General features: G+C 59.9%; 104 protein-coding genes, 4 tRNA genes and 7 pseudogenes (1 of these 115 cut by a window edge). 34 read left to right on the top strand and 81 right to left on the bottom strand.

Features of this window, described 5'->3' with window-relative positions; genetic code table 11:
- From FIV38_RS14405 to FIV38_RS31095, 3 genes and pseudogenes are all read left to right on the top strand, one after another.
- Positions 1–222, top strand: a pseudogene (locus FIV38_RS14405) (efflux RND transporter permease subunit); its annotated part reaches 91 nt to the left of the window's first position; the annotation flags it as partial.
- Between the two features lie 190 nt (positions 223–412).
- Entirely contained in the window at positions 413–745 is a 333-nt protein-coding gene (locus FIV38_RS14400) for a DUF2790 domain-containing protein (RefSeq protein ID WP_092234825.1), read from the top strand.
- 171 nt (positions 746–916) lie between these two features.
- Positions 917–2,043 (top strand): annotated as a pseudogene (locus tag FIV38_RS31095) (OprD family outer membrane porin).
- A gap of 316 nt (positions 2,044–2,359) precedes the next feature.
- On the opposite strand, the gene FIV38_RS14390 reads toward FIV38_RS31095, so the two are convergent.
- The 5 genes and pseudogenes from FIV38_RS14390 to FIV38_RS14370 form a co-directional block, all read right to left on the bottom strand.
- Entirely contained in the window at positions 2,360–2,815 is a 456-nt protein-coding gene (locus tag FIV38_RS14390; RefSeq protein ID WP_092234828.1) for a DUF411 domain-containing protein, read from the bottom strand.
- Complete coding sequence (locus FIV38_RS14385) at positions 2,805–3,638, bottom strand: c-type cytochrome (protein WP_092234830.1); 834 nt, start codon at positions 3,636–3,638, stop codon at positions 2,805–2,807. The genes FIV38_RS14390 and FIV38_RS14385 overlap by 11 nt, the downstream gene beginning before the upstream one ends.
- A gap of 9 nt (positions 3,639–3,647) precedes the next feature.
- A pseudogene (locus FIV38_RS14380) lies at positions 3,648–4,358 on the bottom strand (copper resistance protein B); the annotation flags it as partial.
- Between the two features lie 48 nt (positions 4,359–4,406).
- Entirely contained in the window at positions 4,407–4,967 is a 561-nt protein-coding gene (locus FIV38_RS14375) for a cupredoxin domain-containing protein (protein WP_092234833.1), read from the bottom strand.
- Positions 4,968–5,128: 161 nt separating this feature from the next.
- Complete coding sequence (locus FIV38_RS14370; protein WP_092234836.1) at positions 5,129–5,488, bottom strand: co-regulatory protein PtrA N-terminal domain-containing protein; 360 nt, start codon at positions 5,486–5,488, stop codon at positions 5,129–5,131.
- Positions 5,489–5,695: 207 nt separating this feature from the next.
- On the opposite strand from FIV38_RS14370, the gene FIV38_RS14365 reads away from it, so the two are divergent.
- A complete protein-coding gene (locus tag FIV38_RS14365) occupies positions 5,696–6,379 on the top strand; it encodes a heavy metal response regulator transcription factor (RefSeq protein WP_092237359.1) in 684 nt (227 codons plus the stop codon).
- Complete coding sequence (locus FIV38_RS14360) at positions 6,376–7,749, top strand: heavy metal sensor histidine kinase (protein ID WP_092234838.1); 1,374 nt, start codon at positions 6,376–6,378, stop codon at positions 7,747–7,749. Before FIV38_RS14365 ends, FIV38_RS14360 begins: the two co-directional genes overlap by 4 nt.
- Before the next feature lie 16 nt (positions 7,750–7,765).
- Here the strand turns inward: FIV38_RS14360 and FIV38_RS14355 are convergent, their stop codons facing one another.
- Positions 7,766–7,993: a hypothetical protein gene (locus tag FIV38_RS14355; protein WP_139273562.1), complete on the bottom strand. Its 228-nt coding sequence runs from the start codon at positions 7,991–7,993 to the stop codon at positions 7,766–7,768.
- A 123-nt stretch (positions 7,994–8,116) separates the two neighbouring features.
- Between FIV38_RS14355 and FIV38_RS14350 the strand changes: the two are divergent.
- Positions 8,117–8,506 (top strand): annotated as a pseudogene (locus FIV38_RS14350) (IS21 family transposase); the annotation flags it as partial.
- A pseudogene (locus tag FIV38_RS14345) lies at positions 8,499–8,888 on the top strand (ATP-binding protein); the annotation flags it as partial. The pseudogenes FIV38_RS14350 and FIV38_RS14345, both read left to right, overlap by 8 nt.
- Here the strand turns inward: FIV38_RS14345 and FIV38_RS14340 are convergent.
- A pseudogene (locus FIV38_RS14340) lies at positions 8,889–9,092 on the bottom strand (transposase); the annotation flags it as partial.
- Positions 9,093–9,327: 235 nt separating this feature from the next.
- On the opposite strand from FIV38_RS14340, the gene FIV38_RS14335 reads away from it, so the two are divergent.
- Complete coding sequence (locus tag FIV38_RS14335; RefSeq protein ID WP_092234844.1) at positions 9,328–9,741, top strand: hypothetical protein; 414 nt, start codon at positions 9,328–9,330, stop codon at positions 9,739–9,741.
- 422 nt (positions 9,742–10,163) lie between these two features.
- Here FIV38_RS14335 and FIV38_RS14330 read toward each other — a convergent pair whose 3' ends face one another.
- From FIV38_RS14330 to FIV38_RS14300, 7 genes are all read right to left on the bottom strand, one after another.
- Entirely contained in the window at positions 10,164–11,348 is a 1,185-nt protein-coding gene (locus FIV38_RS14330; protein ID WP_092234847.1) for a type III PLP-dependent enzyme, read from the bottom strand.
- Entirely contained in the window at positions 11,345–13,120 is a 1,776-nt protein-coding gene (locus FIV38_RS14325; protein ID WP_092234850.1) for an IucA/IucC family protein, read from the bottom strand. Before FIV38_RS14325 ends, FIV38_RS14330 begins: the two co-directional genes overlap by 4 nt.
- The gene (locus tag FIV38_RS14320; protein WP_092234853.1) at positions 13,117–14,259 is read right to left on the bottom strand and encodes an MFS transporter; all 1,143 of its coding nucleotides are present in this window, start codon (positions 14,257–14,259) and stop codon (positions 13,117–13,119) included. Before FIV38_RS14320 ends, FIV38_RS14325 begins: the two co-directional genes overlap by 4 nt.
- Positions 14,244–16,025, bottom strand: coding sequence for an IucA/IucC family protein (locus FIV38_RS14315; protein ID WP_092234856.1), 1,782 nt, complete (start codon positions 16,023–16,025; stop codon positions 14,244–14,246). Before FIV38_RS14315 ends, FIV38_RS14320 begins: the two co-directional genes overlap by 16 nt.
- Positions 16,022–17,221, bottom strand: coding sequence for an ATP-grasp domain-containing protein (locus FIV38_RS14310; RefSeq protein WP_092234859.1), 1,200 nt, complete (start codon positions 17,219–17,221; stop codon positions 16,022–16,024). Before FIV38_RS14310 ends, FIV38_RS14315 begins: the two co-directional genes overlap by 4 nt.
- Positions 17,222–17,297: 76 nt before the next feature.
- Positions 17,298–19,406 (bottom strand): TonB-dependent receptor family protein, encoded by a 2,109-nt coding sequence (locus FIV38_RS14305; protein WP_092234862.1) that lies wholly within the window; start codon positions 19,404–19,406, stop codon positions 17,298–17,300.
- A gap of 21 nt (positions 19,407–19,427) precedes the next feature.
- The gene (locus FIV38_RS14300; RefSeq protein ID WP_167362630.1) at positions 19,428–20,192 is read right to left on the bottom strand and encodes an HpcH/HpaI aldolase family protein; all 765 of its coding nucleotides are present in this window, start codon (positions 20,190–20,192) and stop codon (positions 19,428–19,430) included.
- A gap of 359 nt (positions 20,193–20,551) precedes the next feature.
- Here FIV38_RS14300 and FIV38_RS14290 point away from each other — a divergent pair.
- Positions 20,552–20,794: pseudogene (locus FIV38_RS14290) on the top strand (FAD-dependent oxidoreductase); the annotation flags it as partial.
- 139 nt (positions 20,795–20,933) lie between these two features.
- On the opposite strand, the gene mobH reads toward FIV38_RS14290, so the two are convergent.
- Positions 20,934–22,790, bottom strand: coding sequence for a MobH family relaxase (mobH, locus tag FIV38_RS14285; protein WP_092234865.1), 1,857 nt, complete (start codon positions 22,788–22,790; stop codon positions 20,934–20,936).
- Positions 22,791–23,082: 292 nt separating this feature from the next.
- Here mobH and FIV38_RS14280 point away from each other — a divergent pair, with 292 nt between their 5' ends.
- From FIV38_RS14280 to FIV38_RS14270, 3 genes are read left to right on the top strand one after another with little or no spacing between them, the layout of a single operon-like run.
- Complete coding sequence (locus FIV38_RS14280) at positions 23,083–23,403, top strand: type II toxin-antitoxin system PrlF family antitoxin (RefSeq protein ID WP_092234868.1); 321 nt, start codon at positions 23,083–23,085, stop codon at positions 23,401–23,403.
- A complete protein-coding gene (locus FIV38_RS14275; protein WP_092234871.1) occupies positions 23,403–23,861 on the top strand; it encodes a type II toxin-antitoxin system YhaV family toxin in 459 nt (152 codons plus the stop codon). The genes FIV38_RS14280 and FIV38_RS14275 overlap by 1 nt, the downstream gene beginning before the upstream one ends.
- Positions 23,862–23,884: 23 nt before the next feature.
- Complete coding sequence (locus FIV38_RS14270) at positions 23,885–24,250, top strand: DUF3742 family protein (RefSeq protein ID WP_461511523.1); 366 nt, start codon at positions 23,885–23,887, stop codon at positions 24,248–24,250.
- Between the two features lie 17 nt (positions 24,251–24,267).
- On the opposite strand, the gene FIV38_RS14265 is transcribed toward FIV38_RS14270, so the two are convergent.
- The 16 genes from FIV38_RS14265 to FIV38_RS14190 form a co-directional block, all read right to left on the bottom strand.
- Positions 24,268–25,785, bottom strand: a complete 1,518-nt coding sequence (locus FIV38_RS14265) for a conjugal transfer protein TraG N-terminal domain-containing protein (RefSeq protein WP_092234876.1) — start codon at positions 25,783–25,785, stop codon at positions 24,268–24,270.
- A 15-nt stretch (positions 25,786–25,800) separates the two neighbouring features.
- Positions 25,801–26,151 (bottom strand): hypothetical protein, encoded by a 351-nt coding sequence (locus FIV38_RS14260; protein ID WP_092234879.1) that lies wholly within the window; start codon positions 26,149–26,151, stop codon positions 25,801–25,803.
- A complete protein-coding gene (locus FIV38_RS14255) occupies positions 26,148–27,539 on the bottom strand; it encodes an integrating conjugative element protein (protein ID WP_092234882.1) in 1,392 nt (463 codons plus the stop codon). Before FIV38_RS14255 ends, FIV38_RS14260 begins: the two co-directional genes overlap by 4 nt.
- A 10-nt stretch (positions 27,540–27,549) precedes the next feature.
- Positions 27,550–28,485, bottom strand: coding sequence for a TIGR03756 family integrating conjugative element protein (locus tag FIV38_RS14250; RefSeq protein WP_092234885.1), 936 nt, complete (start codon positions 28,483–28,485; stop codon positions 27,550–27,552).
- A complete protein-coding gene (locus FIV38_RS14245; RefSeq protein ID WP_092234888.1) occupies positions 28,482–28,901 on the bottom strand; it encodes a TIGR03757 family integrating conjugative element protein in 420 nt (139 codons plus the stop codon). Before FIV38_RS14245 ends, FIV38_RS14250 begins: the two co-directional genes overlap by 4 nt.
- A 194-nt stretch (positions 28,902–29,095) precedes the next feature.
- The gene (gene radC / locus FIV38_RS14240) at positions 29,096–29,593 is read right to left on the bottom strand and encodes a RadC family protein (protein WP_092234890.1); all 498 of its coding nucleotides are present in this window, start codon (positions 29,591–29,593) and stop codon (positions 29,096–29,098) included.
- 174 nt (positions 29,594–29,767) lie between these two features.
- Positions 29,768–30,511, bottom strand: a complete 744-nt coding sequence (locus FIV38_RS14235) for a DsbA family protein (protein ID WP_092234893.1) — start codon at positions 30,509–30,511, stop codon at positions 29,768–29,770.
- Positions 30,512–30,527: 16 nt separating this feature from the next.
- A complete protein-coding gene (locus FIV38_RS14230; RefSeq protein ID WP_092234896.1) occupies positions 30,528–33,392 on the bottom strand; it encodes a conjugative transfer ATPase in 2,865 nt (954 codons plus the stop codon).
- On the bottom strand, positions 33,392–33,826 hold the full coding sequence (locus FIV38_RS14225) for a TIGR03751 family conjugal transfer lipoprotein (protein WP_092234898.1): 435 nt from the start codon (positions 33,824–33,826) through the stop codon (positions 33,392–33,394). Before FIV38_RS14225 ends, FIV38_RS14230 begins: the two co-directional genes overlap by 1 nt.
- Positions 33,807–35,243 (bottom strand): TIGR03752 family integrating conjugative element protein, encoded by a 1,437-nt coding sequence (locus FIV38_RS14220; RefSeq protein ID WP_092234901.1) that lies wholly within the window; start codon positions 35,241–35,243, stop codon positions 33,807–33,809. Before FIV38_RS14220 ends, FIV38_RS14225 begins: the two co-directional genes overlap by 20 nt.
- On the bottom strand, positions 35,233–36,141 hold the full coding sequence (locus tag FIV38_RS14215) for a TIGR03749 family integrating conjugative element protein (RefSeq protein WP_092234904.1): 909 nt from the start codon (positions 36,139–36,141) through the stop codon (positions 35,233–35,235). The genes FIV38_RS14220 and FIV38_RS14215 overlap by 11 nt, the downstream gene beginning before the upstream one ends.
- Positions 36,138–36,830: a PFL_4703 family integrating conjugative element protein gene (locus FIV38_RS14210; protein ID WP_092234908.1), complete on the bottom strand. Its 693-nt coding sequence runs from the start codon at positions 36,828–36,830 to the stop codon at positions 36,138–36,140. The genes FIV38_RS14215 and FIV38_RS14210 overlap by 4 nt, the downstream gene beginning before the upstream one ends.
- Positions 36,827–37,228 carry a TIGR03750 family conjugal transfer protein gene (locus FIV38_RS14205; RefSeq protein WP_092234911.1) on the bottom strand — a complete coding sequence of 134 codons (402 nt, stop codon included), beginning with the start codon at positions 37,226–37,228 and terminating at the stop codon, positions 36,827–36,829. The genes FIV38_RS14210 and FIV38_RS14205 overlap by 4 nt, the downstream gene beginning before the upstream one ends.
- A 10-nt stretch (positions 37,229–37,238) precedes the next feature.
- Positions 37,239–37,601 (bottom strand): TIGR03745 family integrating conjugative element membrane protein, encoded by a 363-nt coding sequence (locus FIV38_RS14200; protein WP_092234914.1) that lies wholly within the window; start codon positions 37,599–37,601, stop codon positions 37,239–37,241.
- 16 nt (positions 37,602–37,617) lie between these two features.
- A complete protein-coding gene (locus FIV38_RS14195; RefSeq protein ID WP_092234917.1) occupies positions 37,618–37,851 on the bottom strand; it encodes a TIGR03758 family integrating conjugative element protein in 234 nt (77 codons plus the stop codon).
- The gene (locus tag FIV38_RS14190; protein WP_092237365.1) at positions 37,848–38,204 is read right to left on the bottom strand and encodes an integrative conjugative element protein, RAQPRD family; all 357 of its coding nucleotides are present in this window, start codon (positions 38,202–38,204) and stop codon (positions 37,848–37,850) included. The genes FIV38_RS14195 and FIV38_RS14190 overlap by 4 nt, the downstream gene beginning before the upstream one ends.
- A gap of 376 nt (positions 38,205–38,580) precedes the next feature.
- Here FIV38_RS14190 and FIV38_RS14185 point away from each other — a divergent pair, with 376 nt between their 5' ends.
- Positions 38,581–38,904 (top strand): helix-turn-helix domain-containing protein, encoded by a 324-nt coding sequence (locus tag FIV38_RS14185; RefSeq protein ID WP_024718120.1) that lies wholly within the window; start codon positions 38,581–38,583, stop codon positions 38,902–38,904.
- Positions 38,901–40,190: a type II toxin-antitoxin system HipA family toxin gene (locus tag FIV38_RS14180; RefSeq protein WP_167362631.1), complete on the top strand. Its 1,290-nt coding sequence runs from the start codon at positions 38,901–38,903 to the stop codon at positions 40,188–40,190. Before FIV38_RS14185 ends, FIV38_RS14180 begins: the two co-directional genes overlap by 4 nt.
- 15 nt (positions 40,191–40,205) lie before the next feature.
- On the opposite strand, the gene FIV38_RS14175 is transcribed toward FIV38_RS14180, so the two are convergent.
- The 17 genes from FIV38_RS14175 to FIV38_RS30780 form a co-directional block, all read right to left on the bottom strand.
- Positions 40,206–40,955 carry a TIGR03747 family integrating conjugative element membrane protein gene (locus FIV38_RS14175; protein ID WP_092234923.1) on the bottom strand — a complete coding sequence of 250 codons (750 nt, stop codon included), beginning with the start codon at positions 40,953–40,955 and terminating at the stop codon, positions 40,206–40,208.
- Complete coding sequence (gene traD, locus FIV38_RS14170; protein ID WP_092234926.1) at positions 40,948–43,122, bottom strand: type IV conjugative transfer system coupling protein TraD; 2,175 nt, start codon at positions 43,120–43,122, stop codon at positions 40,948–40,950. Before traD ends, FIV38_RS14175 begins: the two co-directional genes overlap by 8 nt.
- A gap of 10 nt (positions 43,123–43,132) precedes the next feature.
- Positions 43,133–43,684: an integrating conjugative element protein gene (locus FIV38_RS14165; RefSeq protein WP_092234928.1), complete on the bottom strand. Its 552-nt coding sequence runs from the start codon at positions 43,682–43,684 to the stop codon at positions 43,133–43,135.
- Positions 43,681–44,268 carry a transglycosylase SLT domain-containing protein gene (locus tag FIV38_RS14160; RefSeq protein ID WP_028622309.1) on the bottom strand — a complete coding sequence of 196 codons (588 nt, stop codon included), beginning with the start codon at positions 44,266–44,268 and terminating at the stop codon, positions 43,681–43,683. Before FIV38_RS14160 ends, FIV38_RS14165 begins: the two co-directional genes overlap by 4 nt.
- The gene (locus FIV38_RS14155; RefSeq protein WP_028622308.1) at positions 44,247–44,990 is read right to left on the bottom strand and encodes a TIGR03759 family integrating conjugative element protein; all 744 of its coding nucleotides are present in this window, start codon (positions 44,988–44,990) and stop codon (positions 44,247–44,249) included. Before FIV38_RS14155 ends, FIV38_RS14160 begins: the two co-directional genes overlap by 22 nt.
- A gap of 9 nt (positions 44,991–44,999) precedes the next feature.
- A complete protein-coding gene (locus tag FIV38_RS14150; RefSeq protein WP_028622307.1) occupies positions 45,000–45,656 on the bottom strand; it encodes a hypothetical protein in 657 nt (218 codons plus the stop codon).
- Positions 45,653–46,237: a PFGI-1 class ICE element type IV pilus protein PilL2 gene (gene pilL2, locus FIV38_RS14145; RefSeq protein ID WP_169870711.1), complete on the bottom strand. Its 585-nt coding sequence runs from the start codon at positions 46,235–46,237 to the stop codon at positions 45,653–45,655. Before pilL2 ends, FIV38_RS14150 begins: the two co-directional genes overlap by 4 nt.
- Positions 46,238–46,481: 244 nt before the next feature.
- On the bottom strand, positions 46,482–46,790 hold the full coding sequence (locus FIV38_RS14140; protein WP_092234931.1) for a hypothetical protein: 309 nt from the start codon (positions 46,788–46,790) through the stop codon (positions 46,482–46,484).
- A gap of 133 nt (positions 46,791–46,923) precedes the next feature.
- A complete protein-coding gene (locus FIV38_RS14135; RefSeq protein WP_092234934.1) occupies positions 46,924–47,196 on the bottom strand; it encodes a hypothetical protein in 273 nt (90 codons plus the stop codon).
- A gap of 322 nt (positions 47,197–47,518) precedes the next feature.
- On the bottom strand, positions 47,519–48,346 hold the full coding sequence (locus FIV38_RS14130; protein WP_092234937.1) for a DUF932 domain-containing protein: 828 nt from the start codon (positions 48,344–48,346) through the stop codon (positions 47,519–47,521).
- Between the two features lie 263 nt (positions 48,347–48,609).
- A complete protein-coding gene (locus FIV38_RS14125; RefSeq protein WP_092234940.1) occupies positions 48,610–49,161 on the bottom strand; it encodes an STY4534 family ICE replication protein in 552 nt (183 codons plus the stop codon).
- 319 nt (positions 49,162–49,480) lie between these two features.
- Positions 49,481–50,323 (bottom strand): adenine nucleotide alpha hydrolase family protein, encoded by an 843-nt coding sequence (locus FIV38_RS14120; RefSeq protein WP_028622303.1) that lies wholly within the window; start codon positions 50,321–50,323, stop codon positions 49,481–49,483.
- Between the two features lie 143 nt (positions 50,324–50,466).
- Complete coding sequence (locus FIV38_RS14115; protein ID WP_092234943.1) at positions 50,467–50,829, bottom strand: DUF3085 domain-containing protein; 363 nt, start codon at positions 50,827–50,829, stop codon at positions 50,467–50,469.
- A gap of 83 nt (positions 50,830–50,912) precedes the next feature.
- A complete protein-coding gene (locus tag FIV38_RS14110; RefSeq protein WP_092234946.1) occupies positions 50,913–51,713 on the bottom strand; it encodes a GTPase in 801 nt (266 codons plus the stop codon).
- 309 nt (positions 51,714–52,022) lie between these two features.
- Entirely contained in the window at positions 52,023–52,736 is a 714-nt protein-coding gene (locus FIV38_RS14105; protein ID WP_092234949.1) for a DUF5983 family protein, read from the bottom strand.
- A 1,536-nt stretch (positions 52,737–54,272) separates the two neighbouring features.
- The gene (locus tag FIV38_RS14100; protein ID WP_092234951.1) at positions 54,273–56,297 is read right to left on the bottom strand and encodes a DNA topoisomerase III; all 2,025 of its coding nucleotides are present in this window, start codon (positions 56,295–56,297) and stop codon (positions 54,273–54,275) included.
- A gap of 1,671 nt (positions 56,298–57,968) precedes the next feature.
- Positions 57,969–59,012, bottom strand: coding sequence for an ATP-binding protein (locus tag FIV38_RS30780; protein WP_306108727.1), 1,044 nt, complete (start codon positions 59,010–59,012; stop codon positions 57,969–57,971).
- A gap of 463 nt (positions 59,013–59,475) precedes the next feature.
- Between FIV38_RS30780 and FIV38_RS14090 the strand changes: the two genes are divergently transcribed.
- Positions 59,476–59,673: a DUF7740 domain-containing protein gene (locus FIV38_RS14090; RefSeq protein ID WP_235861014.1), complete on the top strand. Its 198-nt coding sequence runs from the start codon at positions 59,476–59,478 to the stop codon at positions 59,671–59,673.
- 201 nt (positions 59,674–59,874) lie between these two features.
- Here FIV38_RS14090 and FIV38_RS14085 read toward each other — a convergent pair whose 3' ends face one another.
- From FIV38_RS14085 to FIV38_RS14025, 12 genes are all read right to left on the bottom strand, one after another.
- Positions 59,875–60,270: a single-stranded DNA-binding protein gene (locus FIV38_RS14085; RefSeq protein WP_092234957.1), complete on the bottom strand. Its 396-nt coding sequence runs from the start codon at positions 60,268–60,270 to the stop codon at positions 59,875–59,877.
- On the bottom strand, positions 60,267–60,782 hold the full coding sequence (locus tag FIV38_RS14080) for a DUF3158 family protein (protein WP_092234960.1): 516 nt from the start codon (positions 60,780–60,782) through the stop codon (positions 60,267–60,269). The genes FIV38_RS14085 and FIV38_RS14080 overlap by 4 nt, the downstream gene beginning before the upstream one ends.
- Positions 60,779–61,606, bottom strand: coding sequence for a PFL_4669 family integrating conjugative element protein (locus tag FIV38_RS14075; protein WP_092234963.1), 828 nt, complete (start codon positions 61,604–61,606; stop codon positions 60,779–60,781). The genes FIV38_RS14080 and FIV38_RS14075 overlap by 4 nt, the downstream gene beginning before the upstream one ends.
- A 619-nt stretch (positions 61,607–62,225) precedes the next feature.
- Positions 62,226–63,416 (bottom strand): STY4528 family pathogenicity island replication protein, encoded by a 1,191-nt coding sequence (locus FIV38_RS14070; RefSeq protein ID WP_092234966.1) that lies wholly within the window; start codon positions 63,414–63,416, stop codon positions 62,226–62,228.
- Positions 63,416–63,976, bottom strand: coding sequence for a DUF2857 domain-containing protein (locus FIV38_RS14065; RefSeq protein WP_092237371.1), 561 nt, complete (start codon positions 63,974–63,976; stop codon positions 63,416–63,418). Before FIV38_RS14065 ends, FIV38_RS14070 begins: the two co-directional genes overlap by 1 nt.
- Before the next feature lie 11 nt (positions 63,977–63,987).
- The gene (locus tag FIV38_RS14060; protein ID WP_092234969.1) at positions 63,988–65,694 is read right to left on the bottom strand and encodes a ParB family protein; all 1,707 of its coding nucleotides are present in this window, start codon (positions 65,692–65,694) and stop codon (positions 63,988–63,990) included.
- Positions 65,687–65,947: a hypothetical protein gene (locus tag FIV38_RS14055; RefSeq protein ID WP_092234972.1), complete on the bottom strand. Its 261-nt coding sequence runs from the start codon at positions 65,945–65,947 to the stop codon at positions 65,687–65,689. The genes FIV38_RS14060 and FIV38_RS14055 overlap by 8 nt, the downstream gene beginning before the upstream one ends.
- Positions 65,931–66,794 carry a ParA family protein gene (locus tag FIV38_RS14050; RefSeq protein WP_092234975.1) on the bottom strand — a complete coding sequence of 288 codons (864 nt, stop codon included), beginning with the start codon at positions 66,792–66,794 and terminating at the stop codon, positions 65,931–65,933. Before FIV38_RS14050 ends, FIV38_RS14055 begins: the two co-directional genes overlap by 17 nt.
- Positions 66,795–66,830: 36 nt before the next feature.
- Positions 66,831–67,043, bottom strand: coding sequence for an AlpA family transcriptional regulator (locus FIV38_RS14045; protein ID WP_046482923.1), 213 nt, complete (start codon positions 67,041–67,043; stop codon positions 66,831–66,833).
- A gap of 486 nt (positions 67,044–67,529) precedes the next feature.
- The gene (locus tag FIV38_RS14035; protein WP_092234976.1) at positions 67,530–68,423 is read right to left on the bottom strand and encodes a LysR family transcriptional regulator; all 894 of its coding nucleotides are present in this window, start codon (positions 68,421–68,423) and stop codon (positions 67,530–67,532) included.
- 744 nt (positions 68,424–69,167) lie between these two features.
- Positions 69,168–70,907 (bottom strand): dipeptidase, encoded by a 1,740-nt coding sequence (locus FIV38_RS14030; RefSeq protein WP_092234979.1) that lies wholly within the window; start codon positions 70,905–70,907, stop codon positions 69,168–69,170.
- A gap of 155 nt (positions 70,908–71,062) precedes the next feature.
- Complete coding sequence (locus tag FIV38_RS14025; RefSeq protein ID WP_092234982.1) at positions 71,063–71,689, bottom strand: alanyl-tRNA editing protein; 627 nt, start codon at positions 71,687–71,689, stop codon at positions 71,063–71,065.
- A gap of 90 nt (positions 71,690–71,779) precedes the next feature.
- On the opposite strand from FIV38_RS14025, the gene FIV38_RS14020 reads away from it, so the two are divergent.
- The gene (locus tag FIV38_RS14020; protein WP_029292762.1) at positions 71,780–72,712 is read left to right on the top strand and encodes a LysR family transcriptional regulator; all 933 of its coding nucleotides are present in this window, start codon (positions 71,780–71,782) and stop codon (positions 72,710–72,712) included.
- A gap of 145 nt (positions 72,713–72,857) precedes the next feature.
- On the opposite strand, the gene FIV38_RS14010 is transcribed toward FIV38_RS14020, so the two are convergent.
- Both FIV38_RS14010 and FIV38_RS14005 read right to left on the bottom strand, forming a co-directional pair.
- Positions 72,858–73,265, bottom strand: a complete 408-nt coding sequence (locus tag FIV38_RS14010) for a PA2817 family protein (protein ID WP_029292764.1) — start codon at positions 73,263–73,265, stop codon at positions 72,858–72,860.
- 76 nt (positions 73,266–73,341) lie between these two features.
- Positions 73,342–75,789, bottom strand: coding sequence for an acyl-CoA dehydrogenase (locus tag FIV38_RS14005; protein ID WP_092234984.1), 2,448 nt, complete (start codon positions 75,787–75,789; stop codon positions 73,342–73,344).
- 202 nt (positions 75,790–75,991) lie between these two features.
- Here FIV38_RS14005 and FIV38_RS14000 point away from each other — a divergent pair, with 202 nt between their 5' ends.
- The 4 genes from FIV38_RS14000 (at position 75,992) to FIV38_RS13985 (ending at position 79,155) form a co-directional block, all read left to right on the top strand.
- Positions 75,992–76,651 carry a transglutaminase-like domain-containing protein gene (locus tag FIV38_RS14000; RefSeq protein ID WP_092234987.1) on the top strand — a complete coding sequence of 220 codons (660 nt, stop codon included), beginning with the start codon at positions 75,992–75,994 and terminating at the stop codon, positions 76,649–76,651.
- 43 nt (positions 76,652–76,694) lie between these two features.
- Positions 76,695–77,312 (top strand): glutathione S-transferase family protein, encoded by a 618-nt coding sequence (locus FIV38_RS13995; RefSeq protein WP_092234990.1) that lies wholly within the window; start codon positions 76,695–76,697, stop codon positions 77,310–77,312.
- Positions 77,313–77,446: 134 nt separating this feature from the next.
- Positions 77,447–78,379: an ABC transporter ATP-binding protein gene (locus FIV38_RS13990; protein ID WP_092234993.1), complete on the top strand. Its 933-nt coding sequence runs from the start codon at positions 77,447–77,449 to the stop codon at positions 78,377–78,379.
- On the top strand, positions 78,376–79,155 hold the full coding sequence (locus tag FIV38_RS13985) for an ABC transporter permease (protein ID WP_029292774.1): 780 nt from the start codon (positions 78,376–78,378) through the stop codon (positions 79,153–79,155). The genes FIV38_RS13990 and FIV38_RS13985 overlap by 4 nt, the downstream gene beginning before the upstream one ends.
- Positions 79,156–79,308: 153 nt before the next feature.
- Here the strand turns inward: FIV38_RS13985 and FIV38_RS13980 are convergent, their stop codons facing one another.
- Positions 79,309–79,854, bottom strand: a complete 546-nt coding sequence (locus tag FIV38_RS13980) for a TetR/AcrR family transcriptional regulator (RefSeq protein WP_092234996.1) — start codon at positions 79,852–79,854, stop codon at positions 79,309–79,311.
- Between the two features lie 90 nt (positions 79,855–79,944).
- On the opposite strand from FIV38_RS13980, the gene FIV38_RS13975 reads away from it, so the two are divergent.
- The 3 genes from FIV38_RS13975 to FIV38_RS13965 all read left to right on the top strand — a co-directional run bounded on the left by FIV38_RS13975 (position 79,945) and on the right by FIV38_RS13965 (position 84,317).
- Positions 79,945–81,129, top strand: a complete 1,185-nt coding sequence (locus FIV38_RS13975; RefSeq protein WP_092234999.1) for an MFS transporter — start codon at positions 79,945–79,947, stop codon at positions 81,127–81,129.
- Between the two features lie 92 nt (positions 81,130–81,221).
- Entirely contained in the window at positions 81,222–82,376 is a 1,155-nt protein-coding gene (locus FIV38_RS13970) for a TDT family transporter (protein ID WP_092235002.1), read from the top strand.
- 66 nt (positions 82,377–82,442) lie between these two features.
- Positions 82,443–84,317 (top strand): MFS transporter, encoded by a 1,875-nt coding sequence (locus FIV38_RS13965; RefSeq protein WP_092235004.1) that lies wholly within the window; start codon positions 82,443–82,445, stop codon positions 84,315–84,317.
- Between the two features lie 71 nt (positions 84,318–84,388).
- On the opposite strand, the gene sugE is transcribed toward FIV38_RS13965, so the two are convergent.
- The 3 genes from sugE to rdgC all read right to left on the bottom strand — a co-directional run bounded on the left by sugE (position 84,389) and on the right by rdgC (position 86,837).
- Positions 84,389–84,703 carry a quaternary ammonium compound efflux SMR transporter SugE gene (gene sugE / locus FIV38_RS13960; RefSeq protein ID WP_065943540.1) on the bottom strand — a complete coding sequence of 105 codons (315 nt, stop codon included), beginning with the start codon at positions 84,701–84,703 and terminating at the stop codon, positions 84,389–84,391.
- A gap of 106 nt (positions 84,704–84,809) precedes the next feature.
- Positions 84,810–85,766, bottom strand: a complete 957-nt coding sequence (locus FIV38_RS13955; protein WP_092235007.1) for a bile acid:sodium symporter family protein — start codon at positions 85,764–85,766, stop codon at positions 84,810–84,812.
- Positions 85,767–85,916: 150 nt separating this feature from the next.
- The gene (rdgC, locus tag FIV38_RS13950; protein ID WP_092235010.1) at positions 85,917–86,837 is read right to left on the bottom strand and encodes a recombination-associated protein RdgC; all 921 of its coding nucleotides are present in this window, start codon (positions 86,835–86,837) and stop codon (positions 85,917–85,919) included.
- A gap of 159 nt (positions 86,838–86,996) precedes the next feature.
- Between rdgC and FIV38_RS13945 the strand changes: the two genes are divergently transcribed.
- Together FIV38_RS13945 and FIV38_RS13940 are read left to right on the top strand one after the other, a co-directional pair.
- Positions 86,997–87,072, top strand: a tRNA-Val gene (locus tag FIV38_RS13945).
- 19 nt (positions 87,073–87,091) lie between these two features.
- Positions 87,092–87,168: transfer RNA gene (locus FIV38_RS13940), tRNA-Asp, on the top strand.
- A gap of 255 nt (positions 87,169–87,423) precedes the next feature.
- Here FIV38_RS13940 and FIV38_RS13935 read toward each other — a convergent pair.
- The 3 genes from FIV38_RS13935 to FIV38_RS13925 form a co-directional block, all read right to left on the bottom strand.
- Positions 87,424–89,862 (bottom strand): TonB-dependent siderophore receptor, encoded by a 2,439-nt coding sequence (locus FIV38_RS13935; protein ID WP_092235016.1) that lies wholly within the window; start codon positions 89,860–89,862, stop codon positions 87,424–87,426.
- 78 nt (positions 89,863–89,940) lie between these two features.
- The gene (locus FIV38_RS13930) at positions 89,941–90,924 is read right to left on the bottom strand and encodes a FecR family protein (RefSeq protein WP_070995370.1); all 984 of its coding nucleotides are present in this window, start codon (positions 90,922–90,924) and stop codon (positions 89,941–89,943) included.
- A gap of 7 nt (positions 90,925–90,931) precedes the next feature.
- Positions 90,932–91,450 carry a sigma-70 family RNA polymerase sigma factor gene (locus FIV38_RS13925; RefSeq protein WP_070995369.1) on the bottom strand — a complete coding sequence of 173 codons (519 nt, stop codon included), beginning with the start codon at positions 91,448–91,450 and terminating at the stop codon, positions 90,932–90,934.
- A 201-nt stretch (positions 91,451–91,651) separates the two neighbouring features.
- Here FIV38_RS13925 and FIV38_RS13920 point away from each other — a divergent pair.
- Both FIV38_RS13920 and FIV38_RS13915 read left to right on the top strand, forming a co-directional pair.
- Positions 91,652–91,727: transfer RNA gene (locus tag FIV38_RS13920), tRNA-Val, on the top strand.
- 18 nt (positions 91,728–91,745) lie between these two features.
- Positions 91,746–91,822, top strand: a tRNA-Asp gene (locus FIV38_RS13915).
- A gap of 234 nt (positions 91,823–92,056) precedes the next feature.
- On the opposite strand, the gene FIV38_RS13910 is transcribed toward FIV38_RS13915, so the two are convergent.
- Complete coding sequence (locus tag FIV38_RS13910; protein ID WP_029292796.1) at positions 92,057–93,199, bottom strand: catalase family protein; 1,143 nt, start codon at positions 93,197–93,199, stop codon at positions 92,057–92,059.
- A gap of 29 nt (positions 93,200–93,228) precedes the next feature.
- On the bottom strand, positions 93,229–95,037 hold the full coding sequence (locus FIV38_RS13905; protein ID WP_092235019.1) for a di-heme-cytochrome C peroxidase: 1,809 nt from the start codon (positions 95,035–95,037) through the stop codon (positions 93,229–93,231).
- 258 nt (positions 95,038–95,295) lie between these two features.
- On the opposite strand from FIV38_RS13905, the gene FIV38_RS13900 reads away from it, so the two are divergent.
- The 5 genes from FIV38_RS13900 to FIV38_RS13880 all read left to right on the top strand — a co-directional run bounded on the left by FIV38_RS13900 (position 95,296) and on the right by FIV38_RS13880 (position 98,173).
- On the top strand, positions 95,296–96,024 hold the full coding sequence (locus FIV38_RS13900) for a BamJ family beta-barrel-assembly machinery protein (RefSeq protein ID WP_092235022.1): 729 nt from the start codon (positions 95,296–95,298) through the stop codon (positions 96,022–96,024).
- Between the two features lie 502 nt (positions 96,025–96,526).
- A complete protein-coding gene (locus FIV38_RS13895) occupies positions 96,527–96,982 on the top strand; it encodes a YkvA family protein (RefSeq protein ID WP_092235025.1) in 456 nt (151 codons plus the stop codon).
- A 97-nt stretch (positions 96,983–97,079) separates the two neighbouring features.
- Positions 97,080–97,418 (top strand): helix-turn-helix domain-containing protein, encoded by a 339-nt coding sequence (locus FIV38_RS13890; protein WP_029292804.1) that lies wholly within the window; start codon positions 97,080–97,082, stop codon positions 97,416–97,418.
- Positions 97,415–97,786, top strand: a complete 372-nt coding sequence (locus FIV38_RS13885) for a hypothetical protein (protein WP_029292807.1) — start codon at positions 97,415–97,417, stop codon at positions 97,784–97,786. Before FIV38_RS13890 ends, FIV38_RS13885 begins: the two co-directional genes overlap by 4 nt.
- Positions 97,787–98,173 (top strand): tetratricopeptide repeat protein, encoded by a 387-nt coding sequence (locus FIV38_RS13880; RefSeq protein WP_029292809.1) that lies wholly within the window; start codon positions 97,787–97,789, stop codon positions 98,171–98,173. It abuts the gene before it with no gap.
- A gap of 18 nt (positions 98,174–98,191) precedes the next feature.
- On the opposite strand, the gene FIV38_RS13875 is transcribed toward FIV38_RS13880, so the two are convergent.
- Positions 98,192–99,949 (bottom strand): bifunctional diguanylate cyclase/phosphodiesterase, encoded by a 1,758-nt coding sequence (locus FIV38_RS13875; protein ID WP_029292811.1) that lies wholly within the window; start codon positions 99,947–99,949, stop codon positions 98,192–98,194.
- Positions 99,950–100,067: 118 nt separating this feature from the next.
- Positions 100,068–102,149, bottom strand: coding sequence for a carboxy terminal-processing peptidase (locus FIV38_RS13870; RefSeq protein ID WP_169852119.1), 2,082 nt, complete (start codon positions 102,147–102,149; stop codon positions 100,068–100,070).
- A gap of 138 nt (positions 102,150–102,287) precedes the next feature.
- Here FIV38_RS13870 and FIV38_RS13865 point away from each other — a divergent pair, with 138 nt between their 5' ends.
- Complete coding sequence (locus FIV38_RS13865; protein WP_092235029.1) at positions 102,288–103,250, top strand: zinc-binding dehydrogenase; 963 nt, start codon at positions 102,288–102,290, stop codon at positions 103,248–103,250.
- Positions 103,251–103,419: 169 nt separating this feature from the next.
- Here the strand turns inward: FIV38_RS13865 and FIV38_RS13860 are convergent, their stop codons facing one another.
- The 6 genes from FIV38_RS13860 to FIV38_RS13835 form a co-directional block, all read right to left on the bottom strand.
- Positions 103,420–104,073 (bottom strand): HAD family hydrolase, encoded by a 654-nt coding sequence (locus tag FIV38_RS13860; RefSeq protein ID WP_029292818.1) that lies wholly within the window; start codon positions 104,071–104,073, stop codon positions 103,420–103,422.
- A gap of 31 nt (positions 104,074–104,104) precedes the next feature.
- Positions 104,105–105,094: an ABC transporter ATP-binding protein gene (locus FIV38_RS13855; protein ID WP_070995363.1), complete on the bottom strand. Its 990-nt coding sequence runs from the start codon at positions 105,092–105,094 to the stop codon at positions 104,105–104,107.
- On the bottom strand, positions 105,091–105,891 hold the full coding sequence (locus tag FIV38_RS13850) for an ABC transporter permease (RefSeq protein ID WP_029292823.1): 801 nt from the start codon (positions 105,889–105,891) through the stop codon (positions 105,091–105,093). Before FIV38_RS13850 ends, FIV38_RS13855 begins: the two co-directional genes overlap by 4 nt.
- Entirely contained in the window at positions 105,878–106,723 is an 846-nt protein-coding gene (locus FIV38_RS13845) for an ABC transporter permease (protein ID WP_029292825.1), read from the bottom strand. The genes FIV38_RS13850 and FIV38_RS13845 overlap by 14 nt, the downstream gene beginning before the upstream one ends.
- Positions 106,720–107,526, bottom strand: coding sequence for an alkaline phosphatase family protein (locus tag FIV38_RS13840; protein ID WP_092235032.1), 807 nt, complete (start codon positions 107,524–107,526; stop codon positions 106,720–106,722). The genes FIV38_RS13845 and FIV38_RS13840 overlap by 4 nt, the downstream gene beginning before the upstream one ends.
- 158 nt (positions 107,527–107,684) lie before the next feature.
- Entirely contained in the window at positions 107,685–108,752 is a 1,068-nt protein-coding gene (locus FIV38_RS13835; protein ID WP_092235035.1) for an ABC transporter substrate-binding protein, read from the bottom strand.
- Positions 108,753–109,101: 349 nt separating this feature from the next.
- Between FIV38_RS13835 and FIV38_RS13830 the strand changes: the two genes are divergently transcribed.
- Positions 109,102–109,815 carry a UTRA domain-containing protein gene (locus FIV38_RS13830; protein WP_070995358.1) on the top strand — a complete coding sequence of 238 codons (714 nt, stop codon included), beginning with the start codon at positions 109,102–109,104 and terminating at the stop codon, positions 109,813–109,815.
- Here FIV38_RS13830 and FIV38_RS13825 read toward each other — a convergent pair.
- Complete coding sequence (locus tag FIV38_RS13825) at positions 109,791–111,968, bottom strand: mechanosensitive ion channel family protein (protein WP_092235038.1); 2,178 nt, start codon at positions 111,966–111,968, stop codon at positions 109,791–109,793. The two genes, FIV38_RS13830 and FIV38_RS13825, sit on opposite strands and share 25 nt — an antisense overlap.
- 72 nt (positions 111,969–112,040) lie before the next feature.
- The gene (locus tag FIV38_RS29965; protein ID WP_166647837.1) at positions 112,041–112,217 is read right to left on the bottom strand and encodes a hypothetical protein; all 177 of its coding nucleotides are present in this window, start codon (positions 112,215–112,217) and stop codon (positions 112,041–112,043) included.
- Positions 112,218–112,561 lie beyond the last annotated feature (344 nt).

The following is a 112,561-nucleotide window of genomic DNA, read 5'->3' as shown; positions in this document are numbered from 1 at the left end:
GTGTTCGACCCAAGGCCATGACAGTGGTGATCATTGCCGGCCTGCAGCCGATTCTCTGGGGCAGCGGTGCGGGTTCCAAAGTGATGAAGCGGATCGCTGCACCGATGACCGATGGTGGGAGGGGTGATCACCGCTCCACTGTTGTCGATGCTGGTGTTGCCGGCGGCCTATTGGTTGATGCGACGCAAAGGGAGGAAATCAGCGTCCGGCACAGAAAGGTAACTGGGCTGCCAGGAACCCGGGTAACTTGGCGATGAGCACGGGTTGCCCAGTCATTTCGGCACTTGATTCTTATCTACAGCTATTAAGAAAAGCTTCTTACACCCTGCAATTACGAAGATGTAATTTTCGCTTCATCTTAATGACAGGTTCGCACGTTTATACTTTTACCACGTGAGCGGAGGAGTTGAACGTGAGTATCTTAAAAGCAGTACTGGCAGTTTCGGTTATTTCCGCCTCGTCCTTGGTAATGGCCGAAGGCGGCGGCGACCGTGTCTATGGTCGCATGATTCAGGACAACGAAAAGGCGATGCAGGAGTACGCTGTATCCCGCGGCAAGAACCCGCCCGAGGTAACCCACTATCGGTACGGCATGAAGCTGGACATCGCCAAGCTCGTGCATATAACCTCTACCGGTTCCAGCTGCGAGGTTATGCCGGTTCAAATGACCTATGAGGACTCCAACGGCAATCTGCAGATTCTTGAGTATCGCGAAATGGGGACAGCTTGTCGGAATCAAAACTGAACTGCAGATTGAACTTACAGAACGCTGACTGAAAAGTAACTTAAAGTCGCTCTGCCGTTATTTGGCGTGTGTGAATATGGTGTGAGCACACGGACGATGCCCTGCGCACTATGGCAATTACTACAAGAAACTTGACAGAGATCACACTGCCAGAAAACATAGGAGCGCTACATGAGTAGTGAAGCCCTGTTGGGTCTATCACTGATTGCTCTCAGCGTCAGTGCCGGACAGGTCACAATGGCTACTGAAGAGAAACCAAAAGGTTTCGTCGAGGGCTGCGGCCTCACCATTTTGAACCGCAATATCTACTTCAATCGCGATTTCCGCAAAGGGCAGGCGAGCCGCACAGGCAACGGCTACTCGGAAGAATGGCCTCATGGGATCATAGGAGGATTTGTGTCTATCTTCACCGAGGGCGCTGTGGGCGCTGTGGGCTTTGGGGGCGACGCCTTTGCGATGCTGGGCCTGAACTCGACTCTGGCGACGGGCAATCCGGTAGTGGCGGCTCCTGCCTGAAAGCTTTTGCGGTATCACTATGGCCAACACCAGTATCGATGGCTTGGCCCTTCAGGGTGGCCGCCTCCATTCAATGAGCGAGCCCAATTTCAGCAGCATGCGCGATGGCCTCACTACGTTCTACGCAGGCACCGTCGACTCCCCCTGGATCGCTTATTTTGGCGGCGACTATACGGTCAACGACAACGTCGGCATCAGTCTCTATACAAGCCGACTCAAGGTGCCTGGAATCAGTACTACGCCGGCACCACGTTGAGCTAGCTGCTCTCAGATGATGTCGCCCTGATCGGTGGACTCAACTACTACAACGCCGTCGATGAAGGGAAACAACAGTTGGGTAGCTTCGATAACAACATCTGGAGCGGTAAGGTCGGGGTACAGTTCGGTGCTCATACCGTGATGGTCGGCATTCAGCGCAACAACGGGAGTGACGACTTCGACTACCTGCGCCTGTCCACTCGATCTACCTGGATAACTCCATCCAGTACATCGACTTCAACTCGCCCAAGGAGAAGTCCTGGCAGGTGCGCTACGACCTGGACGGGCAGGATACGGACTACACCAACGCCAACGAGGTTTACATGCGTCGCGACGAGGACGGCAATCCGCTGACCAATCAAAAGCGTTGGGAGAGCGACATCGAAGCCAATTAGGTTGTTCAAGCAGGAACACTGAAGGACGTGTCCTTCCGCATGCGCCAAGCGACTATCGGCGCAACCGATTTCGAGTCGGATCTGGATGAGGTTCGCCTCATCGTCGAACACCCGCTCGCAGTGCTTTAAGCTACGTCGGCGAGCGGCCTCCACCGGCGCTCGCCTTTTTTTCGTACCAAGGAAGACGATGAGCCATCCGGCTCTACAACAGCCTATTTCTAACCATCCAGGGCCTGAAGAGGAAAGAGGATGCTTAGGTTTATAGACAATTATGCTTGGCAGCATAAATTATAAACGCGAACATAATTGTCCATAAAGCGGCCATCAGCCTCGGCAGGCAGCTGGCTTCTTTTGGAGAAAATGGGTGTTTACGGAGCGCGTTGCCAGGATTCCGAGCGCCCGACCTTGAGAGGGAAAGTCGAGCGCTCGGCATCTAGCAGAGATGCTACTTGGTGGGGTAGTCGGCAATGACTTGGTCGGTACCGGCCTTGGTCAATCCGGTCACTTGATAGGCGTGCTGGGTGCCACCTGCCTCCATTCCAGGCGAGCCCGCCGGCATTCCAGGAACGGCTATGCCGACCAGATCATTTCGCTTGGAAAGCTCGATGACCTGGGCAGCAGGCACGTGGCCCTCTACGAACTTACCATCGATCACTGCGGTATGGCATGAAGCCAGCCGCGGAGCAACGCCCAGTCGCTGCTTAACCGAGGTCATGTCGTGCTCAACATGATCGATAACCTGGAAGCCGTTCGCTTCGAGGTGCGAGATCCATTTTTTGCAGCATCCGCAGTTGGCATCACGGTGCACATCGATTGTCAGGGCATCCGCTGCTTGAGCGGTCGACGCTACGAACAAGGCGGCCAGCACCGCCAGGCGCGCCCCTTTGCTTTTAACTTTCATGTACGTGCTCTTTGCCATCGGCAGGGGTGTGAGTTTTGGGGGCAGCTACCGGGGCCTTTTCCTCATGGGCATGCCCGGTGTCATGATGACCGGCACCGCTTTTCGCCTTTGAGCTATCTGCAGCATGGTGATCTGCACCGTTTGCAGGCTCAGCGGTATTCGAGGAGTGATGATCCGCACCGCCTGCAGCATCGCCGTGATGGTCGGCATTGGCATTTACTGCTGAACTGTCCGAAGCATGGTGATCGACGCTGGCGCTTTCATGCTGCCCCTCATGGTTGTGCATCTGGGTTTCGCCGCCCCCATGCTCGTGACCGCCGCTTGATGCAACCAGGGCTCGATACTGTTCAGCATTAAGTTTTGGCAGTTCGTTTAAGAATGCCACCATGCCCCAGATGTACTGATCGCCCATGCTCTTGCCCCAAGCAGGCATGCCCGTGGCTTTGATGCCATGCTTGATCACCCAGAAGGTTGCAGCCGGATTAGCATCGACACCGACCTTGGCCAGGTTCGGCGGAGCTGGATAGAGAGCTTGGCTTAGTTCGGTCTGGGCGACACCTGGGGCCAAGTGGCAGCCAATACACATGGAGTTGTAGTTGCCTGCCCCGGCACGGATCATGGCCTCGCCATTGAGGTTGGGAACCTGAATGTCCTGGGAGCGCACCTCAATAGAACGATCACGGGCCATCGACAGGAATGCATACACAGCTGGGAAGTGGGGATCATCGGCACCAACATTGACCAGGCCAAAATAGGCACCGGCAACAACCGCAGTGCTTCCGACGACGCCCGCCGCCACTAAGGTCTTAATTGTTCTTTTCATGTCCGCCCCTTAGAACCACATGCGAATACCGGCTACAAATCGAGCCTCGTTGGTATCTTCCCCTTCGTCGCCGGCAAAATCGGCGGTGTTGCCATAGGAGCGACTCCAGGTGACTCCGATATAGGGAGCAAATTCACGAACAATCTCGTAGCGCAGTCGCAAGCCCACTTCGGTATTGGCCAAACCAGAGCCAATCCCACGCTGAGGATCGTTTTTGCCGTAGAAATTCACTTCGGCTGTCGGCTGCAAGATCAGGCGATTGGTGAGCAGAATGTCGTATTCGCCTTCTAATCGAGCGGCGGTCTGGCCGTTTTCGCCGATGAAAGCGGTTGCTTCAGCTTCGAAGTTGTAGAGGGCCAAGCCCTGAATGCCGAAGGCGGCCCAAGTCTGCGGCGACTCCGGTTTGAAGTCCTGGCGGACACCCGCGACGACATCCCACCAAGGACCGATCGAGTGCCCGTACAAGGCCTCCAGCTCAGCATCTTCGGTGACGCCATTGGTGCGTTCGCCCTCGGAGCGAAGCCAGAGACGATTGATGTCTCCGCCGATCCAACCGATCGCATCCCAGGCTAGTGTGCTGCCTTCATCGGCATCCTGGTATTCGAGCTGGTCGAGCAGGAAAAAGTTGTTGATGGCACTGTCGTGCACCTTGTGGCCCGGCAAGGGCGGAAACGCGGCTTCACGATCTGCGTCCGTTAGAACCGGGATTGGGCTGCGGCTAGATCAGGTGCAGCCCGGCACACAACGCCGGGGCATCTGGTCGTCGATTCAACGCATTACGAACGTTCCCACCATCCCTGCCTGATAATGTCCCGGAAGGGTGCAGGCAAAGTTCAGGTTGGACGCATCGGCGAATGTCCAGACGAATTCCTTCGTCGTCCCAGGCTCAACGAGGATGGCGTTAGGATCGTCATGTTTTGCCTCAATGACCTCCGGATATCCCGGAGGATCGGAATCGCTAGGGGCAGTGAAGTGCTCCCGCCAGACGATCGACTTCGCCTTGCCCGTCGGCGTCAGCGTGCCGTCTTTGAATAGAGCCGCCATCTCGCGTTGATGTTTCAGCTGCGATTCGGCCTTGCCGATGTTGAATTCGTGCATCAGCGCCCCTTCGTTCTTTAATACGAAGCGGACGGTCTCGCCAGGCTTCACATCGATCGACTTCTGGCCGAAGCTAATGTCATCCATCTTGACGAAAACGGTACGCGTAGCAGGGGTTGCTTGGGCCTGTCGGCCAATGCTGGTTTCACTGCCAGGAGTTTGCGCAAAGGCTGGAGTTGTCGCTCCGAAGAGAAGTGCGGTGATCAACAGTTGGAGACGTGAACGTTTCATGATGAAACCTCACTGAGGTGGTTGGAAATCCTATGCTATTCCCCGGTTCCTGCCGGGGGGCTTACCCCAAAACTACAAATTAGTCAGCTTGAAAAAACGCGGCGCCGTTGTGGCGCCGCTAGGCCAAAGGAGCAATCACGGAAGGCCTTGAAGGGGGATTCTTATCGATGGCACTCTTTGTCAGCCATCATTAGCTTGTGCTCCCGCATCATCTGCCCGAGGGCGTCATCCACCAATTTGTCGTGCTTTTCCATCCAAGCGAGATGCTGTTCCGTAGATATACCGGGAGCTGGGTGTTCTTTGTGAAGCTGGCTCATCATCTCTTCGAGCATCTTCATGTGCTCCTTCATGTGCACATGGCGCTGGCCAGGAGGAGCCTTCTCCGCCTGGATCAATACGGCTTCGGCCTTCTCCCGCATTTTCTCGATGCGCTCTAGGGCGCGATCACTCCCTCCTTCAGCCCAGACAGCTGAAGACAGCAGGAGCGAAACAATCAGAAATAAAGATTTAAGCAGTTTCATAGGACAGTCTCCTCACAAGAAGCTGTGGCCGGCCCCTCTGGTTGTTGTTCATACGAGGGCCGAGAGCACAACCTAGTGCTCATGCATGCACCCTAGACAAAGCTCCCTGACAGAGGCATGAAGCTAGGATTACATTTTCGTAAGCTTCAGGTTGGGGGGGGCATTTGGCTGCACACTCAGGTCACTCTAAATTTGGAAACCGCCCACATGAAACTTCTGGTAGCTGAAGATGAGCCAAAAATAGGCACTTACCTGCAGCAGGGCCTCACTGAGGCTGGGTTCAACGTCGACCGCGTCATGACGGGAACGGATGCACTTCAGCATGCACTGAGCGAAGCGTATGACCTGTTGATTCTGGACGTGATGATGCCGGGCCTGGACGGCTGGGAAGTACTGCGGATGGTGCGAGCAGCGGGGAAGGATGTCCCAGTGCTGTTTCTGACGGCACGTGACGGCGTCGAAGATCGCGTGAAAGGATTGGAGCTGGGTGCCGACGACTATCTGGTCAAGCCATTCGCTTTTTCCGAATTGTTAGCCCGGGTCAGGACGCTGCTCCGCCGGGGCAATAGCTCGCCCACGCAGACCACCATGAAAATAGCAGATCTTGAAGTTGACTTGTTGAAACGTCGTGCCATACGCAGTGGAAAGCGGATTGACCTGACGGCAAAGGAGTTCTCGTTACTCGAACTACTGCTGCGCCGGCGCGGCGAAGTGCTTCCGAAGTCTTTGATTGCTTCCCAGGTCTGGGACATGAATTTCGATAGCGATACCAATGTGATCGAAGTTGCAGTTCGGCGTTTGCGAGCGAAAATTGACGATGATTTCGACATGAAATTGATCCATACCGCCCGAGGTATGGGCTATATGCTTGATGCCCCGGAGTCGGAATGAACCATCTGTCACTGACAGCGCGCATGAGCTTGATGTTCATGCTTGCGGTGATCGCCGTCCTCACCGTAGCAGGACTGAGCTTCAATGAACTCAGTCGGCATCACTTCAGAATGCTTGATCGGCAAACGCTGATTGAAAAGCTCGAATCGACTCAGAAAATTTTGAGCAGCGCACGTGGTCGCGCAGGCTTCATTGAGGTGCAGCCTCAGCTTAATGCCCTGCTGGGGGCGCATGAAGACCTGGCGGCGATCATCCTCGCAAATGATGGCACAGTTCTTTTTGCCGAGCCGAGGCCTTTCAATGTCCCCGAGAAATATCGACTCCACACTGACCACGGCATGTGGGAATGGCAAGAAGGCGGGCACATGTACCGCGGGATAACAGCGCAAGTGTCTGGCCCTTATCAACCCGAGCCCCTCACAGCCTTGCTGATCCTCGACGTCACCAATCACATGCACTTCTTTGAGACGCTGCTGCGATGGTTCTGGATCGGGCTGATCATCAGCGCCCTGATAAGTGCCGCGTTAGGATGGGTTGTCGCTCGCAGTGGGCTGAGACCTTTACGACAAGTGACCCAGGTGGCTACGTCGATGTCCGCAAGGTCACTGAAAGAGCGTATCCCACTGGAGCCAGTCCCCCTTGAGCTGCAGCAGTTGGTCACCTCGTTCAATGCGATGCTTGCCAGGCTAGATGATGCGTTTGTTCGGCTTTCGAATTTCTCTGCCGATATCGCCCATGAACTGCGTACTCCGGTGAGCAACCTCATGACACACACAGAGGTGGTGCTTACCAAGAAACGCGATGTCGACGCCTATGAAGAGAACCTCTACTCGAACCTGGAAGACCTGAAGCGCATGTCGCGGATAATCGACGAAATGCTGTTCCTGGCTAAATCGGACAACGGCTTGATCATTCCGGAGCTGACGCGTATCGAGCTCAGCGAGGTGGTCGCCAAACTGTTCGAGTACTACCATCTGCTGGCGGACGAGTGCGGCATCCACCTGACCGTATCCGGTTCAGGCAATGTCCTGGGTGACAAGTTGATGCTGGATCGTGCGATCTCAAATCTGCTGTCCAATGCACTGCGTTATACCCCCGAAGGGAAGACGATCTCAGTAACGATCCGTCAGACTGGTAACGCCGTCACCCTAACTGTTGAGAACCCTGGCGAGGCCATCAAGCCTGAGCACCTGGGTAAACTCTTCGACCGTTTTTATCGCGCCGATCCCGCCCGTCGCGAAGGCAATCCGAGCAATGCGGGGCTTGGCCTGGCTATTACCCGCTCCATCGCTGAGGCTCATCAAGGCAAGATCTGGTGTACCTCTGCCAACGGCTGGACCGCCTTCCACCTGGAGTTCCCGGCGTTATGAGGGGCACGGGAGATAGTCAAGGCTGGTCACACTTGGCCCTTGACTCCGAAAGTTGACTGGAAAGCACCGCGTTATCTTGCAGAAGGAGCTGCTTGTCTGTGGTCAACTCGGTCAGTTGGGTTTCAACTCGGGTTAAGCGTTCCGCCAGCAGGGCACGCTCCCGCTCGCTTACGGCCAGGTTCGTCTGCGTCTCAGCCAAAGCCTGCGCGCCATGCCCATGACGCTGCTCCAGTGTCTGATGCATTTGTTTCACCTCGGTGAGTTGAAGTACCACCTGCCATGCGCGCTGCGGATTTGAGTGAGCGCTTCCTGGGTCGTGAGCAGCGTGTTCTGTAGGTGTGTTGCCGCTGACCGAAAACTGACCCATCAGGTCAGTTTTGACTGGCAGCATTACATCCCACTCATCGAACGCAAGCCCGGTGCGCTGCGCAATGGCGCGCCGTTTGTCGATCTGCCCAAGCCGTTGCGGCTTCTCAAGCAGGGCCTGAGACGTCACACCAACGGTGATCGAATCATGACGCAGGTAGTGGCTGCTGTGCCCATCGCTGGTCTCGACCCAGTGCTGGTGGCGGTGGAATTGGTGCTTGAGTCGGGAAGCCTGAGCGCCGATCACATCCTGAATGTTCTAGCCCGACTGACCTCCACTGCACCACCTCCTTCCGTAGAAACCAACCTACAACTCAAGGCAGCGCCTGTTGCCAATACGGCACGCTACGACCGGCTCCGTGCCACCGATGAGGAGACTCGCAATGCGTGATCTTATGGCGGAACTCAAAGAACTGCGTCTGCATGGCATGGCCAGCGCCTGGGAAGAACTGGCGTCCCAAGGCGAAGCCTCGACGGCGTCGTCGAAATGGCTGCTCGAACATCTGCTCCAACAAGAACAAGCAGATCGCGCCGTACGCTCGGTTAACCACCAGATGAACATGGCCAAACTGCCCATGCATCGTGACTTGGCAGGCTTCGATTTCAGCGCTTCCAGCGCAGATGCCCGTCTGGTCAAAGATCTGTCCAGCTTGGAGTTCACAGAGACCGCGCAGAATGTCGTGTTCATCGGCGGGCCCGGAACCGGCAAAACACATTTGGCCAGCGCCCTGGCCGTGTCCGGAATCACAACCCATAACAAACGCGTGCGCTTCAAACTTGGTTTCGGCTGACCAGTTCTGAGTCGATTGCTTGTTTTCGGACACTGCACTTCCTTCAGAACTGAGCTGCTTGCGCCAGTTGGACAAAGACATTTCGCTGACCCCTTCGCGCCGGGAAACCTCGGCCATCGACAGGTTCAGCGGGGGAAGCAGCATCTTGAGTAATGCGGCTCTGCGTTCAGGTGAATAGTACGGCACGACCAGTCTCTTTCCGCCCCCGATGTGCTTCGGAAAATTCGGAGAGGCGACAACTATCCTGACACCGGGGGGACTCCTCCGTTGCAGCGAATGCGATTATCCAGCCCTGTGGAATCGTACCGGCGTCAAAGCTAGAACAGATATTGGCCCATCAGCGAATACTGGGCGAGCACGAGGAGGCGGGACAGAGCATAGTGGGCCCAAATGTGCCACGCATAGTGGCTGAGGACTTGTAATGACTCGTTCGAGAAATCTAACCCCCGATGCTGTTGAGCAGATCGTCTCCATCCTTGACGGCTGGTCTGGGAAATTGACTTGGGACCTGCTGATCATAAGCGTCGCACGTCGTTTGCGGAGGACCTACACGCGTCAAGCGTTGCATAAGCATGAATGGATAAAGCGCGCGTTCATGTTGCGTAAGCAAATACTGTCAACTTCGGTTGGGACGAGAAAAGTCGTCAGCTCCGAAGTGCAAGTGGCAAACGACCGCATTGCACGTTTGGAAGGTGAAAATGGGCGCCTGAAAATGGAGAATGATCGACTACTCGAACAATTTGTGCGATGGGCCTATAACGCTTACAGCGGGGGCTTAGATGAGCAATTTCTATCCCGGCCTCTGCCCGTCATCAATCGAAAGCAGACGCCCTAGGCGGTGTACGAAAAGTAATGTCGTGAACATCGCAGGTGCACCCCCCGAAATCGATGGAGCCCTATATGGCTACTGAAATGCGGCGGAACACGGCATCTATGACGCTTCTGACCGATTACTCGAAAGGCCGCGCATTTTGCACCCTGCGCTTGAACTGCAAGATCGCGAGTTTATCCCTATTGTTCACAGGGAGTGTCAAAACTGCTCTGACCCACTCATCATATGACCCGGATTGTCATCTCGGCATGTTGTCCGCTGGCGGACGGAAACCCCATCGGCAAGTGCCGAAGCCTCAATATGGGACTTCGAAAGGCGTTAGCACCACCCACTTCCCATCCGTTGAAAATTCGGTTGCACAGGATGAAAGCTGTCCGAAGAGTTTGAAGGACACATCTGACAAGCAACCACAGATATGCGTGGAATCAGCCCTCGATAAAAACCTTCAACGGTGGTTCGTGCATCAGGAAGTTCTGGTGCGAGATGTTCCAGGCATAAGCGCCCGCGAGAGTGAATACCAGCAGGTCACCAATCGCTAGCTGCGCCACTGGTTGTTGTCTGGCAAGGACGTCCTTTGGCGTACACAACTGGCCCACCAGCGTCACGGACTGATCGCTGATTTGTGCCGGCTGCGAGCCTCGCAGTACCGTGAACGGATGGTCGTGGCCTTGAGCCGCAGGCGTGCGAAAGTGATGGGTACCGCCACGTCCGATGGCAAAAAACTCGCCGTGACTGCTTTTGATGTCCAGCACCTGCATGACGTAGTAACCACAGGCAGCGCTGATGAAGCGGCCGATCTCGAAACGTATGCGGGTCGCGCCCATGTCGTACTCATTGATCAACCCCTGCAGGCCCTGACAAAACCGTGGCCAGTCGAATGACTTGGCCGCGTCCTGATAGTTGATGCCCATCCCTCCGCCGACATTCAGTAGCGGCAGTTGCAGGTCGTGGTCGGCGCACAGCTGGCGGAAGGTCAGGAAGTAGCTGCGAATCAATTCAAGGTGCGCATCGACATCCAACTGGTGCGACAGCAGATGAAAGTGCAGCCCCTTGAGCTCCAGAGACGGTTCTTCGCGCAGCAATTGCAGGGCGCTTGCCAGACCTTCTTCATCCAGACCGAACGGCGTGGGTTTGCCACCCATGACCAATCGGCTCTGCGGTGTCTGGGCCAGCTTCAGATTCAGCCGCAGCATCACCGGAGCCCGCACACCGCGTTCGCGGGCGATGCGCGCCAGACTTCGCAGTTCGGTCACGCTCTCCACGTGAAACGCCGAAATCCGGTACTGCAGGGCGATATCCAGTTCGCGATCGAGTTTGCCGGGGCCACCAAAGATCAGCGGCTGGTCGGGGCACTGTTCATGCAGCCACGTCAGCTCGCCGCCGGAGGCAGCCTCGAAACCGTCCACCCACGGCGCCAGGGTTTTCAGCACCAGGGCTTCCGGGTTGGCCTTGGCGGCGTAGAACAATTCGCAGTTTTCGGGCAGTACCTGACGCATTGCCTTTACGTGCCGTTCAAGGGCAGGCAGGTCGTAGACGTAGGCGCACAATGGCGCGTCGTGTTCAGTCTTGAGCTGCTCGATGCGTTGGGTGACGGAGGCAGGAAGGCTCATGCGTGTTTCCTCTTTTCATTCATCGCCAGCGGGCTGGGCAGTAAGGTGTAACCGGCCTCGCGGTCGGCGCGCATCATCAGGCGCGTCATGAAGTTTTCCTTGCTTGGGAAGGGCGCGCCGGCGCACAACTCACGCAGTTCTGTCGGATGGCCCAGACGCGTGGATTGCGCGTGCAGCAGGTCGCCGATTCGGTCCCACAATTGTTGTTCCAGCGCGCCGCTGCCGTTGGCCAGATGGAAGATAGCTTCGCCGAGATTGTTCACCAGTGCGCAGTAGCCCACTCGTTGCCAGGCCTTTTGCGCGCTGTAGTACACCGAGCTGCGGGTACGTTCATCCAGCGCACTCAGGCGTTCAGCGGGCCAGATTTCAGGGACCAGCTTGGTGCCTTCCAGATCGCGAATCCAGACCTGGCTAGGCAGTCCGTTTTCCGCGAAGCCAATGACCGTGTTCTGCAAATGCGGCTCCAGCGCCACGCCCTGACGGAACAGGCAATACAGCACACCGCCGAGCATCTGACTGGCATAGGCATCCAGCCAGTTCAGCGTGGCTTGCTCAATGGTCAGGCCCGTGTTGTCGGCGTAGCGCTGTACCTGTTGGCGGCAGACACTGCGACCCTGTTTATCCCAGGTGAACAGTGCCATTGCCACTTGTGGCTGGTACCGCTCGCGGTCGACGACGGGAAGGTTTTCCCGGTAAACGATGCCGAAGCATTCGGTGACTTCGCGGGCCTCCTCCAGCGTACCCAGGGCGCTGAGGTCCAGGCTGGTGGCGCAGGGTTCGGGCATCAACATGAAGCCCGGTTGTTGCGTCGCCAACTCGCTCATGATGGGGCCGAGCAGGCGAGTGAGGGCGACGGCGCTGTCGAGTTCATACCAAGCGTTCTTGCGCACGCAGTTGGTCAGGCGCACGTGCATCGAGAACTTCATGAAGTAGGCCATCTGCGGATGGTAGAGCGTGCGCACCGACGACGTCGGGTACATGGCCTGACCCAGGGGGCCGAGGTAGGTGATCAAACCCTGTTGCTGCGCCCGCCGCACCAGCGGGTCGGCAAGCACGCGGGCGACCTCCCAGGGGTGGCACGGATAGGCGTCGTCGCGCCCCGACAGTTGGCGCAGAGTACTGCGTGGATCTTCACCCTGATGACGAATCAGCGTCGGATCAACCTTGAACCAGTGCAACTGAAAGCGCGCCCCAACTTCCGGCGAGCAGGCCAGCAAATCGTCATGGGAGATGCCCTCGCGACTTTTCGGTGTCGGATGCAGGGCATGGCCCCACAGTTGATGTTGCTCGGACGTCAGCAGGCTGTCGGCTGCTTGGTTGGCCGGGAGTGAATGCCGCAGAAAGGTGCGGGTGATCTGCAGGCTGTTGCCGATCTGTTGCAGCATCTCGCCGACGCGGTCGGCTCCACTCAGCGGGGTACAGAGCAGGCGCGCCAGTTCGTGGGCGTTCAACGGTCGCCAGCTCTGGTTATTGCCTTTGAAGTAGGGGGCGCTGATGTAGTGGCAGCGGCCCAGAAGACTGGCGCGGTCGATGCGTACGACCATGCGGCCACTGGGCAGGTGAATGCTGATGCAACGGCCATTGGCCTGGCGCAGGCTCATCGGCAGATCCTGGGCTTGATCGTTCAGGTTCACTTCGTTGCGGGGCAATGCGTATTCGCGCAAATAGCAATTGAGCAGGCACTCGATGCCATGCCGTTGGGCTTCGCCATCGAGGGCATGGTCATGCTGGGATACGGTGTTCAACGATACGGTATTGATAGCGAGCGTCATGCCGGAATCTCCCGGGAGGTCATCAATAGAGGGTGCGCGAGTACCATGGCCGCCATGGCCGCCAGGCACGCAACGAGAAAGGGGGACGCAATGCCGAAGGTCTGACTGACCAGAGCGGCTGCGACACCAGCAGCGGTACCGGCCCATTTGCCACTGGAGTCGAACCAGCCGAACAGGCGACCGGCGCTGCCTTTTCGGCTGCGTTGGCTCAGGCAGCGGTGCAGCCCGACAAAACTGAGCAACATGCCGGCTCCGCTGAGCAGACGCAGAATGAACAGGGGTTCGGCCTGCACGCTCCAGAATTGCAACGCGTTGCTGATTGCCAGCAGTGCCAGCCCCGGCAATAGCAGGTTGCCCTGATGCTTCTGAACCCAGGGCAGGGCCAGCAGGTAAACCAGATGCGGCAGGCTGTAGAGCACGCCGATCATGGCATCGCTGCCAATTCCCAGTTGCTCGCCGAAGGGCATGAAGTAAGGAAAGGTGACGACCATCGCGAAGCTGAACAGAAACTGCACCGCCATTAGCCGCGGCATGTCTTCCGGCAAGTCGCCCAATGCCTCTGCTTTTTTGCTGTCCAAGACATGCTTGGGGGCGTCCTTGGGCAGCGGCAGGATGAGTACGAAGGCCAGCAGCGGTAACCAGGTCAGATAGCGATACAGGCTCAATCCCATGCCTTGCGCGGTCAGCAGCCCCAACAGGATCGGGCCGCTGATCATCGCCAGGCGCGCCGAATACTGTGTCCAGTTCAGGGCGCGGGACAAATCGCCGCCCTTGAACTGGGTCGACAGGTAGGCGTTGGACGCCGCCATTGCGCCGCCGAAGGTGCCCTGGATGATCAACGCCAGGACGAACACCGTCAGATTAGGGCTGAAGCCTGCCAGCAGGAAGCCCGCGAACAGTCCGGTATGTGCACGCAGCAACGACAAGCGACAACCGTTGCGATCGGCCCATCGTCCCCAGATCGGCGCCGCCAGTGCGGTGCAGAGTGTCGGCAGTACGAACAGCACACCGATGGCCCAGCCTGGTGTGTCAGGTGCGAGGTCGGCGAGGATGCGCGGCAAGTACAACGGAATACCCAGTGCCGTGAAGGCCGACAGGTAATGCCCCAGCAGAACGCTGGTGATCAGACGCCGTTGCATGGAGCATCCTCCAGCAGGAAGTTCGCCGCGCTGTAGCCATAGAACTTGTTGATGTCACTGGCACCGGAATGCGCCTTGCTGAACAGGCTGCCGGCGCTGAGCAGGTATTTCACCGGCAGTTTCGGGCTGTCGAGCAGCCATCGACGCGCGTCGTCACAGTCGATGCCTTCTGCTTCGAGATGTTGCAGACAGGTCATGAGACGCTGACGCAGCGTGCCGTACAGACCGGATCGAGAGGCCAGGCCTGCGGTCGCTATCGCTTCCAGGATCGCAACAATATTCAGCTGCAAGGTGATGGTGCAGAACATCTCGGCCAATGGTTGGCTGCTGTCGACGCGAATGCGCTCGTCCTGCAAGACTGCCGGCAGATCAGCGAGATCCGGGCACGCATGGGTGAAGCGCTGAGGCCACAGGCGAGCGGCGTCGTTGTCCTTCATCAGCAGGCGCAATGGCTGACCTTGTTCGAACATCAAGACGGCGTTCTGCTGGTTGGTCTCCAGCGCGATGCCGTAATGCAGCCACAGCCGCAGATGGACCTGCAGCAGCAGATCGAGATAATCGTCCAGCCAGTGTTGCAACGAACCTGCGTAGAAGCGCTCGGCCAACTGTTCGAGGAAAAGGCGTCCATCGGCAAGCGGGCTGGCCAACGCGGCGACAGGTACGAGTGTGGTGTTCTCAAGACCCGTCGGGTAACGGCGCACGATATAGGCTAGGTGACGACTTTCGGCGGCATGACCACCGTGTTTTTCGTCAACGTGCAGATAACGTGACGCCAGTGCCGGATCGCGCTCGGTCAAGGCCTGCAGGGTGGTCTGGAACCAGTGACCGTCGTATAGGGTGCTGGGCTTGATCAGGCGCAAATTGCGCGTACCGAGCGTGCTGACTAACAACGGTAGTTTGATGTGCCACTGAGGTTGATTGATGCAGACCACCGTGCGCACGGACAGCGTAGGTTCGACCTGCATGGCCGAACGTGGAGCCTTGAGCGTGCCTTCAGGCAGGCCGTATTGCTCCAGTTCGCCCCATGTCAGCGGGTGTACTGGCAGTAATGAATGGCTGTTTTGCAAGGTCGGTGACAAGCCGACGTCCTCGAAGTCCGGCCAGTGCAGCGGCTGTGGGCTGGTCAGGGTCAGGGCGTTGTTGGGAATCGCCAGCCAGTTGAGTTCGAAGCGCGGCGCAAACTCCGGCGCGTAGCCTTTGAGCGCGGCGGCATCGAAGCCGCTTTTGGCCCGCGCCGTTGGATAAAACGGGTGATCCAGGTAGCTCGCCAGTTGATCGATCTTCAGCAGCCTCTGCGACCAGTCTTTCAGGGCAGTCACGTCGCTCAGCGCAGGGCCATGCTGGCGATACGCCTGATTGCACAGGGTCCGGTGTTCGGTCGCGCAATCTGCTTCTTTCAGGTACGCCGCGAACAGCGTCAGACTTTCTTCGTCCAGACCGTGGCTCAGATGGCCCAGCCAGAGCCCGTAGCCGTGTTGAACCTCGCCGTGGCTTTGCGGCGACACTTTGATCCAGGCGTCGCCTGTACCGATCCAGTCCTGCAACGGATACGCCTTGACCACCGGCAGCCATAGTTCGTCGGCGCCCAGATGGGCGATTCGCAGCCAGCTTGCGTCGGGCTGATGCTGCAAGTGTTGACTCAGTTCTTCCGGCAGCCGACAAATCTGTCCTTTGCTGACGATCCCACGGATGTCCTCGCGCAGGCAGCAATCGATGATGCGTCGACTAATGAGCGCCTGATCCGCGTCCTCCGGATGCAGGCTCATGCCACCACCCACTTCAGGTCGTTCAGGGTCGAATTCAGTTGCGCTTCGAGGCTCACGTCATCCGGCGCGATCAGTCTCAGTACGCCGACGTAGTCCTTGTTGGAATGGCTGATGGTCACGGTGTCGCCGGTATTGTGCAGTGCACGGTAATCGCACCAATGGCCTTCACGTTCGACGTTGAAGCTGGCGCTGGCCTGATCCAGACGCCCCGCGCGATCGGCAACAAGGTAATGAACGGTTGCTTCGGCTTGCGCCGGTTGCGCGTCGATCAGGTTGTCTCCCAAATGCAAAGCGACGATGCGGTCGAACCAACCCTGTGGCAGCAGCCGATCAAGCAGGAACTCGCGACCATCGCCGATGCTGCGATAGTTGATCTCAACCAGCACCGGGCCTTGAGCGGTCAGAATGAATTCGCTGTGGCAGACACCGAAATTGACTCCGAACGCTGCTACTTGAGCCATCGCGGCGGCACGATGAGCGCGGCTGAGTTGTCCATTCCAGCGCGCGGCGAGTTCTACAAAATGCGGCGGTGGTGAAAGGGTGACATCGAAGCCACCGATGGCTTGCAGATTGCGCCCGTCGCCCAGGGTTTCGAGGGTGAACAACGGACCTTCCATGTACGCCTCCAGCAACAGCGCCCGGTCCGGTTGCTGCTGCCAGAACTGCTCGCAGTAAGCGCTGAGCTCGGCGGCGTTTTGACACAGTCTGACGTCCAGGCTGGCGACGCCTTCACGAGGCTTGGCGACCACCGGCCACGGCGCAGCGGTCGGTAATGTGGCATTCGATGTGAGCACCTGGAACCATGGGCCAGGCAGACCTAGACGTTGCATGCGCTCGCGCATGGCCGCCTTGTTCTTCGCCGCATAGCACAGCCGCCAGTCCTTGCCTGGGCATTCGAATGCCTCGGCCACCATCGCTGTCGCGGTCTGCAGGTGATCGCTGTTGGAAAATACGGCGATGGGCTGCAAGTCCTGACTGTTGAGTGCCTCTATGACTGCTAGCGGATTGAACACATCACATTCGATAACATGCAGCTCTAGCGGCGAAATGTGCGAGGTGGCGAGCAGGCGCCGGTGCTCCTGAGCGTGGTCGGTGATGACCACGATCGGCAACCCGCGTGTATGGGCGGCAGGCAAGAAGCCCTCGAGAATGGCAGGGTGGGCGACGTGGGCAAGGATGACGAATGGACGTTGCATGGCAGTTTCCTGAGGGCAGCAGTTGCCCGTCCCGGAGGATCGGGCAACTGGTTTACAAGTGCGCAAGTGCGCGGTTTTAGAAGCGGTAGTTGACGCCTAGGGTGAGCGAGCGCTCTGGCGCGGGTTGACGACCCCACGGGCTGGTGTCGATACCGCGGAAGTAGTACTCGCGGTTGAACAGGTTGCTGATGCCCGCGGACGCGGTCAGGACGCTTTTGTCTGCCAGCTCGAACTCACGCTCAATGGCGGTGTTCCAGACCCAGTAAGCAGGCAGTTTGCCCACGCTGGCAGTGGCATTTTCATCGCTTGAGTTAGCGGCATCGGTGTAAGCGCTGCTGATGTACAGACCGTCGAGGTTGTAGGTCCAGTGCTCGGCAAAACGGTAACGGCCGTCTATCGTGAACTGATTGCGCGAAGCGTACGGCACCTCGTTGTCTTTGAATGTGCCGTTGCGTTGCTTGGCGTCGAGGTAGGCATAGCTGGCGTGCAGGTCCAGATCAGGCATGGCTTGCGGCGTCCAGAAAATTTCGCTCTCGAAACCCTGATGACGCGTGCTGCCAAGGTTGTCGAAACGGTCGGTTCTGGCGTTGTAGATGATCTGATCGTCGAAATCGATGCGGTACAGATTTAAGTCGACGCGCAGGCCGTCCCACGGCGTATAGCGCACGCCGGTCTCGTAGTTCCACGCCAATTCGGCGCCGACATCGCCTTCCTTGACGATCTGCGTGACTTGCGGTGGACGCAGGGACTTTTGGGCGTTGGCGTAGACAAACCAGGCGTCGGTCGCCTGGTAACCCACCGTTAGGCCCGGCAGCCATTCTTCGGATTTGTTCTCGCGCGAGAACCCGGTGATGCCGTCTGCGTAATCCATGCGGGCGTTTTCGTAGCGCACGCCGGGGGTGATGGTCAGGCGATGATCGAGCAGACTGATGGCGTTGCTGAGGTAGAACGCGCGGGCGTCGTCATCGAACTTCCAGTCCCGGAACGGCGTCGTCACGCCGGTAGCGACGCGCTGGCGGTTGACCTTGTAGTCGATGTCTTCGCTGACATAACGGGCGCCCAGCAACCAGGTCTGGCCAACCGTGTCACCATCGATGGTGGCACTGATGCGCGGCTCCGTGCCCCAGACTTTAAAGTCGCGTGGGCCGTCCTGTTTGGTCACCGCCGTACCGTCCGGAGTGAACGGCAGGCCGAGCACGAAGTTGCGGTAGCTGTCGTGGGCGAAGTTGGTCCAGCTATATTCTACTGAGTCGAACGGCCCCATGGCGCCCAGGCGCTGGGTGTAGGTGCCCCACACGCGATTGGTGTCGCCCTCGAAGCGGTCCAGCGGACGCGTCGATTGCCGTGGATCATCCTTGTAATCCCGCACGCTGAGTGCTCCGGCCAGGTCCATATCGGCCTTGTAGTGCTGGATACCGAAGCTCAGATCGCGATCGTCGTCGATGTTCCACAGGCCGCGCAGACGGTAGTTCTGCACATCGGTGTCGGAGTGCTCGCGCCCGTATTCGCCACCCAGGGTATTGAGGTCCAGTTGCAGGCCGAAGTTGTCGGTCAGGTAGCCGCCGGTGCCCACATAGTTGTCCCACAACTGGCGCCCGCCAGCGTTGAACGTCAACTTCTCCTGCAGAGTGGTTTCCCACTCGCGCGGAATCGGCTTGCTGATGAAGTTGATCACCCCGCCAACGTTGTTCGGACCGTATTGCACCGCTGCGCCCCCACGCACGACATCAATACGGTCTACAGTGGCCATGGTCACTGGAAACAGCGAAAGACCCGTCTGGCCGTACGGCGCCAGTGCTAGTGGAATGCCATCCGACAACGCTTGAATCCGGCCGCTACGACTCTCGTACAGCCCGCGTACCGATATCTGTGGCAAGGCGCCGGTGCCGGTTTCGTCAAAGATCTTGATGCCCGGTACCCGTTGCAGCGCGTCGTCCACACCGCGGACGCTGGCTTTTTTCAGTTCGCTGGAGTCGACAACGCTGCGACTGCCGGCATAGGTACGCACCTCCTGATCGCTGGCCGTCCCGAGAACGTCACCCTGAATCATCATGGGTGCCAGTTCCATGTTACTGGCAGGTCTGGTGGACAAATCGACGGGTTGATCGGCGGCCATGGCACCGTGACAGATGCCCAAAGTGATAAGACTGAGTGAAAAATGTAGGGAGTTTGTTGTTGTTTTCATGTGGACTACGTTGGCTCATTTTTACTGTTGGAGAGAATGCAGGCGGGCTTTCAATGCGTTATGCAGCAAGCCCCGGTCTTCACCGCCCAGAAAGCTTTGGACCCCGCGAGCGCGCCACAGCGTGTTCTGTTCAGCAGTGCGGGGGTTAGCGCAGAATGGTATTGCGGCGCTGAGGCAGGCATCAGCCATGTATTGCAGCGTTTGCCAGACTTGGGAATTGAGCGGGTCGGGGCCTAGACCGAGATCGAGCGACAGATCCAGTGCGCCTTCCAGAATCATGCCGACGCCCGGCAGTTGCAGAATCTCGCCGAGAGCGTCGACCCCGGCGCGGCTTTCGATCATGGGAATAATAGGGGTCTGACGATTGGCCAGATCGATGTATTCGGGTAATGGCAGGCGACCGAAACCGGTAATGCGTCCGCCGGTTATTCCGCGTTTCCCTAAGGGGGGAAAGAACGCCGCTTCAATGGCGCGCTGAACTTGCGCAGCACTTTCGGTGCGTGAAAGGACAATGGCTTCGATGCCGGCATCCAGTGCCCGACCGATCAGTTTTTCGTCCACTTGAGGTATGCGCAGCCAAGGCGAAATGCCAGCGGCCTCACATGCGCGGACACAATGCATGATGTCTTCTTCGGAGCGCAGTAAGTGCTCAAGATCGAGAATAACGAAATCGTAGCCCGCAAACGCGAGCATTTCGCAGAGCATCGGTGAAGGTAGAGAATTGAGCAAGCCGTAGACGTTGTTCCCTGCTTGTAACCGGGAAAACACCGGAGAGGTTCGTATCATTGACGCATATCCTTCAGGGTGGATGCGCGTTAATAATAATCATTCACAATCATAAGTAAACATTTTTAGTCGCCGATTCGTGATATTCGTGATGGTCCTCATAAAAATCCCGTTCTTGGTGTAATGCTGTTCACTGATTCGCCCCGGATTCCCGCCACGACTCACCCGATGGCATATGAGGGGGCTGGGGCGATTTCTGAGTTTTGTAGCAGGCAGATGTTCTACGAGGTGGATGGACCGGCAGTGGTGACACGGCTCGAAGCCATGCTTCAGCACATGAAGAGTCTGGCTCCGTTTTGCTGCCCCGGTGTATCTGAGTAGTTTTTTTATCATTTCAATATATGCATGAGTGCGCATACATGAACATAATTAATGAGCCCACGGATGTCATCGTTATTGGTGCGGGCCAAGCTGGGCTCGCGTGCGGTTGGCATCTGCGGCAGCAGAACCTCAGGTTTCTAATCCTGGATGCCGAGAGCCAGCCAGGTGGAAACTGGCGCAATTACTACGACAGCCTGAGACTTTTTTCCCCTGCTGCTTACACATCGTTACCTGGGATGCCCTTTCCAGCTGAAGTCAAGCTGTTGCCGCCGCCGCACTATTGACCCGGGTGCCGACGCTATGCTGACCCCAGTCCAGCAGTCTGAAAAGCGAAATGCAACAACGTGTTCGGCGTTCGAAACAGGGTCAATTAAATTCCGGTACCTGGGTCAAAAGTGCATCGGCTGCAACACCAACCTTTTATATTGATCCCATTTGCTGCGCTGCAGAATTTATCGTCGGCAATACTGTGAGGTAGGGGTTATTCATAGGAACGTCATTGAACAACCGAAGAGGGTCATTCAGCAAATAGCCATGCAGCCTGCGTGATTTGCGCGGTCCGGTGACTTCACAGGTCCAGATGTTCAGGCCGTTCTCCTGCTTTCGGTGCAAGTCCAGCTTCTCGAAGCGCTTTTGCACCCACTGCCAGTCTGTCACCTTATCTTCTTTGGCGAAGACGGCTGACTGTGGGTGTTCCTGTGCGTAACGTTGAAACAGCCCAGGACTCACCAGGTACACGGTATCGGCCACGGTATGCACCAGAGCCTTCGCGTCATTGATGATCAGTTTGCGGCTATCAATGTGCTGACGCAGCCAGACCATGAAATGCTCGCCTGACGGCGGTGGTCGTGAGCCTCGTTCCTGTGAGGCAGATGCCGGTGACGTAGCAGGCGCATCGGATTCTTGTTGAACTAGCGCTTGTTTGGGTTCGTTGTTGCCCGGTGGTGAAGGTCGAATGTGGGCGTTATCCGGCGAGGTGAACAACTCCAGTAGGTCATCCAGTCCATCCGCAGAGGCCGCGGTTGCGGCTGGTATCACTGGTGCGGATGAAGGCCTTCCGTTCACCGTCATCGCAGCGGCTTCGCCACTGGGCGATGTGCTGCGGCCGGCCGTTGCTGAAACAGCTTCTTTCTGTACCACCTTCACGGTGCCGCTAAACGGCGGGGGCCGCTCTGCGCTTTCCCAGATCAGGGCAGGGGCCAGCCGCAGCAAGGTGAATGTATGCGACCAACCACCCTCACTCGTGATGACTGCCTTCCAGATGGCCTTGTCATCAACTGTTGGCTGAAGCATGCCGTGATCTTGCAGAACGTTGAATACTGCGGTGTTACTCGACGGGATCCCTTCGATGCCCTGCGAAAGCAGGTGCGCGCGCAGCTTGTCTGAGACTGTCTTGCTGACGAGCCATAAGGCGTCCTGTGTCAGCCAGCCGTCCGAGGCCTGTGGCTGGTTCAACCTCAGCTCCTCCTTGAGCAGGAACCGCAGGCCTTCAAGCAGTTTGCGTTGCAGTGCATGTTTCGGTGCCGCCATCACCCTGGCCGGATCGCTCCCCAACTCCTGAGCGACAGAGGCTCGGTCAGCCTGGGTTACGAGCTCACCGAGCACGCCGGCATGTTCATATTGGCCTGCCAGCACATACAGTAACGACGACCACAGAGCGGGATAGTCGCTGAGCCAGTCCAGGATGTGACCATCAAGCAGGCGGTTGTAGAGTAGTCCGGTCGCAGCACTGTGCAGCCGGTACTCACGCTCCTTGCGATAGCGGAAGCGGTACGGATGCAACAACGGTCCGTGCCAGGGGTGCCATGTGTTGCCGTCGGCATATTCCACATGAAGGTCGATTGCGATCTTGCCAATATCGTGCAGGAGCGCTGCGTAGGCAATGGCGGCTGTCCAGGCTTCGGCTTGTGCTACTTGGTCCTCTGGTGTTGTGCCTGCTGGAAGAAGGTGCGATTGCCGCAGCTTGAGCGCGTAGGCGACGATTTCCAGCCCGTGATCGAGCATGCCGCCTGGATAGGCGTGGTGATGGCTTTCCGAGGCGGGGAATTGCTGGACCAACTCGGCGTAGCGTTCAAGTGGTGCGAGATACAGGGACCTGAACTGCTTGCGTGAGAGCGAAGTACGTTGCCAGATGTGTTCCAGCAGCTTCTGCCGGCGTGGGGTGGCCAGCAACGATGCGGCCGACTCAGGCCGCGTCAGCCCCTTACCTTTTACAGCCGCTTCCGTGGGCGCCATCGGTGCCGACGCCGAGCGTTTTCGTTGGAACAGCGCGAACATGATGTCACCTGAAGTTGCGGTGGACGGGAGAGCCTTTTCCTTTTACGGGTAGAGCCTTTCCCCTTGCCCCCATTCCATTGACCCTTCCCAGCCCTTTGACCTTTATCGAAGCCTTTACATGTAGCTCGGCTCGGGGAGTCGCTCTACAAGCTATCCGGCACGGGGTCAGTCCTTTTTTTGAGGTAAGCGCGATCCGCCTACCGGGGTCTGAAGATCTCGCCAATCTGTCTTGACGAGGAAAGGAATATTCCTTACCGTTGGAAAAACTGTCATCTGAGGAGCACGCCACGCCATGGCAGCCATTCATGAACTAGCCACGCTCACATCGAAGGGCCAGATCACGCTGCCCAAGCCGATCCGTCAGGCGTTGGGCGTCGATACCGGCGGCAAGGTAGCGTTCGACCTGGGCGAGGATGGGCAGATTGTCGTCACCCGTGCGAATGCCGAGCACGAAGATCCGGTCATCGGCGCGTTTCTGAGTCTGCTGGCCCGCGATATCGAGGCTGGCCAGCATGTTCGCGGATTGCCGGATGAACTGGCTCACGCCATGCTGAAGCAGGCTGGGCATGACGTGAATTTGACTAACGATATTGACGGCGAAGTGGCGCTCTGATGCAGCGACATGGATGGACGCTACTCTTCCATGACTGTGTGATCGAGCAGTTGCAGAAGCTGTATGCCGCCGCGCAGCGCGCGGAGCAGAATGACCCGATAGGATTTGCATCCAATGCCAACTTCAAGCTGTTCCGAGCTCTGAGCCAACTGATGCTTGAAGTCGTTCCCGGTGAGCCGGCGTGCGATGAGTACCGTCAAGGCAACACACTGGGGCCGGAATACCGCCACTGGCGACGGGCCAAGATTGGGAGACGATTTCGGCTGTTTTTCCGTTACGACTCGAGGGCCAAAGTGATTGTCTATGCTTGGGTCAACGATGAGCAAATGCTGCGATCCTCGGGGAGCAAGTCCGATCCGTATGCGGTGTTTGAGAAGATGCTGGGCCGTGGAAATCCGCCAGACGACTGGGGCGCATTGGTGACAGCCTGCCGGCAGGATTGGAGCAAACTGGAGTAATTGTTCAAGGCGCGTAGCAGGTGATGACTATGAGCACGAGGACTCGCATCAGCAATGCAGAACGCTTCGGCCGCTGGTTCGGCCGCGGATGGTGCGCTTATGTACGCGGAGAACGGCGTGTATCGGGCTGGCTGGTTGCGCAGGGCGTGCCTGCGCCAGCGGCGGCTGTATTGATCTGGGGTGTCAAGCTCGCGGTACTGGCTGTGCTGCTCTACACCGCTTTCTGGCTGGCTCTGCTGCTGGTGTTCGGCGTGGCCGCAGCTGGGGTGGCTCGCAATATCGATTGGGATGTTGAGCAGGAGACCGAGTGGCGCACAGGTGCTAGCGGATTCGGTTTGTATCGTGGCGACGTTCGCATCGATATTGGCGATCCTAATGAGGACGATTGATACGCCGGACTCGCTTTTTATTTCAGGGGTCTCGAAATCGTCCCGGGTCCCTTGGAACCAGCGGATTTTGCCCCATCCGTTCCCATCGTCATCATCTGGACAAGATTTCCAGCGCGTACACCAGCCCAGCTTAATGCTCCTACCCAGAATCCGGGCAACACAATGAACATCGTCCCCATGACGAAGTTCAGCAACAGATCGCCAAAGGCGTTGTTCAACCCCATCACTGGATCGAAATTAGTGACGGGCCGATTCCAACCCCAGCCCGAGCCGTAGAGCGCGTCGAGGATGGTGCTGTCGATCCAGCGAGCGAGCTGGAACCAGAAGTCGACGAAGAACAGCGCAAACTGGACCACGCTGATGGCGACCACGGTCTTCAGGTCGTAGGTGCCCATCAACAGCACCAGCGGGATGCAGATCACCAGGGCCATCTTCAGCAGCGCGAGTACCATCGGCAGCGCTTGACGCACCACGTCCATCGCCGGAAATGCAGGAATGGCTCCCACCGCAAGACCTACGTCGCCAGTCGTGCGGGTAACAATGTTCGGCAGGGTCTTGTCGATCTGGCCACCATAGTCGGTGTAAACCGTTCCCTGATTGAGCTTCTGTTGGCGCGGGGAGGCGATCGCACGGATCACCGAGTTATCCACTTCGGCACGACTCAAGAATCCGGCCCATCCGGCCATTCGGTTGAGCAGGCTGGGGTCGACTTGGGCCAATAGCCGTGTGCGCAACCCGTTACTGCCATCGCTCCACCACTGATGACATGTTGGATAACCCGCGCCGCTCGGCACCTGTGCGAGTCCGGCGTCTCGGTTGCTATCGTAGGGCCAGCCATCACGGGGTGTCTTGGCATGGTATGTGTCGTAGAAACCGTTGGTGTTGACAAAGTAACTGGAGCCGATCCAGGTCACGTCATGCATCTGTGCTTCATCCAGTTCCGGTCGACTCATGAACAATTTCGCCCTGGCGGGTCCATAGCAGTCGTGGGTGAAGTCCGCCACGTCCTGTGCGAGGAGGGGGTCGTCAATGCGCGTAGTGTTGATGTCCATCCTCATTTGCCGCAGATCTGTTCCGCACGGGATCGCCGCCACCGAGGCCCCTGTCACCGCGCGGGAGAGCGTATGCATGAAGGCCCACCACACCGGCACCTTGGCGCTCTGGTTGTTGAGCGTGCTGAATGACTGCGACCAGCCGGTATCCATAGGTTGTGGAACATTTACCTGGCACTGTGCCGATCGCGCCTGGTCGTACTTGATCGTGCCGAGGTCGATATCGATAAACGGGATACCGGCGAACATCAGCACGACGATGGCCACCCAGATGCGGTTCTCGATGCGCATCGAGGACAATACGCCCTTGTTGCCTTCGTCGGCCCCTTCAGTACGTGCTTTGAGCCATTCCTGGATAATAATGGCTATAAAGGGAATGGCGAACACGCCGCTGGAGACCAGCACCGACAAGATGCCGTTGTGGACGATCCAGGCAACCAGCGTCAGGTAATACTCCAAGTAGTCGGTAGTGAAAAGCGTCATGTTCCACGTCTCCCGCTAGACCGCCTGCATCAGCAGGCTGGCCTCCAGTGCGATGATCGCGATGACGCCGGCGATCTCGGTACGTAGCAGCCGGCGCTGTGTCGAGGCATCCGACTCGCGTGCCAGCAGCCGACGGTGCATCCACATCCAGCCATAGCCCGTCGCCCCGTAGAGACAGAGCCGCCACAGCAGGAAGTAGCCCGCTGCGTCTGCCAGCCAGCGCTCCCAGCCGGCAATGCTGCCAACCAGATAGAGGCCGGCGATGTTGGCCGTCATTGCCAGCGCAACGAGCGGCAGCGTCCACAGCAAAGCCCTGGCAACGCGCTTGTTGAAGAGCCAGTGCGGCCGCAGCCATGCTGCGTTCATGGCGCGCCTCCTGGATGGGAGCGCTGTAACTGGTCGAGGCGATCCGGCACCGGGTCGCCCTCGTAGATACCACGCGAGCCTGACGCACGCGTACCATGGCGCTGAATGATCGTCATCGGCGAGTTGTTTGCCAGCTCGCGCCTGATCTCCAGTTCGGTTTTGAGGTTAAGGATCTCGCGGTCGAGCGTGTCGCTTTCATGATTGACCGCTTCGACGGCCAATTGGTTAGCCGCTACGTTGGGTTCTTTCTTGCCGGTTAATAGTGTGCGCTGCAGCAGCAGAGCCTTCTCCAGTACCGACGCCAGCGCCACCTCGGACGCCAGGCGGTGGGCGAGGACATCTTGGTCGGGCTCGTCACGCAGGGCTTCGATAACGCCGCGGGTAACCGGCAAGGATGTACTGCCGGCTGCACGCAAGTTCTCAGCGGTGGTATGGCGGGCGCCGCTGATCAATTCCTGCAGCGTTTCCAGCTTGGTCTCGTACTCTTCCTGAATCAGCGGCGTCAACCCGACGCCTGGCACGGTCTGGGTCTTGGTGCAGGTCTCGCAGGTGCGCTGCTCCTGTTCGCCGAGCACGCGTGTGGCCCAGTCGGTGGACGCTTGCGGCGACGACCAGGTCTGGCACGCCAGGCTGTTGCAGCTCGCCGGGTCGATGGATGTTGGGTCGGTTGCACTGCGGCCATTGACCAGGTTGTAGCCGGCACGCGTTACGTCGCTGATCACTTTGATCGACGGCTGGCCGGCACCGCCAGCATTGCCGCCGCCCACCCAAGGCACACCATCCTTGCCCCGGCTGGTTTCAGCCTGTTCGATGGCCGACACCGCGTCAGTGCTCGTCACCGCCTGGCGCAACGCCATGCCCTCGGCGAGCTGGCTCCAGCCCATCTGGCCGCCTGCCGTGTCGGCCATCTTCTCGGCCATCGCGCGGCAGGTCAGTTTTGAACGATCAAAATCGAGCCTGGCTTGAAGAATACCGTTGGTTAACAGATTGTAGAGGCCGGGGTCTGCCCGCTGAATGATCAGCGCCGGCAACGATGCGACCGCGCTTGTCGCGTTCTGGATCACGCTGCTCATGATGTTCTGAAAACCATTGGTGAGGCCGTTGAGCTGGTTCTGGATCGTGGTGCTGATGTTCATGTCGCCGCACATCAGGTTGCTGTTCCAGCCTGCGCCCACACCGAGAGAATGCAGGCCGGCCGCGCGGCTCATGGATACCGCGCTGCCGCCACCAATCGAATACATGAGGTCGTCGCCAATCACGCTGCCGCTGTTCTGGAAACCGTCGGTTTGGGCCGATACCAGGTTGCTGACCAGCACCAGCGTGGCGGCCAGAAGGGCCACCTGCCACCGCAACGGCAATGGGTGGAAGAGGGTGACAGGACGCTTCATTGTTTTCCCCTCAGTTGAAGTCTGTACTGCCGAAGAACGTCTGCCCGCGGCGTTCGCAACAGCTGTATGGGCGCCAAAGCGCCCAGGCATAATCACCTTGCTGGGCCTGGGTCAGTGGTTCGCTGTGGGGGAACACCACGCAGCTGTTGGAAAGACGCGGCGTCAGCTCCTGCCACTTGCCGCTCAAGGCATTGCTTTCCTCCAGCGCGCCGGCCGGCCAGTAACCGGGCTGCGAGTTCGCGAGCAATGGCTGATAGACATGCAATTGCCCCCGCCGGGTGACGATGTCTCCGGCGCGTTGGGCGACCACGGCGCCGGCCTTGTAATCGTCGACCTGATGCAGAAATCCGCCGCGCGGATAGACGGTACCCCACAGGTTGAACGTGCTGCGCGCGCCGATCTCGCGCATGCCCGGAATCAGGGCCTCTGGGTACACGGCTTCGGGTACGTTGTAGCGCCAGGCCACGGTGTCGAGCGTGCTCAGCAGGTACGGCATGAACGCCGTGCCGGCACCTTTGCAGGCGTAACCTGAGGTGCTGGCAAATTGGCCGAACACATGGCCGCCGGGATGACCGATCACGTCGGCGTTCTTGAACTTCGCCATGTTGCTTTCATTGTCATGGTTAGTCGTGCCGTCGCCGCCTGCCTGGGCCGTCACGTTGGGTGCGCTCATGGCCCGCACTTCGAGCCACGGGTTCTCACCGGTGTTGGAGTAATTCGAAACCACGGCATCCGGAATATAGTGGCGCACCTTGGTGGAGGTCCGCACCGAGCAGCCGAACGGCGTGCAGAATAGCCAATAGCAGATCCCTACCACTCGGTATTCCAGGCACGATGGGGACAAAGTGGAAGACACGATGGTCGCGGTGTTGAGCGCGAATGATGACGAGGCGGCCGTCAACAAAATGGTGGCGATGCCGGTACGCCGAAGACGGGCACACTTCATGGTTGAGTCCTCCGGTAGGCCTCGATGCGTGCGATCGCCTTGGCGACGCCCGGCTCGCCATAAACTACGTAGCGTTGATCCACGACGATGGCGGGAAGGGTGGTGATGCCCAGGCGCCAGGCATCGGTCACGTCCTGGTAGGTCCTGGCCAGACGCTGCTCCAGCGTGGGGCCGCCGTGCTTGAGGCGCTGCTGTACCAACAGTGACGCTTGCTGGACATCACTTGGAAGATCGGTCGACAGTTCGGCTTCAATACGCGCGGGTGCATCCAGCTCGATCAATCGGTCAGGTGTACCTTGCACGGGATGTTGGCGGTCGCTGATGACCCATATATCCATTGCACTAGCCGCAGAGGCACACAGCGCTATGGCCAAGGCCAGGCACCTGATCGGGCCGGGGGAAAGAGAACACAACATGGCGCAGTATCCGGTGGTTCGTGACCTCGGTAGTGCAACGCATCGCGCTTAACGCGACGACAAACAATCGGAAATGGGAGGTGCCCGGTTTCCATGCGCCAATGAATCGCGGTATTTCGTGGACCGCAGATGCCCCATCGAAAGCATCGCTTCCGATGGGGGGTTGGAGCGTCAGCAAGCTGGCGCGAAGAGGATCAGATCAATCCGTGTTCGGCGAACGAATAAGGATCGCCTTTCCCGATGATGAAGTGATCCAGCAGACGGATATCGACCTGTCCCAATATCTCCTTCAATCGCTGGGTCAACGTTTCGTCCGCCGTACTGGGTTCAGTGCAGCCGGAAGGATGATTGTGGCAGAGCACCAGAGCGGCGGCGTTATAGTCCATACAGCGCTTGAGCACCACCCGTGGATAGACGCTGGCGCTGTCGATAGTGCCTTGGAACAAAGGCTCGTAGGCCAGCACCTGATGCTTCGAATCGAGGAACACGGCGCCAAAGACCTCATGCGGCTGTGCTGCGATTTTCAGCTGCAGGAAGTTGCGCACATCTTCCGGGATTTGCAGCGAGGGGCCACGAGTGAACACTCGCTGCTCAAGGATGAGCAATGCCTGTTCGATGATTTTATCGTCCTCCGGTGTGAAGACGGGACCGAGTGAAGCGCTACCACTGATCATGGCGAGGGATGTGGACATGGGAACCTCCTTTAGGAATTGGAGGCAGCCGTCCCTGGAGGGCGGACCCTCCGGGGACAGTGACGATAGGCATCCGCCACCGCTTGCGCGGATGGCCGTTCGCTCGGGGATGCGTGGCGAACTGGCGTGCAGTCAACGCGGTCGAAACCGCGGCATAGCCTTGAAGACTGCGGGCTATCTGGGCATGTCGCCGACGACGTCGGCAGGTATTTGGTGATGAGGTTGTGCTGTGCTTGGCGCTGTACCGTTGGCAACCAATAGGTCCAAGGCTGACAGTAACGCGTCGCCTTCGGCCGGGCCGGCCAGGATCAGTGACTGGCCGCTGTGGTGGTCGATCAGGTGCAGGGTCGGGGTGGCGCTCACGCCGCCATGGCGTGCTTCGTTGGCCTGCGCCTGGATGATGGTGTCGGGCCGCTTACTGGCGAGGCAGGCTTGCACGGTGGGGTCCTGGCCGGGGTACTCGGTATCGGGCGGCAGGCCCTGGCCATCGCTGCGGGTATGCTGGTAGATCCAGCTGATGGCTTGCCAGAACGCATCATGGCCGTGGGACTCGCCGATGCATTCGGCCAGACGCGCCTGTCGAGTCGCTGCCGGCTCGTGCATGGCTAGCGGCAGGTGGTGCCATTGCAGATTCACCTCCGGGTGCTGGTCGATCCAATGCCGCAGGATGGGGTCATAGGTCTTGCAGTAGGGGCATTCGAGGTCGGCGTATTCGACAATGGTGAAGCGCGCATTCGTGCGTCCATAGCGCCAGGGTGGGCCGGCCGGGTGCTGCGCAGCGGTGGCGTCCGACGTGTGGGTTGTCTCATGGTTGGCCCACGACCAAAGCCAGAGCACGAGCAGGCCAGCAATCACCCAGCCCAGCAGCCAGACTCCGCACGACCAGCGACGGTCGAGGAGAAGAGTGGGCGAAGGCATGGCGGGCTCCTCGACGTCAATCAAACAGGTCGTAGCGCAGCGGCTCGATGCCCCGCGCCCGGTCGATCTGCTCGGCAACCCGTAGCGCGGCTTCCAGTTCACTGATGCCGTGCTGCTGCATCAATTGAAAACGTTCGGCCTTCTCTTCGGGTTCCGTCATTGCCAGCGCCAGGTACAGGCTGGGCGGTACCGCACGGAACAGCAACTCCATTGATTTTGACAAAATTACCCCCTCGGTGAATTTTCCGGCTTCCTTGCGCGCGGACAGCATCAGGGCCTTCTGCGAGGCGTTCAGTTCGCGAAACCGGGCAATCTTCTCCACCTCGTCCGGGGGCATGCTCAGGCAAATCCACCACTCGATCATGTTGAGCATGGGTTCGGCGGCTTTCGGCAGGTCGTCCAGGTTCTGCGTTGCCAGCCAGTACCAGGCGCCCAATTTGCGCCACATCTTGGTGATCTTGACCACGTAGGGCGCGAGCAGCGGATTCTTGGTGATGATGTGACCTTCATCGGTGACATTGATGATCGGGCGGCCGAGGAACTGGTCGCGCTCGGCGATGTTGTTGACGGTGTTGATCAGCGAGATGTAGGCAATCGACAGCTGCGCGTTGTAGCCCTCGCGCGCGAACGTCGCCAGGTCAACAACCGTGATATCGGCCTCCGGCCAGGGCGTCCCCGGCCTGTCGAACATCTCGCCATCGACGCCCTGGCAAAACATGTCCATCGCATCGGCCATTTCCAGCAGACGGGTACGGCGTGTCTCGGGTAACGTCGAATCACGACCGCGTTCGCGCAGCGCATTGCGTACATCACGGGTCAGTACCGTGCGTTTTTCTATCACGCAGTGATGGGCGGCCTCGAGGATGCACTGGCGGATCAGGCTGCGATCGGCGCGGGTCATCCTGGCTTCCTCTTTGTCCTCCCCGCCGGTGATCATCAATCGTGCGGTGATCTCCAGTTCACCCAGCACATCACGTTGCTCGTCACCACTGGCATCGCCCTCGGCGGATTCTTCATCGAGCGCGTCGGCATCGAGTGTCTGGACCTGGCTGGGCGTGTCGACCAGGCGCCAGGCGTCCGCGAACGGCGCAAGGCTCACGCCTGCGCCAGGAGCAAGCCTGACACGATGCACCGACAGCCCCAGGCGCGCGGCGAATTCACCGTAGAGGCCAAAACTGTTACCGGCTTCCACGATGAACAGCCGTGGCCGGTAGATGGCGGTGATCTGGTTGAGAATGTTGTTGAGCGTGGCCGACTTGCCTGAACCGGTGGGGCCAAACAGGAACAGGTGCGCATTCATCTGGCGGTCGAGTCGGTTCAATGGATCAAAGGTGATCGTGCCGCCGCCACGGTTGAAGAAGGTGATCCCGGGGCGGCCGGTGCCGGCACTGCGCCCCCAGGTCGGTGCCAGATTCGCTACATGCTGCGCGAACATGAGCTGCGTGTACCACTGACGTTTGTCGTTGCCCGGGTCATAGACACAGGGCAACCAGCGCAGGTAGCTGTTGAGCGGCGCGACTTCATCCTCTTCGCGTACCGGTTGCAGGCCCGCGTTGAGCAGGACGTTGCCCAGTTGCAGACCGCGGGTATCGAGGTCTGCCACGTCCTGACCCCGCAGGTAGAACGCCAGCGAGGCGCGATACAGCTTGTGTGCACTGCCAATCAGCCCGCGCGCCTGCTGGACGTCCTTCAATGCCTGTTCCGAGGCCAGGGTTTCACCAACTGCCTTTTTCGCCAGGTGATTCAGGTGCGCCTCGAGGATGTCCTGCGGCGTGACGACCATCGTCAGGCACATCACGGTGTCTTCGGGCATCTGATCCATCAGGGCATTGATCGCATCACCGCCCTTGCGGGTTTCCCCGGTGATGTGCCCGGTGTTGGGCGGCGTGCGCAACCGGTCGACAACAACGGTCCGGTGGGGCAGGTCGTCGAAGTACCACAGGCCGTTTTCGACGTCAGAGCGGGGCTGGCCGAAAAACAGGCGCTGCGCGAAATCCGTACCACTGGCCAGTTCCAGCTCGCCGGGTTCGGACTCCGTCGGATAGGACGTGAGGCGGTAGAAGCGTTCGCGGTCTTCTAACGTGGGGCCGAGCATTGTCGGCCGAGGGTTGAACCAGAGTACCAGCCAGGCATGAATATCTGCCGCCTGCAGGCGACGGGCGCGTATGCCCGCATTGGACAGACCCCCGAGCAGCCGGTCGCAAATGACATTCAATGCCTGCTCGGGGGATTGCCCGCGTCGGGCGCGCGTACTCCCAGCACGCCGATACACCACCAGGCGGACGCGGCGCGTTTGGCCGCGCCAGGGTAACTTGGTGACTGTGCGGTCCTCGAACAGGCCGCCCTGCTTGGCAACGGCCCGCAGATGGTGACCGAAAAAGCGCAGGTAGAACTCGCTGAAGGCGCTGCCCTGTGCCCGTGGCTGGAGATAACTGCGCAGGGAGGCAAGGTACGGGTTCCAGTCGGTCTCGTCCTGAGCGTAGAGCTGCATCACCCAGGGCGAGTCATCCAGTTCATCGAAACTGTCCTGTAGTGCGTTTTCCAGGGCGTCGCGCGCCTGGGCAAGCCAGGCCGCCTCACGACCCTCAGTACCGACGGGTATCAACTCAAAAAATGCCGCGACGGAGACGCCGTCTTCGAGCAGCATGCATTTTGAATCGGGCAGGTATTCGACCCAGGGCAACAGATCGGCAAACGAGGGCGCGACGTCATAAAGCGCCTGCTCGTCGGCCTGTGTTGCGGAACGCTGCCTCCGGACGCCGATCTTGCCCGGTACCGGAATACCGTGCGCTTGCAGTTCGGCAACATGGCGCTCCCAGGCATCCGGGGTTGGCCTGTCTGCCTGAGCCGCCTCAGGTACGCGGGAGAATGGCCAGCGCATCAGTAATCCTCAACCCGCTCACCGGACATGGCGTACTGGACCCGCTGGTACAGGGGAAAGACGGTTGTGTACCCGGGAACGGGAGCGGGATCAGTGCCTGCCAGATGAGGAAAGACGTACATTACAAGGTCCGGATTGGGCAGGCGGTGGAACTGCCGGTAGATCTCGTTCTGCGCGGTGCGGGTATAGCTTGCGTTGACAGTCGGCGCAGCGTTCACATCGTCTTGCGTGAGTGACCGGCGCAGCGACTGCCGGGCGTCCAGCAACTGCTGGGCACTCTGCCCGCCACGCGCGGCACCTCCGGTCTCCTCGTTCCAGATATCGAGCATGGTGTTGCCGTCATGCGGCAGCATCTTTTCCTTGCTGGTCGAGCAGCCGGCCAAGGCCGCGGCCACCATGAGGACCGTTAGGCCGTTAATCCAGATCCTGCGCATGGGGAGCGCCTCCTAAACGGTGATCGACGCGACGACCTTTGGGGGCGTAGTCGATGGTGAGGGGTTGTTCGAGATGGACGGCGACCTGGGCGCCGGGCTTGACGTAGACGGCGGCGAAGGCCTGGCCGTAGAGCTTGTTCACCCACTGCGACATGTCCTGCACACCGCCCGCGAGGATGCGGCCCACCGCTTCGTTGCCGGTAATACCCACGGTGCCCATTGAGCCGTTGTTGTTGGCCGCCACGGCGACGCTGTCATTGTCCGATTTGATCAGCGATGCGGCCCCGGCACCCGCCGCCGTAATCAGCGCCTGACTGCCGAGGTACTGCTGGGCGTTGCTGCGGCGTTCACCTGAAACGCACGGGATGCCATAGGAATCGCTGATCCAGCCCAGACCCTCCTGGGTAGCGTTGCTGCCCCTGTTGTCCTGCTGCCGGTTGCCACCGCGCTCGCCCTCTTCGGGCACAGTGCGGATGGTGCCGTCATGGAACACGAACGTCACACTGCGGACCTGGCCGCGCACGCAGGACAGCGTCCAGTCGCCTGATGCGGTACCGCTGACTACCGCGCCGGCCACCTCGGGGAGGTCGATGCCGTTGGCGGTGAGGTTGTCGGGACCAATGAGGACCTTGAACGGGTAGGGGTCATTCACCGTACCGTCCACTGGCACGCGCCCGATCAAGGCAGTCATCGCAATCGAACCCATCAGCGTCGCGTTGGTTGGTACGGTGTAAACCGGCGTTGCGGTGGATACACCCGCCGCCTTGCTGCCAGCTTCCACGATGGTCTCCCGGGTCGCTTCCAGCGTCTTCTGCGCGGGCCCGAAACGGGTGGGGAAGCTGAAGCTGTCGCGCTTGCCGGAGGCGCTACTTTTGCCATCGCGCCTGGCATCGTCCGGTTCAATCCAGTGAATACCGTCACTGCCGAGTCCATCGCCGTCCCCGGGTTGCAGGCCCAGACCGATGGGAAGGTCGGCATCACCACGCTGACTGGACAGCCCTTCGATTTGGCGCTGCAGATCCTGCAGCAGGCCCTGGGCTTGCTGCCGCTCGCCGGAGACCTGTTCGCGGTCGTTGCGCAACTGGTTGCGTTCAGTCTCCAGCGCACTTTGGATGCGCCGGTCAATTGAGCCTTCACGCTGACGCAACCGCTCGTTTTCAGACTTCTGCGTTTTGTTGTCCGCCATCGCACCCTGCAATTCGGTACGCAGTTGTTTGACCTGACCTACCAGCGTCGCCACGGTGTCGCGGGGCGTATCGCCCTCGATACCCAGTGCCTTTGCCTCTTGCGACGTCAGCCGGGGAGTGCCGTCATGGGCCGGTTGGCCGTGATCGCCGGAAAACAACTTGATTCCGACGAACACCAGCAAGAGCGCCATGGGCACCATCAGCCACTTCAGCAGGCCATTACCTTTCATGACGAGCTCCGTCCTTCGGGGTTGGCGTTGAGGGGGACGGCAGGTTCAGCACCGCATTGATCGGGCTCACCCTCGGCAACAGAGATTCGGCCACGCCATGCCCTCGGGTCACCAGGTAAACCACCGAGGTGTCTTCCGGGGTACCGACAGGGCCCAGGGCTGAATGCTGAAACGTTGCGGTCATGAAATCACCCTGCAGTTCGCGCGGATCCAGGGCGAGCCAGCGGGTCGACCTGTTGGCCAACCTGACGGCGGTCACCCACAGATCATCCAGCCGCCAGGCGGCGATGGCTCTGGCCTGAACGGGCAGGGTGGGCAGCAGCGTGTCCAGGGGCAGATGGCGGCGCAGGTTCACGCGTGCCACGCCGGGAACGGACTCGACTGTGCGCAGCGGTGCGTACAGGTTCTGCGCGGCGTAGCGGGTCAGCACCACGGGCACGGGTGTTTCATGGGCAGCACGAGGTGGGCTGGTCGTCTCGGCGCTGCCATCAGAAGCCTGGGATGTCTGCGCCTCGCCGTAGCGTTGAGTCGGGCCCTCAGTCTCAACAATACGCACGGGCTCCATCGCCGCCTGGCCTGCCACAGCGGACTCGGCCGCGATGTCCAGCAGGATCAGTGTCCCGTTGTCATCATCCTGCAGTTGCAGGCGTGTTGGTTCGATGGGCTCACTGGCGCGCAGATAGAGCGCACCACCGGCACTTTGTACCCGCAGGCGTCCGGTGAGCGAGGCAGGCACCCCCACGCGGACGTTGCGGTCGATGAACACGATCCGCTCTTGATCCACGACCAGGGAAACCGCCAGGGGTAGGCGCTCCCAGCGCAGGATCTCCACGGCGTGGACTGCCGGCGACAGCACAACGGTGAGCTGCAGGCTGAAGGCACAGAGCAGGTGTTTCATGGCGTTTCTCCCATAGCGCCACCCAGCCCGCCCGGCGTGGTTCTGGCAGGTGTGACAGGGTCGGGGCTGATGATGCGTTGCGGTGCGCCGCTGTAGCAGTCCAGGGCCAGGCCGAAAGGGTTGCGCTCGGGGTCGACGTCCACCCGTACGACCTTGAGGGGGTAGCGAACAAGGGCCCGCTTGACTTGCTCGGCACCGTAGTATTCATCCGCCGTCACATCAAGCGTGACGATCCAGTCGCGGTCAGAGACGACTTTCACCCGCTGGGTCGGGTTCTCGCCGTAGCCGCGCCCCGGGATCTCATAGAGGCCTCGTACCCGCTGACGCAACTCACCTGCCGTACGGCGGTATTCATAGTCGTTGCGCAGAAAGGTCTGGCAGGCGGGGGTAAAGTAGGGCGCCAGTACATGGATGTTGCGCGCATAGTCTTCGTCACCGTTGGTGGGCCAGCGCTGGAGTTGCTGCCAGATGTAGAAAGAGAAGGCATAGACGCTTTCGGGTGGCACTTCCCACCACTTCCGGGTACTGCCGGAGCGCAGGTCGGGGGGGACGTGCACGGTCAGGTCACGCGGTGCGCTCCACCAGCCGCCGCCCATCACCAAGACGATGACAAGTAGTGCGCCAAGCCCCAGTCGTAGGGTCCTGATGTGCGACTGGAGGTGGGTAATTTCGTTCTTGAACCGGCTCACGCTGCCTTGGTCCTGCGCGTGCTCCAAGAACCCGAGCTGATCACCAGGGCGTGCGCGCCCACAAAAGCGGCTAAGGCTGGATAACGCTGTGCGATCCGCCACTGCAGTTGGCGATACAGCCAGGTGTCGGGTCTGCCACGTTTCTGGCGACGCAGCATGCCTCCACCTGCAAACACCCCGGCAGCGATGCCCAGCATGATGGCCGTGGGCACGATGGCAATCGTCGAAAACACAAAGGCCAGCGGCACGCCTACCACCAGACTGCCTGCTGCCGACAGCCCGGCGCAGATCCACAGCTCGTCTGCGGTAAGGCCGCGGACGACCACGGGGTGACGGTTGAGACGGTGTGGAAGAAACACCACCGTCCCGTCAGGCCGAATGTCCTGATGCGTGCTCATGGCATGACTCCTAGAGCACGCCGGTGGCTTCAGTGAGCAGCCAGACACCAACGACCAGCAGGACGGCGCCCACGGCCACCGTCAGGCCGAATTGCCCCCAGGTTTTGCGGCCCGTGTGGATCTCTGCATAGGTACCGTAGGCGTGGTAGCAGACGCCGACAAACATCGAGGCGACCACCAGCAAGGCGACGAGCATCACGATGTCGTAACCGTAATTGCGCAGCGTCTCCATGATGCCCGAGCCCGTGCCCCGTGACGGGTCTTCCAGGGTTGGGAGATCGGCCTGGGCAAGCGATGGCAGCATGACGAGTGTGGATGCCGAGGCCAGGACGGCCATACGTACCGAATGCAAGCGATGCGAGAGCGGGTTCATGATGTGCGCCTTTGCGTTAGGAGAGCAGGAAAAAAGTCAGCACGACGTACATCGCGATAAACCTCACCGCAACGCCGAGGAACTGACGCTGGGAAATCCGCTGTTCCGACCAGCCGACATAGGCTGTGCGCAGGGCCCATACGCCCCACAGCAGCAGGACTGCGAACACGACACCGAGTAGTACGCCGGCGACAGCAGAGGGAGTGAAGCCTGCATTGGCCTGAAAGGCGGCAAGCTGGTTGGCGTTCATTGGTCATCCCCCTGTTCGGCGTCCTGGCGGTAATCGCCAAGCAGTACAGAGGGATCGCGTGGCTGTGCACGCTGGGGCGACAGGTAATCGTCGATGCTCGACCGCATGCGCTGCAGGTCGGCGTCCAGACGCCGATAGTCGAAGTGATAGCGGGAGCGTGACTCGGGGGCGGTGCTGGCGGATTGTTTGGCCAGACGGTCAAGCAGGTCGAGCTGGCGGGCGACGGCGGCCAGGTGTTCACGCTCATACCCATCGTCAGCGGCGGCGGCGAGCTGAGTGATGAAGATACTGGTGAGCAGCAACGCTACGACCGGACGTCGCCATGCGTAAGCCGAATTGTGAAACCTTGCCATTGCGCCATTTCCGATGGACTCGAACGGCTCGATGCTGCGGGGATGGCTGGTGGAAAGCCGCAAACAATGGGGAGTTACTCCTCACCACTTTCCTTACATACATTTTTCGGTGGTGTTGCGTTGTGCATTCTGAAGAGAGTGGTATGGGCGACTGTTTCATCGCAGAACAGCTATCTCTTCATCTGTGTCTCTGCGTATCGAAATCGTGGACGCTAAGGGCTGATATATTTTCAGATTTCACTTTAGCATTCTGATTGGACTGCTAATCGCTTACTAGCGCTCCCGTGGGATGTTTATTGACAACAGTAACGAGACATGAGGTAATTGTTCTCATGGGAGCTGATAATGGCCTTAAGAATTCCTATGAGGATGATAAATGAGTACACCACTGCCGTTACCCGTCGAGCGGGCGCTCCGCAAGCTCGGCAGCGACATTGAGCTTGCACGCAGGCGTCGACGGATTTCACAGGCCTCGCTTGCAGAGCGAATGGGGGCTTCTGTATCCACTGTTCGGCGCATGGAGAAAGGGGATATGCGGGTGCCTATTCATTTCTTCGCCCGCGCCTTGCACGTGTTCGGTGAGGTACAGGCGCTGGCCAACCTGCTGGATACGGCGCACGACGACATCGGGCTGACGCTGATGGATGAACAATTGCCTAAACGTGTACGCAGTAAACCGCCGGCATCGGGGGCATTATGAAATCGGTTACTTCAGTTCGCCAGCAAGTCCAGGTCTGTCTTGGTAAGGCGGAAATACCTGTTGGCACTCTTATTTACGTCAAGCAGGGGCGCCGCGAGAACACCACCTTTGCCTATGAGCAGGGATGGTTGGGGAATCAGGATGGGTTCAATGTTTCTGCCGATCTCAGCCTGATCTCGGGTTATCAGCCACGTAGAGCTCCCTCAGCTCACGATTCGGTCTTTCATTTCGCCATTGCCGATACAGCACCGGACGCTTGGGGACGTCGGGTCATCGCACGTGACCATGCCAAGCGTCGTAAGGGTAATCCATCGCTCGCGTCGCTGACAGAGATGGACTACCTGCTGGCGGTTGACGATTTCAGCCGGATCGGCGCGCTGAGACTGCGCGATCAGAATGAACAATATTGCCGGACTATTGAAGATGGACGGCGCGCTACACCGCCACTGCTGGAATTGCAGCGCATCTACCAAGCCAGCCGGGCAGTTGAGAAAGGTCAGGAAAGCACTGAAGATTTGCGTTACCTTCAGGGCAAAGGCACATCGCTCGGCGGGATGCGCCCCAAGAGCACGGTGGTTGATGAGGATGGTGCACTCGCCATTGGAAAATTCCCAAGCGTGGGCGACGCCCGTAGCGTGACGCGCGGCGAAGTGCTGGCCTTATGCTTGGCAAAACAAGCAGGTATCAATGCCGCGCCGGCCCGTATCATAGAGCTGGATGGCGTACCGGTCGCTATCATCCGCCGTTTCGATCGCGATGGTGCTGATGGGCGTATTCCATACCAGTCCGCCGCATCTTTGCTGCAGGCGTCGCGCGAAGAGGATCGAAGCTATACCGAAATTGCCGATGCTATCCGTTCCGTGGGGCATGCACCGACCGCAGATGTGCAGCAGCTGTGGCGGCGACTGGTTTTTAACCTACTGATCACCAATGTGGATGACCACCTGCAGAACCATGGCTTTCTTCATGTGGAAAAGGGGCTCTGGCGGCTGGCACCGGCATTCGACGTCAATCCCTTCCCGGACAAAGAGCGAGAGTCGAAAACCTGGCTGTCGGAGGAGGATGGACCGATCACCGATCTTGAGATGCTGCTGGCGCGGAGCACCTATTTTTCGTTGAGTCGGGAGGATGCGTTGGCCGTGCTGGCAGAAGTGTATGACGCCGTGCTGGACTGGCGGCAGATTGCGCTCAGTGCTGTGGTGGGGTTGCAAGCGAGCGAGTTGGACGATTTTGCTCCAGCGTTTGAGCACGAGCAAATGGAGGCGGCGCAGGCATTACTGGCCTGAAATACCGGTCAGCACTTATAGGTATTTTTTGAAGCTGCCTGCTGCGAGGTCTGTTGCGGCACCTAACAGAATTGCGCAGGGAAGCAAGAGAAGAAGCGGGTGTGCGCTGACGGGCAGGGTCAGGTAAAGGACCCAAGGCATGACGGCGAGCGGCATCAGACTGGCCTTTGCCCGGTGGTAGACAAAGCCGGACTCACGGCCCGCACCAAAGCGCCTGATGTCCCGCCGCACCAGGCCATCGACCAGACCGACGAATGCTGCCATCAGAAATAGCGGAATGGTCAGTACCAGCACCAGCAGCCGGACGAGGAACACCAGTAGCGTGTACGCACTGGCGATCAGATAGTTCTCCAGGTACACATAAACCTGACTCAGATAAAAACGGAAATCCCGACCCGCTCCCTGGCTGGGTGAACTGGCCTTGGCGGATGTATCGCGCATCCAGTCGATGAGCCCGCTTTTGACGAACACCCATTGGTAAGCCGTTTCTACCAACCAGGACGCCGTTTGTCCCGGTTCCTGCACCACGGCGCTGCGTGTGAAGTGTTGTGAGAGTTGCGTCAGTTCATAGTCCAGCATGCCTTGCGCGTGCCGCCAGCCTTGATCGGCCCAGAACAGGTGCATACCCACGCATTCGATCACGATGGACAGAAACAAAGACCCCAACAGCACGCCCACAAACCGGAATGGCAGCGTGATGATGCCGGTGATCAAACCCTGCTGTTGGGTCTGCTGGCGCTGCGCTGTGTTGGCCGGGTCACTCACGGTTGCGCCTCTCAGCAGTCGTTTCGGCGGTCGCCATATGCCGGAACCCGTCAAGCAGGTCATCAGGTAGGGGGGCATCCTGCAGGCCCGGTAGTGCTTTGCTGTCCCACCAGTCACCCGCCTCGACGTAGTGTTGGCGCATGTACCCAGCAAGCTGCTGCAGGTCCCTGGGCATCACTTCGTCAGGGTCGGGTGCCGGCAGCGGCATGCGAATCTTCCAGAGGTTGCCGCCTTCGATCAGTGCAAAGCACTGCCCCTTGGGCAGGCCGACAACATGGGCGGGTTCGAGCAGGGGCACACTCGTCGTCGTGATGCGGTCCTGGGTGTTGCTGGTAAAATCGGTCTTGCCGTGAATGTCGGAGCTGTCGGTGGCGCCGCTCATCAGTGAGGTGGTGTACACCTCAACCTTGGGCAACTGTTTCGTGAGTAATTCGGCGGTCGCAGTTTCCCGCACCCTCAACATAAACAGGTTGTTGAAGTTACCGACCACCTGGCCGGCTTTGGCGCGGTTGCCGATACGCGCTTCAATGTCACTGAGCGTTTGCGTGTAGGCGGTGACCTGGAGACCGGCACCGCCGCCTTTGTTGACCATGGGGATGAATTCATCACCCATCAGTTCGTTGAACTCGTCGGCGTGCACGTTGATCGGTACTTTGACCCCAGACGCCGTGCCGGGTAGACCATCGTCAATACCGAACTTGTAGATGTGTCCAGCGACCGACACCAAGTCGCTGAACATGCTGTTGCCCACGGCGGCTGAAACCTCGGCATCCGAGAGTGCGTCCAGGCCCACATACACCACGGCCTTCTTCCGGATAATCTGCATCCAGTCGAAAATGGGACGGGGGTCGGCCAGATCGGCATAGTCCGGGGCCAGCAACTGAGAAATCTTGCCGGTCGTGAGTTTTTCCAGCAGGGGCAGCAACGAGGCGACGATTTTGTCGAAGTAGGTGCGGTCATAGCGTACCGCAGATCTGAGCCCGTCCAGCACCGGATCGTAGACCCTGACCTGTGACAGGTATTGTTCGAGCGCAATGACGCGCTTCTCGCGGCCGATCATGTTGCGGGGAGTGTTCTTGTCGTTGAGCCTGGCCTCGATCTGCACAATGACTTCCCACGCCTTCGGTTCGTTGCTCGCGAAGTAGTGCTGGGCGTACTCGATGAACAAGGCATCGATGTTCACTACATGCCGCTGGATCAGCAGGTAGTCGGGCCGCTGCCCCAGCTCGACGAGTGCACGGGCGATGATGTTGACGAAACGCCAGGCGAACTCGCGAAACGCCGCAGAGTTGCCCTCGCCGGAGAGTTGGCCGGCAATGCGCGTGGCCACCTCGCTGATGCGGCCAAACCGGCCCACGGCGTTGTAGCGCGCACTGATATCCGGCCAGCCAAGATGAAAAACATAGAACTCGCCTTCGCGTCCGGCGCGTTTGGCCTCGACATACACGCGCTTGAGCAAGTCTGCATCGCCTTTGGGGTCGAAGACGATGACCACTTCATGCTCGCCGGCTGCGTTACGCCGCCGGATGTCCTGGGTGATGAACAGCTCGGCGAGTCTTGTTTTGCCCACCCGCGTGGTGCCCAGGACGAGTGAATGCCCAACCCGTTCCCCCAGCGGCAGCGTGACGTCCACCTCATGCGGTTCAATGCCATGCAGGCGCGGCATGCCACCGACTGGAGGTAGCGGCCGCGCCGGATTAAATGGGCTGTCCCAGGTCGTCAGTCGGGCAAGTTTTGAGAGTGGAAAGGGTGCGAATTCCAGCCGCTCTTCCAAACGGCGGGCGATGCGGTAGGCGGCCGTGGGTTCCACATAACGACGAAACTCGGGGCGGTACGTTTGCATCAGCCGATGCGTGTGCCGCTGATCCCAGCGAAACCCTCGGCCGATGAACAGGCGCTGCTGACTGACCGGCACAGCACGGCTGGTCATCACGTACTTCGGCAGACGGCGGACATTGCGCCGATAGCGCAGGATGAACCATGCCTCACGGAGCCGAATAATGCCAAACAGCAGGAACGCCAGGGCTGATCCCAGGCCCAGCAGTGGATTTAACGCCAGCGACCATGGCGCCACCAGGCACAGAAGCGCGGCAACGGCGCAGACGGCCACGGTGTACAGCTCCACCGCTGGCCGTAGCAGGACTTCCACCGCATGAGGCTGGGCCATGGCGAGTGGCTCACTGCTCAATGCCGGTGGCAGTGACCAGCACGGGGTAATGGCGCAACCCCAGACGTTCTGCGAGATCGTCGCCCGATACCGGCGATAGTGTCAGGCCCGGGGCCAGCCCGCGCAAGGTGGCAAGTGCGTCTGCAGATGCCACGTTGACGACCAAGCCGACCGCATTCAATTCGCCCAGGATTGCTGCACGCTCGCGTAACCATTGGCGCGAGCGGTCGTCATCGCCGACCAGAAACATTGGCCGCAGCCCGGGGGCCTGGATGACCCTGCGCGGCTCCTCCCCCGGCGACAGGCGTCCGGAACGAACCGGCAGCATGTCTGTTTCGTTGAAACGTTGCTGTGACGGATGAGGTGCGGCGAGGGACGGGGCTAACGGCTGGTCCTGGTGGGGTCGCAGATTCAGTGATTGGTAGTAGGGCCATGCCGAAACACCGCCACGATCTTCGACCACGATCAACGAGGCGGCGTCTGCGAGCGCTCCCCCGGTGGCCAGGCATAGCAGGCCGAACAGCGATCGGGCGGCGATTCGCAGAGGAAGATGGAGCTTCATAGTGGTTTTCTCCTGGGGGAGTTTTCAGCGAGGGCGCCGCCGAGCACGCGCTGCAGGTGCTTGTGCACACTCATGCGGTAGCGGGCAGCCGCTGCCCCGCCTGCCGGGCGGTGGTAGCGTCCAATGGCGAGCAGCCAGTCCTCGCCGTCGGTGTGCTGTTCGCGCAGAATTTCCGCTGCGATAGCGAGGTTGCGATACGGGTCGAGTAGATCGCAGGGCTGCGGGTAGCGGTGCTTCTGATAACCCAGGTTGACCTGGCCGAGGCCGGCGTCGACCCGTGTGGGGGGAGCCTCCCGCAGCGCCTTTTGCAGACCCGTACATGCTTTGGCGCGGGAACTGAAACGGCGCGATACGCCCGCCACATTCAGGGTCCAGGGCCACGGCACCAGCCGGCCATCGCGTTGCAGGCCGCTCTCCTGCAACGCCACCGCATACAGCACCGCAGAGGGAATGCCAGCTCGGTGCGCGGCGATCTGGTACGCCGGAGGCGGTACGTCCTGCGCGCCGGCGGGGGCGATGATGGTCATCCAGCCCAGTACCACGAGCAGATGACGCCAGCGGGTCATTGCCGTTGCCGTTGCCATTGGCCATTGACCTGCCGCACAACGGCAGGCAGGTCCCCCGGCAGGCCCAAAGACAGCCAGCGTCCGGCATCGTGGTTGAGCGTGATTGAACCGTTGCGTACGCGATCTGGATTGATGCTGGCTCGCTTCGCCCAGTCGCGAATGAGCGTGTCGTTGGCGCGGCTGCCGACCATGTAGAGGTCGAAGCCGACATCAGATGCCTGCAACTGCTGAACCGCCAGGCCACATGGCGCGCAGCCGTCCTTGATGAACACGGCGATGCGGTCCGTGCTGTTGACGGTGGTGGAGGAATTGCCTGGAGTATGGCCGGGCAGGGTGACACGTTGCATGCCCGGGTGTAGACGTTGCCAGGCGGTGTCGTAGGCCCGCTGGTATGCCAGCGTCTTTTCGGCGCGGCGGGCTTCAACCTGAACCTGCAACTCGGCATAGCGACGGCGCTCCTTGTCGGAGCGCGCTTCGATGCCAAGTGCGGTCAATGGGTCGAGGTTGGGCGAAAAGAGGCCCAGCGGTCCCTGCATTAATTGGCGATAGCGAGCCCATTCTTCCGTGTGCAACCCCCAGTCACGGGCCTGTTGTTCGTCGCTGACGCGTGAGGTCGCTGTTTGTTCCTCGCTGGGCGCGACGGTGGAGGCAATCGTGAGAGCGTTCTGTGCGATCACCGGAGAGTTAAAGAAGGCGATCAGGCTCAGCGTTAACGCGCGGAAAACAAGATTGCTGTTCATCCGGAGCCCCTATGGCAGCGTCAATCGGTGCATCTGGCCACCGTTCTCGCGCTGGAACACGGCGGTCTGGCCATCGATGGCTTGCAGGCGCCAGCCGCTGTCGGTCTCACCGGGACGCAGGACGCGTATCTCGGAAAAGGCGGTAGTGCCGGTTGGCAGGATCGACAGGAATCGTTCGCCGCCGCGAAGCTCGGTCCCCATAACCGTGAACGGTAGGCTCGCTGCTTGGGTCGGTTTTGTCGGGTGTATCACACGGGCGCGTACCGATACTGGAGTCGTCTGGTTGGGTTTATCCAGACGACTGGTCAATTGGTCGATGCGTGTTTCCAGGGAGGAAAGGCTGGCTGCTGTCAGACGCTGATCAAGCCCGCTTTCAACGGCGGTCATCCGTTGGGCAAGAGCTTTGCTATCAGCCTCATAATGGGCTTGGGTCAAGGCGACAGGCTGTTTCTGCAATGAGTCGAGGCGCTGGCTCAGCTCAGTCAGACGGGTTTCCAGGGCAACAACCTGGCTGGCCTGAGCGTTGGCTCTGGCCTGGGTGGCCAGACTCGACAGCGAGACGTGGTTGACGATCGTGGCTGCGCTGATGAGGGTCAGCCATGCGATGCTGGCCGCACGTAACAGCATGCTGAGGGAGTCGCCTGGGGTGGATTGAAATCCCCTCATGGCCTGGCCTCCGTTTTCAATGGAGGCCGCGCTATGTCGACAGGGGCGACCGGTCCGGATTGGGGAAGTGCACCACCGGTGGTGGGCTGCACTGCGCGTGTGAAGCAGATCCGGCGTGCGCCGTCGTCGACCTCCAGATCCCAGGCAGGACCGGCCAGCGTGAGCAGGGCATCACGCAATAACAGCGGGCCCAGTCGGTAGTGCGAAGCCGGTAGCGGGAGCGCATTCAGCGCTGCGATATCACTGCTGGAACACAACTGGTAGCCAGAACGGAGCAGGACATGACGCAGGGCGTCCCCAACGGTGGCTGTGCGTGTGCCGGGAACGGTCACGTCGACGACCTGAAGCAGCAGGTCCTGTTGCGCTGATACCGGAGCCAACTCGACCAGGGTGTACCGACCATAACGCACCACTGAGATGAACTCCGGCACCCCGCGCGTGGACGTGCTGGGACCTTTCTCTGCGGGTTCAACCGAAGTGGGTGGAGTCGGAGCGGATGCCGTCGTGCAACTGGCCAGAGCGGCTGTCATCAGCAGGCAGAGTAAGACCCTGCTGGGGTGATTTTGGCTGAATGCTGGCATCGGTCAGTTCTCTGGAGCGTGGAACCGACACCATCGCCTCACAAGGCCGGTGTATCAGCAAACAATAGGATTCGCCGAGTCACCAGATTGATCATGCCTTTGACCTCGCTCGGAAACTCTGCCTTAGGCCAAGGGGGACAGGGGGGGCAGGGGGGGCAGGGGCCGAGTTAGGCCCCGGGGCGGTGAAAAAAGTGACTGACCGGTACTGGCGACCGGAAGTCGGTAGATAATTGCAAGAGCGGCCTCAGCGTTCCGACGGTAGCCGGATCATGGTGGCACTGCGGTCGGCCTCGGACATGATGCTAAGGCGGATTTCGCGGGTGACCACGTAGAATGAATTGAGCTGCCCGTCGATCTTCAGCGCGGCGTTGTTGGCGTACCAGGTCTCGTCGGAAACCTGGCCCCAGTCGCCATGCGCATGACGTTGAAAGAACGGCATTGGATCAAGGCGACCTTCACGCATCAGGCGATCGACGCCCTTGCTGAAGATCAACGCGCCAACCGGAAACAGCAGCTTGGAGTGGCGGCGGTGGTTTCTGGATGAATGTGCCATGGAAGTCTCCTTGTTGAGGACCACAGCACCCTTGGGGTGATGGGCCCCAACAGGTGGATAAACCGACAATCTCGGCCTTCAGGGTGCAACTGCCTCGACGAGTAATTGAATGATCGTGAGACTGCGTTGCTCGTCAGTGATAACCACCAACGCCAATCGTGGCGTCACTTGATAGCGTGAGGGCAATGCCCCCGGACTCAAGAGCAGCACTGGTGGCACGGCGCTCAGACTCATCAAGTTCGCCCCAGTCACCGTGCAAATGGCGATGCAGAAAGCGTTGGGGGGCGATCAGTCCCTTGCTGTCCAGCGACTGCATTCTGTCGCTGAGCTTCAGGGGGCCGCTTGAAAACCTGGGGGCAGAGGAGGGCCGCGCGGAGCGCAGACGTGGAAGGTATCGAAGGTTCATGGTAAAGCTCCTTTGGGATGAAGAAATCGATCGCCTACCTTTGAACAGGCGGTTGCTTCCGATTGTGGATTGAGGCGACACGAGGGCTACCGGGAGACAAACATCACTAGCACAGCCGTCGGCCATCAGGTCTGGGTATTCGTCGATGCGCAGTAGCGGTTGGATGGCGGATACATGAGGCATGGTGATGTCCTTTCGAAGAAGCAGGGACGGCACCAGCCCGCGAGGCCAGTACAGCCCCTTGGGGATTGAAGAACGCTCTGGCAGGAACGATGTGTGAGAACCGCGGACTCTGCCCGGAGTGGGCGCAGTCAGCGTGCGGTCAAGCTTTGAGTTGCCGCAGACCTTCGGCCAGCAACCACAACGCCCGATTGAGGCGCACGTTCTGATCGATGCCTTGCACAGGGCGTGTGCGTTGATGGCGACCGTTGGCGGTCCGACTAGACAGACCTCCTTTGACCAGATTTTCCTGTACTCGGTTAAACACCGACCACAGATCCGTGCGTTGGTCATCGAACCGGCGTGTCGCCAACACCTGGCTTTCAGTGATCGGCAGCACCTTGTCCGGGCTGTCGTACTTGAGCATCAGTGCCGAGCGCGCAAAGACCTCTGCTTCGCCATCGTCGAGCGTGATAGCTCGCATGGCTTCGTGGGAGTCCTGTACCTGGTCGAAGCCACGCAGGACTTCATAGGCGCCCTCGATGACATGTTCCGTCACGTTGCCCTTGTGAGGCACACGGACGTCGCCGACGATGTTGCCGCACACCAGACCGTTTTGGCAGACGAAGCGGAACATGCCAGCCAGCATCTGATAGCTGCTCGTGCCGTCGTGACTATTGAGCAAGATAATTTCATTGGCCTCTTTGCCATTGATCTGGCTCGCATGACGAAGCCGGAGCATGTGCTTGGTGAATTCACGACGGTCTTCGTGACGCACGCGGGTCTGGCACACCATGAAGGGCTCGAACCCTTCATCGCGTAGTTTCGCCAGTACAGCGCAGGTCGGTATGTAGCTGTACCGCTCGGAACGGCTTTCATGCGGGTTTTCCGCGAAGATGGAAGGGGCGATTGCGCGGATCTGGTCATCGGACAGCGGATGATCAGCACGTAGCACTGGGGAACGTGATGCAAAACGAGATGCAAGTTGCATGACAAACTCCTTGAAAATTGAGCAGCCGGCAACGACTGGCATGGAGCCAGGCGAACACGAGTGCATAGGACAAAAGCCCTGCAATGCAGGGGCTGGACGAAAATTGGCAGGGAGAAACCCATCTGCATGTCGGTCGTACCGATGCGGATGGATACGCCATTGGCGTAATAACCCATTCAGGCAATGAAGGAAGGCCGGGGCTTATGTCGGCCCGAAGTCAACCCCACGAGGGTTGAATCGAAGGACCACCCCGGCGTTACGGATTAGAACGACTCGGCCAGTGCTGGTGCTTGCGCATCGGTGGCTTCGTCGACAGGTTCTGCGACAGGCTCGGAGGTTTCCGAGCCGGGTGCTTCCTGGGTGACAGGCGTTTCGGAAGCCGCAGGGGCTTGCGATTCGCTTTCATCGGCCTTGGTCGATTTCGGCTCGGCTTTGTAAACCAAAGCACTGTCGACCTTGATCCAACTGATGAACAACAGACGGGCCTTGAAGCTCACGCCCTGTTCGCCTGCACGTTTACCTTTGGAGTAAGTGAAGGTGTCGGCCCACAGGTCGCTGAGTCGGAACCCGATCATCACTTTCTTCTCAGCCTCGACGGCCTCGATGCAGCGACGAACCAGATGTTGTGCTTCCGAGCCCGAAACGCGCGTATCAAAACGCACGTACGAGACGTCGTCGCTCGGACCATTGAGCGCTGCGATATCGCAGGCCAGGAACGGATCACCTTTCTTTGGCTTCACTTCGCGAACGCGATTGAGATAACCGAGGCCGGTGATGTGAAGATCAAAAAAGGTTTTTTCGGATGAAGTGGTCATGGTGAATCTCCAGACTTGAAGGACAAGAGTGCGGAGACACACCGACCCGGACGGGAGGTGTGTAACCCCCGCGTGGGTTGATGGATCCTGGGATCCGGTACAACTAGATTGGCATCACCATCGAAGACTCGATGGGCGTTCGCATCTGGGATGCCGAGTGCGAACTGGATTGATCAACGCGGACGGAACCGCGCCGTAGTCTTGAAGATCGTGACCACCTGGGCATGTTGCTGACAACGTCAGCGGAACATGGCTGTAACGTGGCACCCGTGCGATGTGCCCGCTACCGGAAATCGGTACTGGCGCGCATCCCCATTGTTCAGTCACCACAAAAACAGGCGATGGACTCTTTGTCGGAATCGAACATGTCGCGCTGGTGGGCGGCGAATCGGGCCAAGTCGGCATAGGTCGGGCCATCGTTGCGAAAGCGCGCGCCGCTGGGTTTGCTGGCAAGATTCAAAGACTCCATACGTATCCACCAGACGGCGGACCCCGGTTTGGCCTTGATCAGTGCCAGCCGCTGTCCCTGTGGCTTGAGAAAGCACAGGTCGCAGTTGCCTTCGAGCGTGCGGCCGTTCACGGTCAGCAATTCCAGATCGAAGGGCTGGGCCTGCCAGAAGGCGGTCACCTCGCGCACGCTCACGCCAGCCTCGGCCAACGGCATGCACATCGTCTCTCTGCTGGACTCTGTGGAATGACCGCGCGTCCTGATCTTCGCCACGCGGCGCTGCTCGTCAGCCCGGATGCCGATGAACTGATCCCAATCGGTCCAGCCCAAACTGCGTACGAACTTGTGCATTGCACGGATTTTCAGGGAGGTGGTGCAGCCCCGAGCTACCGGGTTGGGCAGGTACTGGCGCTTGCGGATTAGCGCCTCGAAGGGTTCGCCTTGCCGGCTGGCGCTTGCGAAATCGACCACCGCGAAGCCGGGCAACGCATCGCGGTATTCGAGCCATTGGATCGGCACCTGCCACCGTATGCTGCACTCGCGCACGAAACGCAGCGTGGCCTCCACTTCCTTGCCGGTGTTGGCGAAGCAGACCACGGTATCGATAGGCCGGCCCGCATTGGCTTGCAACACTCGCCACAGCATGTAGGCGCTGGTGCGACCAGCGCTGAAACTGATACAGGTGGGCTGGTCGATCTTGAACGGGTCGCGCATGTGGGCTGTCTCCAGGCTGGCGTGCCGGCGGGCACCGACGGCAGAGGGCGCTCCTTGTGAAAGGAACGAGAGACAGGCATGCGGTCACATGGCCGCTGTTCAGAAAAAGCCCCCGGATGGAGGCTTTGTGATCAGGTGGTGAGCTAGCCTTTACCTGGCTTGGACGCAACGGCTCGCAGCGAAAGCTGTATCGGCGTGGCCGACAATTCAAGATCGTCTTCACTGTTGAGGATGCGGGTGAAGACAACATCGTGGGGATCAAGAAACTCCCCGAAGTCATCCCCGCCAAGCTCGGTGCGGGCGAGTTCCCACCAGTTATCGAACGGATCGATGTCGGGATCGCAGCCAACGGCGTAGGCCAGCAGTTTTTGCTGCCCATCGGGTGTACGCTCGCCGAACTCGGCCAGGAAATACACCCCATGATCCTTGGCGAGGATGAGGCGGCCCTTGTGAGCGATAGCCTCGGCCAGCACGGGACGCAAATTTGTACCTTTGAATCGCAACATGGTGATCTCCATTGCTTGAGGAAAATGCTTCCCGCCAAGAAGGCAGGAAGCTGGACAGGTAAGGAGTGGCGTTGGCCGACTGATCAGTGCCGAATCGGCTTGCGCCCGTCCGACAGGATTTCCACCTGGATCTGCCGCCAATGCCCGTCGTCGATCAGGTGTTCCAGCGTTTCGCCGAGCATGTCGAAGTACACCTCGTCCACGCGCTGGATGAGTTCATCAGCGTGGCGCAACTCCACGGCGTAATGGTCGCCAGCACGGTCATAGAGCACCGTGACGCGGCCCTGGAATTTCTCCGTGGAGACCGTGAAGCTGATCGCGGGTGGCGTCTCGATGATGTTGTTGGGTAACGGGTCAACCCAGGTGAAATCCCTGGCCTCGGCATCCACCAGGAGGTGGGTGATGCGCCGGAAACCATCGGGAGCGGGCAGTTGCTCCAGTTGATGAACGAGCTCCTGCAACTCCGGGCAACGCAGTTCAGGAGCCGGCAACTTGGCCGGTGCTGATCCGAGAATGTGTGTCTTCACCGTGTAGGGAGTGCCGTCCGAGGCCACTTCTGTGCGCTCTTCGGGCGTATCCGCGCGAAGACCGTCGAAGCGGCGACGGACATAGGGTTGGACTTGTACCTTGATACCTTCGTCGGGCTCCTGGCTCACCTGGTGGCGATCCAGTACGGCGAATTCGGCACGACCGGTCTTGATCACAATGACCTGATCGGTCTTGGCGACAACTTTGCCCTCGAAGGGCTGCGGGTCCATACGGAAGCCGAGCGAGGATTCCTGCGGAAGGTCTTCGTAGATGCGGAACTTGAAGCTGCGAACATTGCGCGGAACATGGGCCGACACCAACGCTGGTATCTGCGTGCGAATGGATGAGTGATCCATGGGGAGACTCCTTTGAGGAAAACAAGGGACTCCTGCCCGCAAGGGAGGGTATCCCTTGGGGGGTGAGTAAATAGATGCTGCGTGCATCAGGGAGTACAGTGACCAGCGCGCAAAGCCGCACCGAAGTCTTGAAGGTCTCGACTACCTGGGATGGTGCCGGCTACGCCAGCAAACCTGTGCGCAGAATGACATCGCCATGCGGCGGCAGGCCCGCGTCAATCGGCAACCGGGGTGCCCCGCATTGGTTGTTTCATCCGGGCAGAAAAAAGCCCCTCGGTTGAGGGGCTAGAAGGTATGTCGTGGCAAGAGTCATTCTTCGTACAACGGCAAGCCGTCGAGTACCGGTGCGTCGGCGTCGAAGATCAGGATGCGGACATCAGCCAGCGCGGCCAGATGAAGAACATTCACCAGCGACTCTGGCATGCCTTTGTCGCATTGTTCCTGCCGCAACTGCTCGGCGGTGATGCCTTCGACGTACTGCAGGTTGGCATCGGTCCAGGGCGTGGCAATCACCTTGACGCCGATCGCCGGGCTGTATGGGATCCGGAAAACGACGAACAGAAAGCCGATCGGCGTGGCGATGTCTGCAAGCTCTGTCAGGTAGCAACCAGCTTCTTCGGTGATGTGCGCCGTGCTGATTTCCCAGCATCGGCTGTAGAAGCCGGTCTCAAAAGTCAGGCGCCGTACAACTTCCCGTGCGTCCTCAGCGGCGTAGGTATCGCCGATGTGGATGGGCTGCCCGGCATCGCTGCCGAGGACGGCGTAGACCACAGAGCGGACGATGCCTTCGGTTTGGCACTGTGCCTCAAGGTCGTCTCCGACCTCCTGGCCCTCCGTGATCAGGACGAAGTCATTGCAGAGAATGCAGGGAAACTGCGCGATTTGATCGTCCAGAAGGTGTGCTTGGCTGGGATGAAGTTGCCGCCATACGGGCGGGCTGTCGTCCTCATAGGTGATGCAGAGAGTACGAACGACATGCAGGTTTTGGTAGCCGCGGATGAAAGGATTGGGAGTCTGAGACATGGTATTTCTCCAGCAGAGGTTAGGCGGAGCCCATCCCCAACTGAGGATCGGGTCCCTGTGGGTGAATAAATGCAGGTGCTTCAGTCGAAGCACTCAGCGTCGGACGTATCAAGCAGAAGCTGCGCAACGCGCGCTCGCAGGATCGCTCGAATATGCAGGTCGGAGATGCCGACAAGCAGGCTCACCGTCTAGCGCTTGAGTAGGCACGATGTTTCATCGATCTGGTTCTGCAGCACGGCCTCGCGCAGTTGTTCGCCGAGATTCAGTGCCTGTGCTGAGTCGTGGGTGGAATATCACCTCGTTGTTGATGAGGCAGCCGTGGCCGCGGTGGATTGAATTCGCGTAAGCCGACACGACGGCAGTTCTGAACGGGTCAGTGCCATGCGTCGAATGAAGAAACGCGGGGTTGCGCGGGAATGAAGAGCATCGGCGCTAGGTGTGGCGCACATCCGCGTAAAACGATGCGAAGCGGACTGGATCGGTCTACGTGGAACCTCCACGTCGCAGCCTGGGGACCGTGGCTGCTGGCATGGTGCTGACCGGAGTTAGCAACAGATGGTGGCAGAATGGCAAAGCGGCTTCATGGCGTCTGCCGACAATGGGCTTTTTGCGCGCCCCTGTTATTGCAAGACCTGTTGCAGGTGTCGTCCGAGCTAGGCCGCAAGGCACGGCCATTGAGTTGCCAATGGCTTTGCAGCGAGGTGCACGCGATACGGCACCAGGGTGTAGTCGTCCGGTATGCCTTAAAAGCGGCGGCACTCCTTGGGCATTAGCCGGCGCCCCCGTCATTGGTACCTGTCCGCTGTGCCGGGGTATTCCCGTAGTAGCAGAAATAGGGTCGTAGTTCGGCACCGGTATGGGGCTTTTGTCATCATTACCGGTGCTGACGCCTAATTTATGGCGACATGCCACTCTCCCTGTTCGGCGGTCAAGTTCATGACTTTGATGCGGCGGCACATGCTGCCGTACCGAAGGGGTTGAAGGTGCATGTGTCCATCTTCTGTTCTGGTTGTGGCGAAGTCACCCGGTTCTGGACAGCCCGCAGGCAGACGGCGTTCAAGATGCGGAGAGGAACAAGGCGCTGGAGGCATTACGCCTCCAGCGGGGGACAGGAAAACCACCTGTGGCTGTCGCAGGGACTTGGCCGTCGTCAACGCCTGTCGCTGGAGCAGATCGCACCCGACCCGTTTCGTGGTTGGGGTCGATATCTTTCGGCGCACATCCGCGCACAAAAGGAGCCCGTTGTTTCACCGGCGGGCACCGGGGGCGAACACCGTCGTCCCCGAAGGGTCTCCTGGCATCTCGCGCACAAGGCGCCAGGAGACCCTTCGGGCCGGACGTAGAGAGTGCCGATCAGCAGGCCGTGTTATCTGGCCGGTCAGGAAAGCACCTTCAATCCTCTCGGCGACGCGAGTCGCAGGAGAGGGACATGCCATTGCAGAAGGCGGGGACATGCTTGGGACGCCCCGCGGGTCGCGGGGCCATGCCTGACAACCGCTGGAAAGTGCGGCTGGGGCAGGACGTGTCTGGCAGGCTTCAGGAAGCCCTGGGAGCGGTCCGCCGCTTGCGCGGAGCGGCTCGCTTGCCACTGGACGATTCGATCGCTACGGTGCCTTTACAGTCGGGATAACGGTTGCACGACCAAAAGGGACCGGTTTTGCCGGTTCGCTGGCGTGTAGCGCCGCCGCACAGAGGGCAGGCAGGGCCTTCCGGGATCCGGATCGCCAGGGTGGTGCCGCTGTATTGCTGGATCAGTTGCGTGATCCAGGCCGACTGTTTCGCAATGAAGGTGTCCAGGGTCAACTGCCCGGATTCAATCATGTCCAGTGCCTGTTCCCAGATAGCGGTCGTGCCCGGGTCGGCAATGGCCGCTGGAACAGCGTCGATCAGCGTGAAAGCCGCTTCGGAGGCGCGGACGGATCGACCTTTTTTGATCAGGAAGCTTCGGCTCAACAAGCCATTGATAATGTTTGCTCGGGTGGCCTCGGTGCCGATGCCCGTGGTTTCCTTCAACTTCTGTTTCAGGCGTGGGTCTGTCACCAGTTTGGCGACACCCTTCATGGCTTTGATCAACTCACCCTGCGTGAACGGCTTGGGCGGCAGTGTTTTCAGCGCTTTCAGATCGACAGAGCCGACTTGGCAATGTGTACCCTCGGATAGCGGCGGCAGGATCTGGCTGCGTTGGGCTGGCTCGTCGTCCGCACCGCCGGGTGTGCCCGGCCCGCTGTTGATTAGCGCCCGGTGCCATCCCAGGACGGCAACCTGCTTACCCGTCGCCTGCAGTGTCTGGCCGCCGGCTGACAAGGTGGCGACTGTTCTGTCGAATTCATGGTGAGGTAGAAACTGCGCCAGGTAATGCGAACGGATGAGCCCATAAACGGCCCGCTCCTTCTCCGACATGGCAGAAAGGTTGGTCGGTTCCAGCGTGGGAATGATGCCATGGTGAGCAGTGACTTTCGCATCGTTCCAGGCGCGTGAGCGTTGGGTGCGGTCGAGTTGGTCGAACAATGGGCGCAGGCCGGGATCGCTGGCAAGCATGGCGTCGAGCACTGTCGGCACCTCGGCCAGCATGCTCTCCGGCAGGTAGCCGGAATCCGAGCGGGGATAGGTGGTCGCCTTGTGCGTCTCGTACAGCGCTTGCGCGATGTCCAGTGTTTCTTGCACGTCGAGACCAAACTGGCGCGAGCAGACTTCCTGCAGCGTGCTGAGGTCGAACGGGAGAGGCGCGACTTCGCGGACCCGCTCGGTTTCCACCGACAGCACCTGAGCCTCACGAGCGCCGCCGATTTTGCTTACTGCCTGCTGAGCGGTTCGTTGGGCCAGGCACCGACCTGCAGTGTCTGTGGTGGCATGGGGCGGCATCCAGTTAGCGGTGAAAGAATTGCCGATGTGCGATAGCTGCACTTCGACGGACCAAAACGGAACAGACACGAACCGGGCGATCTCGCGGTCGCGACCAACCACAAGACGCAGCGTGGGCGTCTGCACACGACCGACTGAGAGGACGTCCTGGTAGCCGGCTTGGCGGCCGAGCACAGTGAATAATCGGCTGAGGTTCATGCCGATCAACCAATCGGCGCGAGAGCGGGCGAGTGCCGAGTAATACAGCGGCAGGGTCTCATTCGAAGGCTTGAGCGCTCCCAGGGCCTTGCGAATGGAGGCGTCATTCAGTGCAGACAGCCACAGCCGTTGAATGGAGCCACGGTAGCCGCATAGCTCGATAATCTCGCGAGCGATCATCTCGCCTTCGCGATCGGCATCGGTGGCAATCACCAGCTCGCTGGCCTGGCCGAGCAACTGTTTGACGACCTTGAATTGCGCGGCAGTAGAGGCCTTGACCTCGCTGCGCCAGCGCTCGGGAAGAATGGGGAGCTGTTCGATCGACCAGCGTTTGTACTGTTCGCCGTAGGCTTCCGGTGGTGCGGCTTCGATCAGGTGACCGATGCACCAGGTCACGACAACTCCTGGTCCGTTGTAGCAGCCAGTTCCGCGCTGTTTCGCACCCAGCACGCGGGCAATGTCTTTGCCTTGCGAAGGCTTCTCGCACAGATACACGCGCATGTAGCCTCCCCGGAGTTGGCGTGGTGTTCATCGAATGAGTACCAGCATGTCCGGGGAGAGCGCGAGAGACAGCAAACAAGGTGGACTCGATAATGACCGGCTTTTTGAACGGGGGGATTAAGGTTGCGACAGTTGAGTCCAGGGTCGTTTAGGAGATCGTCAGAGAAGGGGCTTCGTTTTGGTCGCGCGCGGGGAGTTCAGTGGACGTCTATGGCGCTATACCTTGGGTATAGAGGTGTTTGATAGAGACCGGTGCTTTTCAGGCCGACAGGATCTGGCGCATTGAAGGCGACCATAGACTGCTACAGCCGCCCTCGGATCAGGCATCGGGTTCTTCACGCCACTTCAGATAGTCATCAACCCAAAAGAAGCCGGCGGCGGCCGCATTGCGCTCAAGCGTCAATGCAGTCTCGCCGGGGCGAATCAGCACCTGCAGGTCTTCGGCAGCCCGGTGACGACCGGTGTGCCCGTCGGCTTCATCGAGGTCACCGTCTTCAAATTCGTAATAGGCAGAGCCCTCCAGCTCGTAAGCCTCCCAGGGCTTTGCAGCCCACAGGGTATGAAGCTGGTCAGCGCTCAGATCCTCACGCATCAGGTAGCACAGAGCGTCAGGATGGACCTCTTCGACCTGTACATGGAACAGCGTGGAAAATCGCTGCCGTGCAGCTTCGTCGGCCTCGGTCTGGGCTTTCTCATAAGCATCGATCTCGGCCCAATAAGCGGTTTCGTCGTCATGCTGGCGCTGCGCTGCGACACTTTGTGCTGTGTCAACCCGGTTCTGCGCCTCAATGAGCTTCTGGTCTGCCTCGGCACGCGTCAGGACCTCCGACCAGTCGGGTGCCGGGGAGCCGGTGTCAGCCACAGTAAGAAGCGTGTTCTGGTAGTCGATGAAGTCCATGTTTTCGTCTGGAATCGCACCGACCACGACAGGGTCGTTGCTGACATCTTCGATGGTCGGCGGCAGGCCGCGTTTCTCCCGACCGCTGCCGGCACGGTCGATCAGAAAGCGTTCACGCCAGGGCTCGCCACGCGCGCGCTTCCCTTCACCCTCCAGACTCATGGTGTACTTCATCAGCCACATGTGCGTGTAGCGCTGGCGTTGCTCGCTGTGCTGCAGGGCGAGGTCATGGAGGCGCTGATAAAACGCTTCATCGTGGCCGCAGTCGAGGCTGTCACCCTCGTGGGCAGCCTCGTGCTCGATGAGGGAAAAAATGTAGGCCGCAGTCCTGAGCGGACTGGACTTGAGCCGCTTCACAAGGGTGACGTCGACGGCGATGTAGCTGCTGCCATCGGTCCATGCCTCGGCAATATTGGACTGCCCAAGCAGAATATGCAGCGATTTACCGTCACGGACCTGCCCCCCGTATGCAGGGCGGCCACCCGTGCACAGGGCGGCGTAGTGATGCAGGCACCAACGCAACGCCGTCCAGGCGCGGCGTGTCTCGTGATCGAGCGCATCTTTTTCCGTCACGATATGGGTCCGCTCAATGAACGCGTCGCGCAGTGTGGAGAAAGCCAGCAAGTCCGGAACGAAGAGGCCGTTGAGCCACCAGTACTGTGTGCCATTCTGCTCCACGTCGTGGTGAAGATTGGCATGGACCCGAACGAGACACTCGACAAAATCCTGTGCGTTGTAGCAACCGAAGCGGTCGAGTGTGCTGGGGTGAACGATCACGGCGATACCTTCGCGGGCGATGGCTTCACCCTTCGGGACATCGAAGGCGTTATCGACGACCGCGAACCTTCCGCCTTGCCGCTGGTTGTGGCTATAGCGGCATTTGCGCAGAAAGTCCTCCAACGACACGTGCCGCTTGCCGGGCAGAAGCGTGACGACCTCTTCCTGAGAATAGATTTGAACGATGTTGGCATCGCCCGAAAGTAATGCCCGCGCGGATTTTTCACGGCGAGCCTCGGTTTACGGTGGTCACCATGACGGGACGCCATCTGGTCAGCCATTTGGCCAAATTGCCTGGCAATTGATTTCCACACCGGGCAGGTCTTGCGCAGGATTTCGGTACGGGACACGTTCAGGCATATGGCCTTCTTGGAAGCGATGAGGCCGCCCGCGCCCCACGTGTGAGCGGGATCGTGACGTACCAGTACGCCCTGGTTGTAGATGAAGACAGCACCGTCCGCTTTCACGCGATACCAGGCGAATTCGTCCTCAGCATCCCAGCGCTCGGTGCGGGGATCGCGTGTGATGCACCGGCCATTCAGCTCAACACTGACGGGGGTGTAACGCACCAGGTCCCGAACCTCCTGGATGGTCGACATCAGCTCCGCATCACTCAGGACTTCGTACCATTCGCCAGAGATCGAGCAGCCCGGCGACGCGTCGTGGAGGTCGTCAAGATCGTAGTGATAGCCCATCGCCCGTGTATCGACGGTCATCATCCAGGCGTTAGAACGCCAGACTGTTGTGGCATGGGCCATGATTTGGCCGCGTCCGAGCCGGAAACGGCCGTAGGTGGCGTCGCCTTCATCGTGTGGCGTGCCGAAACGACCGAAGTACCGAACGACATCTTCGCGGCGGGCAAAGCCCTGGCCGTCGTCGCTGCAGGTGAAGCCGGTGCGGGACAGCGAAAGATGTACGGCACTGGCCCTGGCATCGACCGAGTTCATCAGCAACTCGATGAGGGCTTTGCCGATGGAGCCCGCCTGGCTGTAAATGATGTGGTGGATGATCTGCGGATCGAGCTCGAATGGCAGACGCATGGACCCTCCTTGTAGCGTTAGGTCAAAATATTGATGAATACGCCGTCCATCTCATTGCCGATGCACAATGAAGCGCCCGGCATTCGATCTGTGCACCGGAAGAGGATGGACACGCGATCATTGATGCCGGCGATTACCGGGTTTGTCGAAAACCTAACCGAGCCACTGCTCATCCGTATTCAGCGTGCGTGGGCGTGATCAGACCGACGTAAGTGGCGTGTGATGGAGTTCTCAGGAGGTTCAAACGTGTCGTGAGATGGCGCGTCGGGAGCATCGTCATGTACCGCGGGCTGCGACCTCAGTGGACGTCAGTGGAGCAATTTGACATGATCCAGACCCAAGCGGGTGGGTGCAAAGTGGCGGTACAGCGAGTGATGGCCATTAAGCTCCCCCCTGATCAGCCGAAGAAAGACACTATGTGATGGGTCAAGTGTTAGTGGCGATTTGCAACGAGAGTGAGGTGATGGCGAAGACGCTGACCGATGCATACCTAGTGCTGCTGTTGGCGGCGACCATCCACGGTACGAATGCCGCCGTGCGTGATACGGCGAAGCGCTGTGCCAAAACGCTGCCGAGAAGCAAGCGGGATGTGATGTACCAGATCGTGGACAGCAAGGAGCCGCTGAGGCTTGTGTTCCATATCGCAGAGAATCTCGACTGATGTAGCAAGCGAGGAGAGTCTGCAAGAGTCGGAAGCAATGGGGCCGCGAATGGAGGCCGTAGGTTGGTTTTCCGGGAGCTTCTCCATGTGCCGCGAACTGTGGATCTCAGTGGAACTCCATGGACGCTGGCTGTTGCCCGGTGAGCGACTGGTGGTTGGCGCAATCGCTCAGCGGGAAAGGTGCACGCAGGGCGGGAATGATCACTCGTTCTCGGCTGGCTCCGCTGCTGCGGGTTTGGCCCCAAGCACGACCGCCTCAAGGCGATACGGCAGGATCCCGGCGCGGCGCGCTTCAATCTTGAAGGTCACGCGCTCGTTTTCCTCCGCATCCTCCCAATCGTCCTTCACGGCCCGCCCCTCCACCAGGACGCGCATGCCCTTCTGGTACAGCGCAGCCCAACGTTCGGCGTCGCGATGCCAAATCTCGACCGGGGCCCAGAACCCTCCGCGATCTTCAAAACCGTCCTTTGTCGGAATAGGGTTGTCGAAATAGACATTCAGGCGCAATAGCCTACGCGGCTCGTTATTGCCGTTCGGAAACTCGCGGAATTCTGGCGCCGAACCGATGTTGCCCTCACCGTAGAAATGCGTGCTCATGAGTGTGACTCCTTGGGGTTGGTGGCGTGGACACGCCGTTGGTAAGCCCCCTCGGCATGGGCCAACTTGCTGGCGCATGCCGAGGTTTGCCGGGCGATACTGTGGGTAAGGCTGATCTGCAGGTTCAGCACGATGCGCTGCACCTCGATGGCGAAGAGGTCGTCGATCAGCGATGCCGGTGTGCCGGGGCTGGCAAGCAGCTCCTCCCACAAAGCAGTACCCATGCGCGAACGATCGAGGTTGCGCCAACGCAGAAAGGTCGTGCCTGCGCCAGTGGTTTGCTGGGCCAGTTGCACGGCAAGCAGGTTGAAGGGGTGGCTGCGGGCCTGCGACAGCACCTTGCGCTGCGCCAGTCCGATTAGATCGTCCCGCAGCGCTTGGCACTGGCTGGCCCAGGTCGCAAGCTCCCCATTACCTTTAAAAGGCTTTAAAAGGCCTTTTAGGTAGGCAGCCTGTTCCAGCCTCTGGAAGTCCGCCTGTTCTAGTGCCAAGAAGCGGTTGGCTGCGGTCATGCTGGTTCGTCCTCACTGTCGACAGACGCAGGTGTACCGCCGTCCAGATCCTCCTCGTTTGATATGGCTGGTTCAACGGTGTCAATGTCGTTGGCTGGCGCAACCTCTGAAACTGTCGACAGGCCTGGCGCGGATGTCGGAGAAGGGCGATGGAGAAGCGGCGGTGCAAAGCGTGAACGGCGTGTGCCTTCGAGCACGTCCTGCGGCAGTTCGCCGTACTTCTCCAGGGCCGCGCGCGCCGCGGCGTTGTTCGCGGCAAAATCGTCACGCTTCGTGCCGGAGTAGCGGTATTGCTGCGCCAGGCTGAAAAGGCTGCGCAACGCATGCGCGCCTTCGCTGAGCCAGCGCTCCAGCGTGCTGCGGTCAATCAAGGCGGTGTGATGCGCCAGGATCAGACGCCGGGCCAGATCGTCGTAGTCGGCGAGCAGATAGACCGCCATGAAGCCGAGCTGCGAGGCCACGAACAGCGGCAGCTTTACCGGCTGGACGTTGAGGTTCTCGCCCAGGCTGAGTGCAGCCGGCACATCGGCCAGCGCCTGATCAACCTGTTCGCGTAAGGCCTGAAGCTGTTCTTTGGTGGTGCTGAGCTTGTCCTCAATGCGCAGCATCCACCAGTCGGAGTAGGGATCATCCTGCTCGGCGCCGCGTTTGAGCTTGGTCATGATGGCGACAAAGCCGTTGAGCCCGACAATGCCGGGTTTGCCCTCGGAGGGCGCGCGTCCGTGCCAGATGCGGGATGCATGATGGGTGTGCAGCGTCAGCGACATCGCGCTGCGCAGTGAACCAAGGTTCAACTGCAGGGAAGATTTGGGTTCGGTGGCCATCGTGACGACTCTCGGTAAGGAAACGAGTCGCCAGCATCGGCATTGACCGGAAGGGTGTCAGTCATCAAACCGCACCGCATGAATGCCTGTTTAGGCGTTCACACGGCTGCCGTGAAGTCTTGCGCTTCGCCGGGGCTGACCGGCTGCGAGATGTATATCGTGACCATTGCCCTTCGCAGTTTCTGGAAGGCTGCGTGTTCAACTATACCAGTGGTATAGGCGACCATGGCCTTCGGTGGACTCTTCAGGCGAATGATCCTGGGGCTGGTGGTGATGCATTGCAGGGAAGGCAGTCTGTTCAGCTATACCAGTGGTATAGGCGACAGTGGCTTTCGGTGGACTCTTCCTGCGAATGCCCCCAGGCTGGAGGTGATGCGTTGCAGGGAAGGCAGTGTGTTCAACTATACCAGTGGTATAGGCGACTATGGACTTTGGTGGACTCCTCCATGCTGATGACACGGAGCTGGAAGTGATGCATTGCAGGGAAGGCAGCGTGTTCAGCTATACCCGTGGTATAGGCGACCCTGGCACTCGGTGGACGCACGCGCAGGCCGCCGCAGCGTTTGGACAGATCGAGTCATGGCATGCTCGTCATCTAGAAAGTTTGCGACGGCTGTGTTCAGGGCAGGCGCATCAGTGCCCGCAGACGGGCGATATGCTCCTGTGCCACGGCGGGGTCCGCAGGTGGCGGTGATTTCTGGGGCTGCGACTCTGGTGCTGTCGTGACGCTGGCTGCCTTCTGTCCAGCCCAGGCGCGGAACTCGCTACGCATGGCTTTCTGGATGATGCCGAACAAGTACCCGGCGGGATTGTGTACCGTGCTGGCTTGGCAGCGGGCATCCCATTCGTCGAGGACAGCCTGATGCAACTGCGTATCCACGGCCTGTAGGGCGGCGAGTGCGCCTGATTGCTGCTCTGCTTTGAGTGACAGGAAGCGCTCGGGGAGCCGAAGCACTCCCAACTCGTGCGCGCGCGGTACAGTACGTACTTCTTTTATTTCTTTTTCTTTACGTACAGTACTATCGGTCTTCGGATTCCGAAGTGAGCCGGATTTACTGGGCTTTTCGCCTGCTTCGGATTCCGAAGTCGGGCGCGGCTGATTCCGAAGAAGGCTTTCTGGCCCTTCTTCGGAATTGTGGGCATCCCCAGGCTGTGGATAAGTCGCCGTCTGAACCCAACCCTGCGCGGCCAGGCGCTGCGACAGTACCTGTAACCGGGTGGGAAGCATCTGGCCGCTGAGCAACGGATCTTCAGCCATTTCTTTCAGCACATGCACACCGACGCTCTGGATGGACTTGCTAGCGTGGGCCAAGGACCGGCTGACCAGCCTCAGATAATCGGCGTCGAGCTGGATGGCTTCATAGGGCGTCAGGGGTTCATCGTGCAACACATAGAGGTTACCCAATATCCGTCCGGTCTTCGGGTCACGCCTGCGACGCACCAGGCTGATCCAGCGCGTCAGCCTTAGCAGGGTCAGCGCGCGGGCAACAGTTTCATGGGATGCGCGCGTCGTACACGGCATTGAGGCCAGCCAGGGAGCGAGCTGTTCATAAGTGGGAAAGGCCGTGACCCCGTCATCATTGAGCAGCAGACGGAAGACTTGCCAGGCGTTTCGTTCAAGCGGGGTCAGTCGATTGTCCAGCAACAACGCACGTGGCACGCTGTCATGACGATTACCACTGAAGATGAATCCATCAGACGGAGCTGGTGGTGCCGCTGCCATGGTCGGGGGAGGCGGCATGTGCTGCAGCGCCTGATCGAACAACTCCCCCAGCGATACGGGACCGCGTGAATGACGTGGACTGCCCATCAGATCAGCCCTTCATCAATCCACCCTCGGATAGCGCTCCAAATGACAGAGATGGGCAGGCCCGTAGACTCCGCAAGATCAGCTGTAATGGCAAGCATGGCCATGTCGTCGGTCAGCGCAGTGCCACGCTCTTTTACGGTTTCAGACCAGCGATGCCAGAGATCGGAGTCCTGCTCTTCTGTCAGAACCGGATGCCGGCCCTTGCGTTTCGGTAGCCCGATGACGTCGCGCCTGAGGGCGATTTCCTGATGGTTCAGGCCATAAAATCTGCTGATGAGTTCTGTGCTCGCACCCAGTCGCAGGAACCGATCGATCTCCTCGATTTCCCGTGAGAGATTGTCTACCTGGCTCAGAAGGCGTCGCAGCACTTCCGAATTCACGCTCACGGAACACCATGAGACGGTGGCGTTGGCCAGGAGGCTGGCCATGGCCGGATGCTTGAGTGCATCCAGAGCAGCATCGTCAAATCCCATGGACTTGGCCCGGCGCAACTGGCCATTGCGCAAATCGTGGAGCGCTTGCGCGATGACGGCCTGATTGAGCGGATGCGGTTCGGGCATGGTCGGCGCCCTCATGATCCGTTCAGGGCGGCATCGCCATCAGTGATGTCCGCCTCGATGTCCAGCAGTCGCCGGGCGAGTCGCACCAAGCGGAAAAGCTTCACCAGGCTCGTATCGCTCAATCTAGCGGTAGGTTGTGATGAAGGGCTGTGTTCCAGCCCCAGCAGAAGAGCGCCCAAATCCCCGGGCATCCGTAAAGGCGGAGTCCGGTCCGGCTGGTAGGGAACGCTCAGGCTATGCAGCAGCAGTAATGCACCACGGAGATTTGAGTGCGTGTTCGCATCGGTAGATATTCCCGCGCATGTGAAGCCGATGCCCTCGTCGCAGGCGACAATGGCCTCTTCCAGACCCGCTTCGTTGGCGATCTCACGCGCGAACTGAGCGATGTGGACGCGCAGCCGATCCGGCGTATCGAGGCCGGGATCGATGTACCAGACATCCGAGATGGGGTAGAGACCGCCTGCCTGAACAGGGATGGCCTGCAGCACGCTGGTTTCGAAATCAGGTGGCGTCTCGCCGACATGCTCGGTCACCAATCGTTGGATCGACTGTAGGCGCTCGGTGGTCTCGGCAGGTGAGACGATATGCTCCTGAAGTAAGGCCGAGTGATCGGCCTTAGCATATTGATCGTCATTCACGTCGGCCAGAGGATGTGTCGCAGGCCCCTCTTGAATCGAAAGGGTATCGCTTGCCGGTATCCTGGGTGCCTCTGTTACCCGCGGTGTGGATGATGACGTGGGCGGTGCGACTACGGATGGAGATGTTGGCTTGGTCGTGGAGACCGACCCTGTGGTCTCCGTACCTGGCGGTGTGTTCGGTTCACTAGTAAGCAACTGCCAGCGCTTTTCGGAATCGGTGATTTCGAACACCAGCGTGTCATAGTCCACCCCGAGCAACTCGGACATCTGGCCGATCAGTTCATCTTGCACCCGTTGCGCCGTAAAGCTCCCTGGGGAGTCAAATACCATCAGGACATCCTGGAACAGCGTTGCAAAATCAATGCTTAGATTGTTCTTGGTGACGCGCGCATCCCAGATCCGGGAACCGGCTCTACGCAGGCTGGTCAGTTGCTCGACTTGGGGGCGTCCCAGGCCGGCATAGAGCACGTTCGGTATCGCTGGCAGCAGGAACTGGATGGCCTCCTGCATGCGGCTGATGTGGGGCTGAGGCACGGGGTAGCCGTCAGCCTTGAGGCGTCGGGCAAGCTCTGACTGCGACAGCGATTTACCATCCTCCTGTTCATAGAGCTCACGGACTTTTTCAACACCCAGGGCACGTTCGATAAACGACAGGCCACCGTGAAGTTCGTTTTCTGCGAGATGTCCCGTCAGGGCGACGATCTCACCGCGCTCCGGCCATGGGCGGAACAGGCAGCCGATACGGAAGAATCGTTCGTCTTTGCTCTCACTCCACAGATCGCGCAGTATCGCCAGGCGCGTGTTGCCGCCGTTACGAATGATGTAGTGATCGGCACCGGGGCGACGGGTGATCGGCGGCGGGGCATCCAGCCCACGCTGGCGGATGGACGCTTTGATCTCCTCGTACAGCGGATTGCGCGTCAGCCGCGGGTCCAGTTCATAGGGGCGCAACTGGTCCAGCGTCACCACCATCGCGGTATCGGTGATCGGGTCTGTCAAGGTTTCTGCAACAGGGCCGGAGCGACTAAAACCGTCGCTCATCAGCTTGTTGGCCATCTCTTGCGGGGAGACATTAGCCATAGTCGGCTCCCTCTTGATCGGGGTGCTCGACCACCGTGGCGTGGCGTTGTGCGCGACGCAGCATGGCGCGTGCATTGCGTTCTGCCCGGTGATCGCTGGCTGTCGCGCTGGTATAAATCGGCGGTAAGCCCGGCTTGACGAATTTGAGGTGCCCCCCAGGTGTCCGGGAGACATTCCAACCCTCGCTCAGGGCATGTTCAATCAGCGGAAGTAGTCGCTTGTGGCCACGGGCCAGTTCATGGGCGTTTGACATGAGAGTGTCTCCCCTCAAACTTCCCGCTGACCAGGGCGAACTGCTCCTGCCATTGCGGGCACAGTTCACTGGCCAACCCGCGCACAATGTCCAGTGCGGCTGCCGCGACTCGGCCAGTGGGCCGTCGGTGCTCAACCCGATGGACCGGTAAACCACGCGTTGCCGCTCGGGGAAATGCCTCGATCGCGGGGATCTCGGTATGCAGGACGTGAACCCCTTCCTGATCTCTGAAGATCAAACGCAGTGTCTGCTGGATCAATTTTGCATTGGCTGATACAGCAGGTACGCGGTTGAGCAGGAGATGAAGGTGTGGCGGGTTAATGCCCAGATGCCGATAGGGGGCGATGTCTTCGATGAGCTGCAGAGTGCCTCGGCGCATTTCACGCGCGGCGAGAATTTCGGGCGTGACGGGCGAGACCGCCTGCTCGGAGGCAAGCACGGCCATCTCCAGCAGCACACTGCGAGCGCCTTGCGTATCGAGTAGCACCAGGTCGTAGTGCGGCTGAAACACCGGTAGCAGGTGCCGCAGTCGAAGCCGCCCGTCCGGTGCATGCAGCAAGAGGGTGTTCAACTGCCGATGCTCGTCATTGGACAGAATGACGTCCAGACGGTCTATGACGGTGCGCGATACCAGTCGCGCAATGTCGCGTTCGTTGCATGCCAGCAGCTCATAGATCCCGCACGGCGCGCGACGGGTAAGCTCGTAGTACGAGGACAATGTGGGCTGCATATCCAGGTCGAGCAGCAGGACCCTCAGGCCGGCATCAGCAATGAAACCGCCGAGGTTGGCGGCGACCGTGGTTTTTCCTACGCCGCCTTTGGTCGAGATAACAGAAATCACCTGCATGGCTTGCTCCTCTTCGGCAAGGAATGGGGAGCTCAGTCAGACGCGTTCTTTAAGACGGTCAGTGATCCACTGGTCGATCTCTGCGGAGTCCCAACCAACGGCGCGGACGCCAAGTTTTATGGCTTTGGGGAATTGGCCCGCCTTCATGAGGCTGTAAAGATAGGCGCGCTTGAAGCCTGTCTTGGCCTCAACTTCCGGGCGGCGAAGGATGCGTCGCTCCGGGGCTGGAGCAGGGTTCTGTTCAGACATAGCGGTCACTCCTTAATGCTCAGTGGCACTTCTCGGGTTGACCCGTATTGAATCGCTGCCACCCCTGAAGCACATCAAACAATAGGACGGTACTGACCACCGTATTGATGTTCCGTCATCCGGCTGCGAGGCAAAGCATTGCGGCCAACTCTATCCGTGGAACGGATACTGTTAAAAGGTTCGGCGTCTTGATAAATAGTCCGTCTGGCGGACGCTCGCTGTTTAATCTTTGCGCGAGTGAGCGCGGCATTTTCTGTCATGCGGGCGACAAAAAATGTCCGTCAGTAACGGTAGGTTGCGATTGACAAGCGCTACAAGCTAGCGCTTGTGCATGAGCCGGTGCACACCCACTGAATTCAAAGGCTATCCCCTTTATCTCGCGACGATGAAGGGGATATTTGGGTCGTGCTCCAGACAAAAATGTATGGAACTTAATGTGAGAGTCCAAAACTGAGGATGGGGTGATCATTCTTGCTCACGCATCGGTCATGCTTCCCCGATTTGTTGCGCTCTTTTAATGAAGCGCTCCAGTTCTGCTGAAATTGGCCTGTCAGGTACAACGATGAATGTTGCGGTGTCGGGGATATCGTCGATAACCGGCCGAACAATGACGTCAGGGTGGTTGTAAATGGAAAGCTGCGATTCCAACCCGATACCAATGCCATAGCCAGCGGCCACCAGCATCATCATGGGCTCATGACCAGAAACATGTTCAGCAATGGTGGGAGAGGGCAGCGAGTCGTCCTCAAACCAATGATTAATGACATTGCGTCCGCCGGCGCAATGTTCAGGATGGCAAAGAATCAGGGGGTACCGGAGTGCTTCCCCAAGAGGAACTTTATCCAGGGAAAGCAGCGGATGGTGAGTGGGAATAGCAATGGCAGGGCGTTCGGCCCAAACCCTAAACTTTGTGAGGCCATTGGTGGCTACTGTGCTGTCGACAGTGAAACCCGCATCTATCTCGTCGTGTAAGAGCGCTTTGTGCATCTCGTTGACGGTCATTTCAACGATCCGAATCTCGGTGGCAGGCTCCTCTTCTCGGCATCGAGCCAGCAGCTGTGTCAGCCGAGGCTGAGCCAGGCTGTCGGCGATGCCGATGCGTACCCGGCCGCGATAGCCCTGAGACGCCGATTGCACTCGTGTCAGGGCGTTATCCATGTAGGCAAGTACGCGGCGAGCCTCTTCACGGAAAATCTCCCCAGGCCAAGTCAGCTGTATACGCCCCTTGGTGCGATGGAGCAGTCGGACACCGAGATAGGATTCAAGATCTCTTATGGCTCTCGACAACGGGGAAGGTTCGATGTGAACTCTGGCCGCCGCACGAGCAAAGCTTTGTTCTTCAGCGACGATAAGGAAATAGCGCAGGTGACGTATCCTCATGGTGTATCTTCCTTTTTGCTTGTTGACATGCTCTTTGACAGCGGGCGGTGCACTGTTATTCGCGCACTGGTAGTGGTTTCGGTGAACCGTTGTGTGATGCAATCCACAAGTTTTGACGTGGCCGAAGTGGACACGCACAAATCGTAATTGTGTGTCTGCTTCCTTAAGTGTTGATCCTACCGGCGTCGCTGCGTGCCCCTTCAGTTGCGATAGGTGCTTGATCGGTGGGGCGGGCCAGCCGTGCGCGTTGGTGCTTTGCCGAGCGCAGATCACTGCTGGCAATCGCCGAGACGTTGCGTTACGAGCGGGGCTTGGGCTTGGGCTTGGGCTTGGGCTTGGGCTGGTCTGAGGATGAGGGGCGGCCTGTCATGACACCCTCACATGCACTGCCGAGCGACCGTCTCGTTGGGGCAACGAGGTCTTATTGCCCCTCCACGAACAACTCGCCTCAGGGGCGTGTGAAGGGTGAGTCATGGTTGTTGTTGGCCGTCTGTGGCCATCAATGGAAAAAAACTTGGTATAGGACTTGCCAATGGGCCAGAACAAGTCCAGAATAGCGTCCATTCCTGAGGTAGGAAGCAAGGAAAACCTTTTTAAATCAGAAGGTTAGAGGCTAGGTTCTAGTCCCGTTTCCCGCTCCATATTCAACAAAAACGCCGATCAGAAATGATCGGCGTTTTTGTTTGTCCGGGATTTAAGCTCGCAGTCAATGGACCCGCCGCAAGGGCGGGTCCAGGCCTTGGCTCAGAGTTTCGGCAACTGCCCGATACGCCCCATCATTTCGGTGACGATCTGCAGGTCCAGCAGGAACTGCTCGGTGGTCTTGAACTCGTTGTCGGTGTGCCCGGTGTACTTGGCGTCCGGCCGGGCCAGGCCGAATTGCACGCCATTGGGCAGATCATGCACGGACGTTGCGCCAGCGGAGGTGCCGAACTTGGATTCCATGCCCAGGTTTTCCGTGGCCACGGCCAGCAGTGCCTTGACCCACTCACCCTCGGGGTTGCGATACATCGGTGCGGCCACCGAGTAATCAAAGGTCGGCGAAATATGGGTCTTGTTACTCCAGGCGCTAAGCTTGTCGGCGATCTCTTTCTTGAGCGTTTCCGGGGATTTGCCTTTTGGTACCCGCAGGTTGACCGCCAGCTTGAAGGCCTTGTCATCCATGCCGACAAACGTCAGGGATGTGGTCAACGGCCCCATGAACGCGTCGGAAAAGCCCACGCCCAATTTGCCACCCAGGTAATCCAGGCCCCAGTTATCGGCGGCGTAGCGCGCAGCGTCGGTGATCTCGTTGTGCTTGAGTGCAACCTTGCCGTCCAGGCTGTTGATAAAGACCAGCATCCGCGCCACTGGGTTGATACCGGATTCGGGCTCGGAAGAGTGGGCCGACACCCCGGTAACGGTGAGCTTGACGTCTTTGCCATCAACCTTGGCATCCACCGTGAAATCGCCACCATTGGCCTTGGCAAATGCAGTGCCGGCCTGTTGCAGGCTGGCGGCCAGCTCGGCAGGATTATCGCTGCGCAATGTGGCTACTGACGCCGAAGGAATCTGGTTGGTTGCGAGGCCGCCGGTCATGGCGATGATTTCGGCGCCCTTGCCATCGGCCTTGCGCTTGGCAAAGGTCGCCATGACCGTGCCATAACCTTTCTCGGCGATGACGACCGGGTAGCCGCCATCCAGCGCCAGGTTGTAGTTCGGCGTTGGGTTGTGTTCAAAGTAGTAGGGGATGGCGTCGCCGGTGGTTTCTTCGGTGGTGTCTACCAGCAGCTTGAAGTTGCGCGCCAGTGGCAGGTTTTCTTCCTTGATCACTTTCATGGCATACAGCGTAACCACGATACCGTTCTTGTCATCTTCGGTGCCGCGCCCGTACATGCGATCGCCAATTAGTGTGACCTTGAAGGGGTCGAGTCGGGTGCCGTCTTTCAACACCCAGTTTTCCGGTGTTACCGGCACCACGTCGGCGTGGGCGTGAATGCCGACCACTTCATCGCCGGCACCTTCCAGGGAGATTTCGTAGACGCGATCATCGACATTGCGAAAATTCAGGTTGAAGGACTGCGCCAGGGCCTTGATTTTTTCGGCAATCTTTTTGAATTCGGGGTTGTCGTGCTGGGCAACACCCTCAACCTGGAAGGTCGGGATGGCCACCAGTTCACGCAGGGTTTCGGTGGCGGCTGCACCGTATTTCACCCGGGCATAGAGGCCTAGCAGGCGATGGATATCGTTCTGTTGCTCGGCGGTCAGCGGCTTGTTGTCGAGAAAGGCAGTGATGGCCGGGCCGAGATTGGCGGATTTCGCCATGTCGCTTTTGCCCAGGTTGCCGAGGAACGTGCGGAAGTCCTTGATCGAGGCGTCATTCAGCGTTTTGAGAATAGTCGCACTCTGTTGCGGGTTGATGCTGGCGACGGCAGACACACTAATTGAAGACAGGCTGGCGACCATCAGGGTGGCGGCGGCCAAGTGCTTGAGGGAGAAGTCCATTGCTGGGGCATTCCTTTGCAGGTGGTGAGTAAGAAGTTTCCGATTTTTATGTCGGAAACATTTTCACACACTAGCACCACCCACCTGCTGGAGGGGAGCCCCTCGGCAGGGTGATGTCCTATCTCAATAAGAAAACGCCGCCCGCCATCAGCCTGTCAGTCCAGGCTGTAGCGCACCGACAGCGTGCCCTTTTTCTCCGACAGGCCGAGGATCGTGACCTGGCCGACCTGGGCGAGGGCTTGTACATGCGTGCCGCCGCAGGCGTAGGCCGGCAGGTCACCGAAACCGACTTCCCGGGTGCCGCCGTCCAGCGTCATATGGCGTGGCAGGTCGGCGCCGATCCATTGGTTGACCTGTTCCTGCAAGGCATCAGCTTGCATGTCTTGGGCCGATTCCCCACGGATAAAACTGATCTTGCCTTCACCGGGCCAGTGGTGGGCCTTGATCGGCATCCAGCCCAGGGTTTCACCGGCATTGCCGATCAAGTGCCCGGCAGAATGCAGGCGTGTATGCAGGGTGCGACGTTGGCCGTCGACCCGCGCTTGTACGGGGCCAAGGGCGACGGGCTGGTCGACGTAGTGCACGATGCGCTCTGCTTCCTGCACTACTTTCAATACGGTGCTTTGTCCCAGCCAGCCCGTGTCAAAGGGTTGACCGCCCCCCTGGGGGTGGAAAATGGTGGACTGCAGGACCACCGCAAACTGCTGCTCAACGGGCGTGCACTCCAGCACATCAACATCGGCAACCAGGTGGTCATGGGTAAAAAACAGGCGCTGGGTCATCGTCTACATCCGCATCAGGGTTCTACACAGCAGTATAAGTAGTGCGCCAATGGGTGATAATCCGCTGAAATATCAATGGACTTGTGCGTCATGAGCATCAATCTTCCTTTGCCACTGCTGGGCGAAATGGCGATTTTCGTCAGGGTGGTAGAAACCGGCAGTTTCTCTGCAGCAGCGCGCCAACTGGGGGCTTCGCCGTCGGCGGTGAGCCGCAGCATCTCGCGCCTGGAAAAGGCCCTGGCCACGCGGCTGTTGCAGCGCACCACGCGCAAGCTGCGTTTGAGCGAAGGGGGTGAAGAAGTCTTCAAGCGCTGCCAGGACATGGTCAATGCCGCGCGCTCGGTGATGGAAATCAGCGGTCAGTACACCCACGAGGCCGAAGGGCTGGTGCGTATCAGCGTGCCCAAGGCGGTGGGGCGGTTTGTGGTGCATCCGCATATGCCGGAATTCCTGCGACGTTATCCCAAGGTCGATGTGCAGTTGATCCTTGAAGATCGGCAGGTAGATTTGATTGATGACAATGTCGACCTGAGCATCCGCATCACCGATAGCCCGCCGCCGGGGTTGGTAGGGCGCCAGTTACTGCCCATCGAGCATCTGCTGTGTGCCACGCCGCAGTATCTGGCTGCCCATGGCACGCCGCTGCATCCCCATGACTTGCTGGAGCACAGTTGTATCTACCTGGGCGAAACCCCTGGGGACGCGCGCTGGAAATTCCGCCAGTCTGGCAAGACAGTGACGGTGGGCGTGCGCGGTCGCTATGCGGCCAATCACACCGGGGTGCGGTTGGATGCGGTGTTGCAGGATGTGGGGATTGGCAGCCTGCCGTATTTCACTGCTCGGCATGCCTTGGAGGAGGGGCGGTTGGTACAGGTGCTGGCGCAATGGGATTTCATTGCCTCGTACCATGGGGATGCCTGGTTGCTACATTCACCCACGCGGTATCTACCGCCAAAACTGCGGGTGTTTATTGATTATCTGGTGGAGTGCATGGCCAGGGAACCGACATTGCGCCGGCGGTAGGAGCACGCTCGAAAATGTGGGAGCGGGCTTGCCCGCGATAGCGGTGTATTAGTCAACCAATGTATCGACTGACACTCAGCCATCGCGGGCAAGCCCGCTCCCACACAAGTCTCTCTCCATATTTGGAGTCTTGGAGTGTTCGGGATCAGTGCTTGGACTGGTCGTGGGGCATGGCCAGCAGCTGTTTTTCCTGGTTCCAGTCGAACGGTTCATCGTTTTGTTCGGCTTCGAAGCGGCGTTCTTCCAGAGCCTGGTACATATCCAGTTCTTCATCGGGCATGAAGTGCAGGCAATCACCGCCGAAGAACCAGAGCAGGTCGCGCGGCACCAGATGGGCAATCTGTGGGTAGCGCAGGATGACCTGGCTCATCATGTCCTGGCCCAGGTATTGGCTTTCGATCGGGTCGATGGGCAGCATGGCCCGCAGTTCATCAAAGCGTTCCAGGAACAAAGCGTGGCTTTCCTCGGGAACCTGTTCGGCTTCGCCGACGGCAACCAGGATACTGCGCAGGTGGTCGAGCAAGACGAGATGATCGGCAACGACGTTGGACACGAGAGTAAGTCCTCAAAAGCAAAAACGGGCGCGAGAGTATATAGCTCTCGCGCCCGCTTTTATATGACCGCCGGTATCAGCGGACTCGACCAGGTGCCTGGGCCAACTCCTCTTTGCTGAAGTCATCCACGTCGATCACCTTGCGCCGCGCCGCTTCCGCGTCCCGCAGGGTTTGTGCTTCAGCCGGTTGCAGCACGCCAGCTTCCAGTGCGGCATCGATGGCGTGTTCCCCGGCCCGTGGCTTGACCTGCCCGCTCTTGAGGGCGGCGTGCAGCGTTTTTTGCAACGGATGGCTGGCACCCAGCAGGTCGTAGGCATGTTGCAGCGCGCCAACCGGATCTTCCGCCGACTGTGGACGGTAGCAGCCTGCCAGCAGCTCTTCGAGGGTCGGATCGCCCTTGGCGCGTCCAATCACCGCCGCGACTTCGGCGTCCAGCGCATCGGATGGGCCTTTGTTGCGACGACCGAACGGGAACACGATGACCCGCATCAGGCAGCCCAGCACTTTGTTGGGGAAGTTGCTGAGCAGCTCATCCAGCGCGCGCTCCGACTGGCCAAGGCTTTCCTCCATGGCCCAGGCAAACAGCGGTTCCAGATGGTCCGGGGAGTCGAGGTCGTGGTAACGCTTGAGCGCCGCCGACGCCAGGTACATATGGCTGAGCACGTCGCCCAGCCGTGCCGACAGGCGTTCGCGTCGTTTCAACTCGCCACCCAGCAGCATCATGCTCAGGTCCGCAAGCAGGGCGAACGCCGCGGCCTGGCGATTGAGCGCACGGAAGTAGCCCTGGCTCAAACGGTTGCCTGGAGCTTTTTCGAAGTGACCCAGGCCCAGGTTCAACACCAGGGTGCTGGCGGCGTTGCTTACGGCAAAGCCGATATGCTGCATCAACAGGCCATCGAACTCCTTGAGCGCCTGGTCGCGGTCTTCACGACCGGCCAGGGCCATTTCCTTGAGCACGAACGGGTGGCAGCGGATCGCGCCCTGGCCGAAGATCATCAGATTGCGCGAAAGGATGTTCGCACCTTCCACGGTGATGAAAATCGGCGCCCCTTGCCAGCTGCGACCCAGATAGTTATTGGGGCCCATGATGATGCCCTTGCCGCCGTGCACATCCATGGCGTGGCTGATGCACTCGCGACCGCGCTCGGTCAGGTGGTACTTGAGGATCGCCGAGAGCACCGAGGGTTTCTCCCCCAGGTCGACGGCATTGGCGGTGAGCATCCGTGCACTGTCCATCAGCCAGGCATTACCGCCGATTCGGGCCAGCGCTTCCTGGATGCCTTCGAAGGCGGAAAGTGGCACGTTGAACTGCTCACGCACCTGGGCGTACTGGCCAGTCACCAGGCTGGTGAACTTGGCCGCACCAGTACCCACCGCCGGCAGGGAAATCGAACGGCCAACCGACAGGCAGTTCATCAGCATCATCCAGCCCTTGCCGAGCATCTCCTGGCCGCCGATCAGGAAGTCCAGGGGAATGAATACATCCTTGCCGGAGTTGGGGCCGTTCATGAAGGCGGCGCCCAGGGGCAGGTGACGGCGGCCGATTTCCACGCCAGGGGTATCGGTGGGGATCAGGGCCAGGCTGATGCCCAGGTCCTCTTCTTCTCCCAGCAGGTGATCCGGGTCATGGGCCTTGAAGGCCAGGCCGAGCAGGGTCGCGACCGGGCCCAGGGTGATATAGCGTTTTTCCCAGTTCAGGCGCAGGCCGAGGGTTTCCTTGCCTTCCCATTCGCCTTTGCAGATCACCCCGGTGTCGGGCATCGCGCCGGCATCGGAACCGGCCAGCGGGCCAGTCAGGGCAAAACACGGGATGTCATCGCCACGGGCCAGGCGTGGCAGGTAATGGTTGCGTTGTTCATCGGTGCCGTAGTGCAGCAGCAGTTCGGCGGGGCCCAGGGAGTTGGGGACCATGACGGTGGAAGCGAGGTCGCCGCTGCGGGTCGCCAGTTTCATCGCCACCTGGGAGTGGGCGTAGGCTGAAAAGCCCTTGCCGCCGTACTCCTTGGGGATGATCAGGGCGAAGAAGCCATGTTGCTTGATATGGTCCCAGGCCGCCGCCGGCAGGTCCATGGCCTGGCCGATTTCCCAGTCGGTGACCATGGCGCACAGCTCTTCGGTAGGGCCATCGATAAAGGCCTGTTCTTCTTCGGTCAACTGCACCTTGGGGTAGGCCAGCAACTTGTCCCAGTCGGGGCGGCCGCTGAACAGTTCACCGTCCCACCACACGGTACCGGCGTCGATGGCGTCGCGCTCGGTCTCGGACATTGGCGGCAGTACTTTCTGGAACCAGTTGAACAACGGTGCGGTGAAATACTGGCGGCGCAGGTCGGGCAGCAGCAGTGGCGCGGCGACTGCCGCCAGCAGGACCCAGAACACCAGCAGCAGCCAGCCCGGCGCATGGCTGAAGGCGCCCATCGCCAACAGATAGACGGCGACCACACCCAGGGCGGGCAGGGGCGCGGTACGACGGTGTGCCAGGTAGGCAATGCCGAGCACCAGAACCAGTATCCACAACAACAGCATATTCAATCCTCCGTGAAACCAGGGGCAGAAGCACCCTCAGAGCTTAGCCGGCATCCGGAAAAGCGGTGCCTGAGGGTGTTACGTGGTGTGGCGGGAAATGCTCTCCAGTCACAGGCAGCAGGCGCCGACATTTGGCCGAATCGTCGTTATCCCTCGGTCGGGCCTGTGGTTAGACTCCAGGCTCGCCTCGGAGAAAATCCCCATGAATGCGTACTTGAGTCCCAGCCGCTTCATCGATAGTGACCACCCTGCGGTGGTGGAGTTCGCCGAAAAACACCGCGGTGTGAGCCGCGATCCCCGTGACCAGGCAGTCAGTCTGTATTACGCCGTGCGTGAAGCGGTGCGCTACAACCCTTACACCTTCAGTCGCGATCCGCAAACCCTGGCGGGCAGCTACGCCCTGGCCGCCGGGCAGAGTTATTGCGTGCCCAAGGCCACCCTGCTGGCCGCCTGTGCCCGGCATTGCGGCATAGCGTCGCGTATTGGCCTGGCGGACGTGCGCAATCATTTGTCGACCCCGCGCCTGATCGAGTTGCTCAAGAGTGATGTGTTCGCCATGCACGGCTACACCGAACTGTATCTGGACGGGCGCTGGGTCAAGGCCACGCCAGCGTTCAACAGCCAACTGTGCGAATTATTCGATGTGCCGCCACTGGATTTCGACGGGATCAATGACAGTGTGTTTCACCCCTTCAACCGCCAGGGACAGCGCTCCATGGAGTACGTGGTGGACCATGGGCAATTTGCCGAGGTGCCCGAGGAGTTCTTCTTTTCCCACCTTCAGAAATGTTACCCACACCTGTTTGGCGAGCAGTCGCCGAAAGTGTTAGGCGATATGCAGAGTGATTTGAGTCGCGGCTGAACCGGCGTATGCTGCTGCGGCATTCATCCACTGGGAGGCGGTCATGCTGAAGATCTGGGGTCGTAAAAATTCGTCAAACGTCAGGAAGGCACTGTGGTGCGCCGAGGAACTCGGCCTGGACTATGAGGCAATTGATGCGGGCGGGGCCTTTGGTGTGGTCGATACGCCGCGATATCGGGCGCTGAACCCTAATGGCCGGGTGCCGATGATCGAGGACGGCGAGTTCGTGTTGTGGGAATCCAACACCATCGTGCGTTACCTCTGCGCCAAACAGGCATCGAGCTGGTACCCCACGGATCTGCAGGCGCGAGCCAGCGCCGAGAAGTGGATGGACTGGACCACTTCGACCTTTGCCGAACCGTTCAAGACGGTGTTCTGGGGCATTCTGCGAACCCCGGCCGAGCAACAGAACTGGGACAACATCCATGCCGGGCGCAAGGCCTGTATCGAGGTGTTGAATACCGTGGACCAGGCCCTGGCCCAGCAGCCCTACCTGTCCGGCAGCGAGATCGGCATGGGTGACATTCCCCTGGGCAGCTTTATCTATGCCTGGTTCGAGATGCCTATCGAGCGCCCGTCGATGCCCCATCTGGAGGCGTGGTACCAGCGTTTGCAGCAACGCCCGGCCTATCAAAAAGCGGTTATGACCGCGTTGACTTAATACTGACTATTAATACAGGTGACTGTACTTGTGCGGCGCGGGCAAGCACCATGCTTGCCGTGCGCCGCAGTTGTATTGCGTAGGGCGCGCCCTTATCTATTCTTTCTATTCCCTTCCTTGGTGCGTAATCCGATATGAGTTCCGCTCTGTCCATCCGGCAGCTAACCAAAACCTACGGCAACGGTTTCCAGGCCCTGAGTGGTATCGATCTGGATGTCGCTGAAGGTGACTTTTTTGCGTTGCTCGGCCCCAACGGTGCCGGCAAATCCACCACCATCGGCATTCTGTCGACCCTGGTCAACAAGACCAGTGGCACGGTGAATATCTTTGGTCACGACCTGGACAAATCCCCGGCTGCCCTCAAGCGCAGCATTGGCGTGGTACCCCAGGAGTTCAACTTCAACCAGTTTGAAAAGACCTTCGATATCGTAGTGACCCAGGCCGGTTACTACGGCATCCCGCCGAAGGTCGCCAAGGAGCGCGCCGAGCAGTACCTGACCCAACTGGGGTTGTGGGACAAGCGCGACGTGCCATCACGTTCCCTGTCCGGCGGCATGAAGCGGCGCCTGATGATCGCCCGTGCCCTAGTGCACGAGCCGCGCCTGCTGATCCTCGACGAGCCGACGGCGGGGGTGGACATTGAGTTGCGTCGCTCGATGTGGACCTTCCTCACCGAACTGAACCAGAAAGGCATCACCATCATCCTCACCACCCATTACCTGGAAGAGGCTGAACAGTTGTGCCGCAACATCGGCATCATCGACCACGGCACCATTGTCGAAAACACCAGCATGCGCAACCTGCTGGGCCAGTTGCATGTGGAGACGTTCCTCCTCGACCTGAAGAACAACCTGTCGGTGCCGCCGCAACTGATCGGCTACCCAACCCGCCTGGTAGACAGCCATACCCTGGAAGTACAGGTCGATAAAGCTGTGGGCATCACCGCGCTGTTCAGCCAGTTGGCCTTGCAGAATATTGAGGTGTTGAGCCTGCGTAACAAAACCAATCGCCTTGAGGAGTTGTTCGTGTCCCTGGTGGAGAAAAATCTGGCGAAGGTGGCGGTATGAGTTCCGAGTTCCAACCCAACCTGGTAGCGCTCAATACCATCGTCTACCGCGAAGTGAAGCGCTTCATGCGCATCTGGCCGCAGACCCTGCTACCGCCAGCGATCACCATGGTCCTGTACTTCGTGATCTTCGGGAACCTGATCGGCCGGCAGATTGGCGACATGGGCGGCTTCACCTACATGGAGTACATCGTGCCGGGGCTGATCATGATGTCGGTGATCACCAACTCCTACGGCAACGTGGTGTCGAGTTTCTTTGGCAGCAAGTTCCAGCGCTCCATCGAAGAGCTGATGGTCTCGCCGGTCTCGCCGCACACCATCCTGATCGGCTACACCCTGGGCGGCGTATTGCGCGGCCTGATGGTCGGGGCGATTGTGACGGTGCTGTCGATGTTCTTCACCGACCTGCAGGTGCATCACCTGGGGGTGACCATCCTGGTAGTGGTGCTGACGGCGACGATCTTCTCGCTGCTGGGCTTTATCAACGCAGTGTTTGCGCGCAACTTCGATGATATTTCGATCATCCCGACCTTTGTGCTGACCCCGCTGACCTACCTGGGCGGGGTGTTTTATTCGATCACCTTGCTGCCGCCGTTCTGGCAGACCGTCTCGATGGCCAACCCGGTGTTGCATATGGTCAATGCCTTTCGCTACGGGATCCTCGGGGTGTCGGATATCAAGATCAGCGTGGCGATCACCTTCATGATCGTGGCGACGGTGGTGTTGTATATCGGCTGCGCGCGGTTGCTGGTGAGCGGGCGTGGTATGCGTACCTAAGCAAGGTCTAAAAATGTATGGGCTGGCTTGTGTGGGAGCGGGCTTGCCCGCGATGGCAGTGGGTCAGTCAACTGTATCTAACCTGACACTCCGCTATCGCGGGCAAGCCCGCTCCTACACAAACCTGCTCTCACATTTGGATTTGTGTGTAGCTCAGGGCTGCAGGGCGATTTCGATCAGTTCATGCAGTTCTTCGGCCCGCATCGGCGCAGCGCCAAACAGAATCCGAAACACCGTCGGCGCCGCCAGCAGATTGATCAGCCGATCCACGCTGGGCAATGCCTGGCCGCTACCCTGGTAACGATCCAGGATCACCTGCAACTGCCCGCCCAGAATGGTCACGCAATACCCCGGCGTCTGGCTGCACTGCACGTCGCGCATCATGTTGCGCCCCGGTTCCGAACTCATCTCGTCCAGATACTGCTCGGCCCAGGCTTGCAGATCGCCGCGCAGGTTGCCGGTGTTGGCCGGCTCGCTGTCCGGGCGCATGCGGGCCAAGGCGACGTCGGCGAGCAGGGCGGCGAGGTCGCCCCAGCGCCGGTAAATGGTCGACGGAGTGACCCCGGCACGTGCAGCGATTTGCGGCACGGTCACGCTGGCGCGCTCTTGCTCTTGTAGCAACTGGCGCACCGCCGAATGAACCGTTTCTTGTACCCGGGCACTACGGCCCCCCGGGCGGAGGCCTTCTTTTATCGCCATGCCAAAACCTTAACACAAAGAATTTGCTTTAAGCCCGATGCAGTAGCACACTCAGCAAAAGCAAAATATTAGCTTTAGCGGAGCGTGCCCATGTCCACCGTCACTTCTTACCGTTCCAGCCTGGTGTTCCTGGCGATCACCCTGCTGACGTTTCTCGCCGCCTCCAGTGCGCCGACGCCGTTGTATCACCTTTACCAGGAAGGCCTGCATTTTTCCGCCGGCACCCTGACCCTGATCTTCGGCGTCTATGCCTTGAGCCTGCTGGCAGCGTTGCTGACTGTTGGCTCGCTATCGGATCACCTGGGACGCAAACCCGTGATCTTCGCCGCGCTGGTCTTGAATATGCTGGCGATGCTGCTGTTTATCCACGCAGACAGTGTCGCCTGGCTGATCGCTGCCCGCACCTTGCAGGGGTTTGCCACGGGCATGGCTACCGCCGTACTCGGTGCCGCCTTGCTCGACACTGACCGCCAGCAGGGCCCGTTGGTCAACAGTGTTGCGCCCTTGCTGGGCATGGCTTGTGGCGCCATGGGCAGCAGTTTGCTGGTGGAGTTCGCGCCGCTGCCGACCCAGTTGATCTATTGGGCCTTGTTTGCGCTGATGCTGGTGCAGAGCCTCTATGTCTGGCAGCTACCGGAAAGCGTCAGCCGCATGCCGGGCGCGCTGGCCTCGCTATGGCCCACCTTGCACGTGCCGCCCCAGGCGCGTCGGGCCTTGTGGCTGTCGCTGCCGGTGGATATCGCGGTGTGGGCGATGGGCGGTTTTTACTTGTCACTGGCACCGTCGCTGGTGCGCGCGACGACCGGTTCGACTTCCAACCTGATCGGTGGCGGTCTGGTCGCCGTGTTGACCCTCAGTGGCGCGGTGATGATCTTCAGCCTGCGCAATCGCCCGGCAGATAAGGTATTGCGCCTGGGGGCAGGGCTGTTGGCCACGGGTGTTGCGCTGATTCTCGGCGCGGTCCACAGCGCCAGCCTGCCACTGTTTTTTCTCGCGACGCTGGTCGCCGGTAGCGGTTTTGGCGCGGGTTTCCTCGGCGCGGTGCGCAGTGTGGTGCCCCTGGCGTTGCCCCATGAGCGGGCCGGGTTGATGTCGGCGTTTTACGTTCTCAGCTACCTGGCGTTTTGCCTGCCGGCCCTGCTGGCGGGCAACCTGACCCGTAGTTTTGGCCTGATCGCTACCACCGACGGCTACGGTGCGGTACTGATCGTATTGGCGCTAGGGGCCTTGATTGGCTTGATGAAGCAAGCACCGGCCAAGGCTGTATATAGGTGAAATAGATAACAGTTAGAGATATTACCCGTTATATAGATATTCGCTGCGCTTCTATCATGGGCTCAACCTCATACGAGGAAGAGGATTGAACCATGACGTGCCCCAATAGCATTGCCACTCGTTACAAACCGTTCAGCCACTTGGCGGGCCCCAGGGAGGTGATTCGCCAGTTCACCCCCAACTGGTTCGCCGCCACCATGGGGACCGGCGTGCTGGCGTTGGCCCTGGCGCAGTTGCCGGTGCAACTGCCGGGCGTCTATGCCATCGCCGAAGGGCTGTGGTTGCTGACGATTTTCCTGTTTGTGTTGTTCAGCGGCTTATACGCGGCGCGCTGGGTGATGTTCTACGACGAGGCGCGGCGGATTTTCGGGCACTCCACGGTCTCGATGTTTTTCGGCACCATTCCCATGGGGCTGGCAACCATCATCAACGGCTTGCTGCTGTTTGGCCTGCCGCGCTGGGGCGAGGGCGTGGTGCAATTGGCCGAAGCCCTGTGGTGGATAGACGTGGCGATGGCCCTGGCGTGCGGGGTGTTGATCCCGTTCATGATGTTTACCCGTCAGGAGCACAGCATCGACCAGATGACGGCTGTCTGGCTGCTGCCGGTGGTGGCTGCCGAAGTCGCCGCCGCTAGTGGTGGCCTGCTGGCGCCGCACCTCGCCGACGCCCATTCGCAACTGGTGATGCTGGTGACCAGCTACGTGCTCTGGGCATTTTCCCTACCGGTTGCATTCAGCATTCTGACGATCCTGATGCTGCGCATGGCCCTGCATAAACTGCCCCACGCCAATATGGCTGCATCGAGCTGGCTGGCCCTTGGCCCGATCGGCACCGGCGCCCTGGGTATGTTGTTGCTGGGCAACGATGCGCCGGCGATTTTCGCCGCCAATGGGTTTGCCGGTATCGGCGCGATTGCCGAAGGCCTGGGGCTGGTGGCCGGTATCACCCTGTGGGGCCTGGGCTTGTGGTGGATGTTGATCGCGGTGCTGATCACCCTGCGTTACCTGCGCGCCGGTATTCCATTCAACCTGGGCTGGTGGGGCTTTACCTTCCCGTTGGGGGTGTATGCCCTGACTACCTTGAAACTGGGCAGTACCTTGCACCTGGCATTTTTCAGCGTGACCGGCAGCGTGCTGGTCGCCGCCCTGGCCCTGATGTGGCTGGTTGTCGGCAAGCGCACCGTGCAGGGTGCCTATAAAGGCGAGCTGTTTGTTTCACCGTGTATTGCAGGATTGGGGAATAAGTAAGCGGGATTAGGTAAAGTCGTGGCCTGAAAAATCAATAAAGCCTTCAGGCCACCAGGAACACGGACGATGAGCCACCCCTCGCAATTCACCTTGCTGCGCAAACGGCGCTTTTTGCCGTTCTTCATTACTCAGTCCCTGGGCGCGTTCAACGACAATATCTTCAAGCAATCTTTGATCCTCGCCATTCTCTACAAGCTGGCGATCGAGGGCGACCGCTCGATCTGGGTCAACCTCTGCGCCTTGTTGTTTATCCTGCCGTTCTTCCTGTTTTCGGCCCTGGCCGGGCAGTTTGGCGAGAAATTCAACAAGGATGCATTGATTCGCGCGATCAAGATCGGCGAGATCGTGATCATGGCCGTCGGCGCCGTGGGCTTTATGACCAACCACCTGGAACTGATGCTGCTGGCGCTGTTTGCCATGGGCACCCATTCAGCGCTGTTTGGCCCGGTGAAGTACTCGATCATGCCGCAAGCCTTGCACGAAGAGGAATTGGTCGGCGGTAATGGCCTGGTGGAGATGGGCACGTTTCTGGCCATTCTCGCCGGGACCATCGGCGCCGGGGTCATGATGTCCTCAACCGACTACGCGCCTGTGGTGTCCACCGCCATTGTCGCGATTGCGGTGCTGGGTTACCTGGCCAGCCGCGGCATCCCTCGCGCTGCGGCATCGAGCCCCGAGATGCGCCTGGACTGGAACATCTTCAGTCAATCCTGGGCCACCTTGCGCCTGGGCCTGGGACAAACGCCGGCCGTGTCGCGCTCGATTGTCGGCAACTCGTGGTTCTGGTTTGTCGGGGCGATTTACCTCACGCAAATCCCGGCCTACGCCAAAGAGTGGCTGTATGGCGATGAGACAGTGGTGACCCTGATCCTCACGGTGTTCTCGGTCGGTATCGCGTTGGGCTCGATGCTCTGTGAAAAACTCTCCGGGCGTAAGGTGGAAATCGGCCTGGTGCCCTTCGGGTCGTTTGGCCTGACAGTGTTTGGCCTGTTGTTGTGGTGGCATTCCGGCGGCTTCCCGCAGAACGTCCAAGCCAACGATTGGCTGGCTGTCCTGGGTTACAGCCAGGCCTGGTGGGTGTTGATCGATATCCTCGGCCTGGGGGTGTTTGGCGGTTTCTATATCGTGCCGCTGTACGCCTTGATCCAGTCGCGCACCGCCGAGAACGAGCGGGCGCGGGTGATTGCCGCCAACAATATTCTCAATGCGTTGTTCATGGTGGTCTCGGCGATTGTCACCATCCTGCTGCTGAGTGTGGCAAAGCTGTCGATCCCCGAGCTGTTCCTGGTGGTGTCACTGCTTAACATTGCGGTCAACACCTACATCTTCAGGATCGTGCCCGAGTTCACCATGCGCTTCATGATCTGGCTGCTCGGCCACTCCATGTACCGCGTGCAGCATCGCGGCCTGCAACACATCCCGGACGAAGGCGCGGCGTTGCTGGTGTGCAACCATGTGTCGTTTGTCGATGCATTGCTGATTGGTGGGGCGGTGCGTCGGCCGATTCGTTTTGTGATGTATTACAAGATCTACCGTTTGCCGGTGCTCAACTTTATCTTCCGCACGGCGGGGACGATTCCGATTGCCGGGCGCCATGAAGACCTGGAGATCTACGAAAAGGCCTTCCAGCGTATCAACCAATATCTGAAGGACGGGGAGCTGGTGTGTATCTTCCCGGAAGGCAAATTGACCGCCGACGGTGAGATCAACGAGTTCAAAAGTGGGGTGACGCGGATTCTTGAGGAAACCCCGGTGCCGGTGATTCCCATGGCGTTGCAGGGGTTGTGGGGGAGCTTTTTCAGCCGCGATCCGAACAAGGGCATCTTTCACCGGATCTGGTCGCGGGTGACGTTGGTGGCGGGGCCGCCGTTGGCGGTGGAGCAGGCGACGCCAGAAGCCTTGCAGGAACAAGTGCTGGCATTGCGTGGCACCACCCTTTAGGAGCCCGGCTTGCCGGCGATGGCGTCCGCAAAAAGAGCCTCATCGCCGGCAAGCCGGCTCCTACAACAGCATCAGGCGCTGATCTTGAGACCAATCAGCCCGGCAATGATCAGCGCTACGCTGGCCAGCCGAAACAGCGCCATGGACTCGCCAAACAGGATAATCCCGGCGATCACCGTGCCCACGGCGCCGACACCGGTCCAGATGGCATAGGCGGTGCCCAGCGGCAGCTCCTTCATGGCCAGCCCCAGCAGGCCGAGGCTGACGGCCATGGCGGCAATCGTCAGGGCGGTAGGCAGCGGCTTGCTGAAACCGTCGGTGTATTTCAGGCCGACAGCCCAGCCAACTTCAAACAGCCCGGCGAAAAACAGAATGACCCAGGACATAAAGACCTTCCTTTTAGAAGTGGGGTCGTCCCCGGATTGAATGCTCGAACGAGTCGCGGGGTCGTCCCCGCGAAGGTTCGTAGAGTGCCGAAAAGCCAGCATCCGATCAAGTTTCGGCGAGGGCCTTGCGGTCTTCTTTCTCGCTCATCCGGCGGAAATACGTCGACAACAACGCCCCGGAAATATTGTGCCAGACGCTGAACAGCGCACTCGGCACCGCCGCCAGCGGCGAGAAGTGCGCACTGGCCAGTGCGGCACCCAGCCCTGAGTTCTGCATGCCTACTTCCAGCGCCAGCGACTTACGTTGGGCCAGTGGCAGCTTGAACACGCGGCCGGTGAAGTAACCGAGCAAATAGCCGAAGCTGTTGTGCAGCATCACCACCGCCATGATCAGCAGGCCCGATTCGGCAATCTTCGCCTGGCTCGCCGCGACCACGGCCGCGACAATAATCACGATGCTGACCACCGATACCAGCGGTAATACTTCGACGGCATGCCGTACGCGATCACCCAGTAAGCGTTGCGCCAATACCCCGAGGACAATGGGCAGCAGCACCACTTGCAGGATCGACCAGAACAACTCCATGAACGATACCGGCAGCCACGCGGAAGCCAGCAGCCAGATCAGCGCCGGGGTCAGCAGCGGGGCGAGGAGGGTGGTGACGGCGGCGATGGCCACCGACAATGCGAGGTCGCCCCGGGCCAGCCAGGTCATCACGTTGGACGAGGTGCCGCTTGGGCAGCAACCGACCAGGATCACGCCGACGGCGATTTCCGGTGGCAGGTGGAAGGCCTGGCACAGCAACCAGGCCACACCGGGCATGATCACAAAGTGCGCGACCACGCCCAGGGCTACGCGCCATGGATGGCGAGCAACCTCGGCGAAATCTTCAAGTTTGAGGGTCAACCCCATGCCAAACATCACCAGGCCCAGCAGCGGCACAATGGCGCTTTTCAGGCCGATGAACCAACTGGGCTGAAGGAACGCGACCACGGCAAAGATCAGCACCCAGTAGGCGAAAGTATTGCCGACGAAACGGCTCAAGGCGGCGAGTGCGCGCATGGCGATGTCCTTATTATTAGAGTGCTGGGAGTGGTAGCCCAATCAACTGTAGGCGCTGGCTTGCCAGCGATAGCGTTGGGTCAGTCAGTGACTCTGCAACTGATACACCGCCATCGCAGGCAAGCCAGCTCCTACATTGAGTGTGTGCGTTTAGATACCTTGCGGGGTCTCTTCACCGCCCAATGCTTGCACCAACGCCGGCAGAAAGTCGCCAAAGGTCAGCATCATCAGGGTGAAGCTGGCATCCAGTTGGCCCAGGGCCTCGTCGCCGCCGTCCTGTTCGGCCTGGTCTTGCAGCAGGTCTTCGAACTTCAGGCGCTTGACGGTCATTTTGTCGTCGAGCATGAAGGACAATTTGTCCTGCCAGGCCAGGGACAGTTGGGTCACGACCTTGCCGGTGGTCAGGTGCAGCTGGATTTCTTCGCCGGTCAGGTCCTGGCGCTTGCAGCGCACAATGCCGCCGTCTTCGTGAGTGTCGCGCAGTTCGCATTCGTCGAGCACGAAGAAGTCATCGGCCGGCTTCTGGGTGGTGACCCAGTCGGTCATGATTGCGGTTGGCGCGGTTTTCACGGTCAGCGGACGTACCGGCAGGGTGCCGATCACTTCACGCAGGGTCGACAGCAGGTCTTCGGCGCGCTTGGGGCTGGCCGAGTTCACCAGGATCAGGCCCTGTTTTGGCGCGATGGCCGCGAAGGTCGACGAACGACGGATAAACGCGCGTGGCAGGAAGGCCTGGATGATTTCATCCTTGATCTGGTCCCGTTCCTTTTTGTAGACCTTGCGCATTTGCTCGGCTTCGATCTCTTCGACCTTTTCCTTCACCGCATCACGCACCACGCTGCCTGGCAGGATACGTTCTTCCTTGCGCGCAGCGATCAGCAGGAAGTCACCGCTGACGTGCACCAGGGGCGCGTCTTCACCTTTACCAAAAGGTGCGACGAAACCGTAAGTGGTCAACTCCTGGCTTGCACAAGGGCGCGCCGGTTTGGTGGCCATTGCAGTTTCCAACGCCTCGGCATCAACAGGCAGATCTTGGGTCAGGCGATAGATAAGCAGGTTCTTGAACCACATGGGGTGAGTCTCTCCTTTATACAAAGTGGGGCATTATTCTCTTGATAAGGCCGCAGGCCAACCCTGCCTAAGCCATTGGAAGGGCTGAAAAAAAAGATTTAAGAAAGTGCTTGCCAGACTTGGGGTCGCTCCGTAGAATGCGCGCCACACCGAAACGAAGGGTGATTAGCTCAGCTGGGAGAGCATCTGCCTTACAAGCAGAGGGTCGGCGGTTCGATCCCGTCATCACCCACCATTCGCTTCATGTGTTACGCGCAGCGGTAGTTCAGTCGGTTAGAATACCGGCCTGTCACGCCGGGGGTCGCGGGTTCGAGTCCCGTCCGCTGCGCCATATTCGGTAACCTGGAACACTGAACGCCAGGTCACCACAGAAAGCCCGCTCATTGAGCGGGCTTTTTGCTGTCTGGGGTTTGCCTTTGTGCGTTTGTAGGAGCGAGCTTGCTCGCGAAGATTGTTAACGATGATGCGGGCATCCTGGGTGCACGCGGTGCTCTCAGGTTCTTCGCGAGCAAGCTCGCTCCTACAGGGATTGCAAAAAAACGCCCCCGGTCATTGCCGATGACCGGGGGCGTTTTTTATTGGGGGTTTAGAAATTCCAGCGTGTGGTGACCATGAAGTTGCGCGGTTCACCATAGGCGGCGGAGTTATAGAAACCGATATTGGTGTAGTAGGACTTGTCGAAGATGTTGTTGACGTTCAGCGTTGCCGACAGGTTCTTGGTGACCTGATAGCGGGTCATCAGGTCCACCAGCCAGTAGGCCTCCTGGGAGAACTCCTCATACCCGCCATGTGGGTTGTTGTAGATATCCTGCCAGCCCACGCTCTGCCAGCGCACGCCACCGCCGACGGTCAATTTGTCGAGGTCGCCCTTGAGTTTGTAGGTGGTGTACAGCTTGATCTGGTCTTCAGGCTCGAACGTGGAGATTTTCACGTCCTTGTCATCGCGCACGATCTTGTGGGTATAGCCCGCCTGCAATTGCCAGCCGGGGGCAATCTCGCCGGACATTTCCACTTCGTAGCCCTTGGTCACAGCCTTGCTGCTCTTATAGGCGTAGTTGGACGGGATTGGCGTCTGGTTGTTGTACTCGTCATCGGAGAGGGCGCGATTGGACTCGTGGATTTCAAAGTACGCCGCGCTGGCGTTTACCCGGCCGTCGAGGAAGTCGGCTTTCACCCCCAATTCCCAGTTCTGGCCTTCATCGGGCTCAAGCAGCTTGTTATCCCGGTCGCGGTTGTAGTTTTCCTGGGGCATGAAGATGTCGGTGTAGCTGGCATACACCGAGTAGGTGTCGTTCAGGTCGTAGACAGCACCGACATACGGCACGAAGCGCCCGGATTCACGATAGTTGGGGTTGTAGCCCGTGACCTGGTAGTTGACCACTCGACCGCCCAGCAACAGCTTCAGGTCATCGGCCAGATTCAGGCGGGTGGTTACATAGGCGCCGGTCTGGCGCACGGTGTCGTCGGTCAGGGATTGGGCATTGCCCCAGTCCGGGAGGGTCGCGTGGCCGTGCCAGTTATTGAAGTCGACGATGTTCGGGCTCAGGTTCCAGTAGCCTTTACCTTTCCACTGCGAGGCACTGATGGAGCCGCCCAGCACCAGTTCATGTTCGCGGCCGCCCAGGCTGAACGGGCCGCTCACGTACAGGTCGGCGGAATCGCTGACCGTTTCCCCGGTGTATTTGCCCGAGGTCAACTGTGCGGTGCCGTCCGGCTGTGGCTGGTCGCCCTGGATCGAGCCCATCAGTGCGTGGTAGCCGTTGATCTTGTGGTCCAGTTGCAGCTTGGTCACCCAGCCATCACCCAGGTCATGTTCGAGCATGGCGAATACGGTGCGGGTGTACTGCTCCCAGCTGCTCCATTCGGCGGCGTTGTTGAACGAGCGCTTGACCTTGTTGCGATCACCCTTGGAGTTGATCAGCGGGAAGCTGCCTGACCAGGAAGAACCCTTGGGCAACGTGTCCTGGTAATCACCGCCGACGGTCAGCAGGGTGTCCGGTGACAAGTCGAACTCCATGATGCCGTAGTACGTCGGGCTCTTGCGCGAGTAGTGGTCCATGAACGAATGCTTGTCCTGGTAGGCTGCGACCGCCCGGCCGCGCACATTGCCGCTCTCGGTCAGCGGGCCGCTGACGTCCAGTTCGCTGCGATAGTTGTCCCAGGAACCGGCGCCGAGGGTGGCGTGCCCCTGGAAATCGGCGGTGGGCTTCTTGCGTACCAGGTTGATCGTCGCGCCCAGGGAGCCGGCGCCGGTCAGCAGGCCAGTGGCACCCTTGAGCACTTCGACGCGGTCATAGATCGCCATGTCGCTCAGGGTATTGCCCGCCGAATAGGCGACGTTACGCGCTGTTGAAGGAATGCCGTCGTACTGGAAGTTATTGATCGAAAAACCGCGGGCGTAATAGTTGCTGCGCTCGCTGTCGAAGGCCGACACGGTGATGCCCGGGGTATGGCGCATCACGTCGTCGACGTTGTTCAGGCCGAAGTCATCCATGTGCTGGCGCGTAACAACGCTGACGGACTGCGGGGTTTCCTTGGGGGTCAGCACCAGGCGCGTGGCGGTGGCGATGCTGCCGGGCGTGTAGGAACCGCTGTCTTCAGTGACGTTACCCAACTGATTGCCGGTGACCTGGGTCGGGCCCAGTTCCATGCTGCCGTTGCTGGCAGCGGGCGCGGGTTGCAGTGCATACACTTGGTCGCCCTTTACCGCGATGTAGCCGCTGCCCTGCAGCAACCGGTCGAAACCGTCCTGTATGCCGTAATTGCCTTGCAAACCCGGGCCATTGAGGCCTTCCAGTTCCCGGGACTGGAACACAATCGCCACGCCGGCTTGCTGGGCGAAGCGGTTAAGCGAGCTGCCCAGCCGCCCGGCGGGAATGTTGTAAGCCTGGGCAGCGGTGCTTGGCGTATCCGCCTGGGCCAGGTTGATGTGCAAGGCGCCAACGGTGGCGGCGAGCATGGCCAGGGAAAATGGCGCGCTTCTTAGCAGGGCAAAGCGCCCGCGAAGGTAGGAAGGGGTGTGCATGGTGAAGGCAATCCTTTATGTGTCGAATTACCTTGCTTGACGGGCAACTGCGAAAAAACCGGAAGCAAATGCGAATAATTATTTATTGGCTGTGTTGGACGGGTTCACGATGACCAGCCAAGGGGTATAGGTTTGCACCGTTATCGGTAGGGTTTGCGCCAAAAGTTGCAGGGCATGGTCGCTGTCGTCCAGGGGGATCACGGCCGACACCCGCAGGCTTTGCAGGGCGGCACGGTCAAACTGCAGGCGGCCAGAACGATGCCGTGCGATTTCATCCAGCACCTCGGGCAATGGCCGGTTTTCCACCACCAGTTGATGGCGACGCCAGGCTTCATTGATGCCGGCCGGGTCAATGCTACCGGTCAGGCGGACGCTGTCGGTACTGATCAGGGCCTGGGAACCAGCGGCGACTTCCAGGCTCTGCCGCGCATCGGCGCTGTGGGCTGCCACGCGCGATTCGAGCATGCTCAGCACGGTGCTATCGCCCTCGCGCTTGACCACAAATCGCGTGCCCAGCGCGCGCATGCTGCCTTGGGCGGTCTGTACGATAAACGGCCGTGCCTGATCGTGGGCCACTTCCACCAGGATTTCGCCTTGCAGCAGTTCGATGCGCCGTTGCGTGGCGTCGAAATGCAGGTTGGCCGCACTGATGCCATTGAGGCTCAGGGCCGAACCGTCGGCCAGGCGCAGGGTTTGCCACTGGCCGGGGCCGTTGCGCACGTCGGCCATCCAGCGCTGCGGGTAGGGGCTGAGCAGCAGCGCCGCGGCAGGCACTGCCAGGCTGCATGCCAGCAGCAGGGTGCGCACTGCGCTTTTGCTGCGGCGCGATTGCTGATTGGCGAACGCAGCATTCAGCGCCGCCCGTGCTGGTGACTTTTTCCCACGCAGGGCCTGCATTCGCGAAATCACCGCTTCCATGCGTGCAGCGGCAGCGGCGTAGTGCGGGCCTTGTTGTTTCCAGCAATCGAACGCCAGGCGCTGGGCTTCGCTCAGCTCACCTTCATGCAGGCGCAGCATCCATTCGGCGGCTTGTTCTTCGATCTGTTGGCGGGCGTCGGGCATGGGGGGCTCAGGTGTCCATACTATGGCCGCAATGCACCAGGGCCTGGATCAGGTATTTGCGTACCGTGCGTTCCGAGAGCTTGAGTTGCCGGGCGATCTGCTGTTGGGTCAGTTCTTCGAGGTAATAGAGCACAAATGCCTGGCGCGAATACTCATGCATGCCTTCGAGGATAAACGCGATCTGCTCCAGAGCTTCAAGGGTCGTGTTGATCTGTTCCGGCGACTGGAACCCCTCAAGCGCGTCCATCGTCAGCGCCAGTTCCTGCAGGTAGGCTTGTTCAATCTGTTTGCGTCGGGCCTGGTCGATGATCAGCCGCCGCGCAGTGGTGCTCAGGTAGGCCCTGGGTTCGCGGATCGTCGCCACCGATTCACGGGTGTTGAGGATGCGCGCGAAAGTGTCCTGAGCCAGGTCGGCAGCGTTCTGCCGGCAGCCCAGCTTGCGCCGCAGCCAGGTGAGTAGCCAGCCATGATGCTCGCTGTAGAGCTGGGTTATTTCCCGTTGGAATGGCGGTTCACCCACAGACATAGGCGTGGCCCAGGTGTTATTGAGAATGGTTTCTAATTGTGAGCCCAGGGCTGGGTAAACGCAATAGACTCGCGTTTACCCGCTACAAGCACCGGTTTTCCTGGGTGTAGCCTGCTGGCGAAAAGATATTTCAAATAAATTGCATTTAAATCAACACATTGCGAAATTTTCGTATATGATGCGCCCCGCACCAAACGTAAAGGGTGATTAGCTCAGCTGGGAGAGCATCTGCCTTACAAGCAGAGGGTCGGCGGTTCGATCCCGTCATCACCCACCATTACGTCCAATGCTACGCGCAGCGGTAGTTCAGTCGGTTAGAATACCGGCCTGTCACGCCGGGGGTCGCGGGTTCGAGTCCCGTCCGCTGCGCCATATTCGGTAATCTGGAATGCTGAACGCCAGGTCACCACGCAAAGCCCGCTCACTGAGCGGGCTTTTTTGTGCCTGGGATTCTGTGGCCAGGGACAAATCCTCCCATACACGTTGACCTGCGCCTACGCGAAGAGGCGCCAGCGTGCCGGCGAAGGCGTGCGATAAAACGCCGCGGGGTGTCAGGCAACCAGCGTTATCGTTAACGAACATCGCGGGCAAGCCCGCTCCTACAGGTCAACGATCAGAGGGGGTATTGCGGCTATGCCGATAATCACTCACCGCCTCGTACACCGCCTTGCGCAGCCGATTGATCCCCCCAATCGGCCGGTGTTCCTCCACGCCAAACCATGGGTTGAACGACTGGTTGTCACAGGCCAGGTTCAAGGCTGGAGTATCAAAGTCCTGCGCCGGGATGCGGATTTTTGCCACGCTCTCGTAGGGCGCGTCGCTTTCTTTCCATTCAATACTGGTGTCTTCGATGGGCATATATTTCTGCGGGTTCTGGCGCTGGATCTGCAGCACAAAACACGCGTCGATACGGTCCGTGGACAGTTGCTGGCTCAAGGCGCTGCGCAGGAAGTTCGGCAAGTCCTGGTTTTGCTTGGGCAGGCTGTACTCCGGGCAGCTTTGCGGGTCTGGGGCGACGCGGAATTTGGCATTTGCGCTGCCGAACTTGTAGGGCGATACCGAAAAGTACGTCGCCTCGGTCGGGCTGGCCGGTGCGGGTGCAAGTGTGGCCAGGGCGATAAACAGATGCCGCACCTGCCAACTGCGTGGGTCGAGGCTTGGGAAAAACGCCATGGCTTTTTTGCCATCGGCCTGGGCCCCGACGTTCTGCGCGTATTCGGCCACGTCGCTGACGAAGAAATTCGGGTGGCTGAACATGACAAAGTCCTGCTCGGTGCGCGCCTGCTGATCGGCCAGCAATTGCTTGCCCGGCACGTCCAGCAACTTGATCGCCATGCCGCGAGCATCGCGGATGCTGTCGAACTGTGGATAAGCGTTGCCGTTGGACAGGCGCATCATCGCCTGCCAGGTCTTGCCCGGTTCGGCGAACACGCCCTGGCGCAGCGCCGGCTCAAGGTCCGGCAGCACGCGGACTTCGGCCTTCACGCAGCCGTGGGCCTTGGCATGGGCATCGCGCAGGTAACGGGTGCCTTCGCGATGCTGGTCGACGATGCGCACCGCCGTCTGGATGATGCCTTGGGTCATGGCCGCTTCGCCCGGCGGTATCTGCTCCTCGGTAGGCACCGGGCCGCTGTGGTGCCAGGCAAACCACAGGGTCGACAGCAACCAGCCGAGCAGGCCCAGGCCTACCAGCCATAACAGCGTCTTGCCGAGAAACGCGCCGAGGCGCAGCCACAGTCGAGCGAGCATGGAACGGTCCTTGTATCGAAATGGGGAAGTCATGGCAGTTGCTGCTCCAGCGGGCCGCCCAGTACTTTCAGGTATTCCAGCAACGCCCAGCGCTCCTCAGGCTCCAGGCCCCGGCCAATCACCCCGTTGCCACGCTTGCCCGCGCGGAACTCGTGGCCGCTGTTATGGTTGCCGGTGATGCTCGTATCGAACAGGAACGCGTTTTTAAAAGCCTCGGTGCGATAGCCCAGGTGACGTGGGTTGTAGTCGAAGGTGCCTTTATAGAAGGTGCGGCTGCGCTCGTACTGGGGTGATAGCAATTGGTAGAGCGTCGGCACCGAGCCGTTGTGCAGGAACGGCGGCGTGGCCCACACACCGGCCAGCGGGCGGGCCTTGTAGGCGCGCAGCTCGCGCACGCCGATGGGCAGGCCGAAACCGTCCAGGCGTGGGCGTTCGGTTGGGGTGATACCGGCGGCGCGGTAAGCATGTTCTTCGACAAATGCAGTGACATAGGCCAGGCCTTTGGCCACGGACAGGCTACGCAGGTCCAGCGGTTCGGTCGGCGCGGGGTGCAGTTCGACGTTTAACTGCGCCAACTCGGCCGGGTCCCATTGCAGGGCGCTGAGGTCGTAGCGTTGGTCGGCAATGTTGCTGGCGGTGCCAGGGTCGGTGCCGATGTAGTCCACCGCCAGCATCTTCAACTGCTGTACCGGGCGCCCGTTGACTTCACTCACGCTGGGCACATGGCAGGCCGCGCAGTTTTCCGTGAACAATGCGCGGCCACGGGCGGCCAGGGGTTTGTCGATAGCGCCGAACAGCGCTTCAGGCCAGGTCGGGGGCTTTAGCCGTTGCAGGGTTTCTTCGATCAGGTTCAGGTCACGCACGCGTACGCTGGAAGGGTAGCGCGCATCGCCCTGCAGAGGCTGGCCGGCACTGTCGAAGAACGCCAGGGTCGCGCCTACGCCCAGTGCCTCGCCGATATTACGCGCCATGGGTTGCTGGGCCGAGCCGTTCCATTGCACCCAGTCGAAGGTCCACATGTCCCACAACTGTGGGTAGTCCACCGGCGCGTTGGCGATACGGTAGTTTTCCGGCGAAATGGCATCGCCGAAGCTGGCGTTGGCGATGCGGCCGAACGCATCGGTGCGCCCCGGGCCTTCTTCGGTGGGGTAGAGGCCACGGTGGGTATCGTTCCAGGCCACCTTGAGGAAGTTGTCCAGGGACTTCTTGAAGTCCTGGCGCAGTTGATCGTATTGGGCGTCGTATTGATCGCCCAGTACGCGGTGGGCGAAGCGCCTGAACTTCAACGGGTTGTAATAAGTGGACGCGAGGCTGGCCACCAGGGCCTGGCCAAAGCTGCCACCGCGCAGGGTCGGGACACTGGAGGGCAGCACGTGTTGCGCCGAGCCGCCGTCGATGCGCAGGGCCTGGCCATTGAAGCGCAACTCGCCGGTGTGGCAGGCGGCGCAGGTTATATCGAGAAACTCATCGTTGCTGCCGGCATTCTTGTGCCGGGCGAAACCTACGGGCAGGTTGCCGGGGTTCTGGGGTGTGGCCTGTTGCCGCGGGTCTACCAGGAAACCAAAGCGCGCCAGGTTGGCCGGCTCGGCGAATCGCTGCTCGGAAAACGGCAGCTCCAGCGCAGAGAACCAGTTGTAACGCAGGCCCTTGACCTGGGTGCCCTGGGGGGTGAAGTAGTAGACCTGGCGGTCGGCGGCGCTCCATTGGTCCTGGTAGTGCACCTGCTGTACCGGCACGTAATCCGGTAGCTTCGGGTTGGCCACGTAATAGAGTACGACGGCCAGCCCCAGTCCCAGAAGTGACAGGATCAGGCGTAAAGCACGGGAAAAAATGCGCAAGATAACTATCCTTGTCGAGTGGTTGTGTCCTTATGCCACTGAGCGCGGTAGGCGGCAAGTAGCCATGATCCGTCTACGCAGGCGGTTTTCGGTACATCGGCTGTCCTTCGCCGGGCTTTGTGGCAGATGAAAATGCTTTTAAACACGTGAACTTATCAGAAGTTTCCTGCTCACATGCCGGTAGCCATTGGTCGTGGCCGCCTGATAAGCTCGCGACTTTATTCGAATGCCCTTTTGGCGCATGAACAAGGAAATAGCATGAAACAGCATCGGTTGGCGGCGGCGGTGGCCCTGGTTAGCCTGGTACTTGCGGGTTGTGATTCGCAAACCAGCGTAGAGCTGAAAACCCCGGCGCAGAAAGCTTCCTACGGTATCGGCCTGAACATGGGCAAAAGCCTGGCTCAGGAAGGTATGGATGACCTGGACTCCAAGGCCGTTGCCCAAGGCATCGAAGATGCCGTCGGCAAGAAAGAACAGAAGCTGAAGGACGAAGAACTGGTTGAAGCGTTTTCCGCACTGCAAAAGCGTGCTGAAGAACGCATGACCAAGATGAGCGAAGAGTCGGCAACCGCCGGCAAGAAATACCTCGAAGACAACGCCAAGAAAGACGGCGTCGTCACCACCGCTTCCGGTCTGCAATACAAGATCGTGAAGAAGGCCGAAGGCGCGCAACCCAAGCCTACCGACGTAGTGACTGTGCATTACACCGGCAAGCTGACCAACGGCACCACCTTTGACAGCTCCGTGGATCGCGGTAGCCCGATTGACCTGCCGGTCAGCGGCGTGATCCCGGGTTGGGTCGAAGGCCTGCAACTGATGCACGTAGGCGAGAAGGTCGAGTTGTACATCCCGTCCGACCTGGCCTACGGCGCCCAGAGCCCGAGCCCGGCGATTCCAGCCAACTCCGTACTGGTCTTTGACCTGGAGCTGCTGGCAATCAAGGACCCGGCCAAGGCTGACGCTCCTGAAGCACCTGCTGCCAAGTAAGCAGCGGTTGAACACCCAACGCCCCGTTTATACGGGGCGTTGTTGTTTCTGCGGGTTCTATTTATCTGTGGTGAGCGGGCTGATTGTGGCAAGAAGGCTTGTTGTGGCGAGCGGGCTTGCCCCGCGCTGGGGTGCGTAGCAGCCCCAATAGGCCTACCCAATCGTATCAGGAAGACTGAATTGGCTGGATTTTGGGCTGCTACGCACCCCAGCGCGGGGCAAGCCCGCTCGCCACAGGGTGAGTTCGCTGAAAACCGGATCCCTTGCAATCCGAACGAACACCTGCGATTTAGAGCAGTCTGATGCTATACCTCGGCACGGGTAGCCGCAGATGCACCCCAAGTCAATGAAATCTTGGGATTTTTTTATGTGCGCAAAAAACGCCCGATCTGACTGTAGGCCTTGTATTACGTGGCTTTCAGCCGCGAAAATGGGCTCTGTTCACAAGGTTATCCACAAGTTGTGTGGATAACCTTTTCTCTCGCCTGGAACTGGAGTGACGATGAAAGCACCCTGGAATTTCACCCGTTTCCTACCGTTGGCCGCACGCCTGATTGGGCGTGGACGCCTGCCGACCCTGTTGTTCGCGGTCGCTGCCAAAGGTTCAAACCAGGGCAGCCGCCTGGGCAAGCTCAAGGACGACCTGAAGCTACTCCAGGCGTTGTGCCTGGCCTACTGGCGCGGCGAGTACCGGGCCATCAGCCCCAAGGCGCTGATATCGGTAGTGGCGGGCTTGATGTATTTCCTCAGCCCGATTGATGCCATCCCGGATTTCCTGCCGATGTTCGGCATGCTCGATGACATCGCGGTTCTGGCCTGGGTCATGAAGTCCCTGGACGGTGAGCTGAGTGCTTTCCGCGCCTGGCGTGAACGCCAGCGCCCGGAGAAGTTGGTGGTGGTTGAGCGCTTGCCCGCCACGCCACAGCTTCTGGAGCAGGAAAACCCGAAAAAAAACTGAAGACGCGGATTATCCCCCTGCGCTCTTTGTGGCTGTTAGGATTACACTCCTAAGGAAAGTACTTACTTCGTAAGTGTTGTGATCCTACGGGGCAGTCATGGATATACAAATCATTTCACGGGATGGCGAACCCGAATACGCGGTTCTGCCATGGGCTCAGTACCAGGCGCTGTTGACAGCCGCCGGCCTGCAGCAACCAGCCACGCCTTCTGCACAGATCCCACCCATCGCTACCGAGCAGGATCTACGCCCCCTGGAGCAATTACGCAGCCTGCGCGAAGCCAAGGGGCTGGCGATCGAGACATTGGCTCGTACTGTGGGTATAAGCCCGTCCTACCTGGGTTTGATTGAAAGTGGTGAGCGCCAGCCGGATGCCGCGATCCGTCGCAGCCTGGCCTGGGAGTTGGGGATTGCGGGTTGGAGGGATGCAGTGTGAGTGTGCGCATCAGCCGTCAGCATTGGGATGGATTGCTCAACGAACTTGATCAGGCCCGTCGCCAACGCCATCTTTTGACCTATCGCGCATTGCTTGAGCGCCTGCAGTTTCCGACGCCGGCGATGCAAACCCTGACCGCTGCACTTGAGCACCTGGCCGCCCTTGATGCCAAGGCCGAGCAACCCCTGCGCAGTTCCCTGGTGATCAGCCAGGGCGCGAGTCGCTTGCCGCGCACCGGTTTTTTTGAATGTGTCGAACGCCTTGGGCGTTTCTGTGGGCCATCCGATGGCGTCGCTGCGGCGTCGTGGCACGCCTCGGAAGTGGTCCGTGTGTTCGAGTACGAATATCCTGAATCAGCGGAGGCTTGAGTGTTCTGGAAGCTCAAAGCGTATGCCAGCTACTGGTTGGCGCGCAGGTTGTTTCATTGGTCATGGTTTGTGCGTCAGCCCCGTGGCTGGCACTGGCTGGAGGGGCAGTTTGCACGCATGGCCAACCTGGGTAATGTCGAGGCCCAAAGTTTCTATGGGCACATCCTGACCTTTCGCGGCCAGGGTCTTGGCGCACGGGAAGAGGGCGTGCGCTTGCTGCGCTTGGCCGGCCAGGCTGGAGATGGCAAGGCTGCCTATCAAGTCGGCGTGCTGAGCCTGGCTGGCAGCCTGGGCAAGGCCCCCGACCCGGTCGAAGCCGCGCGCTGGTGGACCCTCGCTGCCAAGGCCGGGCATCCGCTGGCGCAGATGCGTCTGGAACAATTGTAGGAGCCGGCAAGCCGGCTCCTACAGGAGTTCGCGGCTGTCGATTACGTGGATGCTGTAGCCGGCCACGTTCTTGGCGTGATGCTTGGCCTGTGAGGCCAGTTCCGCCAACTGGCTGGCATCCAAGTGTCCACAACTCAGCGGATGCAGATGCACCACGCCGATAGACAGCGACAGCAAGGCAAACTCCTGTCGCGCCCCTTGGCGATTGAGGGCGATAAAACATCCCGCCTCCAAATGCTCACTGCGGTAAAAACGCCGGCACTGGGTCTGGAAATCATCCACCAACTGGTTAAGACGCTTGCGCCAATCCTGGGCGCCCAGCACCAGTAAAAAATCATCGCCGCCAATATGCCCGACAAAATCGCGGCTGGGGTCCACCCGGTCGTTCAGGCATTGCGCCAGGCACAGCAACACTTCATCGCCACGGCCATAGCCGTAGATATCGTTGAACGGCTTGAAGCTGTCGATATCCACATAGCAAATCACGGATTCGCGCTGCTGCTGCAACAGCCGCGTCAGGCACTGCTGGATCGGCACATTGCCCGGTAGCAGGGTCAGTGGGTTGGCGTAGCGCGCCTGCTGGATTTTCAGTTCGGTAATCAGCTTGAGTACGTCGATCACCCGGCCCAATCCCAGGTAGTTGCCGTTCTGGGTGATGATGAAGTCTTCTTCGATGCGCTGCCGCGCGCGGCTGGTCAGCAGGCGGCTGACCTGTTGCAACGACTGGCTCAGCTCCACGGCCAGGAAGTCGTCGCTCATCAAGCGGCTGATGGGCTTGCGCGCAAACAGATCAGTGGCAAATGGCTTGAGCAGGGCGTCGGACAACGAATGCCGATGCACGATGCCGATGGGCTGGCCGCGCCCATCGAGGACCGCCAGGGAGTTGAGGTTGGCCTGGCTGCGGAACGCTTCCAGCACCTTTGCCGTGGCGATGTCCTGGGCCACGGCCGGTTGTTCGTTGAGCAGGGCGCTGAGGTCACTGGCGTCCTCGTTGAGCGAGACGCTGGTGCTGTCGGGCCTGGCCAGCATCAACCGGGCTTCGGTCGGCGGGTGCTCCTGGGGACGGCACAGCAGGTAGCCCTGGATCAGATCCACACCCATCTCCGTGAGCACCGCCAATTCTTCTGGCAATTCGATGCCTTCAGCAATTACCTGCGCGCGGGAAGCCCTGGCGATCTGCAGGATGGAGCCGACAAACTCGCGCTTGAGCGCATCCTGGTGAATGCCGTCGATAAAATGCCGGTCGATCTTCACGTAGTCCGGGCGCAACTCGGACCACAAACGCAAGCTGGAGTAACCGGCGCCCAAGTCATCCAGGGCAATTGAAAAGCCCATGTCGCGATAGTGGTGCAGGGCGGTCTGCAGTAGCTGGAAATCGTCGGTCGGCGCTTGCTCCGTGAGTTCGATCACGATCTGGCTGGGTGCGATCCCGTACTCGCGCAGCATCTGCAAGGTGCGCCCCGGTTGATGAGTGGTTTCCAGCAGCGACTCGGGTGAGACGTTGAGAAACAGCTTGCCCGGCAGCTTCTGCTCGCTGAAGCGCTTACAGGCGCTTTGCCTGCAGGCCATCTCCAGCTCATTCAGGCGTCCGGCCTGGCGCGCCACGCTAAACAGCGCGAGGGGCGAGTGCAGCGGGCTGTTGGAGGGGCCGCGGCTCAGGGCTTCGTAGCCGAGGATGCGGCGTTCGCAGAGACTGATGATGGGTTGGAACAGACTGTGCAAACTGCCCTGAGCCAGGATGGAGCCCAGGGCATTCAGCTGTTCGGTCATGGTCATGATGATCTCGGTCGAAAAAAAAGGACCGGGTGCCTGGGGCGCCCGGTCCTTCATTTCACGACAGAATGATGTCTGTTTGATGACGCTCAGTGGAGCGGCAACATTAAATTGCCATCATTTACTGCTTGGCCACCGTCTTACTGATTTTCAGGTAGTCCAGCAGAATCCGCCCGGTTTCGCTCAGGTAGGCATCATCTTCCGGCTTGGTCTTTTCAGGTTCAGTCGGCAGCGCGTCTTCGTCTTCTTTCTTCAGCTCCTTGAGCGGGGCTTCACCCTTGGCCTTGCGGCGGATGTTTTCCAGGGCAAGTTGCTGGTTCTCGATATCGGTGTGCTGCGCGCGGCGGTCCACTTCATTGAGGCTGACGGTCTTCTCGGCCATCAACTTCTTGGCCAGGGCCAGCTTGTCGCGGATAAACACGAACTCGGCATCCTTGGCGGATCGCAGGTCATGTTCGGCCTTGAGCTGGGCCAGGTATGGCTTGAACGGGTCCGATGCGGGCTTGATGGCTGGGCGGATGGTGTCCCATGGCATGGCTTCGGGCAGGGCGCTTTCGCCGATTTCCTTGGTGTCGATGAGCGACGGGAAATCGATGTCCGGCAGTACGCCCTGATGCTGAGTGCTCTGCCCGGAAACCCGGTAGAACTTGGCCAGGGTCAGCTTCAGCTCGCCATGGTTGAGCGGCTGGATGGTCTGCACCGTACCTTTGCCGAAGGTCTGGCCACCGATGATCATTGCGCGGTGGTAGTCCTGCATCGCACCGGCGAAAATCTCTGAGGCCGAAGCCGAGAGGCGGTTGACCAGCAACGCCATCGGGCCTTTGTAGAAGGCGCCGGGGTTTTCGTCTTCCAGCACATCCACACGGCCGTCAGCGTTGCGCACCAACACGGTAGGGCCCTTGTCGATAAACAGGCTGGTCAGCTCGGTAGCTTCCTGCAACGAGCCGCCACCGTTGTTGCGCAGGTCGATGACCACACCGTCGACCTTCTCTTTGGTCAGCTCGGTGAGGATTTTCTTCACGTCACGGGTGGTGCTCTTGTAGTCCGGATCACCGGCACGGAAGGCCTTGAAGTCCAGGTAGAACGCCGGAATCTCAATCACGCCCAGCTTGTAGTCCTTGCCATCCTGCTTGAGGTTGAGGACTTTCTTCTGCACGGCCTGGTCTTCGAGCTTCACCGCTTCGCGGGTGATCGACACCACTTTGCTGGTCTGGTCGTTCGGCGCATTGGTGTGCGGAATCACTTCCAGGCGCACCACGCTGCCTTTGGGCCCACGGATCAGCTTGACCACTTCGTCCAGGCGCCAGCCGACCACGTCGACCATCTCTTTGTCGGCCTGGGCCACGCCAATGATCTTGTCGGCCGGGGCGACCTGCTTGGTCTTGTCCGCAGGGCCGGCGGGCACCAGGCGCACGATCTTGACCTGATCGTTGTCGCTTTGCAGCACGGCACCGATGCCTTCGAGGGACAGACTCATGTTGATATCAAAATTTTCCGCGTTATCTGGCGACAGATAATTGGTGTGCGGATCGTAGGACATCGCGAAGGTGTTGATATAGGCCTGGAAGATATCTTCAGCGCGGGTCTGCTCAAGGCGGCTCAATTGGTTCTTGTAGCGCTTGGTCAGCAGTTCCTGGATCGCCTTGGGCTCTTTGCCGGCGATCTTCAGGCGCAGGACTTCGTCCTTGACGCGTTTGCGCCACAGGTCATCCAGGGCGGCGGTGCTGGTCAGCCACGGGGCCTCCTTGCGATCCACCAGCAAGGTTTCCTTCTGGGTGAAGTCGAGCTTGTCGACGCCTTTGTTCAGCTCACCCAGGGCGAAGTCCAGACGCGCTTTGACACGGTCCAGGTAACGCTTGTAGATGGTGAAGCCAGGCTGCAGGTCGCCGCTCTTGAGGAAGTCGTCGAACTGGGTCTTCCACTTGTCGAACTCGGCAACATCACTGGCCAGGAAATAGCTGCGCGAGGGATCAAGCAGCTTGAGGTAGCTGTCATAGATGATCACCGAGCGCGCGTCGTCCAACGGCGGCTTGCTGTAATGGTGGCGCTTGAGCAACTCGACGACGTTAAGGCTGGCAATCACCTCATCGCGATCAGGCTGAAGTTTGTCCCAGCTGTTGGCTGCGAACGTATTGGTCGACAGCGGCAACAGGCCGAGACCAATGAAAAGAGCGAGGGCGGTGCTGGGGAACAAATGCTTCATGCTGATTCGACGCGGGGGCAATTGATAACGCATATTAGGCCGTCTTTGAAGTCGCCGGTTCCATTTGGGCCGGTCGCATAATGCAAAAAGCCCGGCGCTACAGCAACGGGCTCAGTCCAGACTCACTATGGAGGCACTGTGAAAGCATTGCAAGGCGTTGAAGGTCATGTGGAGTGGGTTGAGACCCCGAGTCCTACGTGCGATGTAGGGCAAGTTCGCATTCGGGTGGCAGCAGCCGGCTTGAATCGGGCGGATTTATTACAGCGTGCGGGGCTCTATCCGCCACCCCCAGGTGCCAGCGAGGTGCTGGGCCTGGAGTGCTCCGGGGTTATCAGTGAGGTCGGCGCCGGGTCTTCCTGGCAAGTGGGGGATCGGGTCTGTGCGCTGCTGGCCGGCGGTGGCATGGCGCAGGAAGTGGTGGTAGACGCGCGCCACGTACTGCCGGTGCCCGAGGGCCTGTCCCTGGCTGAAGCGGCCGCTTTGCCTGAGGTGTACAGCACTGCCTGGCTGAATCTGTTCCAACTGGCGGCCCTCAAGCCGGGTGAAAAGGTGCTGTTGCACGCGGGCGCCAGTGGCGTCGGTTCGGCGGCGATCCAGCTTTGCAAGGCCTTTGGCAGCCCGTGCTGGGTCAGCGTCGGCTCTGCGGATCGCCTGGCCTACTGCGAAGACCTCGGTGCCCAGGGCGGTGTGGTACGTACTGACGGCATCGAGAGCCTGGGGGATTTTGGCCCTTTCGACGTGATTCTCGACCCGGTGGGCGGCAATTATGCAGCCATCAACCTCAAGCTCCTGGCCCGCGACGGTCGTTGGGTGCTGATCGGCTTGATGGGCGGGCGCGAGGCCCAGTTGGACCTGGCGCATGTGCTGGCCAAGCGCGTGCAGTTGCTGGGCTCGACCTTGCGCAGCCGCGATGATCAGTTCAAGGCTGATCTGCTGAGCGACCTGGGCCAGCAGGTGTGGCCGTTGTTTGGTGAAGGGCGCCTGAGCCCGCAGTTGGCCAAGACCTTTGCGATCACGGATGCCGAGGCGGCGTTTGCGGAGCTGGCGACCAACCAGATTTCCGGGAAGTTGGTGCTGGTGATCGACGAAAGCCTGGCTTAAATGCCAATCCCGAATTGAAACCGGGTCAAAAGGGTGGGAGCGGGCTTGCTCGCGAAAGCGGTCGTCAGTTAACAACTATGTCGACTGATACACCGCTTTCGCGACGGTGCGGCGATCCGACAAGCCCGCTCCCACATTTTGATTGGGTTTCAAGTCAGGAAACGCGCTGTCAGGTCCACTGGTGAATCGGCCAGCCCGCCTGTTCAGCGTGGGCCCGTAGCACAGGATCCGGGTTCACCACCTGTGGGTAATCGACCTTGCTCAACAGCGGCAAGTCATTGCGCGAATCCGAATAGAAATACGCTCCTTCCAGGCTTTCACCTTCCTGCTCCAGCCATTGCATCAAGCGGGTGATCTTGCCTTCCCGGTAGGTCAGTACACCGACGGTCTTGCCGCTGTACACCCCATGGGCCACGTCCAGTTCAATCCCCAGCACCTCATCGATGCCAATACGCGCCGCTATCGGCGTGACCAAGTGCGTGCCCGAGGCCGAGATCACCAGGATCCGGTCACCGTTCTGGCGGTGGCGGGCGATGGTCTTGGTGGCGTCGCTGTAGATCAGCGGCTCGATAATATCTTCCACCCATGGCTCTACCAGATGTGCGACTTCTTCCGGGGTGCGCCCGATCATCGGTTCCAGGCTGAAGTCCATGAACTCTTCCATGGCCAACTCGCCGCGGCTGTAGGCAGACATCAGTTCATGGTTCTTGCGCATGAACGATTCACGGTCCACCCAGCCCAGGCGGCCCATCTGTTCGCTCCACAAGGTGGCGCAATCGCCGTGGATCAGGGTGTCGTCCAGATCAAAAATTACCAAAGCCATCAGTCATGCTTCCTCAATAAACGCTGCATCCTCAGGCTACCTCACACAGCGCAGCGGGATCGATAGAAAGTGCCAGGCGCTGGCCATCCGCATGCAGATCCTGGGCCGAGCGATTGAGTACGTCCACCACCAATTCCACGCCCCGGGCCTCGACACGATAGCGAATCACATTGCCCAGCAGGCTATGGCTGCGCACCAGGGCATCCAGTTCGCCACTGCGGTTGAGCTCGATGGATTCAGGGCGGATGGCGATGCGCCCGTTGACCGGGCGCTGCAACAGCTTGCTGGCCTGCTCGGCATCCAACAGGTTGTAGTTGCCGATAAAACCGGCGGCAAAGGCATCCACCGGAGCGGTGTAGAGGGTCTCGGCGTCGCCGCTCTGCACGATCTTGCCCTGGTTCATCAGGAAGATGCGGTCGGACATGACCAGGGCTTCTTCCTGGTCGTGGGTCACGAAGATGGTGGTCAGCCCCAGCTCGCGCTGGATCTGGCGGATCTGTTCGCGCAGGTGCTTGCGAATCCGTGCGTCCAGGGCCGACAGCGGCTCGTCAAGCAGCAGCAGGCGCGGCCGCGTGACCAGGGAGCGGGCGAGGGCGACGCGCTGGCACTGGCCGCCGGACATCTGGTGCGGGTAGCGCCCGGCCAGGTCCTTGAGCTCGACCAGTTGCAACACTTCCTGGACCCGCTTGTGGCTGTCATCGGCATTGACTTTCTGCATGCGCAGGCCGAAGGCGACGTTCTGTTCCACGGTCATATTGGGGAACAGCGCGTAGCTCTGGAACACCATGCCGATATGGCGCTTCTGCGGGCTTAACGGAACAATGTCCTGGCCGTCCAGCAGGATCTGCCCGCTGTCTACCGGCGTCAGGCCGGCGATGCAGCGCAGTAGCGTGGACTTGCCGCAACCGGACGGGCCGAGGAGGGTGACGAATTCGCCCTTGGCGATCTCGCAGTTGATGTCACTGAACACCGGGGTGGCGGCGTAGCTTTTTTGCAGGTGCTGGACGCTGACGAAGCTCATTGGCTTTTGTCCTTGTTCAAGAGGTTGGCGGCCCAAGTGAGCAGCAGCACGAAAAGGAAATAGGAAATGACCACGGCGCTGGTGAAATGGCCGCTGCTGTTGCGCATGTTGTTGAGGTACACCTGCAAGGTCTCGTAGCGCGTGCCGACGAGGATATTGGCGAACACAAACTCGCCGAACAGGAACGAGAACGACAGCAGCAACGCGACCATCAAACCCTTGCGCAGGTTGGGCAGCACCACCAGGATCGCGGCCTGCCAGGTGCTGGCGCCGAGCAGTTGGGCGGCGTCCATCAGGTCACGCAGGTTGATCGCTTGCAGGTTGTTGGTGATCGCGCGGTACATGAACGGCAGCGCCACGGTGAAGTAGCAGCCGATCAGGATCCACGGCGTACCGACCATGGCCAGCGGCCCCGAGCCATACAGCTGCAACAGCCCCACCGACGACACCACTGGCGGCACGGCGAAGGGCAAAAGGATCAGGATGTTCATCAGCGCATCGAGCCGGGGGAAGTGGTAATGCACCACGAACAGCAGCGGCAGGATCAGCACCACCGACAGGATCAGCGCACCCACGCATACCAGCAGCGACTGGCCAAAGGCATGTAAAAAGCGCGGGTCGCTCCACAGCTGCACATACCACTTGAAGGTAAAGCCGGCGGGCAGGATGGTGGCCGACCAACTACTGGCGAGGGAGTACACCAGGGTGCCAATCAGCGGCAGTACCAGGATCGCAAACAGCAGGTACACCACCACGCGATGATAGAGGGCAACGGGGCTGGCTTCAGCGCGAGACATGGTAGCTCCTCTTGAGCAGCAGTTGATGGACCACGGTGACCACGGTCATCAGCGCCACCAGGATCACGGCCAGGGCGCTGGCCATGTTCGGGTCCAGGGAAATGTCACCGGAAACCATCGCCGCGATACGGATCGGCAGCACGTTGAAGTTACCGGTGGTCAACGCGTACACCGTGGCGTAGGCGCCCAGGGCGTTGGCTACCAGGATCACGAAAGTACCCAGCAGCGCCGGCGTCAGCACCGGCAGGCCGATATGCCGCCAGTACTGCCAGCCATTGGCACCCAGGAGCGCAGCGGACTCACGCCAGTCTTCGCGCAGGGCGTCGAAGGCCGGGTAGAGCAGCAGCACGCCCAAAGGGATCTGGAAGTAGGTGTACAGGATGATCAGGCCGGTCTTGGAGTACAGGTTGAAGTCCTGAATGATCCCGGCCTGCTTGAGCATGATGGTGATGCTGCCGTTAAACCCCAGCAGGATGATGAAGGCAAAGGCCAGGGGTACGCCGGAGAAGTTGCTGGTCATGTTGGCGAAGGCGGTGACGAAGTTGCGCAGCGGCGAATCCACCTTGCGCAGCGAGTAGCTGCCCAGCAACGCGATGATGATGCCGAAGATGCTGGAGTAGAAACTGATCTCCAGGCTGTGCTTGATCGCCTGTAGGTAGAACTTGGAGTTGAAGATCTTGCTGAAGTTGGCCAGGCCCCAGCCGAACTCTTCCGATTGCAGGCTGTTGACCATTACCCAGAACAGCGGTGCGATCTGGAATACGATAAAAAACAGGGCGAAGGGTACCAGGCACAAGGCGGCCAGCCATTTGCCACGGATCACTGAACTCACTTCAACAGCTCCTGGCAGACAGATTTTTCGTGGGCAACGCCAAGCAGGGCGCAGACAGTGCCGCAGATATCGGTTTGCTTGGGCTGGGCCTTGGGGTCGAGACTGAAGGCATCACCGAAGACAAACAGCGGGACTTCACGCTCCTCTGGCAACAGGCCGTTGTGGGAGCGGTCGTTGTTCATGCCGTGGTCGGCCGTTACCAGCACCTGGTAGCCGGCATCGAGCCAGCCTTGCAGGTAGTCGGCCAGGATAATGTCGGCCGTGCGGGCGCTGTTGCGGTATTGCGCGGTGTCGAGGCCGTGCTTGTGGCCGGCGTCGTCGATATTCATCGGGTGCACCAGCAAAAAGTTCGGCGCGTGCTTGAGGCGCAGGCTTTCGGCGTCGGCAAACAAGTGGGCGTCCGGGTAATGATCGCTCCAATAGAAGTGGCCGTGCTGGATCGCCAGGGCTTGGTCGTCGGTGTGCCGGTCCCGGGCTGCGATGAACGGCGAGCGGTTGTAGAGCTCGCTGACCCAGTGGTAAGCCGCCGCTGCGGTAGTCAGGCCGGCGGCTCTGGCGTAGTGGAAGATACTGCGCTGGTTGGACAGGCGCGAGACGTGGTTGTGCACGATGCCGCTGTCGATCGGCGGTACGCCGGTGAGGATGCATTCGTACAGCGGGCGGGACAGGGCGGGCAATTCGCATTCCAGCTTGTACAGCGCCGCACGCCCGGCCCCGACGTAGGCCTGGAGATGCCCCATGGCATGCCGGGCGACCTCGTAATTGAGGCCGTCGAGCACCACAAGGATGACGTTGTGCTTCATAGGGGCAGGGGCTCCGCGACAAATTAGGCTTGATTGCGTGGTTCTTCTGGAACCGGATCAACTGTGGGAGCTGGCTTGCCTGCGATAACGGTGCATCAGCCGATACAAGTGCTGAATGTCATACCGCTATCGCCAGCAAGCCAGCTCCCACCCAGGGCTTATTGCATATTGATGATGACTTCTTCCTGCCACTTCTGCGGCAAGCTCTTGGAGGTGGCCTCCCAGGCGGCCGGGTCCTTGATGGGCGTCACGTTTTTGTATTGTTCGTTAGGCAGCAGCTTGGCCTGCACTTCGGCGGGCAGGGTCAGGTGTTCGGCACGGATCGGCCGCGCATTGCCCTTGGCCAGGTTGATCTGCCCGGCATCACTGAAGATGTATTCGCGGGTCAGCTTGGCCGCATTCGGGTGCTTGGCGTATTTGTTGATGATGGTGGTATAGCCGGAAATCACCGAGCCATCCGATGGGATCAGCACCACGTAGTCATCCGGGTTGGCCATCTTCGCCTTGTAGCTCAGGCCGTTGAAGTCCCAGACCACGCCCACTTCCACTTCGCCTTTTTCCATGGTGGCGATGGTCGGGTTGGCCAGGGAAATACGCCCCTGCTTGGCAATGTCGGCGAACATCAGCAGCGCCGGCTGGATGTTCTTCTCGTCGCCACCGTTGGCCAGGGCGGCTGCCAATACACCGTTGGCAGCTTGGGCGGCGGTGCTCACGTCACCAATCGAGACCTTGTATTTTCCGGTCTTGAGGTCTGCCCACTTGGTCGGGACTTCGGAGCCGTGCAGCAGTTTTTTGTTGACGATGAACGCGATGGTGCCGGTGTAGGCCAGTGCCCAGTGACCGTCTTTATCTTTGGCCCAATCGGGGATCTGTTCCCAGGTGCTGGGCTTGTAGGGTTGCGTGACGCCCTTGGTGGCCGCAATCGGCCCAAAGGCTGCACCGACGTCGCCGATATCGGCGCTGGCATTGTCTTTTTCGGCAGCGAACTTGGCGATTTCCTGGGCCGAGCTCATGTCGGTGTCGATGTGCTTGAGGCCGTACTTGGCTGCCAGGTCTTCCCAGGTGCCTCTCCAGTTGGCCCAGTCATCGGGCATGCCGACGCTGTTCACAGCGCCTTCTGCCTTGGCGGCAGCTTCCAGGGTTTTCAAATCGGTGTCAGCGGCCATGGCGGCGGTGCACATGGCAATGGTCGAGCCTAACAGTGATGCCAGGAAAAGCTGTTTCATCCGAAGCTCCTTTGGGCGTTTTCAACGCTGCGATTTTTTGATGGCGCGGTGGGTTTGGTCTAGGTCAGCAATACACGAGCCAATTTAGGCGCGCTGGATGACAGTTTCATGTCGATGTCGTTTTTAAAGCGCCTGGGCAGGCGCCTGCCGGGTAAGCGTAGACCACGGCCATGACCCCGTAATACCTGGACTTGGCCGATGTATTGCAGGGCATGTGAGACGGCGGCGCACGGCGCTGTCATCTGTCGGTCATGTGTGATGCCTAGGCTTGCACGCACTAGCCGTCGCCCACTCCAGGGGCATTTGGCGCACCCAAACAGTGCTGGCCTAGTCCAGATAGGTAACGTTGATGCGTGATGAGGCAACCAAAGCGGTGACAGCCATAGGCCTGGCGCTGCAAGAGCAGATCAGCCACGGCTTATTGAGCCCGGCGAGCAAATTGCCGGCCGAGCGCAAACTCAGTGAGTTGTTTGGTACCACCCGCATCACCGTGCGCGAGGCGTTGCTGCAATTGGAAGCCCAAGGCCAGATCTACCGCGAGGAGCGCCGCGGCTGGTTCGTTTCGCCACCCCGGCTGGCCTATAACCTAATGCAGCGCAGCCACTTCCACGCCATGGTCGGCGCCCAGGGGCGGGTGCCTTGCACTGAAGTCATATCGGCTCGCCTGCAACCGGCCTCGGCCGCTGTTTGTGCGTGGCTGCAACTGCCGGCGCTATCGAGCGTGATCCAGATCTGCCGCCGGCGACGTATTGATGGGCGGTTGGTGCTGTATGTCGAGCACTACCTCAACCCTCAGTATTTCCCGGGGATCCTTGCGTGTGACCTGAACGAGTCGATGACCGAGTTGTACGCCCGCCAGTACGACTTGCATTACGGGCGCGTGCGCTTTGAAATTGTGCCGACTTCATTGCAGGTGGAAGCGGCAGCCGCCCTGAAGGTCTCGGCAGGCAGCCCCGGGCTGCGGATCGCCCGGGTCAATTACGATCAGCACCAGCGCCTGATCGATTGCGACCTGGAGTTCTGGCGCCATGATGCGATTCACGTCGGGGTCGATGTGACCTGAGCGTCCTGCGGTCCACTCGCCGCCGTCACCACCTGCACACTCAAGCGCGGCATTGCCAGGTCCATGCCGGCCTCATCCAGGTGGCGCTTGAGCGACAGGTTGAACGCCCGCGACACTTCCCACTGCTTGATCGGCGCGGTCTTGAAGCGCGCGCGCAGGATGGCGTTGCCCGACTCGAAACTCTCCACCCCCTGGAACTCCAGGGGCGACCAGATATTGCGGCGCTGCAGCGGATCGGCGCGCATCTTCTGGCCGACGTCGCGCATCAGTTTGATCGCGGTGTCGATGTCCATGCTGGCAGGCACCGCCACGCGGAAAATCGCATAGCCGAACTCCCGCGAGTAGTTCTTGATGCTCTTGATCTCGCTGAACGGGATGGTATGCACGATGCCATCGATATCGCGCAGGCGTACGGTGCGGATGGTCAGGCCTTCGACGGTGCCGAGGTGGCCGCCGACGTCCACGTAGTCATCGATGGCCAGGGAGTCTTCGATGATGATGAACAGGCCGGTGATCAAGTCCGCTACCAGTGACTGCGCGCCAAAACCGATGGCCAGGCCGATCACACCGGCACCGGCCAGCAGTGGCGTGACGTTCATGCCCATGTTCGCCAGGGCGACGATGGCGGCGATGATAAAGATCGTCACGAACAGCACGTTGCGGATCAACGGCATCATGGTCTGCGCCCGCGCATTCGCCAGGCCTTTGCGCGAGCGGGTGAGGGCGTGGTGGATCGCGGTGTCGCTGAGGATCCAGATCAGCCAGGCGAACAGCAGGGTACCCGCGAGGCCGAACAATTTGACGCTGATCTCATGCCCGTCGCCCTCGGTAAAGCGGATCAGCGACCAGCCCCAGACCCGCAGGCCGAGCTCGATGAACACCAGCCACACCGCCAGGTGGGCCAGGGTGTAGACGAAACTTTTCAGCCGTTCGGAATACAGCGCATGGCGCTTATGCCCACGTTGAGGCTTGAGGGCATGGCGGCGCACCAGGCCGTTGATCACCATGCACAGCACCAGCAACACCGTGCAGAGCAATGACTGGCGCAAGGCGGTGCTGGTGTCGCCTGCGGACACGAACGTGGCAAACAGCGAAATGCCCACCAGCAGCAGCGCCGGCAGGTACCAGAAGGTGCCGATGATCTCGATGGTGTCGCTCAAGGCGCGACGGGTCAGGCGCCGGGACAGTGGCTGGTTGCGGATCAGGTGCGCGATGGGTCGGCGGAAACGCAGGATAAACACGCCGGTAGACAGTGCGGCCAGCACATTGGCGACGGTCGCCGCGCTGTGTGCCAGGTGGGTGCCCAGGGCTTCGGTCAGGCGCGGGTCGCTCAGCGCCTCGCCAAAGGCGGCGAAGCTGCCGATCAGCCACAGCGGGCGAAACGCCTGGTGGCGCAGGATATAAAGGGCCCGGTGGCGGTGCGGGCCGTCGAGCACGGAAAAGGCAATGACGCAGATCGCCGAGAAACAGGTGCCGACCACCAGCGCGTACGCCAGGACCATTGCCAGGGACTTGCCCAGGGACGAGGGCAGGGCGTAGCTCAAGTAGACGGTGATCACCAGGGCAATCAGCCAGGGGCCGAGTTTGCGCAGGGCAAAACGCAGCATGTCCCAGGTCTTGGGGTGTTGGGGCAGTTCTTCACTGAGGCCAAAACGCAGGCGCACGCGATGGCTGAGCCAGATCAGCGCGGCCGCCAGCAGGCTCCAGAGCATCAGCACCATGGCAAAGCCAAAGATGATTGGCAGCCATTCGCTGGCTGGCAGCATCAAGGCGGAAAACTCGGCCTTGGCCTGGTCGAACTCGACGGACCAGCGATTGAGCGGGCTGTCGCTGCCGGACAGTTGTTGCTCCAGGCTCGCCAGGGTGCCGCCGATCAAGCCCAGCACCCCTTGCTCGGCTGCCGGTTGAGCTTTTTTTGTGGCTTCGCGCAGCTTCTTCAGGTCGGCCAGCAGCTTGGTGCGCTGCTGGTCGTTTTCCAGGGTCTTGATCACCTCGTCCAAAGACTGGCCCAGCGGCACGTCGGCTTGTGGTTGGGCTTTGGTGCTGCTGCCCAGGATGCCTGGCAGGCCGACCGCCTGGGCAGGGGCGATAGGCAACAGGATCAGCAGGCAAAGGAGCAGGCAGTAGGGCAGGGCAAACAGACGGGCAAGCACGAGGCGGTCAACCTTGGAAACGACAGATCGACCGAGTGTACGAGGGCGCTATGCCCATTGCGAGTGCATTTGTTATTCGGCCAGTTTTGCGAGGATCCGGTAAACGATGGTGCCGAGGATCAGCAGCATGCCGACCCACATGCCAAACACACCGAGGTTTTTGTCGCGGAAGTTGAAGCCAACGGCCAGCAGGATCATGCCCGTGAGGATGGGGATGAGCATGGCGTGGAAGGCGGACATCGGGATCATGGTGGGGACGGCCTTGTCGTAGAAAGATGATTACCAGTCTAGGCTGGATTGGCGCAAGTGGGGTTGATGTGTGTCAGATAGGGCGAAGGCTATGTGGCCAGGCGCTGTCGTGGCGAGGGGGCTTGTCCCGCTGGGCTGCGTAGCAGCCCCAAAACCTGCCACCTCGTTGTATCTCATAGATCTCAGTGAGGCTGAATGGGGCTGCTGCGCAGCCCAGCGGGGGTGTAGAACCGTAGACATCCTTTACATCTGAAACCGGGGACATCGTTTACACATTTGAAGCTTGGATGCGGCTCTTGCCGCGTCCAAGTCTGCCCAAGGGATAGTCACATAGGTACAGATCC

This window comes from Pseudomonas proteolytica (genome assembly GCF_007858275.1).
GTDB classification, from domain to species: Bacteria; Pseudomonadota; Gammaproteobacteria; order Pseudomonadales; family Pseudomonadaceae; genus Aquipseudomonas; species Aquipseudomonas proteolytica.
Note: the sequence above shows the minus strand (reverse complement) of the source record. Positions and strands in the feature narration are given on the sequence as shown.

What these genes read in the sequence shown, in the direction of transcription:
- FIV38_RS14390 (WP_092234828.1), bottom strand. Translation starts at nt 2,815, where the DNA reads ATGAAAGTTAAAAGCAAAGGGGCGCGCCTGGCGGTGCTGGCCGCCTTG.
- FIV38_RS14385 (WP_092234830.1), bottom strand. Translation starts at nt 3,638, where the DNA reads ATGAAAAGAACAATTAAGACCTTAGTGGCGGCGGGCGTCGTCGGAAGC.
- FIV38_RS14375 (WP_092234833.1), bottom strand. Translation starts at nt 4,967, where the DNA reads ATGAAACGTTCACGTCTCCAACTGTTGATCACCGCACTTCTCTTCGGA.
- FIV38_RS14370 (WP_092234836.1), bottom strand. Translation starts at nt 5,488, where the DNA reads ATGAAACTGCTTAAATCTTTATTTCTGATTGTTTCGCTCCTGCTGTCT.
- FIV38_RS14365 (WP_092237359.1), top strand. Translation starts at nt 5,696, where the DNA reads ATGAAACTTCTGGTAGCTGAAGATGAGCCAAAAATAGGCACTTACCTG.
- FIV38_RS14360 (WP_092234838.1), top strand. Translation starts at nt 6,376, where the DNA reads ATGAACCATCTGTCACTGACAGCGCGCATGAGCTTGATGTTCATGCTT.
- FIV38_RS14355 (WP_139273562.1), bottom strand. Translation starts at nt 7,993, where the DNA reads ATGCATCAGACACTGGAGCAGCGTCATGGGCATGGCGCGCAGGCTTTG.
- FIV38_RS14335 (WP_092234844.1), top strand. Translation starts at nt 9,328, where the DNA reads ATGACTCGTTCGAGAAATCTAACCCCCGATGCTGTTGAGCAGATCGTC.
- FIV38_RS14330 (WP_092234847.1), bottom strand. Translation starts at nt 11,348, where the DNA reads ATGAGCCTTCCTGCCTCCGTCACCCAACGCATCGAGCAGCTCAAGACT.
- FIV38_RS14325 (WP_092234850.1), bottom strand. Translation starts at nt 13,120, where the DNA reads ATGACGCTCGCTATCAATACCGTATCGTTGAACACCGTATCCCAGCAT.
- FIV38_RS14320 (WP_092234853.1), bottom strand. Translation starts at nt 14,259, where the DNA reads ATGCAACGGCGTCTGATCACCAGCGTTCTGCTGGGGCATTACCTGTCG.
- FIV38_RS14315 (WP_092234856.1), bottom strand. Translation starts at nt 16,025, where the DNA reads ATGAGCCTGCATCCGGAGGACGCGGATCAGGCGCTCATTAGTCGACGC.
- FIV38_RS14310 (WP_092234859.1), bottom strand. Translation starts at nt 17,221, where the DNA reads ATGCAACGTCCATTCGTCATCCTTGCCCACGTCGCCCACCCTGCCATT.
- FIV38_RS14305 (WP_092234862.1), bottom strand. Translation starts at nt 19,406, where the DNA reads ATGAAAACAACAACAAACTCCCTACATTTTTCACTCAGTCTTATCACT.
- FIV38_RS14300 (WP_167362630.1), bottom strand. Translation starts at nt 20,192, where the DNA reads ATGATACGAACCTCTCCGGTGTTTTCCCGGTTACAAGCAGGGAACAAC.
- mobH (WP_092234865.1), bottom strand. Translation starts at nt 22,790, where the DNA reads ATGTTCGCGCTGTTCCAACGAAAACGCTCGGCGTCGGCACCGATGGCG.
- FIV38_RS14280 (WP_092234868.1), top strand. Translation starts at nt 23,083, where the DNA reads ATGGCAGCCATTCATGAACTAGCCACGCTCACATCGAAGGGCCAGATC.
- FIV38_RS14275 (WP_092234871.1), top strand. Translation starts at nt 23,403, where the DNA reads ATGCAGCGACATGGATGGACGCTACTCTTCCATGACTGTGTGATCGAG.
- FIV38_RS14270 (WP_461511523.1), top strand. Translation starts at nt 23,885, where the DNA reads ATGACTATGAGCACGAGGACTCGCATCAGCAATGCAGAACGCTTCGGC.
- FIV38_RS14265 (WP_092234876.1), bottom strand. Translation starts at nt 25,785, where the DNA reads ATGACGCTTTTCACTACCGACTACTTGGAGTATTACCTGACGCTGGTT.
- FIV38_RS14260 (WP_092234879.1), bottom strand. Translation starts at nt 26,151, where the DNA reads ATGAACGCAGCATGGCTGCGGCCGCACTGGCTCTTCAACAAGCGCGTT.
- FIV38_RS14255 (WP_092234882.1), bottom strand. Translation starts at nt 27,539, where the DNA reads ATGAAGCGTCCTGTCACCCTCTTCCACCCATTGCCGTTGCGGTGGCAG.
- FIV38_RS14250 (WP_092234885.1), bottom strand. Translation starts at nt 28,485, where the DNA reads ATGAAGTGTGCCCGTCTTCGGCGTACCGGCATCGCCACCATTTTGTTG.
- FIV38_RS14245 (WP_092234888.1), bottom strand. Translation starts at nt 28,901, where the DNA reads ATGTTGTGTTCTCTTTCCCCCGGCCCGATCAGGTGCCTGGCCTTGGCC.
- radC (WP_092234890.1), bottom strand. Translation starts at nt 29,593, where the DNA reads ATGTCCACATCCCTCGCCATGATCAGTGGTAGCGCTTCACTCGGTCCC.
- FIV38_RS14235 (WP_092234893.1), bottom strand. Translation starts at nt 30,511, where the DNA reads ATGCCTTCGCCCACTCTTCTCCTCGACCGTCGCTGGTCGTGCGGAGTC.
- FIV38_RS14230 (WP_092234896.1), bottom strand. Translation starts at nt 33,392, where the DNA reads ATGCGCTGGCCATTCTCCCGCGTACCTGAGGCGGCTCAGGCAGACAGG.
- FIV38_RS14225 (WP_092234898.1), bottom strand. Translation starts at nt 33,826, where the DNA reads ATGCGCAGGATCTGGATTAACGGCCTAACGGTCCTCATGGTGGCCGCG.
- FIV38_RS14220 (WP_092234901.1), bottom strand. Translation starts at nt 35,243, where the DNA reads ATGAAAGGTAATGGCCTGCTGAAGTGGCTGATGGTGCCCATGGCGCTC.
- FIV38_RS14215 (WP_092234904.1), bottom strand. Translation starts at nt 36,141, where the DNA reads ATGAAACACCTGCTCTGTGCCTTCAGCCTGCAGCTCACCGTTGTGCTG.
- FIV38_RS14205 (WP_092234911.1), bottom strand. Translation starts at nt 37,228, where the DNA reads ATGAGCACGCATCAGGACATTCGGCCTGACGGGACGGTGGTGTTTCTT.
- FIV38_RS14200 (WP_092234914.1), bottom strand. Translation starts at nt 37,601, where the DNA reads ATGAACCCGCTCTCGCATCGCTTGCATTCGGTACGTATGGCCGTCCTG.
- FIV38_RS14195 (WP_092234917.1), bottom strand. Translation starts at nt 37,851, where the DNA reads ATGAACGCCAACCAGCTTGCCGCCTTTCAGGCCAATGCAGGCTTCACT.
- FIV38_RS14190 (WP_092237365.1), bottom strand. Translation starts at nt 38,204, where the DNA reads ATGGCAAGGTTTCACAATTCGGCTTACGCATGGCGACGTCCGGTCGTA.
- FIV38_RS14185 (WP_024718120.1), top strand. Translation starts at nt 38,581, where the DNA reads ATGAGTACACCACTGCCGTTACCCGTCGAGCGGGCGCTCCGCAAGCTC.
- FIV38_RS14180 (WP_167362631.1), top strand. Translation starts at nt 38,901, where the DNA reads ATGAAATCGGTTACTTCAGTTCGCCAGCAAGTCCAGGTCTGTCTTGGT.
- traD (WP_092234926.1), bottom strand. Translation starts at nt 43,122, where the DNA reads ATGGCCCAGCCTCATGCGGTGGAAGTCCTGCTACGGCCAGCGGTGGAG.
- FIV38_RS14165 (WP_092234928.1), bottom strand. Translation starts at nt 43,684, where the DNA reads ATGAAGCTCCATCTTCCTCTGCGAATCGCCGCCCGATCGCTGTTCGGC.
- FIV38_RS14160 (WP_028622309.1), bottom strand. Translation starts at nt 44,268, where the DNA reads ATGGCAACGGCAACGGCAATGACCCGCTGGCGTCATCTGCTCGTGGTA.
- FIV38_RS14155 (WP_028622308.1), bottom strand. Translation starts at nt 44,990, where the DNA reads ATGAACAGCAATCTTGTTTTCCGCGCGTTAACGCTGAGCCTGATCGCC.
- FIV38_RS14150 (WP_028622307.1), bottom strand. Translation starts at nt 45,656, where the DNA reads ATGAGGGGATTTCAATCCACCCCAGGCGACTCCCTCAGCATGCTGTTA.
- pilL2 (WP_169870711.1), bottom strand. Translation starts at nt 46,237, where the DNA reads ATGCCAGCATTCAGCCAAAATCACCCCAGCAGGGTCTTACTCTGCCTG.
- FIV38_RS14140 (WP_092234931.1), bottom strand. Translation starts at nt 46,790, where the DNA reads ATGGCACATTCATCCAGAAACCACCGCCGCCACTCCAAGCTGCTGTTT.
- FIV38_RS14135 (WP_092234934.1), bottom strand. Translation starts at nt 47,196, where the DNA reads ATGAACCTTCGATACCTTCCACGTCTGCGCTCCGCGCGGCCCTCCTCT.
- FIV38_RS14130 (WP_092234937.1), bottom strand. Translation starts at nt 48,346, where the DNA reads ATGCAACTTGCATCTCGTTTTGCATCACGTTCCCCAGTGCTACGTGCT.
- FIV38_RS14125 (WP_092234940.1), bottom strand. Translation starts at nt 49,161, where the DNA reads ATGACCACTTCATCCGAAAAAACCTTTTTTGATCTTCACATCACCGGC.
- FIV38_RS14120 (WP_028622303.1), bottom strand. Translation starts at nt 50,323, where the DNA reads ATGCGCGACCCGTTCAAGATCGACCAGCCCACCTGTATCAGTTTCAGC.
- FIV38_RS14115 (WP_092234943.1), bottom strand. Translation starts at nt 50,829, where the DNA reads ATGTTGCGATTCAAAGGTACAAATTTGCGTCCCGTGCTGGCCGAGGCT.
- FIV38_RS14110 (WP_092234946.1), bottom strand. Translation starts at nt 51,713, where the DNA reads ATGGATCACTCATCCATTCGCACGCAGATACCAGCGTTGGTGTCGGCC.
- FIV38_RS14105 (WP_092234949.1), bottom strand. Translation starts at nt 52,736, where the DNA reads ATGTCTCAGACTCCCAATCCTTTCATCCGCGGCTACCAAAACCTGCAT.
- FIV38_RS14100 (WP_092234951.1), bottom strand. Translation starts at nt 56,297, where the DNA reads ATGCGCGTGTATCTGTGCGAGAAGCCTTCGCAAGGCAAAGACATTGCC.
- FIV38_RS30780 (WP_306108727.1), bottom strand. Translation starts at nt 59,012, where the DNA reads ATGCGTCTGCCATTCGAGCTCGATCCGCAGATCATCCACCACATCATT.
- FIV38_RS14090 (WP_235861014.1), top strand. Translation starts at nt 59,476, where the DNA reads ATGGCGAAGACGCTGACCGATGCATACCTAGTGCTGCTGTTGGCGGCG.
- FIV38_RS14085 (WP_092234957.1), bottom strand. Translation starts at nt 60,270, where the DNA reads ATGAGCACGCATTTCTACGGTGAGGGCAACATCGGTTCGGCGCCAGAA.
- FIV38_RS14080 (WP_092234960.1), bottom strand. Translation starts at nt 60,782, where the DNA reads ATGACCGCAGCCAACCGCTTCTTGGCACTAGAACAGGCGGACTTCCAG.
- FIV38_RS14075 (WP_092234963.1), bottom strand. Translation starts at nt 61,606, where the DNA reads ATGGCCACCGAACCCAAATCTTCCCTGCAGTTGAACCTTGGTTCACTG.
- FIV38_RS14070 (WP_092234966.1), bottom strand. Translation starts at nt 63,416, where the DNA reads ATGGGCAGTCCACGTCATTCACGCGGTCCCGTATCGCTGGGGGAGTTG.
- FIV38_RS14065 (WP_092237371.1), bottom strand. Translation starts at nt 63,976, where the DNA reads ATGCCCGAACCGCATCCGCTCAATCAGGCCGTCATCGCGCAAGCGCTC.
- FIV38_RS14060 (WP_092234969.1), bottom strand. Translation starts at nt 65,694, where the DNA reads ATGGCTAATGTCTCCCCGCAAGAGATGGCCAACAAGCTGATGAGCGAC.
- FIV38_RS14055 (WP_092234972.1), bottom strand. Translation starts at nt 65,947, where the DNA reads ATGTCAAACGCCCATGAACTGGCCCGTGGCCACAAGCGACTACTTCCG.
- FIV38_RS14050 (WP_092234975.1), bottom strand. Translation starts at nt 66,794, where the DNA reads ATGCAGGTGATTTCTGTTATCTCGACCAAAGGCGGCGTAGGAAAAACC.
- FIV38_RS14045 (WP_046482923.1), bottom strand. Translation starts at nt 67,043, where the DNA reads ATGTCTGAACAGAACCCTGCTCCAGCCCCGGAGCGACGCATCCTTCGC.
- FIV38_RS14035 (WP_092234976.1), bottom strand. Translation starts at nt 68,423, where the DNA reads ATGAGGATACGTCACCTGCGCTATTTCCTTATCGTCGCTGAAGAACAA.
- FIV38_RS14030 (WP_092234979.1), bottom strand. Translation starts at nt 70,907, where the DNA reads ATGGACTTCTCCCTCAAGCACTTGGCCGCCGCCACCCTGATGGTCGCC.
- FIV38_RS14025 (WP_092234982.1), bottom strand. Translation starts at nt 71,689, where the DNA reads ATGACCCAGCGCCTGTTTTTTACCCATGACCACCTGGTTGCCGATGTT.
- FIV38_RS14020 (WP_029292762.1), top strand. Translation starts at nt 71,780, where the DNA reads ATGAGCATCAATCTTCCTTTGCCACTGCTGGGCGAAATGGCGATTTTC.
- FIV38_RS14005 (WP_092234984.1), bottom strand. Translation starts at nt 75,789, where the DNA reads ATGCTGTTGTTGTGGATACTGGTTCTGGTGCTCGGCATTGCCTACCTG.
- FIV38_RS14000 (WP_092234987.1), top strand. Translation starts at nt 75,992, where the DNA reads ATGAATGCGTACTTGAGTCCCAGCCGCTTCATCGATAGTGACCACCCT.
- FIV38_RS13995 (WP_092234990.1), top strand. Translation starts at nt 76,695, where the DNA reads ATGCTGAAGATCTGGGGTCGTAAAAATTCGTCAAACGTCAGGAAGGCA.
- FIV38_RS13990 (WP_092234993.1), top strand. Translation starts at nt 77,447, where the DNA reads ATGAGTTCCGCTCTGTCCATCCGGCAGCTAACCAAAACCTACGGCAAC.
- FIV38_RS13985 (WP_029292774.1), top strand. Translation starts at nt 78,376, where the DNA reads ATGAGTTCCGAGTTCCAACCCAACCTGGTAGCGCTCAATACCATCGTC.
- FIV38_RS13980 (WP_092234996.1), bottom strand. Translation starts at nt 79,854, where the DNA reads ATGGCGATAAAAGAAGGCCTCCGCCCGGGGGGCCGTAGTGCCCGGGTA.
- FIV38_RS13975 (WP_092234999.1), top strand. Translation starts at nt 79,945, where the DNA reads ATGTCCACCGTCACTTCTTACCGTTCCAGCCTGGTGTTCCTGGCGATC.
- FIV38_RS13970 (WP_092235002.1), top strand. Translation starts at nt 81,222, where the DNA reads ATGACGTGCCCCAATAGCATTGCCACTCGTTACAAACCGTTCAGCCAC.
- FIV38_RS13965 (WP_092235004.1), top strand. Translation starts at nt 82,443, where the DNA reads ATGAGCCACCCCTCGCAATTCACCTTGCTGCGCAAACGGCGCTTTTTG.
- sugE (WP_065943540.1), bottom strand. Translation starts at nt 84,703, where the DNA reads ATGTCCTGGGTCATTCTGTTTTTCGCCGGGCTGTTTGAAGTTGGCTGG.
- FIV38_RS13955 (WP_092235007.1), bottom strand. Translation starts at nt 85,766, where the DNA reads ATGCGCGCACTCGCCGCCTTGAGCCGTTTCGTCGGCAATACTTTCGCC.
- rdgC (WP_092235010.1), bottom strand. Translation starts at nt 86,837, where the DNA reads ATGTGGTTCAAGAACCTGCTTATCTATCGCCTGACCCAAGATCTGCCT.
- FIV38_RS13935 (WP_092235016.1), bottom strand. Translation starts at nt 89,862, where the DNA reads ATGCACACCCCTTCCTACCTTCGCGGGCGCTTTGCCCTGCTAAGAAGC.
- FIV38_RS13930 (WP_070995370.1), bottom strand. Translation starts at nt 90,924, where the DNA reads ATGCCCGACGCCCGCCAACAGATCGAAGAACAAGCCGCCGAATGGATG.
- FIV38_RS13925 (WP_070995369.1), bottom strand. Translation starts at nt 91,450, where the DNA reads ATGTCTGTGGGTGAACCGCCATTCCAACGGGAAATAACCCAGCTCTAC.
- FIV38_RS13910 (WP_029292796.1), bottom strand. Translation starts at nt 93,199, where the DNA reads ATGCTCGCTCGACTGTGGCTGCGCCTCGGCGCGTTTCTCGGCAAGACG.
- FIV38_RS13900 (WP_092235022.1), top strand. Translation starts at nt 95,296, where the DNA reads ATGAAACAGCATCGGTTGGCGGCGGCGGTGGCCCTGGTTAGCCTGGTA.
- FIV38_RS13895 (WP_092235025.1), top strand. Translation starts at nt 96,527, where the DNA reads ATGAAAGCACCCTGGAATTTCACCCGTTTCCTACCGTTGGCCGCACGC.
- FIV38_RS13890 (WP_029292804.1), top strand. Translation starts at nt 97,080, where the DNA reads ATGGATATACAAATCATTTCACGGGATGGCGAACCCGAATACGCGGTT.
- FIV38_RS13875 (WP_029292811.1), bottom strand. Translation starts at nt 99,949, where the DNA reads ATGACCATGACCGAACAGCTGAATGCCCTGGGCTCCATCCTGGCTCAG.
- FIV38_RS13870 (WP_169852119.1), bottom strand. Translation starts at nt 102,149, where the DNA reads ATGAAGCATTTGTTCCCCAGCACCGCCCTCGCTCTTTTCATTGGTCTC.
- FIV38_RS13860 (WP_029292818.1), bottom strand. Translation starts at nt 104,073, where the DNA reads ATGGCTTTGGTAATTTTTGATCTGGACGACACCCTGATCCACGGCGAT.
- FIV38_RS13855 (WP_070995363.1), bottom strand. Translation starts at nt 105,094, where the DNA reads ATGAGCTTCGTCAGCGTCCAGCACCTGCAAAAAAGCTACGCCGCCACC.
- FIV38_RS13850 (WP_029292823.1), bottom strand. Translation starts at nt 105,891, where the DNA reads ATGTCTCGCGCTGAAGCCAGCCCCGTTGCCCTCTATCATCGCGTGGTG.
- FIV38_RS13840 (WP_092235032.1), bottom strand. Translation starts at nt 107,526, where the DNA reads ATGAAGCACAACGTCATCCTTGTGGTGCTCGACGGCCTCAATTACGAG.
- FIV38_RS13835 (WP_092235035.1), bottom strand. Translation starts at nt 108,752, where the DNA reads ATGAAACAGCTTTTCCTGGCATCACTGTTAGGCTCGACCATTGCCATG.
- FIV38_RS13830 (WP_070995358.1), top strand. Translation starts at nt 109,102, where the DNA reads ATGCGTGATGAGGCAACCAAAGCGGTGACAGCCATAGGCCTGGCGCTG.
- FIV38_RS29965 (WP_166647837.1), bottom strand. Translation starts at nt 112,217, where the DNA reads ATGATCCCGATGTCCGCCTTCCACGCCATGCTCATCCCCATCCTCACG.